Annotated in this window: 92 protein-coding genes, 2 rRNA genes and 4 pseudogenes (2 of these 98 cut by a window edge); 73 read left to right on the top strand and 25 right to left on the bottom strand. The window is 70.8% G+C overall.

All coding sequences use genetic code 11. The features are described from left to right. The 4 genes and pseudogenes from OG878_RS30430 to OG878_RS30445 all read left to right on the top strand — a co-directional run. A 23S ribosomal RNA gene (locus tag OG878_RS30430) occupies positions 1 to 2,784 on the top strand (it extends 341 nt beyond the left edge of the window). 108 nt (positions 2,785 to 2,892) lie between these two features. After that, positions 2,893 to 3,009, top strand: a 5S ribosomal RNA gene (gene rrf / locus OG878_RS30435). Positions 3,010 to 3,542: 533 nt separating this feature from the next. Continuing rightward, positions 3,543 to 4,178: pseudogene (locus OG878_RS42360) on the top strand (tetratricopeptide repeat protein); the annotation flags it as partial. Between the two features lie 318 nt (positions 4,179 to 4,496). Continuing rightward, positions 4,497 to 5,171 (top strand): tetratricopeptide repeat protein, encoded by a 675-nt coding sequence (locus OG878_RS30445; RefSeq protein ID WP_328891437.1) that lies wholly within the window; start codon positions 4,497 to 4,499, stop codon positions 5,169 to 5,171. Between the two features lie 58 nt (positions 5,172 to 5,229). Here OG878_RS30445 and OG878_RS30450 read toward each other — a convergent pair whose 3' ends face one another. Continuing rightward, positions 5,230 to 6,507, bottom strand: coding sequence for a DUF1015 domain-containing protein (locus OG878_RS30450; protein WP_328889735.1), 1,278 nt, complete (start codon positions 6,505 to 6,507; stop codon positions 5,230 to 5,232). 73 nt (positions 6,508 to 6,580) lie between these two features. Between OG878_RS30450 and OG878_RS30455 the strand changes: the two genes are divergently transcribed. From OG878_RS30455 to OG878_RS30470, 4 genes are all read left to right on the top strand, one after another. Continuing rightward, positions 6,581 to 7,609 (top strand): HAD hydrolase-like protein, encoded by a 1,029-nt coding sequence (locus OG878_RS30455; protein ID WP_328889736.1) that lies wholly within the window; start codon positions 6,581 to 6,583, stop codon positions 7,607 to 7,609. A gap of 233 nt (positions 7,610 to 7,842) precedes the next feature. Continuing rightward, a complete protein-coding gene (locus OG878_RS30460) occupies positions 7,843 to 8,823 on the top strand; it encodes a FecCD family ABC transporter permease (protein ID WP_328889737.1) in 981 nt (326 codons plus the stop codon). Continuing rightward, on the top strand, positions 8,820 to 9,884 hold the full coding sequence (locus tag OG878_RS30465) for a FecCD family ABC transporter permease (protein WP_328889738.1): 1,065 nt from the start codon (positions 8,820 to 8,822) through the stop codon (positions 9,882 to 9,884). Before OG878_RS30460 ends, OG878_RS30465 begins: the two co-directional genes overlap by 4 nt. Positions 9,885 to 9,961: 77 nt before the next feature. After that, positions 9,962 to 10,780, top strand: a complete 819-nt coding sequence (locus OG878_RS30470) for an ABC transporter ATP-binding protein (protein ID WP_328889739.1) — start codon at positions 9,962 to 9,964, stop codon at positions 10,778 to 10,780. 183 nt (positions 10,781 to 10,963) lie between these two features. Here the strand turns inward: OG878_RS30470 and OG878_RS30475 are convergent, their stop codons facing one another. Further along, positions 10,964 to 11,311 carry an SCP2 sterol-binding domain-containing protein gene (locus tag OG878_RS30475; RefSeq protein ID WP_328889740.1) on the bottom strand — a complete coding sequence of 116 codons (348 nt, stop codon included), beginning with the start codon at positions 11,309 to 11,311 and terminating at the stop codon, positions 10,964 to 10,966. Between the two features lie 42 nt (positions 11,312 to 11,353). Here OG878_RS30475 and OG878_RS30480 point away from each other — a divergent pair, with 42 nt between their 5' ends. From OG878_RS30480 to OG878_RS30505, 6 genes are all read left to right on the top strand, one after another. Further along, a complete protein-coding gene (locus OG878_RS30480) occupies positions 11,354 to 11,653 on the top strand; it encodes a hypothetical protein (RefSeq protein WP_328889741.1) in 300 nt (99 codons plus the stop codon). Positions 11,654 to 11,660: 7 nt separating this feature from the next. After that, entirely contained in the window at positions 11,661 to 12,476 is an 816-nt protein-coding gene (locus OG878_RS30485; protein WP_328889742.1) for a TlyA family RNA methyltransferase, read from the top strand. Beyond that, a complete protein-coding gene (locus OG878_RS30490; RefSeq protein ID WP_328889743.1) occupies positions 12,473 to 13,378 on the top strand; it encodes an NAD kinase in 906 nt (301 codons plus the stop codon). The genes OG878_RS30485 and OG878_RS30490 overlap by 4 nt, the downstream gene beginning before the upstream one ends. A gap of 115 nt (positions 13,379 to 13,493) precedes the next feature. After that, the gene (recN, locus tag OG878_RS30495) at positions 13,494 to 15,239 is read left to right on the top strand and encodes a DNA repair protein RecN (protein WP_328889744.1); all 1,746 of its coding nucleotides are present in this window, start codon (positions 13,494 to 13,496) and stop codon (positions 15,237 to 15,239) included. Positions 15,240 to 15,320: 81 nt separating this feature from the next. Then, complete coding sequence (locus OG878_RS30500) at positions 15,321 to 16,082, top strand: hypothetical protein (RefSeq protein ID WP_328889745.1); 762 nt, start codon at positions 15,321 to 15,323, stop codon at positions 16,080 to 16,082. 166 nt (positions 16,083 to 16,248) lie between these two features. Then, positions 16,249 to 17,346, top strand: coding sequence for a glycosyltransferase family 4 protein (locus tag OG878_RS30505; protein WP_328889746.1), 1,098 nt, complete (start codon positions 16,249 to 16,251; stop codon positions 17,344 to 17,346). Positions 17,347 to 17,419: 73 nt separating this feature from the next. Here OG878_RS30505 and OG878_RS30510 read toward each other — a convergent pair whose 3' ends face one another. The 3 genes from OG878_RS30510 to OG878_RS30520 all read right to left on the bottom strand — a co-directional run bounded on the left by OG878_RS30510 (position 17,420) and on the right by OG878_RS30520 (position 22,501). Beyond that, on the bottom strand, positions 17,420 to 19,039 hold the full coding sequence (locus tag OG878_RS30510; protein ID WP_328889747.1) for a PucR family transcriptional regulator: 1,620 nt from the start codon (positions 19,037 to 19,039) through the stop codon (positions 17,420 to 17,422). 95 nt (positions 19,040 to 19,134) lie between these two features. Next, a complete protein-coding gene (locus OG878_RS30515; protein ID WP_328889748.1) occupies positions 19,135 to 20,541 on the bottom strand; it encodes an FAD-binding oxidoreductase in 1,407 nt (468 codons plus the stop codon). Between the two features lie 157 nt (positions 20,542 to 20,698). Further along, the gene (locus OG878_RS30520; RefSeq protein WP_328889749.1) at positions 20,699 to 22,501 is read right to left on the bottom strand and encodes a glycoside hydrolase family 15 protein; all 1,803 of its coding nucleotides are present in this window, start codon (positions 22,499 to 22,501) and stop codon (positions 20,699 to 20,701) included. A 408-nt stretch (positions 22,502 to 22,909) separates the two neighbouring features. Here OG878_RS30520 and OG878_RS30525 point away from each other — a divergent pair, with 408 nt between their 5' ends. The 14 genes from OG878_RS30525 to OG878_RS30590 all read left to right on the top strand — a co-directional run bounded on the left by OG878_RS30525 (position 22,910) and on the right by OG878_RS30590 (position 38,535). After that, positions 22,910 to 24,583 (top strand): CTP synthase, encoded by a 1,674-nt coding sequence (locus tag OG878_RS30525; RefSeq protein WP_328889750.1) that lies wholly within the window; start codon positions 22,910 to 22,912, stop codon positions 24,581 to 24,583. 88 nt (positions 24,584 to 24,671) lie between these two features. Next, complete coding sequence (locus OG878_RS30530; RefSeq protein WP_328889751.1) at positions 24,672 to 25,298, top strand: NUDIX hydrolase; 627 nt, start codon at positions 24,672 to 24,674, stop codon at positions 25,296 to 25,298. A gap of 214 nt (positions 25,299 to 25,512) precedes the next feature. Then, entirely contained in the window at positions 25,513 to 27,576 is a 2,064-nt protein-coding gene (locus tag OG878_RS30535) for a tetratricopeptide repeat protein (protein ID WP_328889752.1), read from the top strand. A gap of 144 nt (positions 27,577 to 27,720) precedes the next feature. Next, positions 27,721 to 28,836 carry an alanine dehydrogenase gene (gene ald / locus OG878_RS30540; RefSeq protein ID WP_277329630.1) on the top strand — a complete coding sequence of 372 codons (1,116 nt, stop codon included), beginning with the start codon at positions 27,721 to 27,723 and terminating at the stop codon, positions 28,834 to 28,836. A 369-nt stretch (positions 28,837 to 29,205) separates the two neighbouring features. Continuing rightward, positions 29,206 to 30,324 (top strand): ParA family protein, encoded by a 1,119-nt coding sequence (locus OG878_RS30545; RefSeq protein WP_328889753.1) that lies wholly within the window; start codon positions 29,206 to 29,208, stop codon positions 30,322 to 30,324. Then, positions 30,321 to 30,923 (top strand): hypothetical protein, encoded by a 603-nt coding sequence (locus OG878_RS30550; RefSeq protein ID WP_328891438.1) that lies wholly within the window; start codon positions 30,321 to 30,323, stop codon positions 30,921 to 30,923. Before OG878_RS30545 ends, OG878_RS30550 begins: the two co-directional genes overlap by 4 nt. Before the next feature lie 107 nt (positions 30,924 to 31,030). Beyond that, complete coding sequence (locus OG878_RS30555) at positions 31,031 to 32,371, top strand: segregation and condensation protein A (protein WP_328889754.1); 1,341 nt, start codon at positions 31,031 to 31,033, stop codon at positions 32,369 to 32,371. Continuing rightward, a complete protein-coding gene (gene scpB / locus OG878_RS30560; RefSeq protein WP_277325410.1) occupies positions 32,368 to 33,018 on the top strand; it encodes an SMC-Scp complex subunit ScpB in 651 nt (216 codons plus the stop codon). The genes OG878_RS30555 and scpB overlap by 4 nt, the downstream gene beginning before the upstream one ends. After that, positions 33,018 to 34,136 carry a pseudouridine synthase gene (locus OG878_RS30565; protein ID WP_328889755.1) on the top strand — a complete coding sequence of 373 codons (1,119 nt, stop codon included), beginning with the start codon at positions 33,018 to 33,020 and terminating at the stop codon, positions 34,134 to 34,136. The genes scpB and OG878_RS30565 overlap by 1 nt, the downstream gene beginning before the upstream one ends. A gap of 130 nt (positions 34,137 to 34,266) precedes the next feature. Continuing rightward, on the top strand, positions 34,267 to 34,920 hold the full coding sequence (pnuC, locus tag OG878_RS30570) for a nicotinamide riboside transporter PnuC (protein ID WP_328889756.1): 654 nt from the start codon (positions 34,267 to 34,269) through the stop codon (positions 34,918 to 34,920). Then, on the top strand, positions 34,917 to 35,996 hold the full coding sequence (locus OG878_RS30575; protein ID WP_328889757.1) for an AAA family ATPase: 1,080 nt from the start codon (positions 34,917 to 34,919) through the stop codon (positions 35,994 to 35,996). The genes pnuC and OG878_RS30575 overlap by 4 nt, the downstream gene beginning before the upstream one ends. Continuing rightward, on the top strand, positions 35,993 to 36,727 hold the full coding sequence (locus OG878_RS30580) for an NUDIX hydrolase (RefSeq protein WP_328889758.1): 735 nt from the start codon (positions 35,993 to 35,995) through the stop codon (positions 36,725 to 36,727). Before OG878_RS30575 ends, OG878_RS30580 begins: the two co-directional genes overlap by 4 nt. Further along, positions 36,724 to 37,746, top strand: a complete 1,023-nt coding sequence (locus OG878_RS30585; protein WP_328889759.1) for an ADP-ribosylglycohydrolase family protein — start codon at positions 36,724 to 36,726, stop codon at positions 37,744 to 37,746. The genes OG878_RS30580 and OG878_RS30585 overlap by 4 nt, the downstream gene beginning before the upstream one ends. A gap of 3 nt (positions 37,747 to 37,749) precedes the next feature. Beyond that, positions 37,750 to 38,535: a nucleotidyltransferase domain-containing protein gene (locus OG878_RS30590; RefSeq protein WP_443049180.1), complete on the top strand. Its 786-nt coding sequence runs from the start codon at positions 37,750 to 37,752 to the stop codon at positions 38,533 to 38,535. A gap of 244 nt (positions 38,536 to 38,779) precedes the next feature. On the opposite strand, the gene OG878_RS30595 is transcribed toward OG878_RS30590, so the two are convergent. Beyond that, a complete protein-coding gene (locus tag OG878_RS30595) occupies positions 38,780 to 39,484 on the bottom strand; it encodes a nucleotidyltransferase domain-containing protein (RefSeq protein WP_328889760.1) in 705 nt (234 codons plus the stop codon). Positions 39,485 to 39,601: 117 nt separating this feature from the next. Between OG878_RS30595 and OG878_RS30600 the strand changes: the two genes are divergently transcribed. The 9 genes from OG878_RS30600 to der all read left to right on the top strand — a co-directional run bounded on the left by OG878_RS30600 (position 39,602) and on the right by der (position 49,096). Continuing rightward, positions 39,602 to 42,931: a hypothetical protein gene (locus tag OG878_RS30600; RefSeq protein WP_328889761.1), complete on the top strand. Its 3,330-nt coding sequence runs from the start codon at positions 39,602 to 39,604 to the stop codon at positions 42,929 to 42,931. Between the two features lie 93 nt (positions 42,932 to 43,024). After that, positions 43,025 to 43,459, top strand: coding sequence for a YidB family protein (locus OG878_RS30605; protein ID WP_328889762.1), 435 nt, complete (start codon positions 43,025 to 43,027; stop codon positions 43,457 to 43,459). 76 nt (positions 43,460 to 43,535) lie between these two features. After that, positions 43,536 to 43,898: a DUF1304 domain-containing protein gene (locus OG878_RS30610; protein ID WP_328889763.1), complete on the top strand. Its 363-nt coding sequence runs from the start codon at positions 43,536 to 43,538 to the stop codon at positions 43,896 to 43,898. A gap of 4 nt (positions 43,899 to 43,902) precedes the next feature. Then, complete coding sequence (locus OG878_RS30615) at positions 43,903 to 44,490, top strand: TetR/AcrR family transcriptional regulator (protein WP_328889764.1); 588 nt, start codon at positions 43,903 to 43,905, stop codon at positions 44,488 to 44,490. A 139-nt stretch (positions 44,491 to 44,629) separates the two neighbouring features. After that, positions 44,630 to 44,992 carry a chorismate mutase gene (gene aroH, locus OG878_RS30620; RefSeq protein ID WP_277325399.1) on the top strand — a complete coding sequence of 121 codons (363 nt, stop codon included), beginning with the start codon at positions 44,630 to 44,632 and terminating at the stop codon, positions 44,990 to 44,992. Beyond that, positions 44,989 to 46,074, top strand: a complete 1,086-nt coding sequence (locus OG878_RS30625) for a prephenate dehydrogenase (protein WP_328889765.1) — start codon at positions 44,989 to 44,991, stop codon at positions 46,072 to 46,074. The genes aroH and OG878_RS30625 overlap by 4 nt, the downstream gene beginning before the upstream one ends. Positions 46,075 to 46,189: 115 nt before the next feature. Then, positions 46,190 to 46,906, top strand: coding sequence for a (d)CMP kinase (cmk, locus tag OG878_RS30630; protein WP_328889766.1), 717 nt, complete (start codon positions 46,190 to 46,192; stop codon positions 46,904 to 46,906). Next, the gene (locus OG878_RS30635; protein WP_328889767.1) at positions 46,903 to 47,574 is read left to right on the top strand and encodes a lysophospholipid acyltransferase family protein; all 672 of its coding nucleotides are present in this window, start codon (positions 46,903 to 46,905) and stop codon (positions 47,572 to 47,574) included. Before cmk ends, OG878_RS30635 begins: the two co-directional genes overlap by 4 nt. A 52-nt stretch (positions 47,575 to 47,626) precedes the next feature. Beyond that, complete coding sequence (der, locus tag OG878_RS30640; RefSeq protein WP_328889768.1) at positions 47,627 to 49,096, top strand: ribosome biogenesis GTPase Der; 1,470 nt, start codon at positions 47,627 to 47,629, stop codon at positions 49,094 to 49,096. Positions 49,097 to 49,190: 94 nt separating this feature from the next. Here the strand turns inward: der and OG878_RS30645 are convergent, their stop codons facing one another. After that, a complete protein-coding gene (locus OG878_RS30645; RefSeq protein ID WP_328889769.1) occupies positions 49,191 to 49,526 on the bottom strand; it encodes a hypothetical protein in 336 nt (111 codons plus the stop codon). 137 nt (positions 49,527 to 49,663) lie between these two features. Beyond that, on the bottom strand, positions 49,664 to 50,446 hold the full coding sequence (locus OG878_RS30650; protein WP_328889770.1) for a hypothetical protein: 783 nt from the start codon (positions 50,444 to 50,446) through the stop codon (positions 49,664 to 49,666). Positions 50,447 to 50,802: 356 nt separating this feature from the next. Here OG878_RS30650 and OG878_RS30655 point away from each other — a divergent pair, with 356 nt between their 5' ends. Next, positions 50,803 to 51,762 (top strand): helix-turn-helix transcriptional regulator, encoded by a 960-nt coding sequence (locus OG878_RS30655; protein ID WP_328889771.1) that lies wholly within the window; start codon positions 50,803 to 50,805, stop codon positions 51,760 to 51,762. 407 nt (positions 51,763 to 52,169) lie between these two features. Further along, positions 52,170 to 52,385, top strand: coding sequence for an I78 family peptidase inhibitor (locus tag OG878_RS30660; RefSeq protein WP_328889772.1), 216 nt, complete (start codon positions 52,170 to 52,172; stop codon positions 52,383 to 52,385). Positions 52,386 to 52,528: 143 nt separating this feature from the next. Here OG878_RS30660 and OG878_RS30665 read toward each other — a convergent pair whose 3' ends face one another. Next, positions 52,529 to 53,551, bottom strand: coding sequence for a phosphatase PAP2 family protein (locus tag OG878_RS30665; protein WP_328889773.1), 1,023 nt, complete (start codon positions 53,549 to 53,551; stop codon positions 52,529 to 52,531). Positions 53,552 to 54,036: 485 nt separating this feature from the next. On the opposite strand from OG878_RS30665, the gene OG878_RS30670 reads away from it, so the two are divergent. Together OG878_RS30670 and OG878_RS30675 are read left to right on the top strand one after the other, a co-directional pair. Continuing rightward, the gene (locus OG878_RS30670; protein WP_328889774.1) at positions 54,037 to 55,782 is read left to right on the top strand and encodes an MFS transporter; all 1,746 of its coding nucleotides are present in this window, start codon (positions 54,037 to 54,039) and stop codon (positions 55,780 to 55,782) included. A 113-nt stretch (positions 55,783 to 55,895) separates the two neighbouring features. Next, on the top strand, positions 55,896 to 57,125 hold the full coding sequence (locus OG878_RS30675) for an acyl-CoA dehydrogenase family protein (RefSeq protein ID WP_328889775.1): 1,230 nt from the start codon (positions 55,896 to 55,898) through the stop codon (positions 57,123 to 57,125). A 39-nt stretch (positions 57,126 to 57,164) separates the two neighbouring features. On the opposite strand, the gene OG878_RS30680 is transcribed toward OG878_RS30675, so the two are convergent. After that, positions 57,165 to 57,608 (bottom strand): cell division protein SepF, encoded by a 444-nt coding sequence (locus tag OG878_RS30680; RefSeq protein ID WP_328889776.1) that lies wholly within the window; start codon positions 57,606 to 57,608, stop codon positions 57,165 to 57,167. 309 nt (positions 57,609 to 57,917) lie between these two features. On the opposite strand from OG878_RS30680, the gene OG878_RS30685 reads away from it, so the two are divergent. After that, positions 57,918 to 59,207, top strand: coding sequence for a DUF5685 family protein (locus OG878_RS30685; RefSeq protein WP_328889777.1), 1,290 nt, complete (start codon positions 57,918 to 57,920; stop codon positions 59,205 to 59,207). 37 nt (positions 59,208 to 59,244) lie between these two features. On the opposite strand, the gene OG878_RS30690 is transcribed toward OG878_RS30685, so the two are convergent. Then, complete coding sequence (locus OG878_RS30690) at positions 59,245 to 60,192, bottom strand: ABC transporter substrate-binding protein (protein ID WP_328889778.1); 948 nt, start codon at positions 60,190 to 60,192, stop codon at positions 59,245 to 59,247. A 500-nt stretch (positions 60,193 to 60,692) separates the two neighbouring features. Here OG878_RS30690 and OG878_RS30695 point away from each other — a divergent pair, with 500 nt between their 5' ends. From OG878_RS30695 to OG878_RS30740, 10 genes and pseudogenes are all read left to right on the top strand, one after another. Continuing rightward, the gene (locus tag OG878_RS30695; protein WP_328889779.1) at positions 60,693 to 61,571 is read left to right on the top strand and encodes an amino acid ABC transporter permease; all 879 of its coding nucleotides are present in this window, start codon (positions 60,693 to 60,695) and stop codon (positions 61,569 to 61,571) included. After that, complete coding sequence (locus tag OG878_RS30700) at positions 61,568 to 63,445, top strand: FAD/NAD(P)-binding protein (RefSeq protein ID WP_328889780.1); 1,878 nt, start codon at positions 61,568 to 61,570, stop codon at positions 63,443 to 63,445. The genes OG878_RS30695 and OG878_RS30700 overlap by 4 nt, the downstream gene beginning before the upstream one ends. Positions 63,446 to 63,507: 62 nt before the next feature. Further along, positions 63,508 to 64,400: pseudogene (locus tag OG878_RS30705) on the top strand (amino acid ABC transporter permease). Positions 64,401 to 64,438: 38 nt separating this feature from the next. Continuing rightward, a complete protein-coding gene (locus tag OG878_RS30710) occupies positions 64,439 to 65,191 on the top strand; it encodes an amino acid ABC transporter ATP-binding protein (protein ID WP_328891440.1) in 753 nt (250 codons plus the stop codon). A 44-nt stretch (positions 65,192 to 65,235) separates the two neighbouring features. Next, positions 65,236 to 66,210 carry an ABC transporter substrate-binding protein gene (locus OG878_RS30715; RefSeq protein ID WP_328889781.1) on the top strand — a complete coding sequence of 325 codons (975 nt, stop codon included), beginning with the start codon at positions 65,236 to 65,238 and terminating at the stop codon, positions 66,208 to 66,210. Between the two features lie 21 nt (positions 66,211 to 66,231). Continuing rightward, a complete protein-coding gene (locus OG878_RS30720; protein WP_328889782.1) occupies positions 66,232 to 67,299 on the top strand; it encodes an LLM class flavin-dependent oxidoreductase in 1,068 nt (355 codons plus the stop codon). Then, complete coding sequence (locus OG878_RS30725) at positions 67,296 to 68,600, top strand: NtaA/DmoA family FMN-dependent monooxygenase (protein ID WP_328889783.1); 1,305 nt, start codon at positions 67,296 to 67,298, stop codon at positions 68,598 to 68,600. Before OG878_RS30720 ends, OG878_RS30725 begins: the two co-directional genes overlap by 4 nt. Positions 68,601 to 68,604: 4 nt before the next feature. After that, a pseudogene (locus tag OG878_RS30730) lies at positions 68,605 to 69,406 on the top strand (DUF1684 domain-containing protein). A gap of 339 nt (positions 69,407 to 69,745) precedes the next feature. After that, on the top strand, positions 69,746 to 70,645 hold the full coding sequence (locus tag OG878_RS30735) for a S1 family peptidase (RefSeq protein WP_328889784.1): 900 nt from the start codon (positions 69,746 to 69,748) through the stop codon (positions 70,643 to 70,645). A gap of 211 nt (positions 70,646 to 70,856) precedes the next feature. Continuing rightward, positions 70,857 to 71,336 (top strand): hypothetical protein, encoded by a 480-nt coding sequence (locus OG878_RS30740; protein WP_328889785.1) that lies wholly within the window; start codon positions 70,857 to 70,859, stop codon positions 71,334 to 71,336. Between the two features lie 116 nt (positions 71,337 to 71,452). Here OG878_RS30740 and OG878_RS30745 read toward each other — a convergent pair whose 3' ends face one another. Continuing rightward, complete coding sequence (locus tag OG878_RS30745) at positions 71,453 to 72,379, bottom strand: DUF4231 domain-containing protein (RefSeq protein WP_328889786.1); 927 nt, start codon at positions 72,377 to 72,379, stop codon at positions 71,453 to 71,455. 212 nt (positions 72,380 to 72,591) lie between these two features. On the opposite strand from OG878_RS30745, the gene fxsA reads away from it, so the two are divergent. The 4 genes from fxsA (at position 72,592) to fxsT (ending at position 80,625) form a co-directional block, all read left to right on the top strand. Further along, positions 72,592 to 72,759, top strand: a complete 168-nt coding sequence (gene fxsA / locus OG878_RS30750; protein ID WP_328889787.1) for an FxSxx-COOH cyclophane-containing RiPP peptide — start codon at positions 72,592 to 72,594, stop codon at positions 72,757 to 72,759. An 84-nt stretch (positions 72,760 to 72,843) separates the two neighbouring features. Then, positions 72,844 to 75,138, top strand: a complete 2,295-nt coding sequence (gene fxsBH / locus OG878_RS30755; RefSeq protein ID WP_328889788.1) for a radical SAM/SPASM protein FxsBH, inactivated beta-hydroxylase extension form — start codon at positions 72,844 to 72,846, stop codon at positions 75,136 to 75,138. A 209-nt stretch (positions 75,139 to 75,347) separates the two neighbouring features. Further along, positions 75,348 to 76,703 (top strand): FxsC protein, encoded by a 1,356-nt coding sequence (fsxC, locus tag OG878_RS30760; protein ID WP_328891441.1) that lies wholly within the window; start codon positions 75,348 to 75,350, stop codon positions 76,701 to 76,703. Beyond that, complete coding sequence (fxsT, locus tag OG878_RS30765; RefSeq protein WP_328889789.1) at positions 76,687 to 80,625, top strand: FxSxx-COOH system tetratricopeptide repeat protein; 3,939 nt, start codon at positions 76,687 to 76,689, stop codon at positions 80,623 to 80,625. Before fsxC ends, fxsT begins: the two co-directional genes overlap by 17 nt. Positions 80,626 to 80,703: 78 nt before the next feature. Here the strand turns inward: fxsT and OG878_RS30770 are convergent, their stop codons facing one another. Then, positions 80,704 to 81,579 (bottom strand): alpha/beta fold hydrolase, encoded by an 876-nt coding sequence (locus OG878_RS30770; RefSeq protein ID WP_328889790.1) that lies wholly within the window; start codon positions 81,577 to 81,579, stop codon positions 80,704 to 80,706. Between the two features lie 352 nt (positions 81,580 to 81,931). Between OG878_RS30770 and OG878_RS30775 the strand changes: the two genes are divergently transcribed. The 4 genes from OG878_RS30775 (at position 81,932) to OG878_RS30790 (ending at position 88,807) form a co-directional block, all read left to right on the top strand. Then, complete coding sequence (locus tag OG878_RS30775) at positions 81,932 to 83,017, top strand: S1 family peptidase (protein WP_328889791.1); 1,086 nt, start codon at positions 81,932 to 81,934, stop codon at positions 83,015 to 83,017. Between the two features lie 195 nt (positions 83,018 to 83,212). Beyond that, entirely contained in the window at positions 83,213 to 86,719 is a 3,507-nt protein-coding gene (locus tag OG878_RS30780; protein WP_328889792.1) for a DNA polymerase III subunit alpha, read from the top strand. After that, on the top strand, positions 86,716 to 87,723 hold the full coding sequence (locus tag OG878_RS30785; RefSeq protein ID WP_328889793.1) for a DNA polymerase Y family protein: 1,008 nt from the start codon (positions 86,716 to 86,718) through the stop codon (positions 87,721 to 87,723). Before OG878_RS30780 ends, OG878_RS30785 begins: the two co-directional genes overlap by 4 nt. Before the next feature lie 190 nt (positions 87,724 to 87,913). Further along, positions 87,914 to 88,807, top strand: coding sequence for an esterase/lipase family protein (locus tag OG878_RS30790; RefSeq protein ID WP_328889794.1), 894 nt, complete (start codon positions 87,914 to 87,916; stop codon positions 88,805 to 88,807). Here OG878_RS30790 and OG878_RS30795 read toward each other — a convergent pair. Together OG878_RS30795 and OG878_RS30800 are read right to left on the bottom strand one after the other, a co-directional pair. Beyond that, on the bottom strand, positions 88,804 to 89,850 hold the full coding sequence (locus tag OG878_RS30795; RefSeq protein ID WP_328889795.1) for a lytic polysaccharide monooxygenase auxiliary activity family 9 protein: 1,047 nt from the start codon (positions 89,848 to 89,850) through the stop codon (positions 88,804 to 88,806). The genes OG878_RS30790 and OG878_RS30795 overlap by 4 nt on opposite strands. 1,297 nt (positions 89,851 to 91,147) lie before the next feature. Continuing rightward, positions 91,148 to 91,672, bottom strand: coding sequence for an ArsR/SmtB family transcription factor (locus OG878_RS30800; protein WP_328889796.1), 525 nt, complete (start codon positions 91,670 to 91,672; stop codon positions 91,148 to 91,150). Positions 91,673 to 91,778: 106 nt separating this feature from the next. Here OG878_RS30800 and OG878_RS30805 point away from each other — a divergent pair, with 106 nt between their 5' ends. From OG878_RS30805 to OG878_RS30815, 3 genes are all read left to right on the top strand, one after another. Next, a complete protein-coding gene (locus OG878_RS30805) occupies positions 91,779 to 92,348 on the top strand; it encodes a dienelactone hydrolase family protein (RefSeq protein WP_328889797.1) in 570 nt (189 codons plus the stop codon). 651 nt (positions 92,349 to 92,999) lie between these two features. Beyond that, positions 93,000 to 93,479 carry a GNAT family N-acetyltransferase gene (locus OG878_RS30810; RefSeq protein ID WP_328889798.1) on the top strand — a complete coding sequence of 160 codons (480 nt, stop codon included), beginning with the start codon at positions 93,000 to 93,002 and terminating at the stop codon, positions 93,477 to 93,479. 35 nt (positions 93,480 to 93,514) lie between these two features. Next, positions 93,515 to 94,993, top strand: a complete 1,479-nt coding sequence (locus OG878_RS30815; RefSeq protein ID WP_328889799.1) for a trifunctional class I SAM-dependent methyltransferase/NUDIX hydrolase/VOC family protein — start codon at positions 93,515 to 93,517, stop codon at positions 94,991 to 94,993. On the opposite strand, the gene OG878_RS30820 is transcribed toward OG878_RS30815, so the two are convergent. Both OG878_RS30820 and OG878_RS30825 read right to left on the bottom strand, forming a co-directional pair. Beyond that, a complete protein-coding gene (locus tag OG878_RS30820; protein ID WP_328889800.1) occupies positions 94,990 to 95,505 on the bottom strand; it encodes a DUF402 domain-containing protein in 516 nt (171 codons plus the stop codon). The two genes, OG878_RS30815 and OG878_RS30820, sit on opposite strands and share 4 nt — an antisense overlap. Next, a complete protein-coding gene (locus tag OG878_RS30825; RefSeq protein ID WP_328889801.1) occupies positions 95,486 to 96,406 on the bottom strand; it encodes a GNAT family N-acetyltransferase in 921 nt (306 codons plus the stop codon). The genes OG878_RS30820 and OG878_RS30825 overlap by 20 nt, the downstream gene beginning before the upstream one ends. Before the next feature lie 69 nt (positions 96,407 to 96,475). Between OG878_RS30825 and OG878_RS30830 the strand changes: the two genes are divergently transcribed. After that, entirely contained in the window at positions 96,476 to 96,850 is a 375-nt protein-coding gene (locus OG878_RS30830; RefSeq protein ID WP_328889802.1) for a GntR family transcriptional regulator, read from the top strand. Positions 96,851 to 96,970: 120 nt separating this feature from the next. Here the strand turns inward: OG878_RS30830 and OG878_RS30835 are convergent, their stop codons facing one another. Next, positions 96,971 to 98,065: a DUF5925 domain-containing protein gene (locus OG878_RS30835; RefSeq protein ID WP_328889803.1), complete on the bottom strand. Its 1,095-nt coding sequence runs from the start codon at positions 98,063 to 98,065 to the stop codon at positions 96,971 to 96,973. A 260-nt stretch (positions 98,066 to 98,325) separates the two neighbouring features. Between OG878_RS30835 and OG878_RS30840 the strand changes: the two genes are divergently transcribed. Then, positions 98,326 to 99,135, top strand: a complete 810-nt coding sequence (locus OG878_RS30840; RefSeq protein ID WP_328889804.1) for an SGNH/GDSL hydrolase family protein — start codon at positions 98,326 to 98,328, stop codon at positions 99,133 to 99,135. A gap of 18 nt (positions 99,136 to 99,153) precedes the next feature. Here the strand turns inward: OG878_RS30840 and OG878_RS30845 are convergent, their stop codons facing one another. Continuing rightward, positions 99,154 to 100,833, bottom strand: a complete 1,680-nt coding sequence (locus tag OG878_RS30845) for a serine/threonine-protein kinase (RefSeq protein ID WP_328889805.1) — start codon at positions 100,831 to 100,833, stop codon at positions 99,154 to 99,156. A gap of 265 nt (positions 100,834 to 101,098) precedes the next feature. Here OG878_RS30845 and OG878_RS30850 point away from each other — a divergent pair, with 265 nt between their 5' ends. Further along, a complete protein-coding gene (locus OG878_RS30850) occupies positions 101,099 to 101,362 on the top strand; it encodes a hypothetical protein (RefSeq protein ID WP_328889806.1) in 264 nt (87 codons plus the stop codon). A gap of 79 nt (positions 101,363 to 101,441) precedes the next feature. Here the strand turns inward: OG878_RS30850 and OG878_RS42365 are convergent. After that, positions 101,442 to 101,567: pseudogene (locus tag OG878_RS42365) on the bottom strand (CoA transferase); the annotation flags it as partial. A 268-nt stretch (positions 101,568 to 101,835) separates the two neighbouring features. Here OG878_RS42365 and OG878_RS30855 point away from each other — a divergent pair. After that, on the top strand, positions 101,836 to 103,581 hold the full coding sequence (locus tag OG878_RS30855; protein ID WP_328889807.1) for an amidohydrolase: 1,746 nt from the start codon (positions 101,836 to 101,838) through the stop codon (positions 103,579 to 103,581). A gap of 98 nt (positions 103,582 to 103,679) precedes the next feature. Here the strand turns inward: OG878_RS30855 and OG878_RS30860 are convergent, their stop codons facing one another. Further along, positions 103,680 to 104,507, bottom strand: a complete 828-nt coding sequence (locus OG878_RS30860; RefSeq protein WP_328889808.1) for an ABC transporter permease — start codon at positions 104,505 to 104,507, stop codon at positions 103,680 to 103,682. Further along, on the bottom strand, positions 104,504 to 105,481 hold the full coding sequence (locus tag OG878_RS30865) for an ATP-binding cassette domain-containing protein (RefSeq protein ID WP_328889809.1): 978 nt from the start codon (positions 105,479 to 105,481) through the stop codon (positions 104,504 to 104,506). The genes OG878_RS30860 and OG878_RS30865 overlap by 4 nt, the downstream gene beginning before the upstream one ends. A 64-nt stretch (positions 105,482 to 105,545) precedes the next feature. Between OG878_RS30865 and OG878_RS30870 the strand changes: the two genes are divergently transcribed. After that, a complete protein-coding gene (locus OG878_RS30870) occupies positions 105,546 to 106,253 on the top strand; it encodes a TetR/AcrR family transcriptional regulator (protein ID WP_327366496.1) in 708 nt (235 codons plus the stop codon). Between the two features lie 21 nt (positions 106,254 to 106,274). Here OG878_RS30870 and OG878_RS30875 read toward each other — a convergent pair whose 3' ends face one another. From OG878_RS30875 to hmgA, 3 genes are all read right to left on the bottom strand, one after another. Next, the gene (locus OG878_RS30875) at positions 106,275 to 107,492 is read right to left on the bottom strand and encodes a type ISP restriction/modification enzyme (protein ID WP_328889810.1); all 1,218 of its coding nucleotides are present in this window, start codon (positions 107,490 to 107,492) and stop codon (positions 106,275 to 106,277) included. A 70-nt stretch (positions 107,493 to 107,562) separates the two neighbouring features. Further along, positions 107,563 to 108,348 (bottom strand): GntR family transcriptional regulator, encoded by a 786-nt coding sequence (locus OG878_RS30880; RefSeq protein WP_328889811.1) that lies wholly within the window; start codon positions 108,346 to 108,348, stop codon positions 107,563 to 107,565. 68 nt (positions 108,349 to 108,416) lie between these two features. Continuing rightward, the gene (gene hmgA, locus OG878_RS30885; protein WP_328889812.1) at positions 108,417 to 109,754 is read right to left on the bottom strand and encodes a homogentisate 1,2-dioxygenase; all 1,338 of its coding nucleotides are present in this window, start codon (positions 109,752 to 109,754) and stop codon (positions 108,417 to 108,419) included. Between the two features lie 176 nt (positions 109,755 to 109,930). On the opposite strand from hmgA, the gene OG878_RS30890 reads away from it, so the two are divergent. The 5 genes from OG878_RS30890 to OG878_RS30910 form a co-directional block, all read left to right on the top strand. After that, positions 109,931 to 112,099, top strand: coding sequence for a right-handed parallel beta-helix repeat-containing protein (locus OG878_RS30890; RefSeq protein ID WP_328889813.1), 2,169 nt, complete (start codon positions 109,931 to 109,933; stop codon positions 112,097 to 112,099). After that, a complete protein-coding gene (locus OG878_RS30895) occupies positions 112,096 to 112,944 on the top strand; it encodes a hypothetical protein (RefSeq protein ID WP_328889814.1) in 849 nt (282 codons plus the stop codon). The genes OG878_RS30890 and OG878_RS30895 overlap by 4 nt, the downstream gene beginning before the upstream one ends. Then, positions 112,941 to 114,224 carry a hypothetical protein gene (locus OG878_RS30900; RefSeq protein ID WP_328889815.1) on the top strand — a complete coding sequence of 428 codons (1,284 nt, stop codon included), beginning with the start codon at positions 112,941 to 112,943 and terminating at the stop codon, positions 114,222 to 114,224. The genes OG878_RS30895 and OG878_RS30900 overlap by 4 nt, the downstream gene beginning before the upstream one ends. 46 nt (positions 114,225 to 114,270) lie before the next feature. After that, positions 114,271 to 114,891 (top strand): TetR/AcrR family transcriptional regulator, encoded by a 621-nt coding sequence (locus OG878_RS30905; protein WP_328889816.1) that lies wholly within the window; start codon positions 114,271 to 114,273, stop codon positions 114,889 to 114,891. 190 nt (positions 114,892 to 115,081) lie between these two features. Further along, positions 115,082 to 115,343, top strand: the beginning of a protein-coding gene (locus OG878_RS30910; RefSeq protein WP_328889817.1) for a molybdopterin-dependent oxidoreductase. The gene runs 2,009 nt beyond the window's last position; the window shows 262 of its 2,271 coding nt (coding positions 1-262); it begins with the start codon at positions 115,082 to 115,084; its stop codon lies off the right edge, out of view.

Consider the following 115,343-nt stretch of genomic DNA (forward strand, 5'->3'; position numbering starts at 1 on the left):
GCCGGCCGTGAGACGAGTCAGAAACCGTTGATGTAGGCGAAGGACATGCGAAAGGTCCGGCGTAGAGGGTAAGACCCCCGTAGCTGAAACATTGACGGCTCGTTTGAGAGACACCCAAGTAGCACGGGGCCCGAGAAATCCCGTGTGAATCTGGCGGGACCACCCGCTAAGCCTAAATATTCCCTGGTGACCGATAGCGGATAGTACCGTGAGGGAATGGTGAAAAGTACCGCGGGAGCGGAGTGAAATAGTACCTGAAACCGTGTGCCTACAAGCCGTGGGAGCGTCGCGCATCGAGCTTGCTCGGTGCGTCGTGACTGCGTGCCTTTTGAAGAATGAGCCTGCGAGTTTGCGGTGTGTTGCGAGGTTAACCCGTGTGGGGAAGCCGTAGCGAAAGCGAGTCCGAATAGGGCGTTTTAGTAGCACGCTCAAGACCCGAAGCGGAGTGATCTAGCCATGGGCAGGTTGAAGCGGAGGTAAGACTTCGTGGAGGACCGAACCCACCAGGGTTGAAAACCTGGGGGATGACCTGTGGTTAGGGGTGAAAGGCCAATCAAACTCCGTGATAGCTGGTTCTCCCCGAAATGCATTTAGGTGCAGCGTCGTGTGTTTCTTGCCGGAGGTAGAGCACTGGATAGGCGATGGGCCCTACCGGGTTACTGACCTTAGCCAAACTCCGAATGCCGGTAAGTGAGAGCACGGCAGTGAGACTGTGGGGGATAAGCTCCATGGTCGAGAGGGAAACAGCCCAGAGCATCGACTAAGGCCCCTAAGCGTACGCTAAGTGGGAAAGGATGTGGAGTCGCAGAGACAACCAGGAGGTTGGCTTAGAAGCAGCCACCCTTGAAAGAGTGCGTAATAGCTCACTGGTCAAGTGATTCCGCGCCGACAATGTAGCGGGGCTCAAGCGTACCGCCGAAGTCGTGTCATTCCAGCATTAAGGGCCAACGCCTGCTGGGATGGGTAGGGGAGCGTCGTGTGCCGGGTGAAGCAGCCGCGGAAGCGAGTTGTGGACGGTTCACGAGTGAGAATGCAGGCATGAGTAGCGATACACACGTGAGAAACGTGTGCGCCGATTGACTAAGGGTTCCTGGGTCAAGCTGATCTGCCCAGGGTAAGTCGGGACCTAAGGCGAGGCCGACAGGCGTAGTCGATGGACAACCGGTTGATATTCCGGTACCCGCTTTGAAACGCCCAATACTGAATCAGGCGATGCTAAGTCCGTGAAGCCGGCCCGATCTCTTCGGAGTTGAGGGTAGTGGTGGAGCCGACGAACCAGACTTGTACTAGGTAAGCGATGGGGTGACGCAGGAAGGTAGTCCAGCCCGGGCGGTGGTAGTCCCGGGGTAAGGGTGTAGGGCGTGTGGTAGGTAAATCCGTCACACATGAGTCTGAGACCTGATGCCGAGCCGATTGTGGCGAAGTGGATGATCCTATGCTGTCGAGAAAAGCCTCTAGCGAGTTTCATGGCGGCCCGTACCCTAAACCGACTCAGGTGGTCAGGTAGAGAATACCGAGGCGTTCGGGTGAACTATGGTTAAGGAACTCGGCAAAATGCCCCCGTAACTTCGGGAGAAGGGGGGCCATCACTGGTGATTGGATTTACTCCATGAGCTGGGGGTGGCCGCAGAGACCAGCGAGAAGCGACTGTTTACTAAAAACACAGGTCCGTGCGAAGCCGTAAGGCGATGTATACGGACTGACGCCTGCCCGGTGCTGGAACGTTAAGGGGACCGGTTAGCTGACTTTCGGGTCGGCGAAGCTGAGAACTTAAGCGCCAGTAAACGGCGGTGGTAACTATAACCATCCTAAGGTAGCGAAATTCCTTGTCGGGTAAGTTCCGACCTGCACGAATGGCGTAACGACTTCTCGACTGTCTCAACCATAGGCCCGGTGAAATTGCACTACGAGTAAAGATGCTCGTTTCGCGCAGCAGGACGGAAAGACCCCGGGACCTTTACTACAGTTTGATATTGGTGTTCGGTTCGGCTTGTGTAGGATAGGTGGGAGACTTTGAAGCAGCCACGCCAGTGGTTGTGGAGTCGCCGTTGAAATACCACTCTGGTCGTGCTGGATGTCTAACCTGGGTCCGTGATCCGGATCAGGGACAGTGTCTGATGGGTAGTTTAACTGGGGCGGTTGCCTCCTAAAGAGTAACGGAGGCGCCCAAAGGTTCCCTCAGCCTGGTTGGCAATCAGGTGTTGAGTGTAAGTGCACAAGGGAGCTTGACTGTGAGACCGACGGGTCGAGCAGGGACGAAAGTCGGGACTAGTGATCCGGCAGTGGCTTGTGGAAGCGCTGTCGCTCAACGGATAAAAGGTACCCCGGGGATAACAGGCTGATCTTCCCCAAGAGTCCATATCGACGGGATGGTTTGGCACCTCGATGTCGGCTCGTCGCATCCTGGGGCTGGAGTCGGTCCCAAGGGTTGGGCTGTTCGCCCATTAAAGCGGTACGCGAGCTGGGTTTAGAACGTCGTGAGACAGTTCGGTCCCTATCCGCTGCGCGCGTAGGAATATTGAGAAGGGCTGTCCCTAGTACGAGAGGACCGGGACGGACGAACCTCTGGTGTGCCAGTTGTCCTGCCAAGGGCATGGCTGGTTGGCTACGTTCGGAAAGGATAACCGCTGAAAGCATCTAAGCGGGAAGCCTGCTTCGAGATGAGTATTCCCACCCCCTTTGAGGGGTTAAGGCTCCCAGTAGACGACTGGGTTGATAGGCCAGATGTGGAAGCCCGGTAACGGGTGGAGCTGACTGGTACTAATAGGCCGAGGGCTTGTCCTCAGTTGCTCGCGTCCACTGTGTTGTTCCCGGGTTGCGAACAGTCGCACCGGTTGAACAGCTTCACTACTTAATTGAAAAGTGTGCTTGTTCGCTAGAACCCGATAGGGTTTCGGTGGTCATTGCGTTAGGGAAACGCCCGGTTACATTTCGAACCCGGAAGCTAAGCCTTTCAGCGCCGATGGTACTGCAGGGGGGACCCTGTGGGAGAGTAGGACGCCGCCGAACAATCTTTCAAGGACTCTTGGTCCCAGCGTTCATGCTGGGACCAAGGGTTCTTTTTTGTTTTGTCGAAGCGCGTCGGGTGGCCGACTGCGCGAGAATGTGTGTAGTACCCGAAGACAGGAGTTCCACCCATGTCCACCAACTCTCCCGACGATCGTTCGGAGCGCGAGCCGCATCGCCGGGACGGTGGTGACCGGGGCGGGTTCCGGGGTGGTCGTGACGACCGGTCCGGAAGCCCGCGTCGGGACAACGACCGTGGTGGCAACCGCCGTGACGACGGCCGGCCGACGAGCGGCGGTGCCGGTGGTGGCTTCCGTCGCGACGACCGTGATCGCGGGCCGCGGCGTGACGACAGCCGTGGCGGTGGTTCCGGTGGTGGGTTCCGTCGTGATGACAGCCGCGGTGGCGGTTCCGGCGGCAGGTTCCCCCGGGACGATCGTGGTGGTTCCGGTGGTGGGTTCCGTCGTGATGACAGCCGTGGCGGTGGCTCCGGTGGTGGGTTCCGTCGGGATGATCGTGCGCCGCGTCGTGATGACGACCGTGGTGGGCGTCCCGGTGGTGGCTTCGAGCGCCGTGACGACCGGCCGCGTGGGCCCCGTCGCGACGACGACAGCCGCAGTGGCGGCTTCCGCCGTGACGACAGCCGTGGCGGCGGTGCCGGTGGTGGGTTCCGTCGTGATGACAGCCGGCCCTCGAGTGGCGGTGACCGGGGCGGGTTCCGCCGCGACGATCGTGGTGGCTCCGGTGGTGGGTTCCGCCGTGACGACAGCCGCGGTGGCGGTTCCGGCGGCGGGTTCCGCCGCGACGATCGTGGTGGTTCCGGTGGTGGGTTCCGTCGTGATGACAGCCGTGGCGGTGGCTCCGGTGGTGGGTTCCGTCGGGATGATCGTGCGCCGCGTCGTGATGACGACCGTGGTGGGCGTCCCGGTGGTGGCTTCGAGCGCCGTGACGACCGGCCGCGTGGGCCCCGTCGCGACGACGACAGCCGCAGTGGCGGCTTCCGCCGTGACGACAGCCGTGGCGGCGGTGCCGGTGGTGGGTTCCGTCGTGATGACAGCCGGCCCTCGAGTGGCGGTGACCGGGGCGGGTTCCGCCGCGACGACAGCCGTGGCGGCGGTGCCGGCAGGTTCCCCCGTGATGATCGTGCGCCGCGGCGTGACGACGACCGTGGTGGGTACCGCGGCGGCCCGCGTCGTGATGACGAGCGCGGTGGGCGTCCCGGTGGTGGCTTCGAGCGTCGTGAGGACCGGCCGCGTGGGCCGCGTCGCGACGACGACAGCCGCGGTGGCGGCTTCCGCCGCGACGACAGCCGTGGCGGCGGTGGATACCGCGGGCAGCGGGACGACCGTGACCGCGGGGGCTACCGCGGGCGGGACGACCGTGGTGGCTTCGAGCGGCGCGACGACCGGGACCGTGAGCCGATCAGGCGGCTTCCGATTCCCGACGACGTCACCGGTGACGAGATCGACAAGGACGTGCGCCAGGAGCTGCTGAGCCTGCCGAAGACCCTGGCCGAGGATGTTGCCCGGAACCTCGTCATGGTTGCCCGGCTCATCGACGAGGACCCCGAGCAGGCGTATGCGTACTCGCGTATCGCGCTGCGGCTGGCCTCGAGGGTGGCTGCCGTGCGTGAGGCGGCCGGTTTTGCCGCGTACGCGACGCAGAAGTACTCGGAGGCCCTGGCCGAGTTCCGGGCGGCGAAGCGGATGACCGGTTCCGTGGAGCTGTGGCCCGTCATGGCCGACTGCGAGCGTGGGCTCGGGCGCCCCGAGCGGGCGATGGCCATGGCCGGCGAGCCCGAGGTGCAGAAGCTGGACAAGGCCGGACAGGTCGAGATGCGGCTCGTGGCAGCAGGGGCCCGTAGGGACATGGGGCAGATCGATGCCGCCATCGTCACCCTGCAGAGCTCCGAGCTGGCCTCGAACGCCGTGCACCCGTGGACGCCGCGACTGCGCTATGCGTACGCGGATGCGTTGCTGGCCGCAGGGCGTGAGGACGAGGCGCGCGAGTGGTTCGCGAAGACCGTCGAGGCCGACAAGGACGGCTCCACCGATGCGTCGGACCGGCTCGCCGAGCTGGACGGCGTCGAGTTCGTCGACGCTCTCGACGACGACGACGCTGCCGAAGGTGACGTCGACGGCGAAGGTCCGGCGGACCAGGCGTAAGGCATGAGAAGAGGGCGGCATCCCGACAGGGGTGCCGCCCTCTTTTTGTTCTCCGGCCTCAGTCGAGAGTGAGGCTGCGCAGGACCAGGCCCGTGGCAGGCTTGGGGCCGAACGACGTCGACTTGCGGGGCATGGTGACGCCCTGTTGGGCCAGCTCCCGGACGACTTCTTCGCGTACCGGATGCATCAGGACCGCGGTGGCGTCGTTGCGCTCGGCCTGTTCCACGGCTGCCGCCGTGTCGTGTATGTACGCAATGCGTTCCGGGGTGTCGGGGATCTGCCATACGTGCTCGAGAAGGGTCGCGTGCAGGACCGTCGCGTCGAGTGTGCGCCAGGCGAGTGGACGGTCGGCCGGAATCGTGCGGGCCAGCAGCGCTTCGTCGGGTTGGTCGACGAGGTGGAAACGGCCGTCGCCGGCGAGCAGGAACGCGTTGCCTTCGGCGGCCGCCCCGGCGAGGGCGTCGAGGGCGGCGGGGAGCGGTCCCTCGATGTCCCGGACGCGGAAGGCGCCGTTCAGTGCGGCCAGTGCGTCGGCGACCGGGAGACCGTGCAGCAGTCGGTGGATGGCGCGGACCCGGAGCGGGTAGCGCGCCGTGTCGACGAGGAGGACCAGGCCGAAGTCCCAGGGGCCGGGGGCGGTGTGTTCCTGCTGGAGCCTGAGGTAGGTGGCCCAGCGGTGGTGACCGTCGGCGATGAGCGCCTGGTGGCGGGCGAGATCGGATGCGATCTCGGACCGGTCGGCCGGGTCGGTGACCGCCCAGAGCCGGTGGCTGTAGCCGTCCTCCGTGGTGGTGGCGAGCAGCGGCGGCCGGTGGATGGTCCGTTCGATGACGGCGGTGACACCCGTCGCACGGCCCTCGCTGCGGTAGGTGAGCAGCAGCGGCTCGAGATGGGCGGCGGTGGACCGCATCAGGTTCGCCCGGTCCTCGACGACATGGGCCATCACGTCCTCGTGCGGCAGGACGATGCCGTCGGCGGGTGCGGAGAGCGCCAGCGCACCGACGATGCCGCGCTGCAGGATCTCCCCGTTGCGCTGCTCGTAGACGTAGAGGGCCGGCTCGGGCTCGGGAGCGAGTATGCCCTCGGCGAGCCACCGGTTCAGGGTCTCGGCGGCCTGCTCGTTGCGTGCGGTGGCCGTGTCGGCCTGCGGCAGTATCAGCCGGACGATGTTGTACGGGTCCGCGGATTCCAGGTGGTGCAGCCCGTCGGGGCGCACGACGACGTCATACGGCGGTGAGGTCACCGCGGCAAGGCTGCCTACCCGCTCGGGGACGTAGCGCAGCCCACGGAACGGGATCAGGCGCAGTCCCTGGCCAGTGGGACCTGGTGTGTTCATTTCTGCATCGTATGTGCGTTGCGGCGATGAGCGATGATCGGGGGAGCGGCATGCAATGAGGAGCGCAGAAAATATGAGTCAGGCGAGCAGGACCAGGCCGAGCGGGAGCAGTACCGCACTGAGCGAGGCGTACGACACGGCTCTGCTCGATCTCGACGGGGTGGTGTACGCGGGTGGCCTTGCGATCGCCCATGCCGTCGACTCACTGATTGCCGCGCGGCACGGCGGGATGCATCTCGCGTACGTGACCAACAACGCGCTGCGCACCCCGGCCGCGGTCGCCGGGCATCTGACCGAGCTCGGGGTGCCGGCCGAGCCCGCCGATGTGATCACCTCGTCTCAGGCGGTGGCCCGGCTGATGGCGGATCAGCTGCCCGCCGGGGCGCGGGTGCTCGTGGTCGGGGGAGAGGGGCTGAGGGTTGCGCTGGTCGAGCGCGGCCTGGTGCCGGTGGAGTCGGCTGACGACGATCCGGTGGCGGTGGCACAGGGGTACGGCGGTCCCGACATGACCTGGGGACGGTTCGCGGAGGCTGCGTACGCGATTGCCCGTGGGGTGCCGTGGTTCGCGTCCAACACCGATCTCACGATTCCGAGTGCGCGGGGGATCGCGCCGGGCAATGGTGCGGCGGTCGAGGTCGTGCGGCTCGCCACCGGTGCCGAGCCGCAGGTCGCCGGGAAGCCGCTGCCTCCGATGCACCGGGAGACCGTGCTTCGGACCGGCGCGAAGCGGCCGCTGGTGGTGGGGGACCGGCTGGACACGGACATCGAGGGTGCGTTCAACGGCGGCGTGGATTCGCTCCTCGTGCTCACTGGGGTGACGGACGCGGCGCAGCTGGTGGCGGCCGAGCCCAGGCATCGGCCGACCTATGTCGATGCGGACCTGCGGGGACTGCTGACCGGGCAGCCCGAGGTGACCGGGACCGGTGGTGCGTTCGGCTGCGGCGGCTGGACGGCGGCGGTGCGCGGCGACGAGCTGGTGCTGGAGGGCGACGGAGACGTGCTCGACGGGCTGCGGGCGCTGTGCGGGGCTGCCTGGTCGTACGCGGGCGAGGGTGCCTGTGGGCTGGATGCGGGGAAGGCGGTCGCCAGGCTCGGGCTGTAGGACGGCGTCCGGGATCCCCTACTCGGCGGGCGTGTCCGGGAGTTCGCCGGGTGGGAGGATCCGCATGGGATGAATCGGGCGTAAGCGGCGCTGTGTTGTGCGTGGGGGATCCGGCAGGTCGGTAACTTTGGAGGGTAGGCTAACCTAACCTCGTGTTGGTTGAGAGTCCGCCGGAGCCGAGCGCAGGTCCGATAGCCGCGCCGGCGAAATCCGCGTCCCCAGGGCGCCCCGCGATGCGCGCGGTGGGGCTGGTGGCTGCCGTGTTCGCGTTGGCGCTGGTCTGCCTCGCGAGCATCGCGATCGGCGCCAAGGCGCTGCCGCTCGCCGATGTCTGGCACGGCCTGTTCCATGCCTCGGGGACCCATGGCGATGTCCTCATACAAGACATGCGTATCCCGCGGACCGTGCTCGGGCTGATCGTCGGCAGCGCGCTCGGCCTCGCCGGTGCGGTGATGCAGGCGCTGACCCGCAACCCGCTGGCCGAACCCGGACTGCTGGGGGTCAACGCGGGTGCCTCGGCGGCCGTCGTGTCCGCCATCAGCTTCCTCGGCGTCACCTCGCTGACCGGGTACGTCTGGTTCGCGTTCCTCGGCGCCGCGGTCGTGTCGGTGGTGGTGTATTTCCTCGGCGGCAGCCGGTCCGCGACGCCGGTCCGGCTCGCGCTGGCCGGGACCGCGGCCAGTGCCGCGCTGTTCGGCTACGTCTACGCCGTGCAACTGCTGGACGCGGCGGCGCTCGACCGGCTGCGGTTCTGGACGGTCGGGTCGCTGGCCTCGGCGAACATGGAGACGGTCGGCAAGGTGTGGCCGTTCATCGCCGTCGGCGTCGTCCTCGCTCTGCTCATCGCCCGGCCGCTGAACGCCCTGGAGATGGGCGACGACACCGCCAGGGCACTCGGCGCCCACCTGGTCCGCACCCGCGCACTCGCGATGCTCGCCGTCACCCTGCTGTGCGGGGCGACGACCGCCGCCTGCGGGCCGATCGTCTTCATCGGGCTGATGGTCCCGCACCTGGTGCGCGCGCTCACCGGGCCCGACCTGCGGTGGATCCTGCCGTACGCGGCTGTGCTGTCGCCGGTGCTGCTGCTCGGCGCGGACGTGGTGGGGCGGGTGATCGCCCGGCCGGCCGAACTGCAGGTCGGCATCGTGACCGCGCTGCTCGGCGGGCCCGTCTTCATCCATCTCGTACGTCGCAAGAGGATGGCTCAGCTGTGAAGGCTTTGAAGCGTGCGGGGGCGGCTCGGTCGGTGCGGGCCGTGCGGACCGGCGGCGGTTTCTCCCTCCGGGTGGACGTCCGGGCTTCCGTGGTGCTCGTGGTGCTTGCCGCGGTGGCGGCCGTGGCCGGGGTCGTGCTCATCGGCAGCGGCGACTACTCGATGACTCCCGGCGAGGTCGTGAGCACGCTGTTCGGGCACGGCACCTTCCAGCAGGAGTTCATCGTCACCGACCTGCGGCTCCCGCGGGTCCTCGTCGGTCTGCTGGTCGGAGCGTCGCTCGGGATCGGCGGCGCCGTGTTCCAGACCATCTCCCGCAACCCGCTCGGCAGCCCCGATGTGCTCGGCTTCGGCCAGGGCGCCACGGTCGGAGCCCTGACGGTGATCGTCCTTTTCCAGGGCGGGGCCACGGCGGTCGCGGGCGGTGCGGTGGCCGGCGGGCTGGTGACCGGGATCGCCGTCTATCTGCTGGCGTGGAAGCGCGGCGTGCACGGCTACCGGCTGGTGCTCGTCGGCATCGGCGCAGCCGCGATGCTCACCGCCGCCGCCCAGTACCTGATCACCAAGGCCAACCTGGTCGACGCGACCCGCGCCGTCGTCTGGATGACCGGCTCGCTGGACGGGCGTGACTGGGCGCAGGTCTGGCCGCTGCTGGCGGTGTGCGGACTGCTCGTTCCGCTGGTGCTCGGGCACGGGCGGGCGCTTCGCATGATGGAGATGGGTGACGACGCCGCGTACGCCCTGGGTGTACGGGTGGAACGCACCCGGTTCGTTCTCATGGTCTGCTCCGTGCTCCTCGTCGCCGTCGCCACCGCCGCCGCGGGCCCCATCACCTTCGTCTCACTGAGCGCCCCGCAACTGGCCCGCCGGCTCACTCGCTCGCCGGGGCCCAACCTGTTGGCGGCCGCCTTCATGGGCGCGGCGCTGCTGCTCGTGGCCGACTGGATCGCGTTGGACGCCTTCGGCGACCGGCAGCTGCCGGTCGGCATCGTCACCGGGGTGCTCGGCGGCTGCTATCTGCTGTGGTTGCTGGTCACCGAGCGCAAGGCGGGGCGGATATGAGGACCCGCCCGGCGGCGGATCCGCCCCATGACGCCAGAACATCGATGACCCTTCCCACCGACTCCGGGAGTACGACCATGCAGCGCCTCACCGCGGACTCGGTGACCCTCGGCTACGACCAGCGGGTCATCGCGGAGAACCTCTCGGTCGAGATCCCCGACAACTCGTTCACCGTGATCGTCGGCCCCAACGCCTGTGGGAAGTCCACGCTGTTGCGGGCGCTGTCCCGGATGCTCAAGCCGAGCCGGGGGCAGGTGCTGCTCGACGGGCAGTCGATCCACGCGATGCCCGCGAAGAAGGTGGCGAAGACGCTGGGGCTGCTGCCGCAGTCCTCGATCGCGCCGGACGGCATCACGGTCGCCGACCTTGTCGCACGCGGCAGGTATCCGCACCAGGGGCTGCTGCGCCAGTGGTCCCCGCAGGACGAACGCATTGTCGAGGAGTCGATGGCGTCCACCGGCGTTTCCGAGCTTGCGGATCGCTATGTCGACGAATTGTCCGGTGGGCAGCGGCAGCGTGTCTGGATCGCGATGGCACTCGCCCAGGAGACGCCTCTGCTGCTGCTCGACGAGCCGACGACGTACCTCGACATCCAGCACCAGATCGATGTCCTCGACCTCTGCGCGGAGCTGCACGAGACGCGGGGCCGCACCCTGGTCGCCGTGCTGCACGATCTGAACCACGCTGCGCGCTACGCCACGCATCTGATCGCGATGCGAGAGGGCCAGGTCATTGCCGAGGGCGAGCCGGGGGACGTCGTGACGGCGGAGCTCGTGGAGCGGGTGTTCGGGCTGCGGTGTCAGGTGATCGACGATCCGGAGACGGGGACGCCGTTGGTGGTGCCGGCTGCGCGGGACGCGCGCCGTACACGGGTGGCCGATTCGGTGGGTGCCTGAACGGGGACGGGGTAGCCGTGAGTTGGGTCGCGCGGCACCGGGGGCACGCTTCGTCCTCGGTCTCCCCCGGCCTCAAGGGCAGGGGAACCCCCTCGACGGACTCGAGTGTGCTCGGCGTGGGGGCTGATTCGGGGGTTGTGAGCTGCTGTCGGTGTGACGTGCCCTCGAGCGCCAGGGCCGTGGTTACAGCAGCGCTTTGAGGCGCAGCAGGTCCCGGAAGCCCGCTTCCAGGCGCACTCGTCCCGAGCCCCAGGCCCTTGCGAAGTTCAGTTCGCCGTTCACCATGGCCACCAGGTCGTCGCCGGTCATGGCGAGACGGATCTCGGCCTTGTCCGCCGGCGGGCCCTGGACCGTGTCCAGTACCTGGATCCGGCCCTCGCTGAGCCTGCCGGTGAAGGTGATCCCGAGGTCCTTGATGTGACAGCTCAGCGAGCGGTCCAGGGCAGCAGCGCTGCGCACGTCGCCCCCGGCCGTCATGAGGTTGTCGGAAAGTCTGTCGAGTGCGCTGCGGCACTCCGCCATGGTCGCCATCGTGATCGACGGTACCTCAGCCCTTCGCGGTAGCGTTTCCGCATGAGCGACATGATGCCGGAGCCCGGGACGGTGCCCGGGGAGCAGGAGGGGACGTCCGCGCCCGCCCCCGACCCCGCCGCGCCCGCACCCCTCGGCGTCGCGCGCACCCCCACCGGGAACGCCGAGGTGGACGCCCGCCTGGAGCGGCTGGCCGATGCGGACCACCTCCCGGCGGACGGGCACATCGAGGTGTACGAGGATGTACACCGCGGGCTGCGCGATGCGCTGACCGCGCTGGACACCCGGCCCGCACCCGCACCGGTACCCGCACCGATGCCCTCGTACAACAACAGGAGCTGAACCGAACGTGGCAGGAGTGGCACGTCGCCGCCTCGACGCCGAGCTGGTACGCCGTAATCTCGCCCGCTCGCGCGAGCACGCGAGCCAGCTGATCGCCGCGGGGCGGGTGACCGTCGGCGGCAACACCGCGACCAAACCCGCCACCCAGGTCGAGACCAGCGCCGCGGTCGTCGTCATCAAGGACGACAGCGACCCCGAGTACGTCTCACGCGGCGGTCACAAGCTCGCGGGCGCCCTCGCCGCCTTCGTACCCCTCGGGCTGAAGGTCGAGGGGCGGCGGGCGCTGGACGCAGGAGCGTCGACTGGAGGCTTCACCGACGTACTGCTGCGGGCCGGAGCCGGCCATGTCCTCGCCGTCGACGTCGGCTACGGGCAACTCGCCTGGTCACTGCAGTCCGATGAACGCGTCACCGTCAAGGACCGTACCAACGTGCGGGAACTGACCCTGGAGGAGATCGACGGGAAGGCGGTGGACCTGGTGGTCGGCGATCTGTCGTTCATCCCGCTGGGTCTCGTGCTGCCCGCTCTGGCGCGCTGCGCCGCCCCCGACGCGGACCTGGTCCTGATGGTCAAGCCGCAGTTCGAGGTCGGCAAGGAGCGGCTCGGCAGCGGTGGTGTGGTGCGCAGCCCGGAGCTGCGGGCCGAAGCGGTACGGGAGGTGGCGCGCCGGGCCTGGGCGCTGGGGCTGGGAGTGCGCGGGGTGACCGCGAGCCCGCTGCCCGGGCCGTCCGGCAACGTCGAGTATTTTCTGTGGCTGCGGGCCGGAGCACCTGAGCTGGATCCCGCGGATGTCGACCGTGCAGTGGCGGAGGGGCCTCGTTGACGACGAATGCGGCACGAACTGTCTTTCTTTTGGCACACACCGGCCGGCCGGCCGCGATCCGCAGCGCGGAACTCGTCGTGCAGGGGCTGCTGCGCAGCGGACTCGGTGTACGGGTTCTTGCCGCGGAGGCCGCCGATCTGCCGCTCCCGCCGTCCGTGGAGACGGTGGAGGACGCCACGCCCGGGGCCGTGGACGGCTGTGAGCTGCTGGTCGTGCTCGGCGGGGACGGGACGCTGCTGCGCGGCGCCGAGATCTCCCGTGCCTCCGGGGTGCCGATGCTCGGCGTCAACCTCGGCCGGGTCGGCTTCCTCGCCGAGGCCGAGCGCGACGACCTGGACAAGGTGGTCGACCGGGTCGTCACCCGCGCGTACGCGGTCGAGGAGCGCATGACGATCGATGTCCTCGTGCACAGCAACGGCGACGTCGTCCACACCGACTGGGCGCTCAACGAAGCGGCCGTGCAGAAGGTGTCGCCCGAGCGGATGCTCGAGGTCGTCCTGGAGATCGACGGCCGGCCGGTCACCGGCTTCGGCTGTGACGGGATCGTCTGTGCGACGCCGACCGGCTCGACGGCGTACGCCTTCTCGGCCGGCGGACCGGTCGTCTGGCCGGAGGTCGAGGCGCTGCTGATGGTCCCGATCAGCGCCCATGCCCTGTTCGCCAAGCCGCTCGTGACGTCGCCGACCTCGGTGCTCGCCGTCGAGGTCCAGCCGCACACGCCGCACGGTGTGCTGTGGTGCGACGGGCGCAGGACGGTGGAACTGCCGGCCGGTGCACGGGTCGAGGTGCGGCGCGGGGCGGTGCCCGTGCGGCTGGCCCGGCTGCACCATGCCTCGTTCACGGACCGGCTGGTGGCGAAGTTCGCGCTGCCGGTGTCGGGGTGGCGGGGCGCGCCGCACTGACCGCGGTGGGGGCCGGCGAGCGCGCCGGGACGCCGGCTCGTGGCCGTGCCGCGCACGGGAGAGTGAATTCGCGGCCGGGGCCCGTCGCACACCGGGGCCCGGACCTCGTAAGGTCGTGTCCGTGTTGGAGGAGATGCGGATACGGTCGCTCGGGGTCATCGACGACGCGGTGGTGGAGCTGTCACCGGGTTTCACCGCGGTGACGGGTGAGACCGGTGCGGGCAAGACCATGGTCGTCACCAGCCTGGGACTGCTGCTCGGCGGGCGCGCCGACCCCGCGCTGGTGCGGATCGGCGCCAAGGCTGCCGTCGTCGAGGGGCGGATCACGGTGTCCGCCGGTGACGCGGCTGCCGTACGGGCGGAGGAGGCCGGCGCCGAGCTGGACGACGGAGCGCTGCTGATCAGCCGTACCGTTTCCGCCGAGGGACGCTCACGTGCCCATCTCGGCGGCAGATCCGTGCCGGTGGGTGTGCTCGCCGAACTTGCGGACGAGCTCGTCGCCGTGCACGGCCAGACCGACCAGCAGGGCCTGCTCAAGCCCGCCCGGCAGCGGCAGGCCCTGGACCGGTACGCGGGCGACGGCGTCGCCGTGCCGCACGCCAAGTACGCGGCGGCGTACCGGCGGCTGCGGACCGTGGTCACGGAGCTCGACGAGCTGACCACGCGCGCCCGGGAGCGTGCCCAGGAAGCGGATCTGCTGCGTTTCGGGCTCGGCGAGATCGCCGCGGTCGAACCGCTCCCCGGCGAGGACACCGACCTGGCCGCAGAAGCCGAACGGCTCGGCCACGCGGAAGCGCTCGCCTCCGCCGCCGCCCTCGCGCACGCCGCGCTCGCGGGCAATCCGGAGGACCAGGAGGACGTCGACGCCACGACCGTCGTCGCGGCCGCCGGGCGGTCGCTGGACGCCGTCCGCGCCCACGACCCGGCGCTCGCCGCACTCGCCGACCGGATCGGTGAGATCTCCATCCTGCTCGCCGACGTGGCGGGGGAACTCGCCGGATACGCCGACCAGCTGGACGCCGACCCGCTGCGGCTGGCCGCGGTCGAGGAGCGGCGCGCCGCGCTCACCGGGCTCACCCGCAAGTACGGCGAGGACATCGCCGCCGTGCTTGCCTGGGCCGAGGACGGGGCCGCCCGGCTCACCGAGCTGGAGGGCGACGACGACCGGATCGGCGAGCTGACGGCCGAGCGGGACGCGTTGCGGGCCGAACTCTCCGGGCTCGGGCAGGCTCTGACCGACGCGCGGAGTGCGGCGGCGGCGCTCTTCGCCGAGGCGGTGACCGCGGAACTGGCCTCGCTCGCCATGCCGCACGCCCGGGTCTCCTTCGACATCCGGCAGACCGACGCGGCCGACGAGGCGTCCGGCATCGACATCGGCGGGCGGAGTGTGGTCTACGGGCCGTCCGGAGCCGATGAGGTCGAACTGCTGCTGGCCCCGCACCCCGGCGCCCAGCCCCGGCCGATCGCCAAGGGCGCCTCGGGCGGTGAGCTGTCCCGGGTGATGCTCGCCGTCGAGGTGGTCTTCGCCGGCTCCGACCCCGTACCCACGTACCTCTTCGACGAGGTCGACGCGGGTGTCGGCGGCAAGGCGGCCGTCGAGGTCGGCCGGCGGCTGGCGAAGCTGGCCAGGTCCGCGCAGGTCGTCGTCGTCACGCACCTGCCGCAGGTGGCGGCGTTCGCCGACCGGCAGCTGCTGGTGGAGAAGACGGTCGACGGATCGGTGACCAGCAGTGGTGTCACGGTCCTGGAGGGCGAGGACCGGGTACGGGAGCTGTCCCGGATGCTCGCGGGCCAGGAGGACTCGGAGACGGCCCGGGCCCATGCGGAGGAGCTGCTGGCCGCGGCGCGGGCGGACGGGTAGGGACGGCGCGGGCCTGCTGCAGCGCCGGGCCCCTGTGCCCCCCGTGCTGCGGTCCGGGGCCGGGTTCGTAGCCTGGCCCCCATGCGAGCAGTGATCAGCAGGACCGCCGCCGGCGTTGTCGCCGCGGGGATCGCCGGTGCGGCCTACCGGATGCTTCGGGCCCGGCCGCAACCGCAGTGGCAGCGCACCAACCACGCGGGCCGCACCGTCGATCTGTACGCCGGCCCGGCCGCCGTGGCCGGTGCGGTCGCCGGAACCGCCGTTCTCCCGTTGCCGCCCCGGACCCGGGCCGCCGTCGCGCTCGCCGTGCTGGCCGCCGGGGGCTGCGGCGCGTACGACGACTTCGCCGGGGCCGGCGATCCGCGCCGCGGGTTCCGCGCCCATCTGACCGCGTTGCGCCACGGCGAGGTGACAAGCGGCGCAGTGAAACTCTTCGGGATCGGGGCTGCCGGGCTCGCCGCCGGTGCGCTGCTCGAGGACAGGCCCGTCGACCGCGTCCTCGCCGGTGTCGTGATCGCCGGAGCCGCCCATCTCGTCAACCTCACCGACGTACGGCCCGGAGCCGCGACCGCCACCGTGCTCGCGCTCGGGGCTCCGGGGCTGGCCCGGGGCGCACTCGCGGCCGCGCCGATGGGAGCCGTGGCGGCCCTCGCCGCGGACGAGCGTGCGGAACGCACCATGATCGGCGACACCGGGGCGCACGCCCTGGGCGCGGCCGTCGGTGTCGCGATCGTCGCGGGCAGCGGCCGGGCCGGACTCGTCGCCCACGCCGCGGGGTTGGTGGCGGCAGCCGTGTACGGGGAACGGGTCAGTGGGCTCGCCCGGGTGCTGTCGGGGCGTTGACGCGGCAATATCGCACCGTTGTCCTCACCCGTCCGGGTGATGGCGCGTGTCCGGTTGTCCCCGCGCACACCGGTCCAACGGCTCGACCGTCCCGGAACGTGCGTACGGACTGGCATCCTTGGCGGTGCACACACCGCCGAGTCCGGAGCTCCGGGAGCCATTCAACGTGTCACAGCTGCGTACGGTCCAAGTCCTGGGCGGCGGCAGCGCGGGCAGCAGCGCTCACGTCGGTTCGCTGGCCGCAGGGCTGGTGGCGCGAGGGGTGCAGGTCACCGTCTGCGCCCCGGCGGAACTGGACCACGCGTACGACTTCGCCGGTACGGGAGCCCGCTTCGTCCCCGTGCCGCGACGCAGCGACCCGGCCGCCGTCGCCGCGCTGCGGGCCGCGTGCGCGGGGGCGGACGTGGTGCATGCGCACGGACTGCACGCCGCCGTACGCAGCGGTCTTGCGCTCGGCGGGCAGCGCACACCGCTGGTCCTCACCTGGCACACCCGGGCGCACGCCGAGGGTGCCCGCCGCCGGTTGCTCCATCTGCTGGAGCGAAGGGCTGCCCGGGCAGCGGCCGTTGTGCTGGGCGCGTCGTCGGATCTGGTCGACCGGGCCCGGCGCCGGGGGGCACGTGACGCTCGTCTCGCGCCGGTCGCCGTTCCCGCGCCGGGGAGTCCCGTTCTGCTCCACGACGGCAAGGTGCGTGCCGAACTCGGTGTGGTGGAACGGCCGTTAATCGTCTCCGTCGGCAGTCTCGTACCGCACCACGGGTACGGCACACTGCTCGACGCGGCACGGATGTGGCGTCAACTCGACCCCGTGCCCCTGCTGGTCATCGCGGGGGAGGGGCGCGAGCGTGGCGCTCTGCAGCGGCGGATCCGGGACGAGGATCTGCCCGTCAGGCTGATCGGCAGCCGTGACGACGTCGCCGAACTCCTCGCCGTCGCCGACCTGGCCGTACTGGCGAGCCGCTGGGAGGCGCGGTCGGTGCTTGCGCAGGAGGCGCTGCGGCTGGGGGTGCCGTTGGTCGCCACCGCGGTGGGCGGGGTGCCCGAACTCGTCGGGGACGCGGCGGAACTCGTGCCGTACGGGAACGCGGAGGCGACGGCGCGGGTCGTCGTGCGGCTGCTGGCGGATCCGAAGGCACGGGAGCGGCTGGCCGCCGCGGGGCGGGTGCAGGCGGCGGGCTGGCCTTCGGAGGACGACACGATCGCGCACGTGCTCAGTGTGTACGACGAGTTGGTTCAGCCGTTGGCGGCGGTGCGGGGGCGGTGACCGCGAGGCGACGCCGGGCGCGGCCGGTGGATGATCCGTTCTCACCCGCCGGACCGGCTCGGCGGCGCCGGGTCTACGGGATGTGGCGGCGGGCTCTCAGGGCCAGGCTCAGGGCCAGGACCGTCTGCGGGTCGTCCAGGTCCGTGCCCAGCAGCTCGCCTATGCGGGCCAGGCGGTTGTAGAGCGTCTGGCGGTTCAGGTGCAGTTCGCGTGCCGTCTCCGCCTTGCGGCCCGCGTGGGCGAGGTACGACTCCAGGGTGGGCAGAAGCGGGGGGCGCGCGGTGCGGTCGTGCTCGCGGAGCGGGCCGATCGCCCGGTCCACGAACGCCGCCAGGTCCGGATGGTCCCGCAGCCGCCAGAGCAACAGGTCGATGTCCAGGCGCCGGGCGTCGTACCAGGGCCGGTCGCCGAGCCCCTGCGCGGCCGTCGCCGTCTCCGCCGCGTGCCGCAGGCCCGCTCCGGCCGCCGCCCAGCTGCCCGCGACGCCGACGACCACGACCGGCGGATACGAGCCGGCCCGTTCCAGTCCGGCCCGTTCCACGCCCGCCCGCAGCGCCGCGGCGACCCGGTCGGCCACTGCCGTGCGCTCCGTCCCGGACCGCAGGCCCAGCAGCAGCGGCACCCGGCCCTCCACGGGCCGCACACCGAGCAGTACCGGCACCCCCACCGACGACAGCTCCTCCAGGACCGCCCGTGCGAGCAGCGCCCAGTTGCCCGACGAGGACAGCTCGGGAGCCAGCCGCATCACCACGGGCAGCAAGGGTGCCTCGCCCGGTCTGAAACCCAGTACGCGGGCCTGCGCCGGCGCGTCCTCCGGTGTGATCCTTCCCTCCGCAAGGTCCGTCAGGAAGTCGCCGCGGCCACGAGCGGCGAGCTCCTCCTCCTGGCGGGCCTGCATCAGCACCACGGCGAGAATGCCCGCCGCCCGCTCCGCCGCCATCCGGTGCACGGTCACCAGCGGTCCGGACACGGCGAGCAGCACCAGCCTGGCGCGTACCGAACCGGACCCCGCCCCGCCACCCGGCACATCCACCAGCACCGCGCCCGCGGGCGGCGTCGCGCGGGCCTCCCGGCCGCCGCGCATCCCGTCCCAGATCTGGAGCGGATCGGCCGAGGCGGCGCCGGTGCCCGCCGCGTACAGCAGCTGGCCGTCCGCCGTCTCCAGGAAGACCGGGTTCGCGGTGAAGTCCGCCAGGATGCCGAGGACCTGCGGGACCCCGCCACCGCCGAGCAGCGCCTCCGTGCACCGCCGGTGCACGTCCTCGGCCTGCCGCAGCAGGGCGTAGTGGCCATTGACGATCTCGGTGTGGATCTCCTCGGTCACCGTCACGAACGGCACCTCGCGGTGCAGCTGGACGAGCGGCAGACCGGCCGCCCGCGCGGCGTCCACGATCGAGGCGGGCAGCCTGCTGAAGCGCGGCCCGAGCTCCACCACCAGGGCGGCGATGCCGCGGTCCGCGAGCCTGCGGACGAAGGCGCGCTGCTCGGCGGGCCGCGTGCCGAGCCCCAGGCCGGTGGTGAGCAGCAGTTCACCGCCCTTGAGCAGCGAGGCGATGTTCGGGACCTCGCCCGCGTGCACCCAGCGCACCGTACGGCTGAGCCGGTCCGCGCCCGCCATGACCTCGGGGAGTCCGCTGCGCAGTCCCGGCAGCTCCAGGGCGCGCTGCACGGTGATTCCGCCTTGGTTCTCCACTGGTTCAGGCCTCGTGCTTCCGTTCGGCTCGGCCGGGCTGTCGCCCTGACCAGGAAGGTACCGGCCGGACGGCGGGCGGGCGCCGTCGGGGGAGTTCACGGACCGGCGGCGGCCGGCGCGACGTTGTGGTTGAGGCGGAACACGTTGTCGGGGTCGTACGCGGCCTTGACCGCGGCGAGGCGGGCGTAGTTCTCGGCGCCGAGTCCGGCGACGACGCGGTCCTCGCCCTCGCGTCCGATGAAGTTGAGGTAGACGGCGCCGCCGGACCAGGGACGGACGTCGGCGCGCACGTGGCGTACCCACTGCCTGCCGCGCTCGTCGTCGGACGGGCTCTCCCAGATGCCGAAGGGGTGCACCGCCCAGGGGGCGGCGCGCCACGGCAGCGGGTAGTCGGCGGGGCCCCGGGCCACCGCGCCGCCCATCGGGAAGAGGACGTGCTGCGAGCGGGACGGGACCGGCATGCCGGGGGCGCGGGCGCAGAACAGGTCCACCGCCTCGTCCGGGAGGCTGTCGAGATGCTCGGCGGACCAGTAGTTCCGCAGTCCCGGCGGGTCGTCGAGCATGCACTGCAGCTCCGCGTAGGGAATGCCGGAGATCGCCTCCGCCTCGTGGCCGATGGCGAGGACCGGACGTGCCACGTCGAGGGCCTCGGCCAGCGGGCCCGTCCAGGTGATCAGGACCGCGCAGACGAGCGTGGAGACCAGGCGCTCCGGTACGAAGTCCTCCGGCGGTCCGGTGAGGTAGAGGAAGGCGCCGCCGGCCCCGTCCGGCGCGGAGGCCATCAAGTCGCGGTAGGTACGCATGACTTCGGGCCCGGCCTCGGGGCGGTACAGCAGCATCACGTAGGACATGGCGGGCAGCTCGTACAGATTCAGCGTGAGGGCCGTGACGACGCCGAAGTTCCCGCCACCGCCGTGCAGTGCCCAGAACAGTTCCGGATTCTCGTCGAGGCTCGCGTGGACGGTGCTGCCGTCCGCCGTCACCAGTTCGGCGGCCAGCAGGTTGTCGCAGGCCAGGCCGAAGCTGCGCTCCAGCCAGCCGGAGCCGCCGCCGAGCACGAAGCCGCCCACGCCGGTGGTGGAGACCCGGCCGCCGGTGGTCGCCAGACCGTACGGCTGGGTGGCCCGGTCCAGATCCCTCATGAGGGCGCCGCCGCCGATACGTGCCGCCTGGTCGGCCGGTGCCACGGTGACGCCGTTCATGCGGCGCAGGTCGACCACCAGTCCGCCGTCGGTGGACGACATGCCCGCGACGCTGTGGCCGCCGCCACGGACCGCGATCTCCAGACCGTGCTCACGTGCGAAGCGCACGGACCGTGCCACGTCGGTCTGCGACGCGCACTGGGCGACCACCGCGGGACGCCGGTCGATCATGCTGTTGAAGACCGTGCGCGCCTCGTCGTATCCGGAGTCACCGGGGGCGAAGACCGCACCGGTGAAGTCCCGGCGCAGACCGTCCAGGGCGTCCGTCGTGCTGCTGATGCCGGTGGTGCGGGGTGTCATGATGCCCCCTTCCGAGGGCGTGACAGGTCGCTTCCATCGTAGGCAGCGTCGCAAGGTCTCGCCCTGCCCGGCCCGGGCAGGGCGGCGAACACGGCCCTGCCACGCCATCCGCCGGCGTGTCGTTGCGGTCTCGCGGGCGGGGGATGCCGTACGCCGGTCAGCCGACGTACGCCCCGCTCGCGGTCAGCCGCAGCGCCGTGTCGATCAGCGGGACGTGGCTGAACGCCTGCGGGAAGTTCCCCACCTGGCGCTGCAGCCTCGCGTCCCACTCCTCCGCCAGCAGTCCCAGATCGTTGCGCAGCGACAGCAGCCGCTCGAACAGCTGCCGGGCCTCGTCGACCCGTCCGATCATCGCCAGGTCGTCCGCAAGCCAGAACGAACAGGCCAGGAACGCGCCCTCGTCGCCCTCCAGGCCGTCGACGCCCGCCTCCTCGCCCGCGGTGGGGTAGCGCAGCACGAACCCGTCCTCCGTGGACAGCTCCCGCTGGATCGCCTCGATCGTGCCGATGACCCGCTTGTCGTCCGGCGGCAGGAAGCCCATCTGCGGGATCAGCAGCAGCGACGCGTCCAGTTCCTTCGACCCGTACGACTGGGTGAAGGTGTTGCGCTCCTTGTCGTAGCCCCGGTCGCAGACGTCGCGGTGGATGTCGTCGCGCAGCTCCCGCCAACGCTCCAGCGGCCCGTCGGTGTCGCCGGACTCGATCAGCTTGATGGTGCGGTCGACGGCGACCCAGGCCATCACCTTGGAGTGCACGAAGTGACGGCGCGGTCCGCGCACCTCCCAGATGCCCTCGTCCGGCTCGTCCCAGTGCTTCTCCAGATAGCTGATCAGCTTGAGCTGGAGCCCTGTCGCGTAGTCGTTGCGGGTCAGGCCCGTCATGTGCGCGAGGTGCAGTGCCTCGGTGACCTCGCCGTACACATCGAGCTGGAGCTGTCCCGCCGCGCCGTTGCCGACCCGGACCGGGGCGGAGTTCTCGTAACCGGGCAGCCAGTCCAGCTCGGCCTCGCCGAGCTCGCGCTCCCCTGCGATGCCGTACATGATCTGCAGGTTCTCCGGGTCGCCGGCCACGGCCCGCAGCAGCCACTCGCGCCAGGCGCGGGCTTCCTCGCGGTAGCCGGTGCGCAGCAGCGAGGAGAGGGTGATCGCGGCGTCGCGCAGCCAGGTGTAGCGGTAGTCCCAGTTGCGTGAGCCGCCGATGTCCTCCGGCAGGGAGGTGGTCGGTGCGGCGACGATGCCGCCGGTCGGGGCGTACGTCAGGGCCTTCAGCGTGATCAGCGAGCGGACGACCGCCTCACGGTAGGGGCCGTGGTACGTGCAGTGCTCGACCCACTCGCGCCAGAATTCCTCGGTCGCGTCCAGCGAGCCCTCGGGGTCCGGCAGCGCGGGCGGCTCCTGGTGCGAGGGCTGCCAGCTGATGGTGAAGGCGATCCGGTCGCCCGGGGCGACGATGAAGTCGGAGTACGTCGTCAGGTTCTCGCCGAAGGTGTCGGCGGGCGTGTCCAGCCAGACGGAGTCCGGGCCGGCCATCGCGACCGTACGGCCGTCGACCTTGTGCACCCACGGGGTCACCCGTCCGTAGCTGAACCGCATGCGCAGCTCGGAGCGCATCGGCACCCGGCCGCTGATCCCCTCCACGATCCGGATCAGCTGCGGCGCGCCGTCACGCGGGGGCATGAAGTCGGTCACCCGGACGGTGCCGCGCGGCGTGTCCCACTCCGACTCCAGAATCAGGGAGTCGCCCCGGTAACGCCGCCGGTCCGCCGCCGGCGGCTCGGCACCGGCCGCCTGCGCGGGGCCCAGGCGCCAGAAGCCGTGCTCCTCGGTACCCAGCAGTCCCGCGAAGATGGCATGCGAATCGAAGCGGGGCAGGCACAGCCAGTCCGCCGTACCGTCCCGGCAGACCAGGGCGGCGGTCTGCATGTCTCCGATGAGTGCGTAATCCTCGATGCGCCCGGCCACGTGCATCTCCAGTCGAACGGCCACGTCGCCCCGTGGGGCGCTTACCGCGGGTAAATAGGTCGCTGCAAGGGGTTGTTGTGGGGAGCCGAGGGCTCGGTGGGTCGCCCGGCTGCGAGTGTCCGAGCAGGATACGACGCACGTCCATGATCCGCGCGACGGTCCAGGCAACACGTCTGAGCCGAACGGGTGGGGCTCGAACACGGTGCAGTGATCTTGCGGGGCAGCCGTGCCGGGTGTGGCCGGAAGCAGCCCCTCCCAGTCGCTGATACCCTGGTAGCCCGTGGACCGGTGGTCGTCAGCAACCGCGGACGAGGCCCCCGAACCGCAGCGACGGCACCTCCGGAGTCTTCCGGACGGCAACGCCGGTACGCACCTCAAGATCCGCGACCACGGGAGCCCCCTTTGGCTATGCAGCCCACATCCACGACGACCAAGCACATCTTCGTCACCGGGGGTGTCGCCTCCTCCCTCGGCAAGGGTCTGACTGCCTCCAGCCTGGGTGCCCTGCTCAAGGCGCGGGGCCTTCGGGTCACGATGCAGAAGCTCGACCCCTACCTGAACGTCGACCCGGGCACGATGAACCCGTTCCAGCACGGCGAGGTGTTCGTCACCAACGACGGCGCCGAGACCGACCTGGACATCGGCCACTACGAGCGCTTCCTCGACGTCGACCTCGACGGTTCCGCCAACGTCACGACCGGCCAGGTGTACTCGCAGGTCATCGCCAAGGAGCGGCGCGGCGAGTACCTCGGCGACACCGTCCAGGTCATCCCGCACATCACCAACGAGATCAAGCACCGCATCCGCCGCATGGCGACCGACGACGTCGACGTCGTCATCACCGAGGTCGGCGGCACGGTCGGCGACATCGAGTCGCTGCCGTTCCTGGAGACGGTCCGCCAGGTCCGCCACGAGGTCGGCCGGGACAACGTCTTCGTCGTGCACATCTCGCTGCTGCCGTACATCGGCCCGTCCGGCGAGCTGAAGACCAAGCCCACCCAGCACTCGGTCGCGGCGCTGCGGAACATCGGTATTCAGCCGGACGCCATCGTGCTGCGCGCCGACCGCGACGTACCGACCGCGATCAAGCGCAAGATCTCGCTGATGTGCGACGTCGACGAGGCCGCCGTGGTGGCCTGCGTGGACGCCAAGTCGATCTACGACATCCCCAAGGTGCTGCACACCGAGGGCCTGGACGCGTACGTCGTGCGCAAGCTCGACCTGTCGTTCCGCGATGTCGACTGGACCACCTGGGACGACCTGCTGGACCGCGTCCACAACCCCGACCACGAGGTCACCGTCGCGCTCGTCGGCAAGTACATCGACCTGCCCGACGCGTATCTCTCGGTCACCGAGGCCATCCGGGCCGGCGGCTTCGCGAACAAGGCCCGCGTCAAGGTCAAGTGGGTCGCCTCCGACGACTGCAAGACCCCGGCCGGCGCCGCCAAGCAGCTCTCCGACGTCGACGCGATCTGCGTCCCCGGCGGGTTCGGCGACCGCGGTGTCAACGGCAAGATCGGCGCCATCCAGTACGCCCGCGAGAACAAGGTGCCGCTGCTCGGCCTCTGCCTCGGCCTGCAGTGCATCGTGATCGAGGCGGCGCGCAACCTCGCCGAGATCCCCGACGCCAACTCCACCGAGTTCGACGCCGCCACCGCCCACCCCGTCATCTCGACGATGGAGGAGCAGCTCGCGTACGTCGAGGGCGCCGGCGACCTGGGCGGCACCATGCGGCTCGGCCTGTACCCGGCGAAGCTCGCCGAGGGCTCGCTGGTCCGTGAGGCGTACGACGGCCAGCCGTACGTGGAGGAGCGTCACCGCCACCGCTACGAGGTCAACAACGCCTACCGCGCCGAGCTGGAGAAGAAGGCGGGCCTGGTCTTCTCCGGCACCTCCCCGGACAACAAGCTCGTCGAGTACGTCGAGTACCCGCGCGAGATCCACCCCTACCTGGTCGCCACCCAGGCGCACCCGGAGCTCCGGTCCCGCCCGACCCGCCCCCACCCGCTCTTCGCGGGCCTGGTGAAGGCGGCCGTGGAGCGCAAGACCGGCGGCGAGCAGGGCACCGCGTCTGGCAAGTAGTCCGACCGTACGCAGGCGTTACCGTTGACCGGGGTACGGATCCACTGAGGATCCGTACCCCGGTTTCGTTTTTTGTGGGAGGACGTAGATGGGTATCCAGGACACGCCCGAGGAGTGGCCGGTCACCGCGACCGAGACCCCCTTCACGGGCAACAAGACCAGCGTCCGCACGGACGACGTGGTGATGCCCGACGGCTCCGTCGTGCGCCGCGACTACCAGGTCCACCCCGGGTCGGTCGCCGTGCTCGCGCTCGACGATGCGGGCCGGGTCCTCGTGCTGCGGCAGTACCGGCACCCCGTGCGGCACAAGCTCTGGGAGATCCCGGCCGGACTGCTCGACGTCCCCGGGGAGAACCCGCTGCACGCGGCGCAGCGGGAGCTCTACGAGGAGGCGTACGTCAAGGCCGAGGACTGGCGGGTGCTGACCGATGTGTACACCACGCCCGGCGGCTGCGACGAGGCGGTGCGGATCTTCCTCGCCCGGAATCTCTCCGAGGCCGACGGCGAGCGCTTCGCGGTCTCCGAGGAGGAGGCCGACATGGAGCTGGCCCGGGTGGAGCTGAAGGAGCTGGTGCGGGGGGCGCTCGCCGGGGAGCTGCACAACAACTGCCTCGTGGTGGGCGTCCTCTCGCTCGCGGCGACGCTTGCGGGCGACGGGATCGACTCCCTGCGGCCGGCGCAGGCGCCTTGGCCGGCCAGGCCGTTCGAGGTCTGACGGCGCATCGGCCCGATGGTCCGTCGGCGTGACGGTCCGTCGGCCCGACGGTCCCCTGGGCGATGAGAAGTCCTCCGATCGGACAATCTGCTGATCCGATCGGGGGATGTCCCCGCCGCGCTCCACCGTGACCACGTACCCGCCTGAACTACGCTCGGAATGCCCTGACCGGAGTCCCGGTGGGCAACGCGTGCAGCGAAGTGGAGCGTGGCCCGTGACGGATCAGGTGGTGGACGCCAGCGGCCCGGCGACGGCAGCGGGGACCGAGGGGCCGTCCGGCGTCACCCCACCCCAATTCTTCGGCCGCGCACGCGAGTTGAAGGAGCTCAAGGCCGATGTCGAACGGGCCGGACTGGACACCCTGGCCGGCCGCAAAGCGGCCCGTGCCCGGGTGCTGCTGATCGCCGGACGCCCCGGCTCCGGGCGCACCGCGCTCGCCGAGGAACTCACCCGCGCCCTGCTGGGCACCGGCGACTACCCCGACGGGCTGCTCCGGGCCCGCCTCACCGACCTCGGCGGCACCCCCGTCCCCACCGAACGCACCGCCCGGGACCTCCTCGACCAGCTGGAGGTCACCGGCCCACCCGGCGCGGACGGGGACGAACTGGCCGAGTCGCTCCGCGAGGCCCTCGCCGACCGCCGGGTCCTGCTGCTGCTCGACGACGCGGCCGACGCCGAACAGGTCGACCCGCTGCTGCCGGACAGCCCGGACTGCCTGGTCGTCGCCACCGCCCAGGGCCCGCTCACCGGCATCCCCGGCGTCCGCCCGTGCACCCTCGGCGGCCTCGACGCGGAATCCGCCGTCCAGCTGCTGGCCCGCATCATCGGCCAGGTCAGGATCACGGTGGACCCCCGGACCGCCGAGAGCCTCGCCGAGGAGTGCGGCGGACAGCCCGCCGCCCTGGTCATGATCGGCGGCTGGCTCGCCGCCCGCCCCCTGGTGTCGGTCGCCGACGCCGCCAAGCAGCTGCGCGAGCTGCCAGACGACGCCGAGCAGTCCACCGGCGCCCGCCCGCTGGTCCGGGCCTTCCGGCTCGTCCAGGAGTCCCTGCCGCAGCCCGCCGCCCGGATACTGCGACTGCTCGCGCTCGCTCCCGCCGGGCTCGCCGACGCCCACACCGCGTCCGCGCTGGCCGGCTGCTCGGTCTCGGCCGCCCAGTCGACCCTCGACGACTTCGTCGGCCTCGGCCTGCTGCGGACCAATGGCGCGGAGCTGCCGCAGTACGAGGTGCCGGGCTGCCTCGCCCCGCTGCTGAGCGCCCTGCTGGCCGACCGGGACCGGCCGGCCGAGATCCAGCTGGCCAGGGCCCGGATGCTGGAGCGGACCGTGCGGCAGCTCCAGTCCTGCCGGGCGGTCACCGAACCGGAGGGTTCCCCGGCCCGCGGCAAGCTCGCCGGGCTGCCGCGCTCGCTGCGCTTTCCGCACCCGGAGGCGGCCGCCGCCTGGCTGAGGACCCGTCGGCCGGCCCTGCTCGCCTCCGCCCGGATGGCTGTCGAGGACGGTGAACTCGACACCCTGGCACGACGGTTGGTGGCCGCGCTGGTGCGGGCGCTGGCCGTGCACCAGGGCACCGAGGCCGCCGCACCCGATCTGTACGGGCTGCACGGACTGGTGCTGGCAGTCGCCGAACGGCGCGAGCTGCACCGTGAGCGGGCGGCAGCGCTGCTCAATCTCGCCGATCTGGACGCCAGGACCGGCCGCACCCGGGAGGCGCTGGCCCGCTACCGGGCCGCGCTGGACGCCGGACGGGCCGCGAAGGACCCGTACGCGACCGGCAGGGCGATGGAATCCGTAGGGGGCGCCTACGCCGAGCTGGGGGACTTCCACCGGGCCTCCGACTGGTACGGCCGGGCGCTCGCCCAGCGGCTCACCCAGGGCGAGCGTGCCGAAGAGGCGCGGCTGTACGGGCGGCTCGGCGCGGTCCACACCTACGCCGGGCAGTACGGCGAGGCGCTGCGGAACTGGCGGGCCGCGGCGGCCGGGTACCGCAGGCTCGGCGACCTGCCCGCCCAGGCGCGGGCGCTCAGCGAGGCCGCGCGGGTGCAGGAGTACGCGGGGCGGCCGCAGGAGTCGCTGCACACCTGCCAGGAGGCCGTCGAATGGGCCCGCCAGGCCAAGGACGTACGGCTGCAGGCCGCGCTGGAGCTCCGGCTGGCCGACACGCTCGACAGGCTCGGCGACCCGGCCGCGGCCCGGTTGCACCGGGGTGTGGCGGAGAGACTCCTGGCCAAGGAAGGCCCAGCCTGCGAAATCCGCAGTGGGTCGACTGAAAATTAAGGCTTTGTAAGGCTAGACAGTGTGAAGTCCTTCATTAAACTGGCTCTGCCGCGTTGGTTCGCGGTGTCTCCACTTACACTGTGTGTATCCAGGTATGTACCGCTATGCCTGGAGTAACCCTCTGAGCCAAGGACCGTGATCGACGTGAAGGTCGGCATCCCCCGCGAAGTCAAGAACAACGAGTTCCGCGTGGCCATCACGCCTGCCGGTGTGCATGAGCTCGTCCGCAACGGCCACCAGGTCGTCGTCGAGCAGAACGCCGGCGCAGGATCCTCGATCACGGACGAGGAGTACATCGCCGCAGGGGCGCAGATCCTCCCCACCGCCGACGAGGTCTGGGCCACCGCCGAGCTGCTCCTGAAGGTCAAGGAGCCGGTCGCCGAGGAGTACCACCGCCTCCGCAAGGACCAGACGCTCTTCACCTACCTGCACCTCGCCGCCTCCCGCGAGTGCACGGATGCGCTGCTGGAGTCCGGCACCACCGCCATCGCGTACGAGACCGTCGAGACCGCGAACCGCGCCCTGCCGCTGCTCGCCCCGATGTCCGAGGTCGCGGGCCGGCTGGCCCCGCAGGTCGGCGCCTACCACCTGATGCGCTCGGTCGGCGGCCGCGGTGTGCTGCCGGGCGGCGTTCCGGGCACCGCGCCCGCCGAGGCGGTCGTCATCGGCGGCGGTGTCTCCGGCTGGAACGCCACGCAGATCGCCGTCGGTCTCGGCTTCCACGTCACGCTGCTCGACCGGGACATCAACAAGCTGCGCGAGGCCGACAAGGTCTTCGGCACCAAGGTGAAGACCGTCGTCTCCAACTCCTTCGAGCTGGAGAAGGCCGTCATCGAGGCCGACCTCGTCATCGGTGCCGTGCTGATCCCCGGCGCGAAGGCCCCGAAGCTGGTCACCAACGAGCTCGTCGCCAAGATGAAGCCCGGAAGTGTACTTGTCGACATTGCGATCGACCAGGGTGGCTGCTTCGAGGACTCGCACCCGACGACGCACGCCGAGCCGACCTTCATGGTCCACAACTCGGTCTTCTACTGCGTCGCCAACATGCCGGGTGCGGTGCCCAACACCTCCACGTACGCGCTCACCAACGCCACGCTGCCGTACATCCTGGAGCTCGCCAACCGCGGCTGGGTCGAGGCGCTGCGCCGTGACGCCGCACTCGCCAAGGGCCTCAACACCCATGAGGGCCAGGTCGTTTACCCCGAGGTGGCGCAGGCGCACGGGCTGGACCACGTCGAGCTGAGCACGCTTCTCGGCTGACGAGTCAACATCTTTCGTCAACCTCATGCGTCCGGCCGGACCTTGCCGAGCAAGGTCCGGCCGGACGCATGTCGGGCCCCTGCGAGCGGCCCGTCCAACTCGCGTCGAACGTAACCGTTTACCCGTTTCGCGCACCGGCGAAAGGTGCGCCGGAGTGACCGTGCGCCCTTGACAGAGGGGTGTTCGATTGCCGACACATCGGGCCGGGTCCGGCGGATTGTGTTGCTGCGAACCGGTGACACGCCATAGAGTCGCCAATCGTCGGCATGGTGTCACGCTGACCTATCGATAAGTTTCCTGGTCACGTCCAAGGAGGTAAGACGACTTGTGAATGAGTCGACATTTACTCCCGGGGGTGTTCAACCAGGGATGCCTGCACGGGGCCAGAGCCCGATCGGGCTGGAGGCTGTCGGCTCCGTCGCTGTCCGCACCTTCGCCACCCACCAGCACATGACGACAGCCCCCCAGATGATGGACGGCCTACACGTGAACGCCATGGCCGGCAACGAGAGTGGCCGGGAGACCGCCCACTTCGCCGACTTCGAGGAAGTGTCCCAGGGGCACTTCTACGACCCCGACGCCGAGTACGAGCCCGATCCGGAGTACGCGGCCACCCTCGCGCCCGACGCTGCCCGTCAGCGCCGCGAGCGGATCGGCCCGACCGGTCGGCCCCTGCCCTACTTCCCCATCCCGGGCCCGCTCACCGATCACGGGCCCGCGAAGATCATCGCGATGTGCAACCAGAAGGGCGGCGTGGGCAAGACCACGTCCACCATCAACCTGGGTGCCGCACTCGCGGAGTACGGACGCCGTGTCCTGCTCGTCGACTTCGACCCGCAGGGAGCCCTGTCGGTCGGTCTCGGCGTCAACCCGATGGAGCTCGACCTCACCGTCTACAACCTGCTCATGGAGCGGGGCATGGCGGCCGACGAGGTCCTCCTGAAGACCGCCGTGCCCAACATGGACCTGCTGCCGAGCAACATCGACCTGTCGGCCGCCGAGGTGCAGCTGGTCAGCGAGGTGGCCCGGGAGTCCACGCTGCAGCGCGCCCTGAAGCCGCTGATGGCCGACTACGACTACATCGTGATCGACTGTCAGCCGTCGCTGGGCCTGCTCACGGTGAACGCCCTGACGGCGGCTCACAAGGTGATAGTGCCGCTCGAGTGCGAGTTCTTCGCACTGCGCGGTGTCGCGCTGCTCACCGAGACCATCGAGAAGGTCCAGGAGCGGCTCAACCCGGACCTGGAGCTCGACGGCATCCTCGCCACCATGTACGACTCCCGTACGGTGCACAGCCGTGAGGTCCTCGCGCGGGTCGTCGAGGCCTTCGACGAGCACGTCTACCACACGGTGATCGGGCGAACGGTGCGCTTCCCGGAGACCACGGTCGCCGGTGAGCCCATCACGACGTACGCCTCCAACTCGGTCGGTGCCGCCGCCTATCGCCAGCTCGCCAGGGAGGTGCTCGCCCGGTGTCACGCCGAGTGAGTCTGCCCGGGGCCGACGAACTGTTCCGTACCACCGGGGGGATGGGGCTGCAGTCCTCGTCCCCCGCGGACCGGCGGCGCAAGGCGAACGGCGAGCCGCGGGTGCCGGCTCCGGCCGGTGAGAGCGATTCCGCGGCGGACGGATCCGGTGGCGCCGAAGCCGGTGGAGCCGGCGGCGCACGGTCCGGGGAGGAGCACTCGGCGGCGGACGCCGACGCGGGGGACTCGCGCAGCCGCGGCGGGGAGAACGACCGGGCGGCAGTCGCCGAGACGGGCCGCCGGCCCCAGCCCCCGGGCGTGACACCGTCCGCCACGCAGCAGGAGGCGGCTGCCGCCGTCCAGCAGCAGCGCAGGCGCGGCGGCGGGCGCGGGGCGAACCGCAGGCCCAGCGGCCGGGAACGCCACGACGAGAAGATCACCGTCTATGTCTCGGCCGAGGAACTGATGGATCTCGAGCATGCGCGGCTGGTGCTGCGCGGCGAGCACGGACTCGCCGTCGACCGCGGGCGGATCGTCCGCGAGGCGGTCGCGGTGGTCCTCGCGGACCTGGAGTCGCGGGGCGACGCGAGCATCCTCGTACGACGGCTGCGCGGCCGCTGACCGGCGCGGCGGCCCGGTAGCCTGCCCCGGAGGGCCGCCGCCGAGCGGCCCGGCCCTCTCCGCAGGGCCCATCGCCCGCCCGTATCCGCGCCGCACCCTGGACCCCCATGCCGACGACCGACGAGCCCGCCCGCACGCCCCGGCGCCCCCTGGGGCGCGGTCCGGGGGGCAGGCCTGCGCCGGGAGCGGGGGCGCCGTCCGCGGACCCTGCCGCGGGAGAGCGGGGCGCCGCCGGTGCGGCGTCCCCCGTCACCCCCCTTCCCGAAGGCGCGGCGGTGGCCCCGGACGCCGTGGAACCCTCGGCGTCCGATGCGGACGTCCCGGCCGGAGATGCGGGCGTCCCGGTCGCGACGGGGGACCCGTCGGCCGCCGGTGCGGAGGTCCCGGTCGCCGTCGAGGACCCGCTCACCGCCGACACGGGCGTCCCAGCCATCGACCCGGAGCCCTCGGGCGCCGGTGTACAGATCCCGGTCGCCGCCGAGGATGCGCTCACTGCCGACGCGGACGCTTTGGCCGTCGGGCCGGGCGCCTCGTCCGCCGACGCGGGCGCCGCGGCCGTCGGCCCGGCCCCCTCGGCCGCCGATGCGGACGCCGCAGCGCCCGACCCCGCGGCCGGCCGCGCCGCTCCTGCCGACGACGGGCGGTTCACCGTCCGGCTCGCCAACTTCGAGGGGCCGTTCGATCTTCTTCTGCAGCTGATCTCGAAACACAAGCTCGATGTGACCGAAGTCGCACTCTCCAAGGTCACCGACGAGTTCATGGCCCACATCCGGGCCATGGGCGCGGACTGGGACCTCGACCAGACGACGGAGTTCCTCGTCGTCGCCGCGACGCTGCTCGATCTCAAGGCCGCCCGGCTGCTGCCTGCCGCCGAGGTCGAGGACGAGGGCGATCTCGCGCTGCTCGAAGCGCGGGACCTGCTCTTCGCGCGGCTCCTGCAGTACCGCGCCTACAAGCGCATCGCGGAGATCTTCAGCGCTCGCCTGGAGTCCGAGGGGCGGCGCTTTCCCCGGACCGTGGGGCTGGAGCCGCACCATGCCGAGCTGCTGCCCGAAGTGGTGATCAGCATCGGCGCCGAGGGGTTCGCCAGGCTCGCCGTGAAGGCGATGCAGCCGAAGCCCAAGCCGCAGGTGTACGTCGACCACATCCACGCCCCGCTGGTCAGCGTGCGCGAGCAGGCCGAGATCGTCGTGGCGCGGCTGCGGGAGGCGGGGGAGATGAGTTTCCGGGGGCTCACCGAGGACGCCCCGGACACCCTCACCGTCGTCGCCCGGTTCCTCGCGCTGCTGGAGCTGTACCGGGAGAAGGCCGTCATCCTCGACCAGGAGGAGGCGCTCGGCGAGCTCAGGGTGCGCTGGACCGGGGGCGAAGGGGCGGAGCCCGCGGTGACGGACGAGTTCGATCAAGAGGTGCAGGACATGGACGTACAAGAGGATGTGCAGGCATGAGCGAGCAGCGCCCCACCGGTGCGGGCACCGTCGCGGATCTCGAGCTCAAGCCCGCGCTGGAGGCCGTCCTCATGGTCGTCGACGAACCCGCCACCGAGGAGCACCTGGCCAAGGTGCTGGAGCGGCCCCGGCGGGCCGTCGCCGATGCGCTGCGGGAGCTGGCCGACGAGTACACCGTGCAGCGACGGGGATTCGATCTCCGGCTGGTCGCGGGCGGCTGGCGTTTCTACACCCGCCCCGAGTACGCGGAGGCCGTCGAGGGCTTCGTACTGGACGGCCAGCAGGCCCGGCTCACCCAGGCGGCGCTGGAGACCCTCGCGGTGGTCGCGTACCGCCAGCCGGTCAGCCGGTCGAGGGTCTCCGCGGTGCGCGGTGTGAACTGTGACGGCGTGATGCGGACCCTCCTGCAGAGGGGCCTGGTCGAGGAAGCGGGCGCGGAACCCGAAACAGGTGCGATCCTGTACAGGACGACGAACTACTTTCTGGAGCGGATGGGCCTGCGCGGCCTGGAAGAGCTCCCGGAGCTCGCGCCCTTCCTCCCCGAGGCGGACGCGATCGAGGCTGAGACGCTAGAGGGTGTGCCGTCGTTCGATCCGGACGCACCGGACACCCCGGATACTCACGCAGACGACAAGACGGAATTTTGATGCGAAGCAGTGGCAGGAACAGCGGCAGCGGCAGCGGCAAGAGCGGCGGCAACCGGAACCCCCGGGGTGGCGGCGCCGGACGCGACGACAGGCAGGACAAGCGCCCCCGCCGGCCCCGCCCCGAGGAGCGCCGCTACGACGTGGGCGGCACCGGCGCCGGCGAGAAGAGCGGTGAAGGCCCCCGCAAGGGCCGTGGCGCCGCCGCCCGCGGTGGCGCCAAGGGCGGCCCGAAGCCCCCGCAGGGCGGCGGCGCCAGGAGCGGCGGCCCGCGGCGTGGACCGCAGGGCGCCCCGTCCCGCCCGCGCGAGCTCGACGCCAAGATCGAGCAGCGCAACCGGGACCGGTACGCGAACAAGCCCGACATCAGGACGCCCAAGACGCACCCCGGCGCCGAGCAGGAGGGCGAGCGTCTGCAGAAGGTGCTGGCCAGGGCCGGTATGGGCTCGCGCCGTGCGTGCGAGGAGCTGATCGAGCAGTCCCGTGTCGAGGTCAACGGCGAGATCGTCGTCGAGCAGGGCATGCGCGTCGATGTGCACAAGGACGAGATCAAGGTCGACGGTCTGACCGTCGCCGCGCAGTCGTACCTCTTCTTCGCGCTGAACAAGCCCGCCGGTGTCGTCTCCTCGATGGAGGACCCGGACGGCCGTCAGTGCCTCGGCGACTACGTCACCAACCGTGAGACGCGGCTCTTCCACGTCGGCCGGCTGGACACCGAGACGGAGGGCATCATCCTGCTCACCAACCACGGCGAGCTCGCCCACCGGCTGACCCACCCGAAGTACGGCGTGAAGAAGACCTACCTGGCGGCCATCCAGGGACCGCTCCCGCGCGACCTGGGCAAGCAGCTCAAGGACGGCATCCAGCTGGAGGACGGGTACGCCCGCGCCGACCACTTCCGGGTCGTCGAGAACACCGGCAAGAACTACCTGGTCGAGGTGACCCTCCACGAGGGCCGCAAGCACATCGTCCGCCGGATGCTGGCCGAGGCCGGCTTCCCGGTCGAGCGCCTCGTGCGGACGTCCTTCGGGCCGATCCCGCTGGGCGACCAGAAGTCCGGCTGGCTGCGCCGGCTCACCAACACCGAGGTGGGCATGCTGATGCGCGAGGTCGGTCTGTAGCCCGCGACGGCGTCCGCTCTTCGGCCCGCGGCCGGTTCCTGGTTTCGATTTTCGGACAGGAAACCGGCCGCGGGCCTTTTGCTGCCACCGGATCACCTTTATAGTCAGGATGACTATTAAGGAGGTGGGTGTGAGTCTCGCGGACATCCTCGATCCCCTGCAGCAGCCCCTGGCGACCGTGCTGGACACCCCGGTCAGCTGGACCGAGGTGCTCGGCTTCGGCAGCGGAGCGCTGTGCGTCTGGCTCGTGGCCCGCCAGCACCTCGCCAACTGGCCGATCGGCATCGCCAACAACCTCTTCTTCATCCTGCTGTTCACCCAGTCCGGTCTGTACGCCGACGCCGGCCTGCAGATCGTCTTCATCGCCCTTGCCGCGTACGGATGGTGGACCTGGACCCACGGGGGTGGACCGGGTTCCCCGGACCTGCCGGTGCGGAGCACCACCCGCACCGAATGGGTGCGGCTGTGCGCGGCAGGGGTGGTGGGGACCGCCGCGCTGACCGTCCTCCTCGGTCACGCCACCGACTCCACCGTGCCGTTCTGGGACGCCCTGACGACCGCGCTCTCCCTGGCGGCGACGTACGGGCAGTGCCGGAAGCTCGTCGAGTCGTGGTGGCTGTGGATCGCCGCCGACGTGGTGTACATCCCGCTCTACGCGTACAAGGAGCTCTATCCGACATCCCTGCTGTACGCAGGCTTCCTGACGCTGTGCCTGATCGGACTGCGCAACTGGAAGCGTGATCTCTTCGTCCCGCGGCGGGAGTTGGCGGAGGTGACGGGGTGATCCGGTTCAGGCACGGGCTGGTGCTCGGGAAGTTCTATCCGCCGCACGCCGGCCATCACCACCTCGTCCGCACTGCCCAGGACCGCTGCGAGCGGCTGACCGTTCTGGTCTGCGCCGCCTCCGTCGAGTCGATCCCGCTCGCCGACCGGGTCGCCTGGATGCGGGAGGTGCACCCGGACGTACGCGTCGTCGGCGCCGTCGACGACACCCGGATGGATCTCCACGACCCGGCGGTCTGGGACGCCCATATGGCCGTCTTCACCGCGGCCGTCCCGGAGCCGGTGGACGCCGTCTTCACCTCGGAGTCGTACGGGGACGAACTGGCCCGCCGGTTCGGCGCCGAATCCGTCTGCGTCGATCCCGACCGTACGGTCTTCCCGGTCTCCGGCACCGCGGTCCGCAAGGACCCGGTCGGCTGCTGGGACTTCCTCGAACCGCCGGTCCGGGCCTCGCTCACCCGCCGCGTCGTCGTCCTCGGCGCCGAATCCACCGGCACCACCACGATGGCCCTGGCCCTCGCCGACCACTTCCGGCGGCGCGGTGGCGTCTGGGCGCAGACCCGGTACGTCGCCGAGTACGGGCGGGAGTTCAGTGAACGGAAACTGGCCGCGCTGCGCGCCCGCCGGCCCCGGGCCCAGTGGGAGGACGTCACCTTCACCACCGACGACTTCCCGCTGATCGCCGCGGCCCAGAACGCCGAGGAGGAAGCGGCCGCCCGGACCGGGTCCCCGGTGCTCTTCTGCGACACCGACTCCTTCGCCACCACCGTCTGGCACGAGCGGTACGTCGGCGGCCGCAATCCGCGCGTCGAAGAGACCGCAGACCTGGTCGCCCACGACCTGTGGCTGCTCACCGACCACGAAGGCGTCGCCTTCGAGGACGACGGGCTGCGCGACGGCGAGGAGCTGCGCCCCTGGATGACCGACCGGTTCCGGGCCGAACTCACCCGGACGGGAAGAGAGTTCGTCGAGCTGACCGGGGCTCATGAGGAACGCCTGGAGACCGCGGTCGCCGCCGTCGACGCCGTGCTCGCCGCGGGCTGGAACTTCGCCGCACCCCTCCCGGAGAGACGATGAGTACCGGCGCCCCCGCGGGCTACGACCCGTACGCCTTCGAACCGTTCGCGGTCACCGTCGACCTCGCCGTCTTCACGGTCCGCGACGGCCGCCTGCACGTGCTGCTCGTCGAACGCGGTGAGGACCCGTACAAGGGCCACTGGGCGCTGCCCGGCGGCTTCGTCCTGCCCCGCGAGTCCGCCGAGTCCGCCGCCCGTCGCGAGCTCGCCGAGGAGACCGGGCTGACCGAGGCCACCGCCTCCGCCCTGCACCTGGAACAGCTGCGCACCTACAGCGAGCCGGACCGCGACCCCAGGATGCGGGTCGTCTCCGTCGCGTACACCGCACTCGTCCCCGACCTCCCGGAGCCGCGCGGCGGCGGGGATGCGGCCACCGCCCGCTGGTGGGAGGCCGGGGCGGTCGGCGCGCTCGCCTTCGACCACGACCGGATCCTCACCGATGCGCACGACCGGATCGGCGCCAAGCTCGAGTACACCTGCCTGGCCACCGCCTTCTGCCCGGCCGAGTTCACCCTGGGCGAGCTCCAGCAGGTGTACGAGACGGTCTGGGGCGTCGAGCTCGACCGGCCCAACTTCCGGCGCAAGGTCCTCACCACGCCCGGCTTCGTCCAGGCCGTGGCGGGATCGCCGCGCCGCACCGGCGGACGGGGAAAACCGGCCGCTCTGTACCGGGCGGGTGCCGCCACCGCCCTGCACCCTCCACTCCTGCGACCGGAAGGACGAAGCACGTGATCGTGACCAGGACCGTGACCAAGGGCGCCGCCACCGGCGCGCTGACCGGGCTCGCGCTCGGTGACGCGCTGGGCTTCCCGACCGAGTTCAACAACGTGCCGTCCATCCTCGCCAAGTGCGGGCCGTGGCGGCAGATGCGGCTGCCGAACCCCGCATACGTCAGCGACGACACCCAGATGACGCTGGCCCTCGCGCGCGGCATCCGCACCGCCATGGACCGCGGACTGCTCACCCCGCTGCGGCTGGTCCGGCCGGTGCGCGAGGAGTTCGTCGACTGGTACCACTCACCCGACAACAACCGGGCGCCCGGCCGCACCTGCATGACCGCCTGCCGGCTGCTCGACAGCGAGCGGCCCTGGCAGGAGGCCAGCCAGACCGGCTCCAAGGGGTGCGGCGCCAATATGCGGGTGGCGCCGGTCGGACTCGCACCCGGGCTGAGCGAGGAACAGCGCTCCGGCTCGGCCCAGTTGCAGGCCGCCCTCACCCACGGCCACCCCACGGCGCTCGCCGCCTCCGACCTCATGGCGCGCGCGGTGCACCTGCTGGCACAGGGTGCGGAACCGGCGGGGCTGATCGGCCAGCTGCGCTCGTACGCGTACGGGAACAGCAACCGCTACCTCGCGCGCTGGCTCGGCGACCTGTGGCGGTACGCGGGCGACGAGTCGGGCGAGAGCTATATCCGGCGCGGCTGGGACGAGTGCCTGACCGCACTGGCGAGGGTCCAGGACGCCCTGCGCAACCCGTCACCGGAGGACGACCCGTGCGAGACGACCGGCGACGGCTGGATCGCCGAGGACGCCCTCGCCACGGCCCTGCACTGCTTCCTGCTCTTTCCCGACGAACCGGTCACCGCGCTGCGCCGGGCCGCCTGCACCCGCGGCGACTCGGACTCGATCGGCTGCCTGACCGGGGCGCTGGCCGGGGCGCACCTGGGGGCGCAGGCGTGGCCCAAGGAATGGTCGGAGCGCATCGAGTACCGGAGCGATCTGCTGTCGCTGGGGGCGCTCTGGGATTCTTGATCCATGCGTACGAACACGATGCACCTGCACGAGGCCGGGCTGCCGGTCACGGATTTCGGCCCGGTACTCGCCGAGGAGCCCGGCCCGCTGCTGTTCGCCACGGTCTCCGGGGCGCATCTGTACGGGTTCCCGTCCCGGGACTCGGACGTGGACCTGCGGGGGGTCCACCTCCTGCCCGCGGAGGATCTCGTCGGGCTGCGCGAGCAGGACGAGACGCGCTCGCGGATGTGGGACCGGGAAGGGGTCGAGATGGACCTCGTCACCCATGATCTGCGGAAGTTCGTCCGGTTGATGCTGAAGCCGAACGGCTATGTGCTGGAACAGCTGTTGTCGCCACTGGTGGTGCACACGAGTGAGCTGCACGCGCAGCTGGTCGAGCTGGCGCCCGCGGTGGTGACGCGCAACCACGCGCACCACTACCGGGGATTCGCGAACACGCAGTGGCGGCTGTTCGAGAAGACCGGTGAACTGAAGCCGCTGCTCTACACGTTCCGGGCGCTGCTCACCGGCATTCATCTGATGGGCAGCGGTGAGGTGCGGGCGCATCTGCCGACGCTGCTGGCGGAGGTGGGCGCACCGGGATACCTGCCGGATCTGATCGCGGCCAAGGCGGAGGCGGAGCACGCGGCTGCGGAGGTTCCGGGCGGGGCGGTGGCGCGGGCGGACGTGGAGGCGCTGCACGGGGTGCTCGACGAGGCGCAGGCGGCGTCGGGGCTGCCGGAGGCGGCCGGACGCGAGGGCTTCGACGGGCTGCATGAGCTCGTGGTGCGTGCGCGGTTGGGGGCCTGAGGGGTCCGCGCCCGGGCCTCCGGACGGGCTTGAGCGGTGCTCGTCCGCGAGGTGTCGCCCCCCGGGGTGACCCCGCCGGGGCTGGTCCGGGACCCTTCCGGGGCGTCTCCTCGGGCGACGGGCGTTTCGGGTGCGACGCGGGTGCAAGCGGCCCGTGTCCGTCTCCCTGCGGGGACCTTCCTGCGCGGCCCCGTACCGGCCGTCGTGCGGCAGCCGGCCCGGTGGTGACCGCGGGCGGGGCCGTTCAACCGGTGCGGGGGGACAGCGCCGACGCCCGGCGGGTGCGGATCAGGAAGTCCTCCACCCGGGCCCGGTCCGGCTCCGCCGGGAGCGGGGAGCCCGGTGCCGCCTCGTCGTTCTCCTCGGCCAGGCGCGTCATGCGGCGCTCCACCTCCGGCCACGGCACCTCGCCCCGCTTCACCGCCAGCAGGTCCTCTCTGGCCTCGCCCACGTCGACCGTCAGCTCACCCGTGCGCAGCAGGTCCCGGCCGCTCGCCAGCAGCCGCAGCAGATGCATGGCGTGCTTCCAGCGCGGCGCACCGTACTGCCGGACATCCGCCTCCAGCTTCCTGCGCTGCCCCCACGCGTAGCGGACGAAGGTCTCATGGGCGAGCCGGGACAGGAACGCGCCACGCAGCGACAGGAGTTCACGGCCGACCGGGTCGACCCGTTCCACCAGGGGCGAGTGCAGGCACTCCAGGACGTTGGGGTTGGCGCGCAGAGCCAGCTCGCAGAAGCGTTCCAGCTCCCAGGAGAACTGCTCGTCGGCGGGGCCCTCGACATGGGTCGGCGGCTTCTCGAACCGCCAGAACAGCGGCGTCGGGGCCAGGAACACACCGCGGCGGTCGATGTCGCTCGCGTCCGTGGCCAGTCCGAACGCGCGCGAGCCCATCACACAGGAGTAGACCGTGTGGTCGCGTACGAGAGCCTCGGCATCGGGGGTGGTCATCGGGCGAGGGTACGTGAGGGGCATCGGGGAAAACGCGTTGCGGCAGGGGAGCCCCGGTGCCAGCATCGTCCGCATGATGATCCGAAAGGCTCGGCGCGCCACCCTCCGGTGAGCGCGATGACGACACCTTCGCACCGCAGAGAAGAAGCAGCCGTTCTGTACTCCAGGTTCGATCACCTGCCGCATCCGGCCCGCATGCGGGCCATCGCCGAACACACGCGCTCCCTGGACGGCGCCGGCTATCGTGCCGCGCACGCCGCTCTGGACGCCGGGGATCCCGATGAACGCCGTCTCGCCCTGTTCCTGGCCGTTGCCCGTCGCGATCTCGACATGGTCACCCGGGCTCTTGCCGACCCGCTGCTGCGCCCCAGGGCGCTGGCCGCCGCGATCAGGCTTCCGGTCGACGAACAGGTCCTGACCGGCCTGGTGTTGAGCGAGACCGGTTCCGTACGCCGCCACGCGTACCGGATCCTTCGGCTGTCCCGACGGTCCGCGCTCGCCGACCGGCTGGTCTCCGAGGTCCATGAACGCCTCGGCGACGAGGACACTGCCCGACTGCTCCCCGCCTGCACACCGCAGACGGCCGGCCAGTGGCTGCCGCGGCTGTCCCGGGTGCCGACGGGCATCCTGCACGCCCTCGCCCGCACCGCCCCCGCCGCGGTCGCCGCCCATCTTGCCGACCGGCTGCCGGCAGACCCTTCCGGCCGGCCCGAACCGCGTGGTCTGCGCCGCCGTAGCCCGTACCTCGTCAACCGCCTCACCGAGCGCGACCCGACAGCCGGGATTCTGCTCCTCGAACGGGCTCCGCACCTCGTCACCGGCGAAGCGGCGGTCCTCCTCCTCCGGGACCCGGGCGCGCTGCTGGCGGCGCTGCGCCGCACCGGCACCGAACGGATCCCGCTGTCCCCGGAGCCCTTGCCGCGACGGGTGCTGAATGCCCTCGCGGCCTGTGACCGGGAAGACATCGCGCTGCTCGCCCGCGTCCTGCGCGTCGAAAGCCGCTGGACCGGCCCGACGGCATCGCCCGCCACACCGGAACCGCTGCTCGCCCTGCTGCCGCCGGCCGAGCGGCGGCGTGCGGTCGAGCTCCGGCTGGGCGACGTCTCGGACGTGTCGCTGGGCGAGACCGGTGCGATTGCAGCCCTGGCACCCGCCGACCGGGCAGAGATCGCCGCGGGGTGGCTGGCGGGCCGCGCGCGGCGCAGGGCCGGTCGACGGAACATGATCGCGGCGCTGCTGCCACTGGCCGAAGCGGAACCATTGCTGCGGGAGAGCGCCGGTGCGCACCGGCCCTTCGAGCGGGCCTTCGCCTGGCCCGCATTGCTCGCATGCGCCGCACTGCACGGCGATCCGGAGACATACGCCCGGATCCTCACCTCCTGCGAACGGGCCTGGCACGACCAGGAGGTGGTGCGCCGTGCGGCACTCGGAGCGGCGGGCTCCGTCCCGGACGCGCTGCTGGGTGCGGCGCCGGTCGCGGCTCTGCGGGACGCCGCGATGACGACCGTCCAGTCCCGCGACTCGAACGCGGCAACCCTTGCCGCCGCCGAAGACTGGCTGCGGCGCACCGCGGTGGATGCCGCGCGCGCCGGTGACCCGGAGCGGGCCGCCGCGGTCATCGGACTGCTGACCCAGGTCCTCGCCGACCCGCGCGGGTCAGGATCCGTCCGGCCGCTGCCACTGGGCCGGGACGCCGCCATCGGCGTGTGGGAGCACTACCGTGCGCAGTTCACCGGTTCCGCCCGGTCCCACGGACTGATCGGCGCCCTGCTCGTTCGTCAGCTGCCGCACCTTCCCGCTCTCGACGTGGAGATCGGCCGGGCGGCACTGGAGGGTCCGCGTGGGGAGCCGGCCGAACGAGCCGCGGCCCTGTGGCTGGCCGATCCGGCCACCCGGGAGGAGCGCTGCGCCCGGCTCTTGGCCGCCGATCCGGCGGTGGCCGTCGTGCCGGCCGTCTGGGACACCGTCGCCCGTCGCCGTACCGATCTGCTCGATACGGCCCTCGGCACCGGGCTGCCGCCGCAGTGGGCGCCGCGGATGCGGCGGAGCGTCCTCGGGCGCTGGCTGCCGCGTCAGCGGGCCCTGTTCGACGCCCATCTGGCATGTATGACCCTCGACGACGAGGTGCCGCTGCGGGAACGGACGGACGCCGCCGGTCTGTTGGGGGACAGCGCCGGTCTGCGTGCTCTGGCCGACGCCGCGCCGCAGCCCGTGGCCGCGGCAGCCCTCGCCGCGCTGGGTGAGCGTGCCGCCGAGAGCGGTGGGGTCCGCGCCCATCCCCGGACCCTGGACTTCCTGCTGGGCCGCGCCGGGACGGGCGGGGTGCGGGGGAGGGCCGCGATGGCGGGGGTCCGGACCCTGCTCGGTACGGTTCCGGACAGCGAGGCCGTGGCCCGGTTCGCCTCCGTCGTCCTGGACGTCACCGGCTCCGTCGGCAGCCGGAAGGCGGCGGTGCACGGGCTGGCGGCCGTGTCCTCGCCGGACGCGTTCACCGCCGTGCTGGCCGGTTGGGACGCGCCTGGCCAGCACCGCGATGTCCACGCCACGATGACCGACGTACTCGCTGTCCGGATGGATGTACCCGGTGTCGCGGAGCGGCTGGCCGGGCAGCTGCACCATCCGGCAGTCCGGGAACGGGTGATGGCGGCCCGGCCGGAGCGGGCACCGGCCGCCGACGCCCTGCGTCGCTTCCTCGCGCGCACCCTGGCCACCGCCGAGGCGGACATCGCACACGCCGCCGCCCGCGCGCTGCGCGGACCGGCCCACGCCACCGACCGGCTGCGCGCGGCCGTCGTGGCCGTGGTGTCCGACGCCGACCGCCCGCACGGGGTCCGCTCCGCCGCGGCGGAGCTGCTGTGCGACTGGGCGACCACGGTGGAAGGGCGGTCGTCGCTGGTGACCGCGCTCGACGAGGTGGTCGGCCAGGCCCGTTCGACGGACGGGGAGCAGCGCCGGCGGTGGACGGCTCTGCGGGTGCTCGACTCCCTGAACCGCCGGCACGGCGGGCCGCGCCCGATCGGCGCCCTGGACGCCGTCGCCGAGGCTCTCAGGGCGGCGGGGCTCGTGCACTCGGCCTCCGAGGTGGCTCTGCGCGCGGCCGTCTCGTCGTTGGAGGCGGTGGAGGGGACGGACGGCGTGTGGGACCGGTGGGAGCGGTGGCTCGAGCTCGCCGGGGACCGGCCGGGCTGTCTCGACGCGCTGGAGCTGCCGTGGCGGGGGCCGGGGGGAGCGGTGCCCGTTGCGGCGATCCGTTCCGTGGTTGCGGCGCTGCGCGTGCAGGCCTCGGCCGCTGCCGGCCTCGCCGCCGTGTGCCTCGTCGTCCGGGCGGGGGACAGCACGCGCTGGGCGCAGCCGTGGCCGGCCGAGCTGGCCGCGCTGCGGGGCAGTGCGTACGCGGATGTCGCCGAGGCCGCGTTGCTGGCGGACGTCCGTGGGCCGTTGGTCTGACGGCGGCCGTTCGCCGCGTCGGACCCCGAGTGGCAAAAGCCCTGGTTCTGGTCGACATTGTCGATAATCCATCCCCTTCGGAAAGGCAGAACCATGGCAGGAAACGACCTCGGCGGTCTGCTGGGCAGCTTGCTGGGCGGCGGGAGTCGGAGCGGGGGCTCCTCCGGTGCCGGGAACATCCTCGGTGCGCTGCTGGGTGCGCTGGGCGGCAACGCGAGCGGCGGATCCGGGGGCGGTGCGAACGCTCTTGAGGGCCTGATCGGGATGCTCACCAAGTCCGGCCTCCTCGACCAGGCCCAGTCCTGGGTCGGCACCGGCGAGAACCAGCCGGTGAGCGGTGCCCAGATCGCGCAGGCACTGCCGGACGAGACCCTGCAGACGGTCGCCCAGGAGGCGGGTGTGTCCACGGAGCAGGCGGCCGACCACATCGCGAGGTCGCTGCCCGAGGCCGTCGACAAGCTGACCCCGGCGGGCGAGGTCCCGAAGGGCGGCTCGCTCGAGGACCTGATCCGGGCGCAGGCGCTCTGAGCGCTGCGGAGCGGCCGGAGTCCGTATCGACTTCCTGTACAGTTGTCCAGAAAGTCGATACGGGAGGCCGCCCACCATGCACATCGCAGCCCAGGCACTGGTCGCACTGGTCGCGCTGATCCACGCGTATTTCCTGGTCCTCGAGATGTTCCTGTGGGACACCCCGCGCGGGCGGAAGGTCTTCGCCACCACCCCGGAGTTCTCCCGGGAGAGCGCGCCGCTCGCCGCGAACCAGGGCCTCTACAACGGGTTCATGGCCGCCGGACTCGTCTGGAGCCTCATCGTGGGCGACCCTGTCGCCCACCAGGCGCAGATCTTCTTCCTCGGCTGCCTGATCGTCGCCGGGGTGTACGGGGCGGCCACCGTGAACCGCAGGATCCTGTCCGTCCAGGCGGCCCCCGCCGCCGTGGCCCTCGTCCTCGTCCTGCTCGCCGGCTGAGCCCGTGACACCCGCAGCGGCGGCAGACAGCGGTGACCCCCGTACCGCACGCACCCGCGGCAAGCTCCGCGAGGCGCTCCTCGCGGCCTGCGAGCAGCAGCCACTCGACCAGGTCAGCGTCTCCGACGTGGTCCGCAGGGCCGGAGTCGGCCGGGCCACCTTCTATCTGCACTACGACGATCTGCGCGCCCTGGCCGTGGACGCCTGCGCGGAGACCGTCCGGCAGGCCGTCGACGCCCTGCACGCCTGGGACGACGCGCCGCCCGGCCCCGACGCGCCACCCGCCGAGCTCGTCGCCCTGCTGGAGGCCGTCCGTGCCCGCGCCGGGATCCACCGGAGCCTGCTGCGTGCGGGCGGTGGCGGACCGCTCGGTGAGCTCCTGCACGAAGAGCTGCGGCAGCGCAGCATCAGCGAGCTCCGCCGTCGGCGCCCGGAGGTCTCCGGCGAGGACCTGATCGCGAGTGCCGTCGCCGGACTGTTCACCGGTGTCCTCGCCGACTGGGTGCACGACCGGACCGACGCCGCCCCGGCGCAGCTGGCGGCAGGGATCTGGCGGATGCTGCGCGCGGTGCACGCCGCCGCACCCGGCTGACCTCCGCGTCTCACCCACAGGGCACCCCGGCCGTCCGTCGCCGCGCCCCTCTAGGCTGAATCCGTGCAGGTGGGCGCGGAGCAGGACGCGAACCCGGGAAGCGGCACGAAGAAGCGCACGAAGAAGTGAGGAGCCCGACGTGGCGGTACGAGCGGTCCGTGGAGCTGTCCAGCTGGAGCGGGACGACGCAGGACACATGGACGAGCAGGTCCGCGCTCTGCTCACCGCCGTCCTGGAGCGCAACGGTCTCGTCGCGGACGACCTGATCAGCATCTGGTTCACGGCCACCCCCGATCTGCACAGCGACTTCCCGGCCGCCGCCGCCCGTGGCATCGGCATCGTCGACGTACCGCTGATCTGCGCCCAGGAGCTCGACATCGACGGGGCGATGCCCCGGGTGGTACGCATCCTCGCCCATGTCGAGACGTACCTTGCCAAGGCCGAGATCCAGCACGTCTACCTCGGCGCCACCGCCGCTCTTCGCAAGGACATCGCCCAGTGAGAACCGCCGTCGTCATCGGAACCGGCCTGGTCGGCACCTCCGCAGCCCTCGCCCTCGCCGGGCGCGGCATCCGCGTCCACCTCGTCGACCACGACCCGGCATCGGCCCGCACGGCGGCCGCACTCGGCGCCGGTACGGACGAGACGCCGGAGGGCCGCGTCGACCTGGCGATCATCGCCGTACCGCCCGCCCATGTGGCCTCGGTGCTCGCGACCGCCATGCGGGACGGCGTCGCCCGCGGCTACCTGGACGTCGCCAGCGTCAAGGGCGGTCCGCGCCGCGAGCTGGAGGCCCTCGGCGTCGACCTCACGCCGTACATCGGTACGCACCCGATGGCCGGCAAGGAGCGGTCCGGCCCCCTTGCCGCCTCCGCCGACCTCTTCGAGGGCCGCCCCTGGGTCCTCACACCGACCCGTGACACCGACACCGAGGTCCTCAACCTCGCCCTGGAACTGGTCGCGCTCTGCCGTGCCGTCCCGGTCGTCATGGACGCCGATGCCCACGACCGGGCGGTCGCTCTCGTCTCGCACACCCCGCAGCTGATCTCGTCGATGGTCGCCGCCCGCCTGGAGGAGGCCGACGAGACGGCCGTACGCCTCTGCGGCCAGGGCATCAGGGACGTCACCCGGATCGCGGCCTCCGACCCCCGGATGTGGGTGGAGATCCTCTCCGCCAACCCCGGGCCGGTCGCCGACGTGCTCGCCGGGGTCGCCGCCGACCTCGACGGGACGGTACGGGCGCTGCGCAGCCTCGAGTCCGGCGACGACGACAAGCGCCGCGAGGGCACCGACTCCATCGAGGACGTCCTGCGCCGCGGCAACGCGGGCCGGGTCAGGGTGCCCGGGAAGCACGGGGCGGCCCCGACGGCGTACGAGGTCGTGGCCGTGCTCATCAGCGACCGGCCGGGCGAGCTGGCCGGGATCTTCGCCGACGCCGGCAAGGCCGGAATCAACGTGGAGGACGTCCGTATCGAGCACGCCACCGGACAGCAGGCCGGCCTGGTCCAGCTGATGGTCGAGCCGAGCGCGGCCCCGGCACTGGCCGCGGCGCTGCGCGAGCGGGGCTGGTCGATCCGTCCGTAGCCGGGGCCGGAGGCGGTTGTCCACAGGGGTGCAAAGGACCGTCCCGACACTCGGTAACCTTGTGCGGGGCGGGTTAGCGCGCGCCCCCGTCCCGCCCACCCCGTGTACCAGGAAGGTGACCACCACCGTGGAAACCGTAAGCGCCGCCGCCCGGACGGCCCCGGCCGCAGTGATCGTCGCCATCGACGGGCCCTCCGGCACCGGTAAGTCCAGCACGTCGAAGGCCGTCGCCGCCAAGCTCGGCCTGAGCTACCTGGACACCGGCGCCCAGTACCGGGCCATCACCTGGTGGATGCTGAACAACGGCATCGACGTGCAGGACGCCGCGGAGGTCGCGACCGCCGCGGCGAAGCCCGTCATCGTCTCCGGCACGGACCCGTCCGCCCCGACGATCACGGTCGACGGCGAGGACGCCGCGGGCCCGATCCGTACGCAGGAGGTCACCTCCAAGGTCAGCGCCGTCAGCGCGGTCCCCGAGGTGCGTGCCCGGATCACCGAGCTGCAGCGGTCCATTGCCACGGCCGCCGAGATCGGCATCGTCGTCGAGGGCCGTGACATCGGCACCACCGTGCTGCCCGACGCCGACCTCAAGATCTTCCTGACCGCCTCCCCGGAGGCCCGCGCGGCCCGCCGCAGCGGAGAGCTGAAGGGCTCCGATCTCGTCGCCACCAAGGAGGCGCTGATCAAGCGGGACACCGCGGACTCCAGCAGGAAGACCTCGCCGCTGGCCAAGGCGGACGACGCGGTCGAGGTGGACACCACCGAGCTGACCCTCCAGCAGGTCATCGAGTGCGTCGTCACCCTGGTCGAGGAGAAGCGGGCCGCGAAGTGACCGCAGCCACGGGCGAGCCCACACTGCGCGGAGCCGCAGTCGGGCGCGGGATCGGCATCGGCCTGATGTACGGGCTGTGGAAGCCCCGCGTCCTCGGTGCGTGGCGGGTACCCGCCTCCGGACCCGTCATACTCGCGGTGAACCACTCCCACAACATCGACGGGCCGATGCTGATGGGCACCGCGCCCCGGCCCGTGCACTTCCTGATCAAGAAGGAGGCGTTCGTCGGTCCGCTCGACCCGTTCCTGCGTGGAATCGGTCAGCTGAAGGTGGACCGTACGAGTGCCGACCGCACCGCCATCACCCAGGCACTCGGTGTGCTGGAGAACGGCGGGGTGCTCGGGATCTTCCCGGAGGGCACCCGGGGCGAAGGAGACTTCGCCTCGCTGCGGGCCGGGCTCGCGTACTTCGCGGTACGCAGCGGGGCGCCGATCGTGCCCGTGGCCGTCCTGGGCAGCACCGAGCGCCGCGGTCGGCTGATATCGGCACTGCCGCCGCTGCGCAGCCGCGTCGATGTCGTCTTCGGAGACGCCTTCGAAGCCGGCGACGGGAGTGGCCGGCGGACCCGGACGGCACTGGACGAGGCGACCGTGCGGATCCAGGCGCGGCTGACCGCGCACCTGGAGAACGCCAGGCGTTTCACCGGGCGCCAGGTAAGACTTGAGTAGTGGGCCGCGTGATCGCGGTCCATCGATGATGATGCAAAGAGGAACGGACTTCATGAACGACCAGATTCACTCCGACGGCTCGGACCACGAGCACGGAGCGCTTGGCGACGCCGAGTACGCGGAGTTCATGGAGCTCGCCGCGCAGGAGGGCTTCGACGTCGAGGACGTCGAGGGCGCGATCGACGAGGCCGGTCACGGCCCGCTGCCCGTCCTCGCCGTCGTCGGCCGTCCCAACGTGGGCAAGTCGACCCTGGTGAACCGGATCATCGGCCGCCGTGAGGCGGTCGTCGAGGACAAGCCCGGAGTCACCCGGGACCGTGTCACGTACGAGGCCGAATGGGCCGGCCGGCGCTTCAAGGTCGTCGACACGGGCGGCTGGGAGCAGGACGTGCTGGGCATCGACGCCTCCGTCGCCGCGCAGGCCGAGTACGCGATCGAGGCCGCCGACGCGGTCGTCTTCGTAGTCGACTCGACCGTCGGTGCGACCGACACCGACGAGGCCGTCGTCAAGCTGCTGCGCCGGGCCGGCAAGCCCGTCGTGCTGTGCGCCAACAAGGTCGACGGCCAGAGCGGTGAGGCGGACGCCACCGCGCTCTGGTCGCTCGGTCTCGGCGAGCCGCACCCGGTCTCCTCGCTGCACGGCCGCGGCACCGGCGACCTGCTCGACGCCGTCCTCGAAGCACTGCCCGAGGCCCCGGCCCAGCGCTTCGGCACCGCCCTCGGCGGACCGCGCCGCATCGCCCTCATCGGCCGTCCGAACGTCGGCAAGTCCTCGCTGCTGAACAAGGTGGCGAACGAGGACAGGGTCGTCGTCAACGAACTGGCCGGAACCACCCGTGACCCGGTCGACGAGCTGATCGAACTCGGCGGCATCACCTGGAAGTTCATCGACACGGCGGGTATCCGCCGCCGTGTCCACCTCCAGGAGGGCGCGGACTACTACGCCTCGCTGCGTACCGCGGCCGCCGTGGAGAAGGCCGAGGTCGCCGTCGTCCTGATCGACGCCAGCGAGTCCATCAGCGTCCAGGACCAGCGCATCATCACCATGGCCGTGGAGGCCGGGCGCGCGCTGGTGATCGCGTACAACAAGTGGGACACGCTCGACGAGGAGCGCCGCTACTACCTGGAGCGCGAGATCGAGACCGAGCTCGCGCAGGTCGCGTGGGCTCCGCGGGTCAACGTCTCGGCCGTCACCGGACGCCACATGGAGAAGCTGGTCCCGGCGATCGAGACCGCGATCGCAGGCTGGGAGACCCGCGTCCCGACCGGCCGGCTGAACGCCTTCCTCGGCGAGATCGTCGCCTCCCACCCGCACCCGGTCCGCGGCGGCAAGCAGCCCCGGATCCTCTTCGGCACCCAGGCCGGCACCAAGCCGCCGCGCTTCGTGCTCTTCTCCTCCGGTTTCCTGGAGCACGGCTACCGCCGCTTCGTCGAGCGCCGGCTGCGCGAGGAGTTCGGCTTCGACGGAACCCCGATCCACATCTCGGTGCGGGTCCGCGAGAAGCGCGGCCGCAAGAAGTGACACGGGCTCGACGTGGTCACGGCCACGGCGAAGCCAGGACATGACGAAGTCCCGCACCGTTCCTGCTGTGAACGGTGCGGGACTTCGCCGTGTGTCAGGCGCTCCGGGGCCCGGGAGGCAGCGCCGCCGGCTGAGGGCGCCCGGCGTGCCGGCCGACCCGCTGCCAGGAGCCGAGGCCTGCGGTGTGCGTGCCCGGGCCGGAATGGCCCGAGGCGTGGCCCGACAGGCCGGAGTGGCCCGAGTGGCCCGAGTGGCCGCTCAGGGGGGCGCGGCTGCCGAACAGGCTGGTACCGAACGTCACGAAGGCCAGGTTCTCCTCGCCGCTCCGATCACCTGGCAGCGCCCGGAACGACCGGCGGTACTCGGAGTACAGCGCGTCGTAGATCGGGGTGTGGGACTGATCGCCCGAGGGGTCCCGCGACGGGCGCATGGCAGGGATCGGGCTCGGGCGCTGGTGGGAGGGGTCGTATGAGTGCACGTATGTGCCAACGACCCCACCGGCCGTCGGATGCGGGCCGGGCGGAGAAATCGCTGTTCGCCCGGGGTGCGAGGGGCGTGCGGACATGATCAGGTGCCGGCCAGCGGCATCGCGGCCCCGACCAGGAGACCGCGGGCCGCGGCCTTCTCCAGAGCGTCGCGCAGCAGGTCCTCGCGGGGCTGCTGACCGATCGTCCCGGCCGGGGCGGCGTAGACGAGTACGGTCTGCGATTTGTTGGCCGCGGTCCGCCAGCCCTCGGTGACCTGCAGCGGGGCATGCGCCTGCCACCAGGCGACCGGGGCGCCGCCGCCCGTCCCCGGCTGGAGCACGGCGTGCAGCTGGCCCATGGCGAGCAGGATCGACCAGCCGTGCAGCACGGCGGGCACCTCGCCCATCCGGTGGACCGGGTGGAAGCCCTGCTCCAGCAGGAGCTGCAGGAACTCGTCGCCACTGCTGCCGTCCGTGCCGGGGCGGGCGATCGCGCCGGTCGGTTCGACGACCAGCGCCGGGTGGAGTTCGTCCTCGAGCAGGACGAGACCGCTGGTGATGCCCAGCACCGCCTGTTCGGGCATCAGGCCCCCCGGGACCTGCGGCTCGCTGCCGGTGATGCTGCGCACGGCACCCTGCAGCTGCTCCTCGGAGACCTGGACGACCTGGGAGGGGATGCACGTCGCGTGGGCGAAGGCGAGCACGGCGGTCTCGTCGCCGACGAACAGCACCGTGCTGGTGCGCTCCTGCTCCGAGTCGCCGGGGGTGCGGCAGGAGGTGCAGTCGTAGCTGCCTGGGGCGTCGTCACCGACGAGCAGCCGATCGGCTTCGGCATCGCCGATCTCGGCGCGTACGTCCTCGCTGACGTCGAGCATGCGCGGCACGGTTGGCTCCTCGGACTCGGTGCGTGCGCCGGGCGCTTCCCGGCTCATGAAGAGACAACGGGCGATCCGCGGCCGGGGTCACGCGGGAAAGGGAACGGAATCGAACCATCCGGCACAGAGGGTGAATCGGGGGAGCGATGGGTTTCGTCCCGGTCAATACCCGCTGATCGGACGCGGTCGGGCGGGACCGGACGAGTAAGGGAGCAGTCCGGCGACAGGTAGACAAATCAGGAAATCAGCGCACGTGGGAAGTGGCTGAAACTCGACTGCGCAAGGACGGTCGTGCGGACGGGGTGGTGCGACTGCCGCAGCCATTGCGGACCGTAACCGACCGCGGTCGCTGGCAGACTCGCCCCATGTTGGAGACCTCGGCACGACTGCTGCGTCTGCTCTCGCTGCTGCAGACCCACCGGGACTGGTCCGGCGCCGATCTCGCCGGACGGCTCGGCGTCACCCCCCGCACCGTCCGGCGCGACGTCGACAAGCTGCGCGAGCTCGGCTATCCCGTCCATGCCAGCCCCGGTACCGGGGGCGGCTATCAGCTCGGAGCCGGGGCGCAGTTGCCGCCGCTGCTCCTGGACGACGAGGAGGCCGTTGCGGTGGCGGTCGGGCTGCGCACGGCGGCCGGCCAGGGCGTGGAGGGCATCGGGGAGACGTCCGTGCGCGCCCTCGCCAAGCTCGAACAGGTGCTGCCGAAGCGGCTCCGCCGCCGGGTGAGCGCGCTGAGCGCCTTCACCGTGCCCATGCTCCGCGGATCCGATGCGTCGGCCGTCGACCCGGGAGTGCTCACCGAGCTGGCCGGGGCCTGCCGGGACAGCGAACGGCTGCGCTTCACGTACCGTGCGCACGACGGCTCCGTCTCGCGCCGGACCGTCGAACCGCACCGGCTGGTGTGCACCGAGCGCCGCTGGTATCTCGTCGCCTGGGACCTGGACCGCGCGGACTGGCGAACCTTCCGGGCGGACCGGATCACCCCCACGCCGCCGCACGGTCCCCGCTTCGTCCCGCGCCGCCCGCCCGCGGAGGACCTGGCCGCGTATGTCTCCAAGGGCGTCTCCACCACCGTGTACGCGGCGCATGCGGTGATCCGGCTGAAGGTGCCCGTCGAGCAGGCGGCCGAACGGATCTCGCCGTCCTCCGGCGTGCTGGAACGGATCGACGCGGACAGCTGCCTGCTGCGCACCGGGGCGGCCGATCTGGATGTCCTGGTGATCCATGTGATGCTCACGGGCTTCGACTTCGAGGTCGTCGAACCGCGGGAGCTCATCGACGCGATCAGGACGGCCCGGGACCGGCTGTCCCGGGCGCTCGACTGATCGGCGCCACGCTCTTTCGTCCGTCTGTTCGCCGTGTCCGGTATACGGGCGGATGTGGCCGTCCCGGTCCGATGGTGTGGATATCGTGACCAAAAGATAAGGCCACCGTAAGGAAGCGTGAATTCCTGGTGGTCGCTCCATTTACTGGGCATCGTCCCGGGGCGGAATTTTCCGGCTGCCTGATATGCAGTATTAAGTTTCGCGTCCAGCCTGTTCCATGACGATTTTCCGGCGGCTGCGATTACTGTGCGTCGGTTCGCTTGTTGCACGATCGAGTGACGTAGTTCGAAGTAAACGTGTGTGGTGATCCTGTGACACAAGCGTGACAGGTGACGTACGTGAGGATGCCGCGCCACAGCCCGGGGCCCGGCTTCCGTACCTGTCCGCGTCCGCCTACGGTGAGAGGCATGGCATCCATACCGACCTCTCCCGCACAGCCCGACGACACGCCCGGCGCGTATGTCGGTCTCGCTGCCGAAGCCGCCGAGCGGCAGGCCCGCGCACGCGGCTGGACCAGCGTGAGGGCCCTGCCGCCGGGCGCGATCATCACCATGGAATACCAGGCCGGACGCATCAATTTCGAAGTCGACGACGCGGTCGTGACCCGCTGCTGGGTGGGCTGAGACGGCCCCGGCGCGTGCACGCCCCGAGCCGTGGCCGGCGCCCCGGCCCGTGACGTGAGCAGGGCCCCGGCCGAGGCCGGGGCCCTGCTCATGCGGGGTGAGGCTGTGCGTACCTGTTGCCCGCCGGGTGGGAGTGCGGGTCGTCAGCCGCCCGTCATGGGACGGGCCGGGCTGGTGCCGCCGCGCGGCGTGCGGTCCGCGTGTGGCGGGCGGCGGCTGCCGGCCGGGGTGAGCGGGGTCCGCTCCGACCGCACCGTGTGCGGGGTGTGGGCCCGCTGCCGGGTGCCCGGCGCCGGGACCGCGGCCGTCGGCCGGCTTCCCGCGGCGACCGGTTCGAGCGCCGGGTCCGAGTCCATGGCGTCACTGCCGTCCAGTTGCGGCACCACCACGGGCCGGGGTCCACCGGCCGCGACAGGCACCGAGGGCACCGCCCTGCCCCGCGCGCGCCACTGCTCGCGCACAGCGAAGATCAGGTCCTCGGCACGAGTGATCAGCGGTTCGACCCACGGCAGGCCCAGCAGGATCAGCAGCCCCGCGGCCCAGCCCAGCAGCACATCGCTGAGCCAGTGCGTACCGAGATAGACGGTCGTGAGCCCGACCCCGAGCGAGACCACTGCCGATATGGCCGACAGATAGCGCCTGGCCCTCGGCGTGGTGGCCAGGTAGGCGAGGATTCCCCAGGTCACGACTGCGTTGGCGGTGTGTCCGGACGGAAATATATCGCCGCCGGCGAAGAGCTCCGCGGAGCCGATCCGGGTCGCGTAGTGCGGCCCGAGCCGGCCCAGGCCGAGCTTGACCGCACCCACCGTCAGATTGAGCAGCAGCAGTGAGGCGCCCAGCGTCAGCAGGGGCCGCAGTGTGTGCTGCCGCCAGGAGCGCCAGCCGAGCCAGCAGGCGACCATCACGGCCGTGGGGCCGCGCTGGCCGAGCACGACGTAGTAGTCGAGGAAGGCATGGATCCCGGGCCACTGCTGGTACGGCCGGAACAGCATGACCTTCCAGTCCAGGGTCACCAGCCAGGAGCCGATGAGCACGGCAACGACGATGGCGAGATAGAACGCCAACGTCCCGCCGAAGAGAGCGATGCGGTGACGACTCATCCGCGGTGGCTCTATCTTCGGCGGTTCCGGCTCCCGGTCCAACCGGGCAAAGATGTCGGTACGCACCCAATCGACGTTACAGCGAGTGAGTGTGCGCTCCGGTCCATCCGGCCGCTTTGTGATGACGATGTGATGTGGACTATGTCTCAGCCGGCCACTTATTTCGGGCCCGTCGGCGAATCCCGGAGACCCTCTGCTCTATTTATCCGACACTTATTTCGGAAGGGTGTTTGGGTGTCGGTGAAAATATGCGCATGGTGTCAGCATGTATTTCACCGGCCCTCGTGGCGGATGGACGGACGGTGGCGGTCCGGTCACGGGGCGGATCCGGCGCACCCTGCACGGAGGGGCCGGGCCGGTGGCGGCGGAGGTGCGGCGTGGCGTACGCCACACTCCACGGCTCGCCGGGGTATGAGATGGGCCACGTGTGGCTGCGTCGAACTCGCGTACGCTGACGCATCACTCGCCCGCCGATGCCGGGCCTGGAGGGGCAGCACACACTGCATCCCCGGTTGGCCTGCCGAGCGCGAGGACCTTTGGGAGGTACATGCATGTCCGGGACGACCACAGCCCGTCGGCGGCTGCGTGCAGCCGCCGACGGTGCCAATCGCTGGGTCGTTCTGGTCGTCCTCTGTCTCAGCCTGCTGCTGGTGGCGCTCGATGCCACTGTGCTCCATGTCGCCGTCCCCGCCGTCACCGAGGATCTGCGGCCGAGCGCCGTCGGTCTGCTGTGGATCGTGGACGCCTATCCGCTGGTCTGCGCGTCGCTGCTGATCCTCTTCGGCACCCTCGGTGACCGGGTCGGCCGCCGCCGCATACTGCTGCTCGGCTACGCGCTCTTCGGCTCGGCCTCCGCGGTCGCGGCGATGGCCGACAGCCCCGGCGTACTCATAGCTGCGCGCGCCCTGCTCGGCGTCGGCGGCGCAATGATCATGCCGGCGACGCTGTCGATACTCCGGCAGGTCTTTCCCGACCGTCGTGAGCGGGCCGTCGCCATCGGGGTGTGGAGCGCGGTCGCCGCCGTCGGCGCCGCCACCGGACCGGTCATCGGCGGTTTCCTCGTCGAGCACTTCTGGTGGGGCTCGGTCTTCCTGATCAACATTCCGCTGATGGCCCTGATACTTCCGGTCGGCCGTCTGCTGCTCCCCGAGTCGCGGGGCAGCAACGACGGGCCCTGGGACGTGTTGGGCGCGCTCATGGCAGCGGCCGGCGTGCTCGGCGTGGTCCTCGGTGTGAAGCGCGCGGGCACCGGCGAGGGCGTCCTCGGTCCCGCCACCCTCGTGCCGCTGCTGCTGGGCGGCGCGCTGATCGTCGCGTTCGTGCGGCGACAGAAGCGCCGCACGCATCCACTGATCGACATAGGCATGTTCGCCAGGCCCGCCTTCTCCACCGCGGTGGGCTGCATCGTCCTCGCCATGCTGGCCCTGGTCGGTCTGGAACTGATCGCCGTCCAGTACCTCCAGCTGGTCCTCGGCCTCAGCCCGCTGGAGACCGGTCTGCGGATGCTGCCGCTCACCTTCGCCGCAATGGCCGCGGGCGCCACCGGCTCGTACACCCTGCGCAGGGTCGGCCCGCGCCGGATGGTCGGCTGGGGTTTCGTGCTCACGGCGGCTGCGGTGCTGATCCTGACCCTGATGGGTCAGCAGGACCGGCCGGGCCTGCTGACCGCGGCGTTCGTCGTGCTCGGTCTCGGGCTCCAGTCCACGCTCTTCGGGGCGTACGAGTCGATGCTGAGCGAGGCCCCTGCCGACCGGGCCGGTGGTGCGGCGGCCATCGGCGAGACCTCGTACCAGTTGGGTGCGGGGATGGGGATCGCGCTGCTCGGCAGTGTCATGAACGCCGCCTACACCCCCGGGCTGGCCAGGCTCTCCGGGGCCGGCGTTCCCGCCGGGGCGTCCACCGCCGCCTCTCATTCGCTGGGCGAGGCCTATCAGGTGGCGTCCCGGCTGGGCGGCCCGCTGGGCGCGATGCTGCGGGACACGGCGCGGCACGCGTTCGTCAACGGGCTGCACGTCACGCTGCTCGTCAGCGCGGGGCTGCTGCTGCTCGGCGCGCTCGCCGCGCTGCGGCTGCCGCGGGTGATGGAGTGCCCGCCGCTGGAAGCCGGCGAACCCCGTGAGGCGCGAGATGCCCGCGAGACCGATGGGATCCGAGAGTCCGACGGGGCCCATACGGCCGTCGGCGCCGGTGAGTCCTGGGAGCCGCCGCATCAGGATTCCCATGAGTCCCGCAAGCCGCACGGCCCCCACGGGGCGCCGGGCCAGAAGCGGCCTCTTTCGCTGCCCGCACGGCAGTGACCCGACACGGCCACCGGCTCTGGACGGGCGGCACACTGGGCCGTAACGTCAGCACGACGCCATAACTAACACTGCTAGTTTTAGTACCGTGCGAGCCGCCGGAGGCAACTCTCATGTCCACCACCGAGTCCGCTGAGTCCGCGAAGCCGTCCAAGCTGCCGCCCTTCGACCCCGCCGACCCGATCGGTATCGACGATCTGCTCGGCCCCGAGGACCTCGCGATCCGCTCCACCGTCCGTGCCTGGGCCGCCGACCGGGTCCTGCCGCACATCGCCGAGTGGTACGAGAACGGCGAACTCCCCGGCATTCGCGAGCTGGCCCGTGAGCTCGGTTCGATCGGAGCCCTCGGCATGTCCCTCCAGGGATACGGCTGCGCGGGCGCCACGGCCGTCCAGTACGGACTGGCCTGCCTGGAGCTCGAAGCGGCCGACTCCGGGATCCGCTCGCTCGTCTCCGTCCAGGGCTCTCTCGCCATGTACGCCATCCACCGCTTCGGCTCCGAGGAGCAGAGGCAGCAGTGGCTGCCGGGCATGGCGGCAGGCGAGATCATCGGCTGCTTCGGACTCACCGAGCCGGACCACGGATCCGACCCGGCAGGGATGCGGACCTATGCCAAGCGCGACGGCGACGACTGGATCCTCAGCGGCCGCAAGATGTGGATCACCAACGGCTCCGTGGCCGGGGTGGCCGTCGTCTGGGCGCAGACCGACGAGGGCAGCGGCGGCAGCGGCATCCGCGGCTTCGTCGTGCCGACCGGTACCCCCGGCTTCTCGGCACCCGAGATCAAGCACAAGTGGTCGCTGCGCGCCTCCGTCACCAGCGAGCTGGTCCTCGACGAGGTGCGGCTGCCCGCCGATGCCGTACTCCCCGGGGTCACCGGCCTGCGCGGCCCGCTCAGCTGCCTCGGCCACGCCCGTTACGGCATCGTCTGGGGAGCCATGGGCGCGGCGCGCGCCAGCTTCGAGTCGGCCGTCGACTACGCGAAGACCCGGGAGCAGTTCGGCAAGCCGATCGGCGGCTTCCAGCTCACCCAGGCCAAACTCGCGGACATGGCCGTGGAGCTGCACAAGGGCATCCTGCTCGCCCACCATCTGGGCCGTCGGATGGACGCCGGCAGGCTCCGCCCCGAACAGGTCAGTTTCGGAAAGCTCAACAATGTGCGAGAGGCGATCGAGATCTGCCGCACCGCGCGCACGATCCTCGGTGCCAACGGGATCTCGCTCGAATATCCGGTGATGCGGCATGCGACGAATCTGGAGTCGGTGCTCACCTACGAGGGCACCGTGGAGATGCACCAGCTGGTGCTGGGCAAGGCGCTCACCGGTCTGGACGCATTCCGGTAGGGCGGGACGCAGGCCGGACCGATCCGGCGAGCGCCCTGCTCAGCTCTGGTTGAAGAAGCCGTCGGCCGGTCGGCCGGCGGCCTCGCCGCTGACCACCTGGGTGTCGGCCGGAGTCAGCAGGAACACCCGGGTGGCCACGCGGTCGATCGACCCGCGCAGTCCGAAGATCAGCCCCGCGGCGAAGTCCACGACACGCTTCGCGTCGGAGGGGTCCATGGCCGTGAGGTTCATGATCACCGGGACGCCGTCCCGGAAGAGCTCACCGATGGCGCGTGCGTCCCGGAAGCTGTCCGGGGTGACGGTGGCGATCCGGCGGCCCGTCACCTCGGCCGCCTCGGAGGCCACCTGCACCCGTGGGTCGGTCACCCAGGCACTGCCCGTCCCGGTCCGTGCACCCTCGGCGTACTCGTCGTCGTCGTAGTAGCGCTCGTCGTTGTCCTCTACGAGGCCCAGCCAGGCACTCGCCTTGCGCACCGATCCCATGGACGCCTCCTCTCACCGCGGTTCGTTGGTGTTCCGCATCTCTTTCGTATCCCTATGGTCGACCATGATGCGGATCGTGCGCCAAGTGGATAGTCGGCGCGCAGGGGATTCGTGACGGTACTGGTGCAGAAGATGTGGCGATTCGTCAAGGTTCCTCCTGCATGCGACCCCTGGCAAAAAGAAAATATGATGCTCCGGCCCGTATGGGTGACCTTGGGGGCGTACGGGTGAACGGGTCACTCGATACGATGCCCGTCGCGCACACGCACGAGCGCGGCGCACAGGCGGAACGACTCTCGGGGGATCGTCGTGTTCGGAATAGTCAGGCCCTGTGCCCACCGGCTGTCGGAAGGTCTCAGGACCGAGTGGATGGCCCATCTCTGCGGGCTCTGTCTCGCACTTCGCTCGGACCACGGGCAGTTCGCCCGGATCGTCACGAACTATGACGGCCTGATCGTCTCGGTCCTGACGGAGGCTCAGGCGGAGTCCACCACCGGACGGCGGCGCACCGCGGGGCCCTGCCCGCTGCGCTCCATGAGGACCGCTCCGGTCGCCCGCGGTGAAGGGGCCAGGCTCGCCGCCGCCGTCTCGCTGGTGCTCGCCTCGGCGAAGGTACGGGACCACGTCGCCGACCGGGACGGGCTGTTGAAGCGCCGCCCGGTCGCCGCGGCCGCCCGCCGGGTCGCAGCGGGCTGGGACAGGGCAGGGGCGCGTGCCGGCGCACAGCTGGGGTTCGACACCGCGGTCCTCGTCGACGCCGTCGACCGGCAGACCGGCATCGAACGGCTCGCGGGTCCCGGTACCCCGCTGCTGACGGTCACCGAGCCCACCGAGACGGCCACCGCGGCGGCCTTCGCCCACACCGCCGTACTCGCGGGCCGACCACGGAACGCCGAACCGCTCGCCGAGGCCGGCCGACTCTTCGGACGGCTAGCACACCTGCTGGATGCCGTGGAGGACCAGGAGGCTGACGCGGCGTCGGGTTCCTGGAACCCGCTCACCGCCACCGGAACCTCGCGCGCCGAGGCTCGGCGGCTGTGCGACGACGCGCTGCGCGGCGTACGTCTGGCGCTGCGCGACGCCGACTTCACCGACGACAAGCTGACGCATGTGCTGCTCGTGCACGAACTGCGCCGCTCGGTGGACCGGGCGTTCGCCACCACGACCTGCTCGCACCAGGCCCAAGCGCAGTCGCCGGGCGGCGAGCTGACGGGCAGGCAGCAGCCGGGGCCCGCCGGACCGGTGCCGCCGGGTGGTCCGGAGGGTCTGCGGCAGACGGGGTCCTTCGGACCTCCGCCGGGCAATCCGTACGCGCCGAACAGTCCCGGCAGCCCGTTCGGCCCGCCGCAGCCCCCGCCGGAGCCGCCACGCGACCGGCGCGGGCTGATCACGGGCTGCCTGGTCTGGGCGGGCCTCGCCTGCACCTGCCAGATGTGCTGCGGGACCTTCGAGGACCCGTGGAGCCGGCAGCGGCGCGAAGGATTGTGCAGCCAGTGCGACTGCGACTGCGGGAGCTGCTGCGACGCATGCGACTGCTGCAGCAACTGCGGGGACTGCTGCAGCAACTGTGACTGCTGCGACTGCGGGTGCGACTGCTGAAGCCACGCTCCGGGCTAGCGGTTCACCAGTCCCGGGGTCACTTGATCTCGGGCGGTGAGATCCGCGAGGTCTCGATCGCCGACGCGCCGATGCCCCACTTCTGCAGGATGCGGTCGTACGTCCCGTCCGCCTTGAGCCCGTTGACCGCGGCCCGGAAGGCGGGCGCCAGCGGGGTGCCCTTCCTGAACGCGAAGCCGACATCGAGCCGCTTGAACTCGTTGAGGAAACGCACGCCCTCCTGCTGCCTCACTGCGTAGCGCAGCCCGTTGATGGTCGACATCACCACATCGCTGCGGCCCTGCTGGAGCGAGGCCCAGATGGCGCCCGGCTCGGAGTAGGTCTTCACGTCGTACGGCTTCCTGCCCGTCTCGGTGCACAGGTGCTTGTTCTCCTCCAGCGTCACCTCGAAGGTGGTGCCCGCTGCGGTGCCCACGGTCAGGCCGCAGAGCTGAGAGAGATCGGTGACCTTCGTCAGCCTGCTGTCGTCCCGGACCGCGAAACCCTGCCCGTCATTGAGGTACGTGACGAAGTCGATCGTCTTGCGGCGCTCGTCGGTGACGCCGAAGTTACCGGTCCCCAGGTCGTACTTCCCGCTGTCCAGCGCGGGCAGGATCGCCTCGAAGGCGGCCGTTTCGCGCTTCAGCTCCAGCCCCAGCGCCCTGGCCGCGGCGTCCGCGATGTCGATGTCGGTGCCTGCCACGGTCTTCCCGTCCGGCAGATAGGTGGCGCCGGGCGGTGCGCCGATGCTGGAGGCGATGGTCAGCGTGCCGGAGGCGCGGACATCTGCGGGCAGCAGCGCGGCCGCGGCCTCGTTCTTCTTCACCGGCGACACGACGTCCTGCGTCGGGATGTTCCCCTTGGCGGAGGCGGCCGGGCCGGCTGCGCCGGCCGGAGCGGCTGCTGGATCGCCGGCCCCGCACGCAGTGAGAGCGAAGGCGGCGACGGTGATCAGCGCGAAGGCGGCAGTGTGCCGGATACGGGGCATGGGGCGTGGTTCTCCAGGTTCGTCGACCGTGCGCAGGCGGCAGGGCGGCGCCGGGCGGCGCGCCACGGCAGCACGGCCACGGGCGGGGCGAAGGAAGAGCGGAAGAAGCGCGGAACGGCGAACGGGCTGAGGGGAGGGTGCAGCGATGTTGTGTACGTGAAGACGCGCAGGAAAAGGCGCTCAGGCACCGGAGAGGGTGCGAGGCACGGACGCGAAGAACCGCAGGGGGTCAGCTCAACAGGAGGAGGACCACACGCGACCGAAGTCGATGTGGGAGCGCTTGACCAGCCACTGCTGCGAATGCATGGCCTCAGTGGAACAGGCGATCCCGCGGTCCGTCAACTGACCCGATACATATGGCTCACAGTGTGGACAGGCTTGACAATGTGTTGTGAACAGCGCTTCTCTCAGAAGCGGATCGCGCTGAGGGGCCCGGTCCGCGTTGTGTTTTCCGTGAAGGCACGTCCCGTGTTCGATCTCTGCATCCACGGAGCCTTCGCATGTCTGCGCAGACAGATGCCTTCCCACAATCACCCCCGGCCCCGCTCTCCAAGAACAGCGACAGGGGTCCCGGCGCCGGCCGTCTGCGGATCGTCCCGGTGCGCCGAACAGGCCAGTGGGCGGCGGCCGTTGCGGTACTGGTGCTTCTCGCCCTGGCGCTGAACTCCGTCATCCGAAACGACGCCTTCCAGTGGGACGTCGTCGGCGACTACTTCACCACCGCCGCCGTCCTGCGCGGCCTCGGCCTCACCCTCTGGCTCACCGCGCTCGTCATGGTCCTCGGCTTCGCCCTCGGCACGCTGTTGGCCGTACTCCGGCTCTCCACCAACCACGTGCTGCAGGCTGTCAGCTGGGGCTATGTGTGGCTCTTCAGGTCGACCCCGATCCTGGTGCAGCTGCTCTTCTGGTTCAACATCGGCGCGCTCTACCCGGAGATCCTCGGCGTCCGTACGGTGAACCTCCTGGGGCCGGTCACGGTCGCCGTCGTCGGCCTCACCCTGCACGAGGCCGCATACGCGGCCGAAGTGGTCCGCGGCGGCATCCTCTCCGTCGAGCGCGGACAGATCGAGGCCGCCCAGTCGCTGGGCCTCGGCTCCTGGCGGCGGTTCCGCCGTATCGTGCTGCCGCAGGCGATGCGCTCCATCGTCCCGCCCGCCGGGAACATGCTGATCGGCACCCTCAAGGGCACCTCGATCGTCAGCATCATCGCCGTGCAGGACCTGCTGTACTCGGTGCAGCTCGTGTACCACCGCACCTACCAGGTCATCCCGTTGCTGCTGGTCGCCACTGTCTGGTACGCGGTGGTCACCTCGCTGCTCAGCATCGGCCAGCACTGCGTCGAGCGGCACTACGCCCGCGGCTCGGCGGATACCCGATGAGCGGCGTACCGGCTCTTGTCGTCATCGGCGCCGGACCGCGCGGCACCGGTCTCATCGAGCGCATCGCCGCCAGTGCCCCGGAGCTGTACGGGGGCCTGCGGCTGGACATCCATGTCGTCGACCCGTACCCACCGGGCGGCGGCCGGATCTGGCGGCACGACCAGTCCCCGCTGCTCTGGATGAACTCCATGGCCGAGGACGTCACCATGTTCACCGACGACACCGTCCAGCAGGAGGGACCGATACGTCCGGGACCTGCGCTGCACACCTGGGCCGCGGATGTCCGTGAAGGCCGCATCGAGCTCGCGGTCGATCCTGAAATCCTTGCTGAGATAAAGGCGTTGGAAGGTCAGGACTTCCCGAGCAGGCGACTGCAGAGCGTCTACCTGGGATGGGTGTACGAGCAGGCGCTGGCCGCACTCCCGGCAGGTATCTCCGTGCACGAGCACCGCGGGCACGCCGTGCGTGTCACCGGCCCCCGCGGTGGCCGTCAGCGCGTCTGGCTGGAGGGCCGCGACGAACCGCTGTCCGCCGACCTCGTGGTGCTCACCATCGGCCACCTCGACTCCGAACCAGCCCCTGAACACGTCCGGTTGGCCGAGTTCGCGGACCGGCACGGACTCGTCCACCTGCCGCCCGACTTCACCGCCGACAGCGATCTGACCGCCGTGCCCGCCGGCGAACCGGTCATCGTCCGGGGCTTCGGGCTCGCGTTCATCGACCTGATGGTGCTGCTCACCGAGGGACGCGGCGGACGGTACGAGAACGGCGAGTACGTGCCCTCCGGCAACGAGCCCGTACTGCACGTCGGATCGCGGCGCGGTGTCCCGTACCACTCCAAGATCGGCTACGGCTGGCAGGGCGACCGGCCGCCGCTGCCCCGATTCCTCGGCCCGGACCGGATCGAGGAACTGCTGAGCCGGTCCGAGCCGGCCGACTTCCGGCGCGATGTGCGGCCCCTTGTCGACAAGGAGCTCGGGTACGCCCACTACCACCGGCTCTTCACCGCCCATGCCGGGCGTACGGCAGTCGACCGGGCCGTCTTCGAGGAGAAGTACGCGGCCGCCGACCCGGGCAGCCCCGAACTGCATGCCCTCGTCCGCGCCGCCGTCCCCGACCCCGCCGACCGGCTCGACCTCGAAGCGCTCGACCACCCGCTGGACGGGGTGCGCCACCCCTCGTACGACGCACTCCAGGACGGACTGCGCGACTACATCACCGCCGACCTCGACCGCCGTCACGACCCCGCCCACAGCGAGGATCTCGCGGTCTTTCTCGGACTGCTCTCGGTCTACGGGCAGTTGGTCCGGCTCGGCGACATCGGAGACCGGTGGCACGGCTTCTTCAGCTACCTCGCCTCCGGCCCGCCGGGACCACGACTGCACCAGCTGCTCGCCCTCTCCCGGGCCGGTGTCGTCCGCTTCCTCGGTGCGGGAATGACGGTCGAGGCGGACGAGGAGCGGGGCGTCTTCCGGGCCGGCAGCGCCACGGTGCCGGGGAAGTGGGTCGAGGCCCGCGCGCTGGTCGAGGCCCGGCTGCCGGAACCGTCGCTGGAACGTACCCGCAGCCCGCTGCTCCGGGGGCTCTGCGAGGACGGGGCCGCCGCCACCGGCACCGGACTGCTCTGCGTCGACCCCGACGACGGACGGATCCTGGACCGGGACGGCCGCCCGCACCCGCGACGCTTCGCCCTCGGCCCGCACACCACCGCACGGGCGAGCGGCGCCTTCACCCGGCCCCGCACCGGCGGTCCCGCGTTCCGGCAGAACGACGCCACCGCGCGGACGGCGCTGGCGTTCCTGCGCGACGTGCTCTGTAGCGACGGCGACGGCCGCAGCGACGCAACGGACGGCAACGACCGCCTCAGCGCCTGACCGCGGTGCCGTCCAGCATCCGTATCCCCTTGCCCCCGTAGCCCCTAGTCCGAGGAACCCTCATGTCGCTCACCAGCGATCCGCCACTCGACAGAGCGGCCGGTCCACAGACGGCTGCCGGCGTCGACGCCGATGCGCTCACCGTCGTTCCCGTACGCCACCCCTGGCGCTGGGTCGCCGTCGCAGTCACCGCCGTCCTGCTCGCCCAGTTCCTGCACGGTCTGGTCACCAACCCGGCTGGGAGTGGGACGTCTTCGCCCGCTTCTTCACTGCCGGGACCATCCTCAAGGCTGTCTGGATCACCCTCCAACTGACCTTCTACGGAACGGTTCTCGGCTTCGCGCTCGGTATCGTGCTCGCCTTCATGCGGTTGTCGGCCAGCCCGTTCCTCAGCTCGGTCGCCTACGCCTACATCTGGGCGTTCCGCTCCATCCCGCTCATCGTCCAGCTGCTCTTCTGGTTCAACCTCGCATATCTGTACAAGGAGTTGCAGTTCGGCATCCCGTTCGGACCCGGCTTCCTCTCCTTCGACACGATGAACCTCGTCGGCGCCATGAGCGCGGCCGTCCTCGGCCTTGCACTGCACCAGGCGGCCTACGCGGCGGAGATCGTCCGCGGCGGTGTACTCGCCGTGGACAGCGGTCAGTTGGAGGCGGCTGCCGCCCTCGGGATCCCTCGGCACCGGCAGCTGTGGCGGATCGTGCTGCCGCAGGCGATGCGTTCCATCCTGCCGAACGCCGCCAACGAGATCGTCTCGCTCTTCAAGGGCACCTCGATCGTCTCCGTGATGGCGATCGGCGAACTCTTCTACCAGGTCCAGGTCGTCTACGGACGCAACGGCAGGGTCGTGCCGCTGCTGATGGTCGCCACCGTCTGGTACATCCTCCTGACCACCGCGCTCTCCGTCCTCCAGTACTACGTCGAACGTCACTACGCCAAGGGGGCTGTGCGATGAGCGCCACCACCGGTCCGTCGGATGCCCGGTCGGATGCCATGGTCGAGATCCGGTCCGTGCACAAGAGCTTCGGCACCCTCGAGGTTCTGCGCGGCATCGATCTGTCCGTACGCGCGGGAGAGGTCACCGTCGTCCTCGGCCCGTCCGGGTCCGGCAAGTCGACGCTGCTGCGCACCATCAACCACCTGGAGAAGGTCGACAACGGCTGGATCAGCGTCGACGGCACCCTGGTCGGCTACCGCAGGGACGGCAACAAGCTCTACGAGCTGCGCGAGCGCGAGGTCCTGCGCCAGCGCACCCGGATCGGCTTCGTCTTCCAGAACTTCAATCTCTTCCCGCACCTCACTGTCCTGGAGAACATCACCGAGGCGCCGGTCTCCGCCCTGCGTCGCCCCCGCAAGGACGCGGTCGCCGCAGCCGAGAAGCTCCTCGCCCGGGTCGGACTGGCGGACAAGGCGGGGGCGTACCCGAAGCAGCTCTCCGGCGGGCAGCAGCAGCGCGTCGCCATCGCCCGCGCGCTCGCTCTCGAACCGAAGCTGCTGCTTTTCGACGAGCCGACCTCGGCACTCGACCCCGAGCTGGTCGGCGAAGTCCTCGACGTCATCAAGGACCTGGCGCACGGGGGTACCACGATGATCGTCGTCACGCACGAGATCGGCTTCGCCCGCGAGGTCGCCGACACCGTCGTCTTCATGGACGAGGGGCGGATCGTCGAGCAGGGCGCCCCCGCCGACGTACTCGACCGTCCGCAGCACCCGCGCACCCGCGCCTTCCTCTCCAAGGTCCTGTGACCCCTCCCATGTCCTCTCCCGCCCATGTCGCAAGGAGCACCCACGTGTCCGCCCGCCGCACCCTCGCCACTGCCGTCGCCACCCTCACCGCTGCCGGACTCCTCACCGCCTGCGGTGCGAGCGACGCCGCGACCGACGAGATCAAACCGAAGGGGCAGAAGGACACCGGCATCAACATCGGACCCGACCAGCACCGGATCAGAGGCGAGAAGGTCGACGCGATCGCGGCCGAGGTGCCGGCGGCCGTCCGCGAACGCGGCACGCTACGGCTCGGCGCGAGCGCCGACGCCTCGCCGCCGCTCGGCTTCTACGCCACCGACGACAGGACCCGGATCGGCTCCGAGATCGACCTGGCAACCCTGATCGCCGACACACTCGGGCTGAAGCCCGAGTTCGAGGAGGTCTCCTGGGAGAACCTCTTCGTCGGCCTCGACAGCTCCAAGTTCGACGGCGTCCTGTCGAACGTCACGGTCACCGAGGAACGCAAGGAGAAGTACGACTTCGCTACCTACCGGCTCGACAACATCGCCTTCGAGGCCAAGAAGGGCTCCGGCTGGAAGGTGAAGGACGCCGAGGACGTGGCGGGGAAGACCATCGCCGTCGCGTCCGGCACCAACCAGGAGAAGATCCTCGTCGACTGGAGCGAGCAGAACGTCGAGGCCGGGCGCAAGCCCGTGGACATCAAGTACTTCCAGAAGGACACCGACTACTACCTGGCCCTGCAGTCCGGCCGGATCGACGGCTATCTCGGCCCCAGCCCGTCGGTCAACTATCACGTGGCGTCGGCGGGCCAGTCCGAGGTCGTCGGCACGCTGTCGGGCGGCGGCGACGGCCTCCAGGGGAAGATCGCCGCCACCACGAAGAAGGACAGCGGCCTGGTCGAGGCGTACGCGGCCGCCATCGACCACATCATCGAGGACGGCTCGTACGCCAAGGTGCTGAAGCGCTGGGGGCTCTCCGACGAGGCCGTCGAGAAGTCCGAGATCAACCCGCCCGGCCTTCCCAAGCCCAAGAACTGAGCCCGAGAGGTACGCACAGCAATGTCTGCCACCACCGCGCTTCATCTGGCCGCCGAGATCGGCGGCCCGCCCCACTACGACGCCCGGCACCACGTCGAGCTCGCCCGGCTCGCCGAGCGCGGGACACTCGACTTCGTGACCCTCGGCGACTCGTTCGCCCGCCCCGGACTCGACGCGCTCGCCGTGCTCTCCCGGGTCGCGCCCGCCACCCGCAGGATCGGGCTGGTGCCGACCGTCACCACCACCCACACCGAGCCGTTCCATGTCTCGTCCGCCGTGGCCACCCTGGACTGGGTGAGCCGCGGCCGGGCGGGCTGGAGCGCCGAGGTGTCGACGACCGAGGCCGAGGCCCGGCTGTTCGGCCGGCGGTCCGCCGCGCCCGCCGCCGAGCTGTGGCGCGAGGCGGGCGAGACCGCCGATGTCGGGGCCCGGCTGTGGGACAGCTGGGAGGACGACGCGGAGATCCGGGATGTCGCCACCGGCCGCTTCATCGACCGCGACAAGCTGCACTACGTCGACTTCGAGGGCGCCACGTTCACCGTCCGCGGCCCGGCCATCGTGCCGAGGCCCCCGCAGGGCCACCCGGTCACCGTGATCGACGGGACGGGCGGACCGAGCCAGGAGGCTGCCGCACGCCACGCCGATGTCGTACTCGTCCGGGCCACCGGGCCCGAGCAGGCCGCGGGCATCCGGGCGGACGTACGGCGCCGCGCCGCGGCGTACGGCCGCGACCCCGGCACCCTGCGGGTGCTGGTGGCGCTCACCGTCGACCTGGGGGACGCCGAGACCGCGCCGGAACCCGGTCTGGAGAGCGGACCGCCGCTCGCCGCCGGCGGCTCGTACTACCGGGGCGGCCCGGTCGACCTCGCCGAACTGATCGCCCGGTGGCACCGGGCAGGAGCGGTCGACGGCTTCCACCTCACGCCCATCACACCGGAGCGCGATCTCGAACGGATCGTCAACGGAACCGTCGCCCTGCTTCAGCACCGCAGCCTGTTCCGCACCTTCTACCCGGGAGGCACGCTCCGCGAGCACCTGGGACTGACACGCCCGGCCAACCGATACGCCCTCGCGGAGGGACGAGCATGACCGCACCGAAGCAGAAGCAGATGCATCTCGCCGCCCACTTCCCCGGCGTGAACAACACCACCGTCTGGACCGACCCCCGCTCGAAGAGCCAGATCGACTTCTCCTCCTTCGAGCACCTCGCCCGCACGGCGGAACGCGGCAGGTTCGACTTCTTCTTCCTCGCGGAGGGGCTCCGGCTGCGCGAGCACAACGGCCGGATCCACGACCTGGACGTGGTCGGCCGCCCCGAATCCCTCACGGTGCTGAGCGCCCTGGCCGCAGTCACCGACCGGCTCGGGCTCGCCGCCACCGTCAACGCGACCTTCAACGAGCCGTACGAACTGGCCCGCCGGCTCGCCACCCTCGACCACCTCAGCGACGGCCGGGCCGCCTGGAACGTCGTCACCTCCTCCGACGCCTTCACCGGGGAGAACTTCCGGCGCGGCGGCTATCTCGACCGGACCGACCGCTACACCCGGGCCGCCGAGTTCGTCGCCACCGCCCGCGAACTGTGGGACACCTGGACCCCTGACGGGACCCCGCGCCCCTTCCGTCACCAGGGGCAGCACTTCTCCATCGAGGGCGAGTTCACCGTCCCGCGCTCCCCGCAGGGCCACCCCGTCGTCATCCAGGCCGGGGACTCCCCGGAGGGCCGCGAGTTCGCCGCGTCCGCCGCCGATGTCATCTTCACCCGGCACGGCACCCTGGAGGCGGGCCGCACCTTCTACGCCGACGTCAAGGGGCGGCTGGCGACGTACGGCCGGCAGCCCGACGAGCTGAAGATCATGCCCGGGGTCACCTTCGTCCTCGGCGACAGCGATGCCGAGGCGCAGGAGCGGGCAGCCGAGATCCGCCTTCAGCAGGTCTCCCCGCAGAACGCGATCCTCGCCCTGGAACAGATCTGGGGCCGCGACCTCTCCTCGTACGATCCCGACGGGCCGCTCCCCGAGACCGACCCGGACCCCGACTCCGGGCTGGTCCAGGGCCGGGTCAAGGTCGGCGACCCGCTGGCCGTCGCGGCCCGCTGGCGCGCACTGTCGGAGGCCAAGGGGCTGTCCATCCGGCAGACGGTGATCGAGACGACCGGGCGGCAGTCGTTCATCGGCAGCCCGGAGACGGTGGCGGCCGAACTCATCGAGTTCGTCGCGACGGACGCGGCCGACGGTTTCATCCTCGTACCGCATCTCACCCCGGGCGGCCTCGACGACTTCGTCGACCGGGTCGTCCCGCTCCTCCAGGAACGCGGAGCCTTCCGCTCCGAATACACCGGTTCCACTCTGCGGTCCCATCTCGGCCTGGCCGAACCGGTATGGAAAGGTTGATCGTATGAGCACGCATACAGAGCAGCAGGCGGAGCAGGACTGGAACCTCTGGCACGAGGAGCGCACCGCCACGGTCGCGGCGCCCTACGGCCCGCTCTCCCTCACCGGCACCCACTGGATCTCCGACTTCCCGGGGGGGGCGAATTCCGGCCGTTCCCGGGCAGTGGCGGGAGGACGGCGACGAACTGGTGCTCACGGCGGCCGCCGAGGAAGGGCTCACCGTCGACGAGAAGCCCTTTGCCGGTGAGGTGCGGCTCACCGCGGACCGCGGCCCGATCGAGGCCTCCCGCGTCACGTGCGGCGAGCGGCGGCTGGTCGTGCTGAGCCGCGAAGGACTCTGGGCGGTACGGGACTTCGACCCGGGCTCAGCGGCGCGGCGCGCCTTCCGGGCCATCGAGGCGACGCCGTACGACGCCCGCTGGGCGCTGCCGGGCACCTTCCGCGCCTACGACACCGCCCGTACGGTCCGGGTCGAGAACGCCGATGGAGTCGAGCGTGGGCTCGGCCTCGGCGGCGAGATCGCCTTCGTGGTGGACGGTACGGAGCACACGCTCCAGGCCGCGGTCGAGCCCGACGGGTCGCTCTGGGCGGTCTTCGCCGACACCACCAGCGGAAAAGGTAGTTACCGCTTCCGCTTCCTGCGCCCCGCCGCCCCGGCCGAGGACGGCAGCGTGACGGTCGACCTCAACCGCGCCCTGTTGCCGCCGTGCGCCTTCGCCGATCACTTCATCTGCCCCTTCCCGCCGCCGGGCAACACCCTCCCGGTCGCCGTCGAGGCGGGGGAGCGCAACCGCATCGACAACTGACCCGGCGCTTCTCGCCGTCGCGACCGCTCGATTCCGGCCCCGGCAGCCGCGTGCTGCCGGGGGCCGGTGCGTGTGCGCGGGTGCCGGGCATCCCCATGCGCAGGCGCCGGGCATCCCATGCGCGGTCGTCGGGCATCCCTTGCGCAGACCGGTGAGCTCCGGCCAAAAGGCACTCTTGCGCAAGAAGTTGCGGCCTTGAATACTCCCGAGCAGCGCTTGTCAGGAGCACGTCGTATTTTGCGCTTCCGGAATGCGATGTGCGGCCGTGCCCCCGACTGCGCCTCACGGGTCCGACCACCCCACAGGCGGGCCCCCGTTTCCCCTCGGGAGGAATCAGAAGTGAGGATCAAGCGCACCATCCCCCTCAGCGGTCTGGCGAGACGAAGCAGATTCGTCGCGATCTCCGCAGGCCTTGTCGCCGTTGCCGCGCTCGCCGTCCCCAGCGCCCATGCCGACGCCACCGGCACGTTCAGTGCCAACCAGCTCTCGGCCGCAAGCGACGCCGTGCTCGGCGCCGACATCGCCGGTACCGCCTGGAACATCGACCCGGCGACCAAGAGCCTCGTGGTCACTGTCGACAGCACGGTCTCCAAGGCCGAGATCCAGCAGATCAAGCAGTCCGCCGGAGCCAACGCCGGCGCCCTGCGGATCGAACACACCTCCGGCACGTTCAGCAAGCTGATCGCCGGCGGCGACGCCATCTACGCCCCCGGGTGGCGCTGCTCCCTGGGATTCAACGTCCGCAGCGGCAGCACCTACTACTTCCTGACCGCCGGTCACTGCACCGACGGCAACCCGCCGTGGTACACGAACTCGTCGAACTCGACGTACATCGGCCCCACGGTCGGATCCAGCTTCCCGACCAACGACTACGGCATCGTGCGGTACGACAACGCCGCGGTCGCCCACGCGGGCACCGTCGGCAGTCAGGACATCACCAGCGCGGCCAACGCCACGGTCGGCATGTCCGTCACCCGGCGCGGCTCCACCACCGGAATCCACAGCGGGACCGTCACCGGTCTCAACGCCACCGTCAACTACGGCGGCGGAGACATCGTCTACGGCATGATCAAGACGAATGTCTGTGCGGAGCCCGGCGACTCCGGCGGCTCGCTCTACTCCGGCACCCGGGCGATCGGACTCACCTCGGGCGGCAGCGGCAACTGCTCCTCGGGCGGTACGACGTACTTCCAGCCCGTCACCGAGGCGCTCAGCGCATACGGCGTCAGCGTCTACTGACACACCGCCGCACTGACGTACCGACTCGCTGGTCACAGCGCGACGGACGGAGCCCCTGCCCGAATTCCGGGCGGGGGCTCCCGTTCACCCCGCGGCTTTTGAGAGGATGTGGGGAAGGACGGTCGCGCAGGAACGACGGGGGCGGATGCTGTGCCTTCCGGAGGGATGCCCTCCGGGAACCCCCGGCTGACACTCCAGGGGGTTCCAGTCCGTGCAACGCATCGGAGTGACCGGCCATCGCAGCATTCCCGAAGAGGCGCACGCCCATGTCCTGGCCGGAATGCGCGCGGCGCTCTGCGGCTTCGACGGCTCCCTGGAGGCCCTCTCCAGTCTGGCCGTGGGCGCGGACCAGCTCTTCGCCGACCTGGCACTCGCCTGCGGGGCGGAACTGACCGTGGTCATCCCCAGCGGTGACTACGAGGCCTGCTTCGCCGACGGGCCCGAACTGGCCCGCTACCGGAGCCTCAAGGGCCGTGCGGCCAGGGAGATCCGGCTGGACTTCCCGCACTCCACCGACGAGGCGTACTACGCGGCGGGTGCCTACATCGCAGACCACTGCGACCGGCTGCTCGCGGTGTGGGACGGCCGGCCGGCCCGCGGTTTCGGCGGCACGGGCGACATCGTGACGTACGCCCGCACGCTCGGCCGCCCGGTCACGGTGATCTGGCGCGACGGGGTCGAGCGCACCTGACCGGAACCGCGCGTGCCGTTCGTATACAACAGGGAGGCGGGGTGAGCCGTGCACGGGTGTCCGCTCCTGCGACCGCTCGCGTACGGCTGCTCAGGTGCCGGACTGCTGACCGTTCCTCACATCTGGTGCCGGGCCAGCCAGTCGGTGTGCTGCGGGGAGACGATGCGCTCGGTCTCGAAGACCGCCCGCGGCCACTGCCGTTCGGTCAGCGTGGTCTCCATCGCCACCTGCATCGACTCCAGATCCTTCTCCACCAGCGAGTGGGCGGAGATCAGGGGATGGTGACGGCGCATCTCGCTCCAGGCCAGACAGGCCGCCGCAGCAGCGGACAGCATTCCGGTCGCGGTGAAGGACTGGGCGACGGAGAACGTTCTCAGCAGGCCGAGGACCAGGGCGAAGGCGGTCAGCGCCGCGATCGTGGTCGACCAGACCCGGGTGGCCCGCCGGGACACCTCCTGGCGGCGGCGGTACCAACTGCGCTGTTCGATCAGCCGGTCCCGTACATATGTCTCCTTGCGTACGGTGAAGGCCTTGTCCCGCAAAGCGCGCATAGAATCCGTGATGAGTCCGCCCGAATCGGCCGACCGGTCGCGCGGGTCCGCCCAGCCGACCTTTCTGAGCTCCTGCAGTCCCTCTTCCAAGCGGTTGGCGAACACCGCTTCCGGATGCTGGGTGCCGGTGTCGAAAGGTGAGCCGTGCACCGAGTAGCGCCAGCACATCGATTTGATGAACTCTGCCGCCGAACGATTGAGTTGCCAATGCGACTTTGCTTTGCGCCGCGAGGTGAGGTACATCGTGATCAGGACACCGAGGTAGGCCAACGAGCCGACGGCATCGGTCAGTTGGAACGTGTCAACGACCTCCCAGTGCCACGGAACCGCCGCCGGTAATGCCCCCACGACCAGCAGGATCAGCTGCCAGCGGGTGGTATTCACGGCCTCCCGCTGGCGTGCGATCGCGATGGCATCCGTGTGGTGAAAGAGCGCCGGCAGATCAGCGTTCCGGAAGACCAGGCTCTGCAGTGGTCCGGGAATCGCCGTCATGTTCACTCCCGTCTGCGGTTTTGTCTTCGCCCAAATGGCGGAATGGCTGGTTCCGTTGCGTCTCGGGCAGTCTCACGTGACGCTCGCGTTGCAAGAGGACGTCCTCAGTTGCCAACCGAGGCCATGAGAGTAAAGTCGTGCCGCCGGACACTGCAATGGTGCAGCTGGCCGGTGCAGTTTCCGTGTCCGGATCAATCCCATCAAGGACGGCCGTGAAGACCTCTGAATCCTCCCTCTCCTTCGCCGTCGCGAAGAAGAGCCGTGTGCCGCTCGCCGAGATCGACGCGCGCGGTAAAGAAGCCACCAGGAAGCTCGGACGGGTGTCCGCCGCTCCCACCGGTCGCGCGACCCAGGCATCGACCTTCAACTCGGCTCTCTAGGCACCCTCTTCGGGCTGACCGGACGGGTCACCCCTTTGGGCCCGTAAGAGCTGGTCACCCCTTCGGGCTGGCTAGACTGGTGGAATGACTGGACCCCTGGTCCCATTCCGCGAAATCGTTCTCAAGGTTCACAGCAGGTGCGATCTTGCCTGCGACCATTGCTATGTCTATGAACATGCAGATCAGAGCTGGCGTACCCGTCCGAAAACAATCTCTGACGAAGTCATCTTCCGGACTGCTCGGCGCCTGGCTGAGCATGCCAAGACACATGCACTGCCCTCCGTGTCAGTGATCCTGCACGGAGGGGAGCCACTACTGGCGGGCCCCGCGCGACTGCGGCGCATCTGCGAAGAACTCACCGCAGCCTTCGAGGGCGTCGCCGAGCTCGATCTCCGCATCCATACCAATGGTCTGCAGCTCAGCCCCCGCTATCTCGACCTCTTCAGCGAGTACGACGTCAAGGTGGGCATCTCCCTCGACGGCGACCGCGAGGCCAACGACCGGCACCGCCGGTTCGCCGACGGACGCAGCAGCCATCCCCTGGTCCTCAAGGCCGTCGAGCTGCTCCGTCAGGAGCGCTACCGCCATCTCAACCTCGGGCTCCTGTGCACGATCGACATCGAGAACGACCCGCGTGCGGTCCTCGACGCCCTCGTCGAGCTCGATCCGCCGCTCATCGACTTCCTCCTGCCGCACGCCACCTGGGACGAGCCGCCGTCGCGTCCGGACGGCTCCCGCACCGCCTATGCCGACTGGCTCCTCGCGGTCTTCGACCGCTGGCAGGAGCAGGGGCGTCCGGTACCGGTGAGGCTCTTCTCCTCGGTCCTGTCCACCCTGAGCGGTGGTCCCAGTCTCACCGAGTCCCTCGGACTCGCCCCCACCGACCTCGTCGTCGTCGAGACCGATGGCCAGCTGGAGCAGGTCGACTCGCTCAAGAGCGCCTACGAGGGTGCGGCGGCCACCGGGTTCGACGTCTTCACACACGCCTTCGACGAGGTCGCGGCCCATCCCGGGGTCCGGGCCCGGCAGCTCGGTCTGGACGGTGTCAGCGAGACCTGCCGCAGCTGCCCCGTCGTACGTTCGTGCGGCGGCGGTCTCTACACGCACCGCTACAAGTCGGTGGGCGCCGTCGATCCCACCCTGCTGTTCGATCACCCGTCCGTCTACTGCGACGATCTCAAGGCCCTGGTGCTCGGCATCGAGGAGCGCACGGCGGCCTCCGTCGTACCGCCCGCGGTGGCGGAGCCCGTAGAGCTGGCCGTCGCTCAGCAGGACCTCACACGCACCATGCTCGCCCTGCTCCACAGCGACCTCGACGGACGCGGCGGCGACCACTGGGCGGCCGCCTGGGAGCTGGCGGCCACGTTCGAGGGCTCCGAGGAGGGGTCGCGGGGCCTGGACGAGGCGCTCGCCCACCCCTACGCCCGCAGCTGGCTGCATGACGCGCTGTCCGCCGTGCACGAGGAGCGGCCGGGCGCCGGAAGGATCGCCTGGCGCCTCTCGTCGTACGTCGCGGCCGCCGCGGTCCTGGCCGGGCTCGATCTGGCCGTACCGGTGGCGTACCGGGACGGCACGCTCGCCCTTCCCGGCCTCGGTGCGCTGCGGATCGACGGGCCGGAGGCCGGCACAGTCGGGGTGCGGGCCACCGAGGACGGCTTTCTGGTGCGCCGTGCGGGTGACGGCGGGCACAGTTCCTTCGAACGGCGGATCGTGCGGGGCGGGGAGGCCGGCCGGGGCTGGCTGCCGGTGCGCCGGCTCGGCGGCGGCGCGCCCGGCTCGGCAGGCGACTCGGGGCCGGGTCCCGCACCCGGTTCCGCACCCGACTGGGTGCTCGACGACCTGGACCCGTACCGCGGCTGCTTCACCGCACGCCCGGCCGCCGGGCTGCGGCCGGACGAGGCCGGACGGCTGAGCGCCGCGCTCGGCAGCGCCTGGGCCCGGATCGTGCGGCGCGCACCGCGGTACGCGGCCGAGATGGCGGACGGCCTCACCACCCTGACGCCGCTGACCGGCCTGCCGCCGGGGGAGCCCTCGGTGGGGCGGCACGGATACGGCGCACTGGGCATCCGGCCGGACGAAAGCGCCGGCCAGTGGCCGCTCACGCTGGTGCGCGGCTTCCGCCGGGCCAAGCTGCGGGCGCTTCTGGACGTCACGGATCTTTACGCGGCGGACGGCTCCTGGGAGCATCGAATGCCCTGGAGGGAAGAGCCGGTTCCGCTTTCCCGGCTGCTGGCCGAAACGTACGAACGGGTGGCGCTCGGGGCATTCGAGTCGCACTATCTCGACGGTGTGCCGCAGGCCCTCGAAACGCTGGAGCGTGCGGCCGAGCTCACCGTCAGCGGAAAGCAGGTGCTGGACCTGATGCGAAAGGAGATCTGACGCAGGATCCGGTCCGGCCCGGACTCCGGCACGTACGGGACAACTGGGAGGGAACGAAGCGCGAGCGAATGGGATCAAGGACGCGATCCACTGCGTCAGGGAACGGATGACCGAAAAGTGGCGTTGAATGACCGAACGTCATGGGGGTGGAGCAAGGTCCGCTCCGGAATGATGAATTCGCTCGCATTCCTTTCACGCCTCGGGTGCGGGTGCTCACACAGGACGGGGGTCGTGTGCACGCAACAACGCAGCAGCGAGCGGCGGACCATCGGCCGTACTTCTTCTTGAGTTATGCACATACACCGGGGTACGGCGGTGGAACGGACCCCGATATGTGGGTCGAGCGGCTCTTCCAGGATCTCTGCGGCCATGTGATGGCCATGACCGACCTGCCCGCGGGCGCGCCCGCCGGGTTCATCGACCGCGAGATACGCTCCGGCGAGGGCTGGTCGGAACGGCTCGGCGAGGTGCTCGCCACCTGCCGGGTGTTCGTCCCGCTGTTCTCGCCGCGCTACTTCGCCAGCGAGATGTGCGGCAAGGAGTGGTACGCGTTCGCCCAGCGCGCCATCCACTACCGGGCGCGCCACAACCAGCCCGCCGAGGCCATCGTCCCGGCCCTGTGGGTGCCGGTTCCGCCCAGTCAACTACCGGGCCCGGCCGAGCGGTTACAGTTCAACCACCGTGATTTCGGCGATCGGTACGTCAGCGACGGACTGTACGGACTGATCAAGCTCAGGCTCTTCGCCGAGGAGTACGAGCGCGCGGTCTACGAACTCGCCAAGCGCATCGTCAACGTCGCCGACACCATGCGGATCGGCACCGGCCGACCCGTCGACTACCGACTCGCCCCCAGCGCCTTCGGCTCACCGAGCAGCGGAGTGGCCGGCCCCCGCCCCATGCAGGTGACCATCGCGGCGGCCACCCGCCACGACCTCCCCGAAGGGCGCAGCGCCGACTACTACGGCGACACCCCGCAGGACTGGAACCCCTACCACCCGGCCTCGGCACGGCCGCTGGCCTATGTCGCCGAGGACCTCGTACGCTCCCTCAACTACCAGGCCACCATCGCCTCCTTCGACGAGGAGCCCGGACATCCGGAGGGGAAACAGCCCCCCAGCAGACCGGAGATCCTGCTCGTCGACCGCTGGGCCCTGCAGGACGAGGACCGGCGCCGGCGGCTCGCCGCCTTCGACGCCGAGAACCGCCCCTGGGTGACGATGGTCGTGCCGTGGAACCGTGAGGACCCCCAGAGCCGGGCTGCGGAGGCCGAACTGACCGAGAAACTCGAGCAGACCATGCCGACCAAGATGCGCCAGGGGCGGGCCTACTGCCGCGCCGCCGCCAGAGGCGTACCGAGCATGGAGGCCTTCGGCCAGATCCTGCCGCAAGTGGTCGAAGTGGCAGCCCAGCAGTACCTGAGACACGCGGCGGTCTACCCACCTGCGACAGGCGGCGGACACACCGAACGGACCCGGCTCATGGGCCCGATGGCGCAGACGCACTTCATACCGGAGACACACCACCCTGCGACGGATGCGGAGGACACGGATGACGGCCAGTCGTGACGGACGCATCGTCACCTTCTACTCGTACAAGGGCGGCACGGGGCGCACCATGGCCCTGGCCAACACCGCCTGGATTCTCGCCGCCAACGGCAAACGGGTGCTGGCCGTCGACTGGGACCTGGAGGCACCCGGACTCCACCGGTTCTTCCACCCGTTCCTCGACCCGTCGACACTCGGCGCCACCACCGGTGTCATCGACCTGATCACCGAGTACGCCTGGGCCGCGACCAGCCCGGTCCAGCGCGCCGACGACTGGCACCGCGACTACGCGCGCATCCAGCCGCACGCGGTCTCGCTCACCCCCGAGGCACTCGGCTGGGAGTTCCCGCAGGGCGGAACGCTCGACTTCGTCTCCGCCGGACGGCAGAACCGTGAGTACTCCGCGACCGTCTCCACGTTCGACTGGGACAACTTCTACGACCGGCTCGGCGGCGGCCACTTCTTCGACGCCCTGCGCGACGACATGAAGGCCAACTACGACTACGTCCTCATCGACAGCCGGACCGGCCTCAGCGACATCGCCGACATCTGCACCGTTCATCTGCCCGATGTGCTCGTCGACTGCTTCACGCTCAGCGATCAGTCGATCGACGGTGCCGCCTCCGTCGCGCGGCAGATCTCCGAGCGCTACACCGGCCGCCCCATCTCCATCTTCCCCGTCCCGATGCGCATCGACGAGGGCGAGAAGGAGAAGGCCGACGCCGGACGGGCGCTGGCCCGGCTGAAGTTCGACCGGCTGCCACGGGACCTGTCCGGTGACGAACTCACTGCCTACTGGGGCGCGGTGGAGATTCCGTACCGCCCCTACTACGCCTACGAGGAGACCCTCGCCACCTTCGGCGACGAGGCCGGTCTCACCAACTCGCTGCTCTCCGCCTTCGAACGGCTCACCTCCGTCATCACCGACCAGCAGATCACCTCGATGCCCCCGGTCGCCGAAGAGGTCCGGCTGCGCATCCGCGACGCGTTCACCCGGCGCAGGCCCGCACTGCCCGCCGATCTCTTCCTCAGCTATGTGGCGGAGAACCGGATGTGGGCCGACTGGATCGAATCCGTCCTCACCCGGGCCGGATTCCGGGTCGTGCCGCGCGATGTATCCGCCGAACGGGAGACCCGGGAACCGGTCACCGCCGTCGCCGAGAACGCGGCCCGCACCGTGGTGCTGCTCTCCAGCGCCTACCTCAAGTCCCAGCGCGCGGTGAACCTGTGGGACCGGGCCGTCGCCGAGGACCCGGGCGCCGGCCGACGCCAACTGCTGCCGCTGAGGGTCGGCGACGTACGGCTGTCCGCGCCGTACATCGACCGCAATCCGGTCGACCTCTTCCGGCTCGACGAGGTGCACGCCACCACCGCACTGCTGCGCGCCCTGGACCGGCCCGTCCAGCTCACCGACGGTGTTTCGCCCGGACCGCGTTTCCCCGGCACTGTCCCGAGGATCTGGAACGCACCGCCGCGCAACCCCGGCTTCACCGGCCGCTCCCTCGTTCTGGAGCGGATGCGCGACCAGCTCGGCGGCGGCATGGCCGTGGTGCTGCCCCAGCCGCAGACGCTGTACGGGCTCGGCGGCGTCGGCAAGACCCAGGTGGCCCTGGAGTACGTGCACCGCTTCATGGCCGACTACGACCTCGTGTGGTGGATATCCTCCGAGCAGATCGACGACGTGGTGGCCGGACTCGCCGAGCTGGCCGTCCGGCTCGGTGCGCAGGGCGGCGACGACATGGCGGCAGCCTCCCAGGAGGCCGTGGACCTGCTGCGGCGGGGTGTGCCCTCGGACCGCTGGCTGCTGGTCTTCGACAACGCCGACGACCCCGAACGGCTCAGGCGCTACTTCCCGCAGGGCGGTTCCGGCCACATCCTGGTCACCTCCCGGAACCAGGCATGGTCCCAGCACGGCGACGCGCTGCCCGTCGACGTCTTCCTGCGCGAGGAGTCGATCGAACACCTCCAGCGCCGCGCCCCGGGGCTGAGCGACGAGGACGCCGCTCAGGTGGCCACCGCCGTCGGTGACCTGCCGCTCGCCGTCGAACAGGCGGCGGCCTGGATCGCGGAGACCGCCACCCCGATCGACACCTACCTGGAGCAGCTGGCCCAGCAGGCCCCCGAGGTCCTGGCGCTCAACCAGCCCGCCGGCTACCCGGAACCGGTCGCCGCGACCTGGAACATCTCCATCGAACGCCTCAAGGAGCGTTCGCCCGCCGCGGTGCGGCTGCTGCAGCTCTGTGCCTTCTTCGCCCCCGAGCCGATCTCGGGGAACCTCCTGTACAGCAAGGAGATGATCGAGGCGCTGAAGCCGTACGACGCCTCGCTCCAGGAGAAGCTGGTGCTGGGCCGGGTCATCCGGGAGATCGGCCGGTTCGCCCTCGCCAAGGTCGACCAGGTCTCCAACTCCATCCAGGTGCACCGGCTCGTCCAGGCCGTCATCCGGGCACAGCTCAGCGAGGAGGAGCAGCAGGACGCCCGGCATGTCGTGCACCGCATTCTGGCCGGCGCCCGGCCCGATGACGACGAGCCGATCGACAACCCTTCGACCTGGCCGCAGTTCGCCACCATCTGGCCGCACCTCGGCCCGTCCGACGCACGCAACTGCAAGGAGCCGGAGGCCCGCAGGCTCCTGATCGACCGGGTCCGCTATCTCTGGAAGCGCGGTGACTTCAGGACGGCCACCACGCTCTGCGAGGAACTGCGCGCCATCTGGAAGGAGACGCTGGGGGAGCGGGACATCCAGTACCTGTACCTCTGCTTCCACCTCTCCAACATCTACCGCTCGCGCGGCCGTTACGTCGAGGCGAGGGAGCTCGACGAGATCACTCTCAGCCGGCAGCGGGAGATACTGGGCCCGGAGCATCCGCACACGTACATGAGCACCAGCAGCCTCGCGACGGACCTCGGCACGCTGGGGGAGTACAGCAAGGCGATCGAGCTGGCGACGGAAGCCACCGACGGGTTCAGCCAGATCTTCCACGACTCCCACCCGAGGACGCTGGCAGCGGCCAACAACCTGGCCTTCACCCTGCGGGTCGTCGGCCAGTACGCCAGGGCCCGCGAGATCGACCAGGACGTGTACGACCGGCGTGTCGAGGTGCTCGGTCCGGAGCATCCGTACAGCCTGTCCTCGGCCATGAACCTGGCCCGCGACCTGCGTGACGTCGGGCGGTACGAGGACTCCGTCTCCATCCTCAGCCGCACGTACGACAGCTACAAGGCGACGCTGGGGCGGGCCTTCCCCGGCACACTGAGCGCGGCGAAGAGCCTCGCGGTGTCACTGCGCAGGGCGGGCAGACTGGAGGACGCCCGGAGGCTCACCGTGGCCACCCGTGCCAGGTACCGGGCCAAATACACCTCGGCGAACCCCGAGTCGCTGGCCTGCGACCTCAATATGGCGGCCGACCTGTTCGCGGCGGGTGAGCCGACCGAAGCCAGGGACGCCGCGCAGGAGGTCGTCGACCAGTACATGAAGGTGCCGGGCGAACGGCACCCGTACACGCTGGCCGCCCTGAACAACCTCGGCGTCTACCACTCGGGAGCGGGAGCGGCGGAGGAGTCGGTGGCGGTACTGACCCGGGTGGTCGCAACGATGCGGGAGGTGTACGGCCCCGAGCACCCCAACACGCTCTTCAGTGTGATGAATCTGGCCAACGCCACCGCCGAGCAGGACGGCGATCTCGAGATCGTGCTGACGACCGAACGACGCGTGGCCGGACAGCTCCGGGAGGTTCTCGGCGCGCATCATCCGGAGACCCTGGCGGTGATGGCGAACGTATCGGTCACGCTCGATGCGATGGGGCGCAAGAGCGAGGCGCTGAGGGTCAGGACGGAGGCGGTCGAGGAACTGTCCGGGCAGCTCGGCGACGATCATCCGCTGACCCGGATCGCCAGGGAGGAGAGCCGGTTCCAGCGCGAGCTGGAGCCGCTCGCGGTGTGAGCCGCGGGAGCGGTTCCTGCCCGAACAGGAGGCGCCGCGGAGCGTCCGGCCACCACCGGACGCTCCCGGCCCCGCCTCTCAGCCGGCGGGTGTGTCCAGCAGCCAGTTGAGAATCCGGGGGAGTGCGTGCAACGCGTCGAAGTGCGCGGCCGCCGGCTCCAGCACGACGGTGGCGTTCGGGATGCGTTCAGCCAGCCAGCGCGAGTGGCCGACCGGCGAGAACACGTCCTTCTCGCCGTGCCAGAGCATGACCGGACCCTTGATGTCCGCCGGGTCGAACCCCCACGGATGACTGAACGCGATGGCGTCGTCGATCCAGCCGTATGCGGAAGTACGCAGCCCCTCACGGTAGTTGTTCAGCAGCAGAGAGCGGACCCCGGCATCGTTCACCACCATCCTGTCGGAATCGGTCAGCTCCCGGCGCAGATCGTCGATGAGCCGCACCGGATTCTGTCTGATGACCGCGGACCGGGAGATGAACGACTCCGCGAGCCCGTCCGGGTCGGCCGCCGCCGTGGTGTACGCCAGCACATTGGAGGCGGCCATCCCGTCGAACCAGTCGAGGCCGTCCGCGTCCCAGGGTGCCAGGGCGACCAGTGCGGCGGTACGGGTCACCCGCTCGGGCATCAACGCGGCGCATGCCAGGGCGTGCGAGGCGCCGCCGGAGCGGCCCACCACGGCGAACCGGTCCAGCCCGATGTGGTCCGCGATGGCCCGTACGTCCTCGACGACATCGGCGACGGAGCGGCCCGGCAGCCGGTCGGAGCCGCCGTAGCCCGGCCGGTCGTAGGTGATGAGTTGTGTCTTGCGCTGGTACAGCACCATGCCGCGCGGGGCCGGACCGAGCCGGCTGCCGGGAGTTCCGTGGAGCAGGAAGACCGGTCTGCCGCGTGGGTCGCCCAGACGCTCCACCATCAGATGCCGCCCGTCCTTTGCGCGCACCCGATTGCGCACTCCGCGCCTCCTTCGCTTCGTGCGGGCACCGAGTGCCCGACTTTTCCTGCTGATTCGATGATGACCCATCAAAGTCGCTATGGGGAACGTCAATTGAGGTAAATCAACAGCGAGTACCGGACAGGTCCAGTCCTCACCCATTGCCGACCGATCGATTGCACGGGGTGTTCGCAAAAGGAACCGACATGGTGTGACTTCGGGGAGGTGAACGGGGCGGGGTGAAACGGTGATGTCGTGTGTGCGTCCTGAAGTCGACCTTGTGTGCGATCTTTCCGGTCGGAATAGTGGGCGGCTCCATCCTCCGTATCCAGGCACCCCACTTGCCTGTATGCGGCCCCACAGGAGGTTGAAGTTGAAGCATCGACGCATATCCAGGAAGCGTGCGGTGATGGCCGGATCGGCCGTTGTCGCCCTGGTCGCAGCGGGAATCACGTTCCAGAGTGCGAACGCCAGTGACGACGTACCGCAGTTCACGGTCCGGACCCTGACAGCGAACGCGGCCGGAAAGCTCGCCACCGCTCTCGGGCGGGATCTGGGCAACGACGCGGCCGGCTCGTACTACGACGCCACGTCGAAGAACCTGGTCGTGAACGTGGTCGACCAGGCCGCCGCCGAGCAGGTGCGGCAGGCGGGCGGCAGGGCCAGGGTCGTGACGAACTCGCTCGCCGAGCTGACGTCGGTCCGGCAGACCCTCACCGCCAAGGCCACGATCCCCGGCACCTCATGGGCCGTCGACCCGGTCAGCAACAAGGTGATCGTCACCGCCGACCGTACGGTCGACGGCGCGGCCTGGGACAGACTCGGTGCGGTCGTCGACGCGCTGGGCGGCAAGGCCGAACTCAAGAAGTCCGCCGGGGAGTTCAAGCCGTTCATCGCGGGCGGTGACGCGATCTGGGGCAACGGCGGACGCTGTTCGCTCGGCTTCAACGTGGTCAAGGACGGTGAGCCGTACTTCCTGACCGCGGGGCACTGCACCGAGGCGATCAGCAGCTGGTCCGACGCGCAGGGCGGCGCGGAGATCGGTACGAACGCGGGCTCCGACTTCCCGGGCAACGACTTCGGGCTGGTGAAGTACACCTCCGACACGCCGCACCCCAGTGAGGTCGACCTCTACAACGGGTCCACCCAGCCGATCACCGGAGCGGCCGAAGCGACCGTCGGCATGACGGTGACCCGCAGCGGTTCCACCACCCAGGTGCACGACGGCCAGGTCACCGCTCTCGACGCCACGGTGAACTACGGCAACGGTGACATCGTCGAAGGCCTCATCCAGACGACGGTCTGCGCCGAGCCGGGCGACAGCGGCGGCTCGCTCTTCGCGGGCGACAAGGCGATCGGCCTGACCTCCGGCGGCAGCGGCGACTGCACCTCGGGCGGGGAGACCTTCTTCCAGCCGGTGCCGGAGGCGCTGGCGGCGTTCGGGGCCGAAATCGGCTGACCGGGCAGGTTCCGGGGGCGCCGCCCCCACTCGTCGGCCGGGTCCGGATTCGGGCCCGGCCGACAGGCATGACCGGGGTGACCGAGCGAGGCCGGGGGGAGATGACCCGCACTCCGAGTATCGTACGAATGTTCGAAACTTGGTCTATGGTGGAGGTGAGGGGGTGGTGAGTACGGATCGGTCCAGGAGGTGCGGGTGCCCGGGTTCACGCATCTGCACACCGTTTCCGGGTTCTCCCTGCGCTACGGGGCCTCGCACCCGGAACGGCTGGTGGAACGCGCCGCCGAGCGGGGGATGGATGCCCTCGCGCTGACCGACCGCGACACCCTCGCGGGCGCGGTCCGCTTCGCCAAGGCCTGCGGCAGGGCCGGGGTCCGGCCGCTCTTCGGTGTGGGGCTCGCGGTGGAGGCGGAGGGTGCGGAGCGTCCGCGGGGGAGCGGGCGTACGCATCGGCTGCGGACCCCGGTCCGTGGCGGTGCCTTTGTCGATGAATCGGCGCCCCGGGTCACCTTCCTCGCCCGGGACGGCGCACGCGGCTGGGCGGAGCTGTGCCGGCTCGTCACCGCCGCGCATGCCGTGACCGGCGACCTGCGGACCGGTACCGGGCAGCCCCTGGTCGACCGGTCCGCGCTGCCCGCCGAAGGGCTCACCGTGCTGCTCGGTCCGGCCTCCGAGGTCGGCAGGGCGCTGGCCGCAGGCCGCCCCGACCGGGCGGCCGCGCTGCTCGCGCCCTGGCGGGAGATCTACGGCGACGACCTGCGCCTCGAAGCCGTCCACCACGGCCGCGAGGGCACCGGACCCGGGTCGCTGCGGCTCGCCGCACGTACCGTCGGCTTCGCCGCCGAACAGGGGGTTCGGGCCGTGCTGACCAACGCCGTCCGGTACGCCGACGCCGGGCAGGGCCCGGTCGCCGATGTGCTCGACGCGGCCCGCAGGCTCGTCCCCGTCGATCCGCGCCGTGCCCCGTTCGACAGCGGTGAGCGCTGGCTCAAGGACGACCGCGCGATGCGGGAGGCGGCCGGGCGGATCGCCTCCGCCGCCGGACTCGGCCGCGACGGCGGAGCGCGGCTGCTCGCGGAGACCCGGCGCACCGCCGACGCCTGCATCGTCGAGCCCGAGCGCGACCTCGGCCTCGGCGCCGTCCACTTCCCCGAACCGCATCTCGTCGGCGCGAGCCACCGCACCGCCCAGCGCGTGCTGGCCTCCCGCGCTGCCGCCGGCATGGTGCTGCGCGGCTACGACCGCAGGCGCGACTACTGGGAGCGGATGCACCACGAGCTGGACATCATCGACTACCACGGCTTCGCCACCTACTTCCTGACGGTCGCTCAAGTCGTCGACGATGTGAGGGAGATGAAGGTGAGGGTGGCTGCGCGTGGCTCCGGGGCCGGCTCCCTGGTCAACCACCTCCTGGGCATCGCCCACGCCGACCCCGTCGAGCACGGACTGCTGATGGAGCGCTTCCTCTCCAAGCGCCGCTTCGTGCTGCCCGACATCGACATCGACGTCGAGTCCGCCCGCCGCCTCGACGTCTACCGCGCGATCATCGGACGCTTCGGCACCGAGCGGGTGGCGACCGTCGCCATGCCCGAGACCTACCGGGTGCGCCACGCCATCAGGGACGTCGGCGCCGCGCTCTCCATGAACCCCGCCGAGACCGACCGGCTCGCCAAGGCATTCCCGCACATCCGGGCCCGTGACGCCCGCGCCGCCATGGAAGAACTGCCCGAACTGCGCGAGGTGGCACGGGAGAAGGAGAAGTACGGAAGGCTCTGGGAGCTGGTGGAGGCGCTGGACGCCCTGCCGCGCGGCATCGCCATGCACCCGTGCGGGGTGCTCCTCTCGGACGCCTCACTGCTGCGCCGTACGCCCGTCGTGCCCACCAGCGGCGAGGGCTTTCCGATGGCGCAGTTCGACAAGGAGGACGTGGAGGATCTCGGGCTGCTCAAGCTCGATGTGCTGGGTGTACGGATGCAGTCGGCGATGGCGCACGCGGTCAGGGAGGTGAAGCGGGCCTCGGGTCAGGAGGTGGACCTGGACGCCGTGCCGCCCGGCGACCCGGAGACGTACCGGCTGATCAGGTCCGCCGAGACGCTGGGCTGCTTCCAGATCGAGTCGCCCGGTCAGCGCGATCTGGTCGGCAGGCTGCAGCCCGCCACCTTCCACGATCTGGTGGTCGACATCTCGCTGTTCCGGCCGGGGCCGGTCGCCGCCGACATGGTGCGGCCGTTCATCGAGGCCCGGCACGGCCGGGCGCCCGTCCGTTACCCTCACCCCGACCTGGAGGGACCGCTGCGCGAGACGTACGGGGTGGTCGTCTTCCATGAGCAGATCATCGAGATGGTCCACATCATGACAGGCTGCGGCCGGGACGAGGCCGACCGGGTGCGGCGCGGGCTCTCCGACCCCGAACTGCAGGGCCGGATCAAGGCGGAGTTCGCCCAGCGGGCGACACGGAAGGGGTACACCGCCGAAGTCGTCGGCCGGGCCTGGGAGATCATCGAGGCGTTCGGCTCGTACGGCTTCTGCAAGGCGCACGCGGTCGCCTTCGCCGTACCGACGTATCAGTCGGCGTGGCTCAAGGCGCACCACCCGGCGGCCTTCTACGCCGGGCTGCTCACGCACGACCCGGGGATGTATCCGAAACGGCTGCTGCTCGCGGACGCGCGCCGGCGCGGTGTGCCGGTGCTGCCGCTGGATGTGAACCGGTCGGCGGCAGCCCATCGAATCGAACTGGTGTCCGGTAAGGGGGAGGGTTCCGGAGTGTGGGGGCTGCGGCTGGCGCTCTCGGACGTCCACGGCATCAGTGAGGCCGAGGTCGCCCGGATCGAGGCGGGACAGCCCTACACCTCGCTGCTGGACTTCTGGCAGCGGGCCCGGCCGGGCAAACCGGCTGCCGAACGGCTGGCCCAGGTCGGGGCGTTGGACGCCTTCGGTACGAACCGCCGTGATCTGCTGCTGCATCTGACCGAACTCCACCGCGCCCAGCGGGGAACCGGGACGAGGTCCGGATCCGGTGGTGCACAACTCCCGCTCGGCGAGGGGCGGAAGACCGGTTCCCTCGGTCTGCCCGACCTCAACGACGCGGAACGCCTCAGCGCCGAGCTGGGTGTACTGAGCATGGATGTCTCCCGTCACCTGATGGGAGATCACCACGCGTTCCTCAAGGAGCTCGGCGCGGTCCCGGCCAAGCGCCTGCGGGAGGCGCGGCACGGGGAGACCGTGCTGGTCGCGGGTGCCAAGGCGGCCACCCAGACCCCGCCGATCCGGTCCGGCCGCCGGGTCATCTTCACCACCCTGGACGACGGTACGGGCCTGGTCGACCTGGCCTTCTTCGACGACAGCCACGCCGCCTGCGCGCACACCGTCTTCCACTCCTGGCTGCTGCTGGTACGCGGTGTGGTGCAGCGGCGCGGACCGCAGAGCCTCAGTGTGGTCGGCGAGGCAGCCTGGAACCTGGCGGAACTGGCCGAGCTGCGGAGCACCGGCGGACTCGACGCGGTCTCCGCCCGGCTGGCCGAGGTCCCGTCGGAGAGCGCCGCGCAGGAGGAGTCCCCGGACGGCCGGGCGGCCGACAACGGCCGCCGTATCCACCTGTCGACCGGGTACGAGATGAACCCCTGGTCCGACCTCCAGCCGCCCGGCGAAGGGGTCCCCACCGGAAGGAAGTTGTGGCACCAGTCCCCGGGGAGCGCGGGATGAGCGATACGCATGAGGAGCCGGGGATCCTGTACCTGCGGTTCCGCAAGGTCGGCGGCGGCCTGCCGGACAGTGCCGGTTACACCGGGCTGCTCGCCCTCCTCGGTGCGTTCACCCCGGTCGCCGAGGCGGCTCCGCCGGACGGGGCGCTCGCCGATGTGCGCGGTGCGCTGCGCTACTTCGGGCGGGACGTTGCGGGACTGGCGGCGGTGATCCGGGTCCGTGCGCTCGCCCTGCACGGGGTGGACTGCGCGATCGGGGCCGCCGAGAACCCGATGCTGGCCCGGATGGCGGCGCGGCAGGCCGCACCCGGGACGACTTTCGTGGTGCCCCGTGGCGGGGGTGCCGCCTTCCTCGCGGCGAAGCCGGTCACCGCACTGGACGGTGTCGGGGCGGCGACCGCCCGTACCCTGTGCGGATACGGGCTCGACTCCGTCGGCCGGATCGCGGCGGCGCCGCTCGCCACCCTGCAACGGATCACCGGCGTACGGGCCGGGCGCGAACTGTGGGAGCGGGCGCAGGGCATCGACCGTACGGCGGTCGTACCGAACGCCGCCGCCCGGTCGGTCGCCGCCGAGCGGTCCTTCCCACGCGACGAGCTGGACCCGGAACGGCAGCGCCGTGCACTCATGTCGCTCACCGAGGAGCTGGGGGCCCGGATGCGCGGGGACGGGCAGGTGTGCCGGGCGCTCGCGGTCTCCGTGCGTTACGCCGACCGGACCGGCTACGCGACGCTGACCCGCAGCCGTACGCTCCGCGAGCCCACCGCCCACTCCGCGGAGCTCACCGAACTCGCGTACCGGATCCATGATTCGTTCGGGCTGCAGCGGGCCCGGGTACGGGGGATCGGGCTGCGCGCCGAGGGGCTGACGGACCGCGGACGTGCCGCGCATCAGCTGACGTTCGACCCGGTGGACGAGCGGGCGCGGCGGATCGAGGCGGTGGCGGACCGACTGCGGGACAGGTTCGGTCCGCAGGCCGTGATGCCGGGCCGGCTCGCTGCCTGACCTGCCGTCATGCGGGACGTCAAGGATCTTGGGTGATGCTGCGTCAGTTTTTACCGACGCGTAACTTCCCTCGCCACCTTACTCGCGCGTAATTTGGCATGAGCACATAGAACGTCGGTACAGAACTTGTGGTCCGGGCCGCAGGGTGCATGGACATCGCAACTCCCTTGAGCCGCAAGGAGACCACACGATGCTGCCCCGGACACGTGCGCCGCGCACCCCACGTGCGTGGAGAACCCTCGCCGCACTGCTCCTCGCCGTCGCAGCGTTCGCCACCCCCACGGCGACCGCCACCGCAGCCACCCCCACCGCCGCCACAGCTCCCTCCCGTGGCTGGAACGACTACTCCTGCAAACCCTCCGCCGCCCACCCCCGCCCCGTCGTCCTGGTCCACGGAACCTTCGGGAACTCGATCGACAACTGGCTCGTCCTCGCCCCGTACCTGGTCGGCCGGGGCTACTGCGTCTACTCGCTCGACTACGGGCAGTTGCCGGGCGTGCCGTTCTTCAACGGCCTCGGTCCGATCGACGAATCCGCCGGCCAGCTCGCCACCTTCGTCGACCAGGTGCTCGCCGCCACCGGAGCGCCCAAGGCCGACATCGTCGGTCACTCCCAGGGCGGCATGATGCCCAACTACTACCTGAAGTTCCTCGGTGGCGCGGCCAAGGTGAACGCCCTGGTCGGGCTCGCCCCGGACAATCACGGCACCACCCTCCTCGGGCTGGCGAACCTGCTGCCCTACTTCCCGGGCGCCGGAGACCTGCTGAACGCCCACACGCCCGGCCTCGCCGACCAGATAGCCGGATCCCCGTTCATCACCAAGCTCAACGCGGGCGGCGACACCGTGCCCGGGGTGCGGTACACGGTCATCGCGACCAGGTACGACGAGGTCGTGACCCCGTACCGCACGCAGTACCTGAGCGGGCCGAACGTGCGCAACGTCCTGCTCCAGGACCTGTGCCCGGTCGACCTGTCCGAACATGTGGCGATCGGGACCGTGGACCTGATCGCCTACCACGAGGTGGCGAACGCCCTGGACCCGGCGCACGCCACCCCGACCACCTGCGCCTCGGTCCTCGGCTAGGAGGCTGCTCGGTGTCCCCGCCGGGCCGGGCCGTCGGCCCGGCGACGGACCGAGGCGAACAGTGCGGCCGCGCCCATGGCGAGCGCGGCCGCACCGCCCATCGCCAGGTACCGAGTACTGCCGTCGCCACCCGTCTCGGCGAGGCTCTCGCCCGCCGGGGCCGGGCCGGTGGCGCTGTCCGGCTCGGACACGTTCGCTTCCGGTGCACCGGCCGCGGACCCGGCGGCCGGAGCCGCCGCGGTGACCTCGGCGCCCGTGGCGGCGTCGTCGTCACTGTGGCCGCCGTGCTCCACGGACGACTTGTCCGCACCCTCCGCGATCTCCTGCTCGGACGGGGCGGACGCGGTCGGGGCCGGCGACGCGCCGGCTGAACCACCGTCACCGGCACCGCTGTTCGTACCCCCGAAGACCACGTCGGAGCAGGCGTAGAACGCCTCGGGGGAGTCCGAACGCTGCCAGATGGTGTAGATCAACTGGCGCCCCGCACGCTCCGGCACGGTGCCGCCGAACACGTACGAGCCGTTCTCCAGCTTCGGTTCGGTGGCCGTGGCGAAGGGCTTCGCCTCCAGATCCGACCACTTCAGGGGCTGCGTCGGATCGTAGCCGGCCTTGGTGAGATAGAGCTCGAAGGAGCCCTTGTGCGGCGCCGTGGCCCGGAAGCGGAACGTGTGCGCGCCCGCCGCCATCGTCGTCGACGGCCAGTCGGCGCGCGGCAGGTCGAGCCCCTTGAACTTGTCGTTGCCCGCGCTGCACAGCTTGCCGTCCGGGATCAACTGCCGGTGATTCCCTGCAGCATTCGCTATGTTGACCCCGTTCCAGTCGTACAGCGCCTGCGTCCCGCCCGCAGCGACCGCAGCCGCACATGCCGCCGACTTCGGCTGCTCCGGCCCTTCCGCGTAGCAGGCGGAGACCCGGCTGACGGGATCCGTCAGCGAGCCGTGTGCGGCCGCCGGAACCGCGCAGAGACCGGTCAGCGCGAGCGGCGTCACGCCGAGCGCGACGATCGAGGCGGTCCTGCGGCGGGCGGTCCTGATCACGGTCATGGTGGCGTCTCTCCTTGGCGATCCCGGTCGGGGTAGGGAGAAGCTAGCCGCTCATCGGCCCCGAAAAGGCTGCAGGAAGAGGCACATGGCGATCGTTATGGGCCGCTTAAGGAGCATCTAAGAGGGGGCTCAGGAAAGTCCACCGGTGGGCCCCTGCCAGCAGCCCTGATGCTGCATGGGCTGTCCGTGGTTGTCCGGGGAAGACCGTCTGATGTCGTGCTGGGTGGCTCCCCATCTGGCTCCCCGGGAGCGACCCAGCGGGACGTGTGGACCTGCCACCACCGGTCTGCCTCAGCGCGAGTCACTTCGGCGTCGTACTGGCCGGCGTCAAAGTGGAACTCTGGCGGCGGGGGCGTGGGGGCGTGCGGAACCTCCCAGTCCGACCACTGCACGATGTCCCCGAACCGCTGCACGACAACGGACAGGAAGCCGCAGCAACCGCCAGTGCACTCCGGTTCGCCCAGCTCCAGGCGGCGCGCCTCGCTGGTCGCCCGCAGGAGGCTGGGCCGGCCCGCAGGCAGTACGTCAGCCGCGAACGGCCCACGGCCGCCGTCGTAGACCGCCCCTTCGACCACGTCCTCGCCGTTGACCCAGAGCCGCAACTGGGCAGGGAACCGGGGCCCCGGCGGCAGCACCCTGATCTCCAAACGATCGAACATCGGACCACCATACGAGGCGCGCTGAAGTCGGCGCGGTCCAGCCGCTAGTGCCGCCTCAGGCAACGTTGCGCTGTTGCGACGTGACGTGCCGCCTGGGTGATCGCTCAGGCGACCGCGGGCCGTCAAGCTACCCCGTGGCGTGGCGGGCATGGGTTCGTGCGATCGAAGACGACGAGGGTTGGCGACTGCTGCGGAGCACCCGTAGAGGTACCGGACCGTCGCCAGGGAGGAGCGGGTCGTCAGCCGTCACCGAGACGCGATGTGGGCTGCCCCGAACAGACGTTTGGTCATGCCGAGACGTTCGTAGGTGGTAATGGCCGGCGCGTTGTGGCCGCGCACCATGAGGGCGGCACGGCCGTGGCGTCGGATGAGGTCATCCAGGACGAAGGCACATACGGGGCTGCGCTTGGAGATCCGGGCCGATCCACAGGGCGAACGTTGCCTGCCTGACACGGCACTAGCTGGCTCCACCCCGGGCGGCGGGAGCGACGACGAGGTGCCTCCCGTTCTCGTGAACATCGACCACGGCCCGGGCGGGGCGCCTCCCGAAGGCGTGCACATCTGCCGTCGGAGCCCGGATTACTCGTAGATGGTCGCCGCCCGCATCGGCGTGCTGAAGATCCACTGTCCGGGGCAGGTTACTCCGCTGTCGGCAGGGTCGGGTGGTCGGTGGGATAGACGCCGATCGCGAACCCGTACATGGTTTCGCCGGACCTCGGCATCCGGTCGAACTCATCAACCAGCTCGGCCATCCGGTCCCAGAACTGAGAGGCCTGATCCTCCGAGATGCGCGCATGCCGGAGGAACCCCCAGAGCTTTCCCTGCTCGAACGCCGTCGCGGACTCACGTGCAGCCACCTCGAAGTCGTTGAAGTCGCCAGGCATCTCTTCGCCAGCGGGTGATGGCTCCGCTGCCACGTAGAACATGCGCGCGGTGCGCCCGTAGAACCGCTCTTCGATCGCCCGCACCTTCCGCGTGCGCACCACCTGGAGCAGACCGTTGCGGGTGAGCACGTCCACGTGGTGCGCGACGGTGCTCTTGGGTCGCTCGACCGCGGCCGCGAGCTCGGTGACGGTTGCGGCCCGCTCGTGGAGGAGCTGCAGGATCGTGGTGCGGAGCGGGTGGCCGATGGCCTTCACCTGGGCCGGCCCGGTCAGCGCCATCCGATCGGCTAGCTCGTAGCCCGGGGGATTGTGTGCCATCGCGGAACAGACTAGCATCGCGGAATGTTCCAAAAAAGTCGATCAATGAGGGAGGGGAGCCGCTGACATGGCCGAGGTGCTGCTGTACCACCACATCCAGGGTCTGACCGACGGAGTGCGAGCCTTCGCCGACGGCCTGCGGCAGGCCGGGCATACCGTGCACACCCCCGACCTGTTCGAGGGCCGTACGTTCGGCAGCATCGAGAAGGGTTTCGGATTCGCGCGTGATACGGGGTTCGACGCAATCCGGGAGCGCGGCGCCGCCGCGGCCGCCGAGCTCGGTCCCGAGCTCGTCTACGCGGGATTCTCCTTCGGCGTGACGATCGCCCAGCGGCTCGCACAGACCCGGCCCGGTGCCCGCGGGGCACTGCTCATGCACTCCTGTATCCCGGTCGCGGAGTTCGGGGAGGCGTGGCCGGAAGGGGTGCCGGTGCAGATCCACGGCAAAGAGGGCGACGAGTTCTTCGACGAGGATCTGCCGGCCGCTCGCGAGCTCGCCGGCTCCGCGGCGTCCGCCGAGCTTTTCGTCTATCCCGGCGACCAGCACCTCTTCGCCGACTCCTCGCTCGACGCGTACGACCCGGAGGCGTCCGCGCTGCTAATGGAGCGGGTGCGGGCGTTCCTCGCCTCCGTCTGACCGGCGCGGCCGAACTGCCTGGCGACGCTTCGTCCGGACATCGGCGACGTCTGGACCGCCGGCCGGTGGCGGGCGCTCTCCTCGACGTCGAGTACAGCGGGTTTTGGCGCGAGGCGTCCATGCGATAGAGCTCAGCCGCGAGGGTGTGCGCGACCGTATCGTGTCCGGCCTGCGCCACGACTTCGGGGTCGAGCCACTGTCCCGCTGTCAGAGCCGGAAACACGACCGCTGCCTGAAGCAGGAGGAGCGAGAGGCGTACGGGGCCGAGTCCTCACCGGTCGCTTTCCCCTCCGCCGCCGGGCACGAACCGGCTGGTGCGGTGGCGCCCGGTAGTACGTCTGTGGGTTCCGAGGCTCAACCAGTGCTCAGGGACCGCCACTTTCCCCATCCCTTGCGCACTGGATTCGTCCAAAGTGCGCACGGCCAGGGTGATCAGGCACCACGCGGGGTCGCTTGACCACACGGCCACCGGGCCGGCCTCACCACGGCCCCGGACCGGGCGGCCGCAGTCTGCGGCTGGGCGGTGCACCGGCCGCGCACCAGGCACGGCGCCGTCCCGTGCACGCCGGCGCCGGTCAAGGAAGGCCCTCGCCGATCGGATACGAGGGACCCGCTCAGGGGGCCGGGGCGGGTTCCTCGTACCGTGCGTCCATGACTGCTGACACGTCCGACGAGATCCGCGTCGCCACCCCGGCCGACGTCCCCGCTGTGCGAGCCGTCACCGACGCCGCGTACCGGCACTACATCGAGCGCATCGGCGTCGTCCCCGCACCGATGCGGGCGGACCATGCGGCGGATGTCGCGGCGGGGCGGGTGTATGTGACAGGGGATCCGGATGTCGTCGGCGTCCTGGTCCTCGTTCCGCACGAGGACCACTTGTTCCTGGAGTCCGTCGCCGTCCGCCCGGACGCCGCCGGCCAGGGAGTCGGCCGGCGGCTGCTCGCCTTCGTCGACGCGCACGCCGGCAGCCTCGGCCTTCCCGAGATCCGGCTCTACACGAATGCCCTGATGTGGGAGAACCGGAAGATCTATCCGCGCTACGGATACGAGCTGACGGAGCGGCGTGTGGAGGGCGTGTACGACCGGTTCCACTACCGCAAGCGGCTGACCGGCCACCGGCTGTCCGGCTGATCGACTGTGTCAGCGGTGGCTGCGAGGATCGACGGATGACGACGATCGACTGGGACTCCGCCGCCGACTCCTTCGACGACGAGCCCGACCACGGACTGCTCGATCCTGCGGTCCGGCACGCGTGGGCGCAGCGGTTGGAGAACTGGCTGCCCGGTGGACGCTCCGACGTTCTCGACCTGGGCTGCGGCACCGGAAGTCTGGCCCTGCTCGTCACCGGGCAGGGGCACCGGGTCACCGCCGTCGACCGGTCGCCGCGCATGGTCGAGCAGGCGCGCGCCAAGCTCGCCGGGACGGGCGCCGAGGTGCTGGTCGGAGACGCGGCCCGACCGCCGGTCGGGAAGCAGCAGTTCGACGTGATCATGGTCCGCCATGTGGTGTGGCTGCTGCCCGACCCGGCGGCGGCCCTGCGCCACTGGTTCGGGCTGCTGCGCCCCGGCGGGCGGCTGCTGCTGATCGAAGGGGCGTGGGGCGGGGTGGGGCTCTCCGCCCAGCAGCTGACCGGGCTGCTCGCCCCGTTCACCGAGCGCATCCACCACGAGCGTCTCTCCGACGACCCGAACCTGTGGGGCAGACAGGTCGACGACGACCGCTACGCGCTGGTGGCCCGTGCCGAACCGCCGCACCGGCACACCGAGGTCGTCGATGTGCATCTGATCCTCCGGCGCGGCCCCGACGTCCTGCTCGCCCGCCGTGCGGGCACGGGGTACGCGGACGGGCTGTACAACGGGCCGTCCGGGCACGTGGAGGACGGCGAGGACGTCCGCGAGGCGATGATCCGCGAGGCCGCCGAGGAGATCGGCGTCGAACTGGACCCGGACGAGCTGCGGGTCGCGCTGGTCATGCAGCACCGCGGTCCCGGCGGGGCTCCGCGGACCGGCTGGTTCTTCGAGGCGGAGTACGATCCGGCCCGCCCGCCGTACAACCGTGAACCGGAGAAGTGCTCCGGACTCGCGTGGTTCCCGCTGGACTCCCTGCCCGACGACATCGTCGCGTACTGCCGTGCCGGGCTCGACGGATACCGGGCGGGGGAGCGCTTCCTGATCCACTGGCACGAGGACGGCGACACCGTGGCCTACCAGCCGCACGGCACCCGCCGCGCGGTGCCGCTGCCGTCCGCCGGGGAGCGTACCGGCGGGGTGCACCACATCGAGCTGTGGGTGCCCGACCTCGCGGCGGCCGAGGCGGGGTGGGGCTGGCTGCTCGGCGAGCTGGGCCATGTGCCGTACCAGAGCTGGGAGCGCGGCCGCAGCTGGCGGCGCGGCGACAGCTATCTGGTGATCGAGCAGTCCGCCGACCTGACCCCGGGGCCGCACGACCGGCTCCGCCCGGGCCTGAACCACCTGGCGTTCCATGTCGGGGACCGGGCCACGCTGGACGCGCTGGTGGCGCGGGCCCCGGACCACGGCTGGCGGCTGCTGTTCCCGGACCGTCATCCGTACGCGGGCGGCGAGGGGCACTGCGCGGCGTATCTGGAGGACGCGGCGGGGTACGAGGTGGAGCTGGTGGTGCGTTAGCGCGAGCTGTCGTCGCCGTGCGGGTCCGACGGTGCCAGCAGCCCCGCGAGTCCGCCCGCCAGGGCCAGACGTTCCAGCTCGTCCAGCGCGCGGCGGGCCGCGTCGGCCGCCTCCGGATCACGATCTGCCAGGCCGCTCTCCTCGAACTCGTCCTCGTCCAGCCGCAGTACGGAGGAACCGTCCGCCGACACCCACAGATCGAGATCCAGGTCCTCGACGAGCAGGTGCCCGTCGCGCAGTACGGCGGGCCGGGTGATGTCGCAGTACCAGCCCTTCAGCGTCCCCGCACCGGTACGGACCTCCTTCACCGCGAACCACCGGTTGCGCCAGTAGTGCTCGGTGAAGACATCGCCCGGCTCGAACCGTACGAAGCCGAAGTCGCGCACACCCGGAGCGGCCCACGGGGCCGTCACCGTCACCCGGGTCCCGTCGTCGCGCACGACGTCCGCCGGATACCTGATCTTCGTCCGGCCCGCCTTGACCAGCGCCACCTCAACCGAGCGTGCGGACATGCCGTACCTCCGTGGCGCAGATCTCGTAGCCGAACCAGGTGTTGATCGCCAGCATCGGACCGTTGTCCGTGTCATTGCCGGTGTACGCGTCCGTGTAGCCGGCCGTGCGGGCCCGGTGCAGCGAGTCGCTCTTGGCGAGCTTCGCCAGGCCCCGGTTGCGGTACGCCCTGCGGGTGCCCGTCATCCCCGACCAGTAGCGGGTCAGACCGTCGGTGTTCGCCGCGCTGAACGCCGCGACCTCGCCGTCCACCACCGCCACCGAGGTGAGCTCCCGGTCCAGACCGGGGTGGTTCCAGGTGTGCTGCAGCCAGTCCTCGTAGTCCGTGAGCTCGGCCGGGGTGTCGCTCGGCTCGTCCGCCGTGGACTCGGCGTCCGCTTCGAACAGTGGCCGCGGGTCGTCGGCGAAGTCGGCGGCCGTACGCAGTTCCACACCGGCCGGCGGGTCCTGGCGGGACGGCAGGGTGCCGTGTGCCAGGTCGAGGTGGAGGAAGTGCGCCGAGCGGCTCGGTGTGTAGCCGCGCTTCTCGGCGAAGGCCCGGCTGGCCGGTTCGTCGAGCACCCAGGTGTAGACGGCGACGGCCCCCACCGCGGCCAGATGCTCCTCGGCGGTGCGCACCAGCAGCGAGCCGGCGCCGCGGCCCGTCCGGCCGGGGAGCGTGTACGGGTTGCAGAAGCCCTGGCCGGGCTCCGGGCTCTCATGGGCGATACCGACCTGCGCGGTGCCGATGATCTCCCCGTCCTCCTCCGCGACCAGCAGCCGGTACCGCCGGTCGGGGTGGGCGTTGGCCAGCTCGAAGCCGACCTGGTCGGGTGTCGTCACCATGTAGGGAAGTGCGGCCCGCCGCACCCGCACCCAGTCCTCGGCATCGGCGGGCAGAAAGTCGCGAACGATGACAGTCATGCGCCGGACGGTACGTGGAGTTCCGGCCCGGTCGCCTCCGAATTTCCGGTGGTGGGGGAGAATCGGGGCGTGACCTTGAAGATCTCGCTCGATCCGGACGCCGGCACCGCCCCGTACGAGCAACTGCGCACGCAGATCTCCGAACTGGCCCGCTCCGGCGAACTGCCCGTCGGCCACCGGCTTCCGACCGTACGCGGCTTCGCCGAGGAGCTCGGCCTGGCTGCGAACACCGTCGCCAAGGCGTACCGGGCGCTGGAGGCGGACGGGGTGATCGAGACCCGCGGGCGCAACGGCACGTTCATCGCCGCCGCGGGCGATGCGGCGGACCGCAAGGCGGCTGCGGCCGCGCGGGAGTATGCGGAGCTGGCGGTGCGGCTGGGGTTGTCCCGTGCGCGGGCGGCCTCGTTGGTGGAGGACGCGGTGCGGGTGGCGTACGAGGACTGACACGAGGGGACCGGGGCCGCCCGGTGGGCCGTTCCGCCCTCCGTCTCCCCATGGCCCCAAGGGCAGGGGAGGCCTCCTCCACGTTCGATTCCGCCGCCGGCGGGGCCCGTGCGCGGGGGCTCAGAGGTACAGGCCCGCGTCCGCCCCCGTGTCCTGCTTCGGGACCGATGCGGGGCCGGTGCCCCGTCGCAGTGCGTACAGTTCGGCCAGCGTCGCGCCCTCCCGGCCGAGCCCCTCCTCCGTGCCCAGCCAGGCCGCCGCCTCCCGCTGGGTCAGTGAGCCCACCTCGATACGGGCCAGGCAACGACCGGGTCTGACCACCGCGGGGTGGAGCCGTTCCAGATCCTCGTTGGTCGTCACGCCCACCAGCACATTGCGGCCCTGGCCCAGCAGCCCGTCGGTGAGGTTCAGCAGCCGGGACAGTGCCTGGCCCGCCGTGTGCTTGGCCTCGCCGCGGATCAGTTCGTCGCAGTCCTCCAGGAGCAGCAGCCGCCACCGGCCCTTGGCCGTGCCGTCGTCCTCGCCGATCGCGATGTCCATCAGATAGCCGACGTCGTTGAAGAGCCGTTCCGGATCGAGTACGCAGTCGACCTGGCACCAGTCGCGCCAGGACCGCGCCAGTGTGCGCAGCGCCGATGTCTTGCCGGTGCCGGGCGGGCCGTGCAGCAGGAGCAGCCGGCCCGCGATGTCGTCCGGTGTCACCTTCATCAGCCGGTCCATCGCATCGGCCACCGGCGCCGTGTAGTTGCTGCGCACCTCGTCCCATGTGCCTGCGGCGATCTGCCGGGTGGTGCGGTGCGGGCCGCGGCGCGGGGAGACGTACCAGAAGCCCATCGTCACGTTCTCGGGCTGCGGTTCCGGTTCGTCCTGGGCGCCGTCGGTCGCCTGGTCGAGGACCTTCTGCGCCAGTTCGGGGCTGGTCGCGGTGACGGTGACGTCGGCGCCCCGGTTCCACCGGGAGATGAGGAGCGTCCAGCCGTCGCCCTCGGCGAGCGTGGCGCTGCGGTCGTCGTCGCGGGCGGCGCGCAGCACCTTGGCAGCCGGAGGCAGGAGCGTCGCCCCGGACTTCACCCGGTCGAGGGAGGAACTGTGCGAGTACGGCTGCTCGCCCGTCGCGAAGCGGCCGAGGAACAGCGCGTCGACGACGTCGGACGGGGAATCGCTGTCGTCGACGGTCAGCCGGATCGGCAGAGCGGCCTCAGGGTTGGCAGACATGCGCCCATGATCCGGCACGGGGGCACCCGGCGCACCCAGGTTTCGCCACCTTCCGTCGGCCGGGCCGAACACCGTTGTCCAGCTGACGGCGCGGGCCCCGTGCACGGACGGACCGGATACCGGATTTCGAGCTGACGTGTCTTCAGGAGCCTTCGGGAACGCGTCATTCGATCGACTTGGCATGGACACTTCCGCAGTGCGGGTGTGACTGCTACCACTGAGTAGGCAGAGATCCTGCTGGTCGGTCCAAGGGAGGTTCCATGAAAATGTCCAGACTTGTGGCGTTCTCGTCCTCGCTCCTGCTCGGTGCCGTACTCGCTCTGACCGGGGCAGCCACCGCGAACGCCGCCTCGTCCGTCCTGGCCGTCGACTACGTGGCCCTCGGTGACTCGTACTCCTCGGGGGTCGGTTCCGGCAGCTACGACAGTGCAAGCGGTGCCTGCAAGCGCAGCACCAAGGCCTACCCGGTCCTCTGGAAGAACGCCAACGCACCCGCCTCGTTCGCCTTCACCGCCTGCTCGGGTGCGGTCACCGGCGATGTGACCGCAGGACAGCTCGGGCCGCTCAACTCCTCGACCGACCTCGTCTCCCTCTCCATCGGCGGCAACGACGCGGGATTCGCCGATGTCATGACCACCTGTGTGCTCCAGTCGGAGTCCACCTGCCTCAGCCGGATCGCGACCGCCCGCAGTTACGTCGACACCACCCTGCCCGGCAAGCTCGACTCGGTGTACACCGCGATAAGGAACAAGGCGCCGGCCGCCCATGTCGTCGTCCTCGGCTACCCCCGTTTCTACAAGCTCGGCGGCAGCTGCCTCGCCGGTCTGAGCGAGACCGAACGCTCCGCCATCAACAGCGCATCCGACTACCTCAACGCAGCGACCGCCAAGCGTGCGGCTGACCACGGCTTCACGTTCGCCGACGTCGCAGGACGGTTCACCGGGCACGAGATCTGCTCGGGAAGCGAGTGGCTGCACAGCGTCAACTGGCTCAACCTCGGTGAGTCGTACCACCCCACGGCCGCCGGACAGTCGGGCGGCTACCTGCCCGCCCTCAGTTCGGCCGCCTGACCGGGCGCACCGCCCCGGTCAGCCCTCCTCCGGGTTGGAGACCCCGGCCGACGGGGTCTCCGTACGGCAGGTCACCGAGAACTCCACCCCGTTCGACGTGACGGCCACCGGACTCCTCACCTCCAGGGTGAGCGTCCCGTGGTACGTGCTGTCCTGCTGGTACGTCAGCTCCGTGTGCGACACCTGCTTGGTGCGCCCGTCGCCGGAACCGAAGGACAGCCACTGCCAGCCCGGATCGGTGCTCGTACCGTCCTTGAGCACCCACCGGTACTCGACCTTCGCCGGTGTGCGCCCCACCGTGACGGTCGCCTCGACCGCCGGTGCCTCGGCGTGCGGGGGAGGGCAACCGCCGTCGTAACTGCCGCGCACCGGGGTGAGATAAACGGTCACGGTCTGCGGCGGCGGTTTGCTCGTGGAGGTGTGGCCGCCTCCGGTGCTTCCGCCCTTGCCGGCCGTGGTGCCGCCCTCGTCGGTGGCGCCGCTGCCGCCCTGCGTTCCTGCGACGACGGACGGATCCGGTGTGGCGGACGGCGTGCGCGGAGCACTGCTGGTCGCGTGCGCGCCGCTGCCGGTGACGACCCCAGTGCCGTCGTCCTTGCCCGGGTGCGCGAGGGTCCAGACGATTCCGCCGACGGCCAGCAGCAGTGCCGCTACACCGGCGGCGAGCAGCGCGACCGCCCGGCGTGACGGTCCGTCCGCCGTGGTCCCGGCCGTCGTGGACGGGCCCGGGAAGGGCGGCGGGGGCGTGGGCAGGGGGGTCTGCGGTGTGGAGGTGCGGGCAGAGACCGTCGGTCCGTACGGATCCGGCACGCCGGGGCCCGGACCTGGGCCCGCGCCGGCGCCCGCGGTGCGCGGTGCTCCGCCCGCCGCGATGATCCGCAGCTGATGCTCGGCCTGCTCGGCGGAGAGCCGTTCGGCGGGATCCTTGCGCAGCAGCTCCCTGACGACCGGGGCGAGCGGGCCGGCCCGCCGGGGCGGCGGCAGTTCCTCGTCGACCACGGCCCGGAGCGTGTTCAGCGGGGTGTTCTGACGGAACGGCGAATTGCCCTCGGTCGCGGCGTACAGAAGGACACCGAGCGACCACAGATCCGATTCGGGTCCCGGTGTGCGCCCGAGTGCGCGCTCCGGTGCGAGGAACTCCGGCGAGCCGACCAGCTCACCCGTCATGGTGAGCGCGGACGTCCCCTCGACCATGGCGATACCGAAATCCGTCAGCACCACCCGCCCGTCGTTGGCGAGCAGCACATTGCCGGGCTTCACATCGCGGTGCAGTACCCCCGCCGCATGGGCGCTGCGCAGCGCGGCCAGTACCTCCGCGCCGATGCGCGCGGCTCGCTGAGGGGTCAACGGCCCCTCGGCGTCCAGCACGTCGGAGAGGGCGAGCCCGCGGATCAGTTCCATCACGATCCAGGGACGGGAGTCCTCGGTCGCCACGTCGTAGACGGTGACCACATTGCGGTGCGAGACCCGGGCCGCCGCCCACGCCTCCCGCTCCAGGCGTGCGTACAGCCGCTGCACGTCGGAGGTGGCGAGCCCCGACGGGGCACGGACCTCCTTCACGGCCACCTCGCGCCCCAGCAGCTCGTCGCGCGCCCGCCACACGACCCCCATGCCGCCCTGGCCCAGCGGGCCCAGCAGGCGGTATCGGCCCGCGATCAGTCGGTCGTCGCCCGGCACTTCACTCACGGTGACCCCCATCCGAAGAAGTGGCGGCAGCACGGCGGAAACCTCTCCACGCTAGCTCAGACCGAACCGTTCCCGACCCCCTTGCGCAGCAATCCCCCGCTGCGGGCCAACCGCTCCCGATCTGTCCAACTCGCCCTGGAATCGAGCGAATTATGATGCCGATCGTCAACCTCCGTATATGTGTGCTCAATCCGGCGACCGGGATACACGAGTGTCGTCGCGGGGGGATAGGGTTAATCTGCCCGGGCCGGGTGCCCTCGTACGGGTGGGGAGTGACATGGAACAGATAACGGTGCGCAGCAGGCCGCGTGTGCCTGCCATCACTTGCGGGAGCAGTGCGACCAGCTCGCGCCTCGACCGCCATCTCGCAGTGCTCGGCGGCCCCGCCGTCCCGCAGCGCGAGACCGCGGAAGCGACGCTGCTGATGCTCGAGCTCACCTCGCGCGACGCGGCGCACACCCGCCGGAGCAGGAGCGCGCGTGTCTCGCTCTTCGCGCCGCTGCGGCGACTGCGACGCTCGCTCTTCGGCGGCCGCCACTGACCCGACGGCCCGTCACCGCTGATCCGGCCCCCGACCCGATCGCTCGTCCCTGACCGATCCGGCCCACCGCTCGGGCCGCTCAGGCGATCACACCGTCCCGGCCCGGCACTGCTGCCTGCTTGTCCGTCATCCCCACGGCCCGCAGCAGTGCTTCGGTGTGCTCGCCTGACCCCGATACGGCCCCCATCCCCGGCTCCCGGCCCGGTGCCGCCCTGCCCCGCCCGGCTGCATGCGCGATCGGGCGGCGGAAAAGCCTGCGGTGCCCCTGCCGGGCAGCCGCCAATTCCGGCTGCCCCGAGGCCTGTTCGCCGGATCGTTGCCGCCTTCGGCCGTCCGTCGTGCGGGCGGCGGCTGGGTGGGTGAGCCCGTGTACGTAACAACTTTTTCATCGCGAGATGTTGACGTCGAAAACTTCCGGGGCCAGGGTGCTGATCGTTTGGCACGTACACGGCACCTCACCTCCGGAGGCGTACATGTGTGACCTGCACGATCAGCACGAGCATGCGCACGAAGCAGCCATGGCGGCCGGTCCGGTCCTCAGCCGGAGACGGATCATGCAGATGCTCGGCGCGGCAGGGGTGACCACGGCAGTGATGGCGGCCGACACCGACCCGGCGATGGCCGCGGCCTCCGAGGCGGCCGACGCCGCGACGGACGACGGTTACGAGGCTCCGCAGGGACTGGCGCAGGACAGCCCGGCCAAGCAGGCGGCGATCGGCTGGATCGACGGCAACAGCGGTCGGATCACCGGGCTCAACGCGGAGATCTGGGACCACGCCGAGCTCAGCCTGCGCGAGTGGAACTCCTCACTGGCCGAGGCCGGGTTCCTGGAGAAGGCGGGCTTCGACGTCGAGTTCGGCACCGCGGGCTTCCCGACCGCGTTCACCGCCACGTTCCGCTACGGCAGCGGCGGCCCGGTCCTCGGCTTCAGCGGGGAGTACGACGCGCTGCCCGGCCTCTCGCAGAACAAGGGCGTCGGCCGCCACGACCCGCGCGAGTACATCCACGACCCGTTCGCGCCCGGCTACGGCCCCGGACACGGCTGCGGGCACAGTGCGCTGGGAACGGCCGCGGCGGCCGCCGCGGCAGCCGTCGCCCAGTCCGCGAAGAAGCACCGGCTCCCGGTCACCGTGAAGTTCTTCGGCTCGACGGCCGAGGAGGCACTGATCGGCAAGACGTACGCCGTCAGCAAGGGCGTCTACGACGGCCTGGACGCGTTCCTGGACTGGCATCCCTCCACGGCCAACGCCACCGGCTGGGGCACCACCACCGCGATGACGGCGGTGACGTTCACCTTCCTCGGGGTCGCCGGACACGGCGGCACCCCGCTCGGCAACAAGAGCGCGCTGGACGCCGCCGTGATGATGGCGACGATGTCGGAGTTCCTGCGCGAGGAGAACCTCGCCCCGTCGGGCCGGCTCCACTGGGTGATCAACAACGGTGGTGACATCCCCAATGTCACCCCGGAGATCGCCGAGATCTCCTACTACGTACGCGAAGGCAGCCCGGCCCGCGTCCAGGTGCTGCTCGACAAGGTGATCGCGGTCTCCGAAGCGGCGGCGAAGGCCAGCCAGACCACGGTCGGACACCGGATCACCTCGGCCTGCTGGAACCAGCTGCCGTCGAAGTCCTTCGCCGAACTGCTGCACGAGAACATGACGCAGATCGGTCCTCCCGCGTTCACCGACGAGGCGCACGCGCTGGCGAAGGAACTCCAGGAGTCACTCGGACTGCCGGCCGCCGGCATGCACGACAAGGTCGGCGCGCTCACCCCGCCCAACCCGGTCTTCATGGGTGGCGGTTCGACCGATGTCGCGGACATCAGCTGGAATGTGCCGACCGTGTCGATGGGCGCGGCCCTGGCCCCGATCGGCACCAAGATGCACACCTGGTCCACGGCCGCGTGCGCGGCCGCCGCTCCCGGTCAGGCGGCGGTGCTCGCGGCGGCGAAGTATCTGGCGGCGACCGCGGTCGATCTGCTCACGCAGCCGGAGCGGCTGAAGGCGATCAAGGCCGAGTTCGCGGAACGCACCAAGGGGCTGGAGTGGAAGACGGCGCTGCCGGAAGGTTATGAGCCGCCGATGTACGAGCCGCCGGCCTGGTTCCTGAAGAGGACCGGACAGAAGTGGCCGCCGAACAACATCACCTGGCCGCCGAAGCGGGTCGTGTCGCACGAGAAGTTCTCCTCGCTGGGACCGGAGCTGACACCGCAGAAGTAGAGGGCGGGCGCCGGGGCGTGTGTGCGGCATGCCCCGGCACCGGGTGACGCCTGCCCGGCGGCGGGAACGGCGCTCGCGGCCGCCGGAGCCGGCCCGGGTCACTCGCCGCCGCGCGCATGGCGCCGTACGGTCAGTGGGACGAAGACCGCGAGCAGCACCGCCGACCAGGCGAGCGTGCCCGCCACCGGGTGGGTGACCGGCCAGGCGGCGTCGGCGGGCGCTGATGCGTTGCCGAACAGGTCGCGGGTGGCGCCGGCCATGGCACTGATCGGGTTCCACTCCGCGACCGTCCGCAGCCAGCCCGGCAGGTTGTCGGTCGGGATGTACGCACTGGACAGCAGGGGCAGGATGAACGTGGCGCTGCCCAGCTGGCCCGCAGCCTCCTCGTTCCGGATGAGCAGGCCCAGCCAGCAGCCGGCCCATGACGTCGCGAACCGGAAGAGCAGCAGCAGCCCGAACGCGCCGAGCGCCGCCGTCGGACCGCCCTCGATCCGCCAGCCCACCGCGAGCCCGACGAGGACCAGTGGCACCGTGCCGACCGCCGTGGTCAGCAGATCGGCCGCGGTCTGGCCGAGCGGGACGGCGGACCGGCTCATCGGCAGTGTGCGGAACCGGTCCATCACCCCGCGGTGGCAGTCCTGCGCGGACTGGAACATCCCGGTCATGATGCCGTTCGCCGCCGTTGCCGCGAGCAGTCCCGGCACCAGGAACGCGCGGTACTCCTGGCCGGGCACGGCCAGGGCGCTGCCGAACACGTAGCCGAAGAACAGCAGCATTGTGATCGGCATGGTCTGGGTCAGGATCACCACGCCCGGGGCTGCTTTGATCCGCTGCAGATGGCGGGCCAGCACGGCCAGGCTGTCGGCGACCGGGGTGCTCGTGGCGGGTCCGGTGCGCCGTTCATGGGCCAGTACGGTGCTGCTCATGCTGCCGTCTCCTTCAGGGGCGGGGAGGTGCGGCCGTCGCCGCGGCCGGTCAGGCGGAGGAAGACCTCGTCGAGCGTCGGCGGGCGCAGGGTCGCATCGATCAGCGGTACGCCGGCCGCGTCGAGTTCGCGGACGATACGGGGGAGGGTGAGCGTGGCGTCGGTCGCGACGGCGCCCACGGTGCGGCGTTCCTGGTCGAGCACCGGTTCGGCGCCGGTGAGCTGGTCGAGGACGGCCGCCGCCGGGATCAGCGCCGATACCTGGGGGACGACCACCTCGGCGTACGAACCGATGAGAGCCTTCAGTTCGGCGGGGGTGCCGCGGTGGGCGGTCCGGCCGCGGTCGATCAGCACGATGTCGTCGGCCAGCTGATCGGCCTCCTCCAGATACTGCGTGGTCAGCAGGACGGTCGTGCCCCGGCCGGCCAGTTCGCGTACCGCCGCCCAGATCTGGTTACGGCTGTGCGGGTCGAGTCCGGTGGTCGGCTCGTCCAGGAAGAGCACCTTCGGCCGGGTGAGCAGGCTGGCGGCGAGGTCGAGGCGGCGGTGCATGCCGCCCGAGTAGGTACGGGCCGGGCGGTCGGCGGCGTCGGTCAGCTCGAAGCGTTCCAGGAGCTCGTCGGCGCGGATGCGCGCGGCCTCGCCGCGGAACCGCAGCAGCCTGGCGAAGAGCCGCAGGTTCTGCCGGCCGGTGAGCTCGCCGTCGACCGAGGCGTTCTGCCCGGTGACACCGATCGCCGCGCGGACCGAGCCCGCTTCGCGCACCACGTCGTGCCCCGCGACCCTGGCGCTGCCGCCGTCCGGGGCCGTCAAGGTGGTGAGCACCCGGACAGCGGTGGTCTTGCCCGCGCCGTTCGGCCCCAGCACCCCGCAGACGGCGCCCTCGGCGACAGCGAGATCGAGTCCGCGCAGGGCATGGACAGTGCCGTAATGCTTCTCCAGACCTTCACTAAGTACAGCGTACGTAGTTGTCATGCGGCCCACCGTATCGCACTACGTACGGTGTACGTAACTAGGATGGGGAGCGAGGTGATGACCGATGGTGGGGCGACCCGCTGTACCCGAAGTGATCTGGGCGCGCCCCGAGCGTGCGGGCCGCGGCCCCAGGCCTGCGTTCAGCCGCGCCGACATCGCGGCGGCCGCCGTCCGCATCGCCGATGCGGAGGGCTTCGACGCGGTGTCCATGCGGAAGGTCGCGGCGGAGCTCGGCTGCGGCACGATGTCGCTGTACAACTACGTGCCACGCAAGGAGGACCTGTACGAGCTGATGCTCGACGCGGTCAGCGGCGGGTACGAGTTCCCGGAGCCGTCCGGCGACTGGCGTGCCGATCTCATCGCGCTGGCCCATCAGGCCCGCGCGATGATGCACCGCCACACCTGGGTGCCGCGGCTCATGTCACCCGTGTACGGCTTCAGCCCGAACGCGCTGCGGTATCTGGAGTACACGCTCAGCTGCCTGGACGGGGTCGACGCACGGTTCGGCGAGAAGATGGAACTCATCGCCATGGTCAACGGCGTGGTGACCACCTATGTGGCCAACGAGATCGCCACGGCGGAGCGCAGCCGGTCGCTGCCCTGGTCCGAGGAGCAGGAGCACGCCGCGCGCACCGGCTATCTGATCAGCCAGATCGCGACCGGGAAGTATCCGCGGATGGCGGCGGGATTCGCCGAAGACCCCGGGCCGATCGATCTGGACGGGGTCTTCGACCGGGCATTGCACCGGGTACTGGACTCGTTCGACCGGTAGCGCGGGTGTGCCCCGATGCCGTCACAGCAGCGCGAACTGCCCTTCCGGCCCTTCCTCCTGGTGATCGAGCACCGACGCGGGCCGCCGGGCCGTCGCCGCGACCGGCAGCACACCTGCCGCCCGCAGGTCACCGGTGGTGAGCTGCGGGCCGCCGGTCAACGCCTGCTGCCGGGGCCGGAGTTCGGCGAGCAGAGCCAGCAAGGTGATCAGTTCCAGCAGCTCCGAGGTCCACTCCTGGGGCCAGCCCCGGGGCCGTATCGCTTCCAGACCGTCCGCCCCGTCCGCGGCCGTCCGCCGCTCGAACCACAGCTCCAGCATCCGCACCCCGCCCACCCGGAACTCCCAGGCCCCCGCAGGTACGGGCGAGATGCGTCCCATGCCCAGCAGAAGCGCCTCGTCGTCGGGGTCGTACTCCAGCGTGCCCGGCGCGGCCGGTACCGCGGCCCGCACATAGGGGCGCCGCCCACCGGGCAGCCGTGGGCGTTCCCCGCCGCGGGCGCCGCGCAGCTGCAGCCGTATGAGCTCCCTGCCCAGCTCCACCCCGGCCGACCAGCGCGCGGTGTCGGCGGGCAGCGGCACCGCACAGCCGGCGGGGGAGTGGCGGGCGGCCGCGACCGTCCAGGCCAGCACGGACTCGGCGGTGACCGCGTCCCCGTGGCGGGTGCGCAGCAGGGCGAGCAGACCGGGCGCCAGATTCGGTTCGATGCCGTCCGGCCGCCGGTAGAGCGGCCGGATCCGGCCTGGCCGTCCGGCCGGGGAGTGCCCGTCGGGCAGCAGCGCCGTCACGGACAGGGCGGGTCCGGTGTCCTGTGGTACGAACCCGTGCTCGACGGCGAAAAGCTGGTGGCCGTCGGCGACCCGCCACAGCTCGGGGCGGGCGGCGTCGATCAGCCGGTGGTCGGGGATCAGCCACTGTTCGTCGAACGGGCCGTGCAGGATCCGCACCGGCTCCGGGCACGGCCCGGACTCCCGGGCGAACCGGCCGGTGGAGGTGGCCCGACCGGGCAGAGCGCCGACCGCGGTCTGCGGCGTGCGGGACCGCGTGGGACGGAACAGCCGGTCGCGCTCGGCACCTTCTGCGCGGACCAGCCGATCCCAACGGGCCCTGAGAGAACCGGCATCCGGGGCGGTCACCCAGGTGCGCCCGGTGCGCAGGGGCCGTACCGACCATGGCATGAGGTCGTCGAGCAGCGGGATGTCGTCGTCCCCGCCGGCTCCGGCGCCCGTCCGTGCTGCCACCGTGTCGTCCTCCCCGTCGCCACGTCTGCCCGCCCCCGGCATCGTAACGGCGCGGCGCGAGGGCGGCCGGTCAGTGGGCCTCGACCGTCACCGAGAACGAGAACCGGTCCCCCCGGTACCGGATCTGTGCCACATCGACCACTCGGCCGTTCTCGTCGTACGTGACCCCCGTGTAGAACAGGATCGGGCTCAGCAGCGGCACCTGGAGGAGCTCGGCGGTCGCCGGGTCGGCGAGCCGCGCCTCGACGGTGTCCGTGATCCGCGCGATCCGGACACCGACGCGGTCGCGCAGCACCTTGGTCATCGGCCACCGCTCGAGATCCGCGGCATCGAGCCGGGCCGCGACCTCGGGATGCACGGCGTTCTCCGCCCAGTTGGTGGGCTCGCCGCTGTCGCCGTCGCAGCGCAGCCGCCGGTAGCCCATCACTTCCGCGCAGTCCGGGAAGTACTCCGCGAGATCGCCCGGCAGCGCCAGCGGACCGTGGTCGAGCACCGTGGTCCGCTCGCCCGACTGCTGGGCGACGATCGCATCGACGGAGCCGAGCAGCCGCACCGGTGACACCCGCCTGGCACGCGGCTCGATGAAGGTGCCACGCCGTCGGTGCCGGCTGATCAGCCCCTCCGTCTCCAGTTCCTTGAGCGCCTGCCGCATCGTGAGGACGCTGACGCCGTAGTGCGCGGCAAGCTGTTCCTCGGTCGGCAACCGCAGCGAGGCGTCCTGGGTGCGGCCGAGTATGGAGGCGCGCAGCGACTGCGAGACCTGGTACCACAGCGGCAGTTTGCGGTTCAGGATCAGCGAGTCGGGGGCGAAGGCCGTCGCCTGTGGGCTCTGGGGCAGCTGAGGCACCTGGGTCACCTGGACTCTCCGTACTGCGACACTGCGGACGCGACGAGCGGGCGGAGGCCGGGAAGCGCGGGCTTCACCTATGGCCGGAAGTTGCGTTCGAGACCCTGCCACACGTCGTCGTACCCGCGCTGCAGATGGTCGGCGGCTGCCGCCTGCCCGGTCGCCGTGACCGGCCAGCGGGTCTCGAACATGAAGGCAAGACCGTCGTCGATCTTCTGTGGCTTCAGCTCCGCCGCGCTCGCCCGGTCGAAGGTCTCCCGGTCCGGGCCGTGCGCCGACATCATGTTGTGGAGCGAGCCGCCGCCCGGCACGAAGCCGCCCTTGCCCGCCGTCTTCGCGTCGTACGCGCCCTCGATCAGTCCCATGTACTCGCTCATCACATTGCGGTGGAAGTACGGCGGCCGGAACGTGTCCTCGCCGACCAGCCAGCGCGGCGCGAAGACGACGAAGTCCACACCGGCCAGACCGGGGGTGTCGGACGGTGAGGTCAGCACCGTGAAGATCGACGGGTCGGGGTGGTCGTAGCTGATGGAGCCGATGACATTGAAGCGGTGCAGGTCGTAGACGTACGGGGTGTGGTTGCCGTGCCAGGCGACGACGTCGAGCGGGGAATGGTCGTACGTCGCGGACCAGAGGTTGCCGCAGAACTTGTTGACCACCTCGACCGGGCGGTCCCCGTCCTCGTACGCCGCTACGGGGGCGAGGAAGTCACGGGCATTGGCCAGGCCGTTGGCGCCGATCGGCCCGAGGTCGGGGAGGGTGAACGGCCTGCCGTAGTTCTCGCAGACATAGCCGCGGGCCGAGTCGTCGAGGAGCTCCACGCGGAAGCGCACGCCGCGGGGGATCAGCGCGACGTGGCCGGGTTCGGCGCGCAGCAGGCCCAGTTCGGTACGGAGCAGCAGGCCGCCGCGCTCCGGGACGATCAGCAGTTCGCCGTCGGAGTCGCTGAACACCCGGTCCGTCATGGCCGTGTTGGCGTGGTAGAGGTGCACCGCCATGCCGGTGCGCTGGGCGGCGTCGCCGTTGCCGCCGAGGGTCCACAGGCCTGCCAGGAAGTCCGTTCCGGGAGCGGGTTCGGGCAGCGGGTCCCAGCGCAGCCGGTTCGGATCGGGGACGGATTCGGTGAAGGGGGCGGTACGCACCGCGCCGTTGTCGACCCGGACGAACGGCGGGTGGGCGGCCGAGGGGCGGATCCGGTAGAGCCACGAACGGCGGTTGTGGGCGCGCGGTTCGGTGAAGGCCGAACCGCTCAGCTGCTCGGCGTAGAGCCCGAGGGGCGCTCGCTGCGGCGAGTTGCGGCCGTGCGGCAACGCCCCCGGGACCGCCTCGGAGCTGTGCTCGTTGCCGAAACCCGCGGAGTGCGCAAGCGCTTCCGCCGTCTTCCTCGCCTGCTCGATGCCGCTGGTGCCGCCCATGCCGCGCTCCCGGTGCCGAAGAAATCCTATGGACCACCGTAGGAATCAGATCGTGGCACGTCAACGGGGCGGGGCGGTGGCGCGTCGCGGATTCCTGGCGGGGCCGTGCCGGAAATCTCTCGGTCCGCCGTGCGCAGGGGGTTCCAAAAGCTGAACAATGCTCTACTCTCCCGCACATGTCGTGGACACGAAGACTTCTGGTGGTCCTGGTGGCGCTGGCCGCCGCACTCCTCGCGGCCCCGGCCGCCCAGGCGCACGAGGAACGGCCGGTCACCCTCCCCGACGGCTCCGGCAGCGTCCCTGTGCACCGCGCCGGCGAACCCGATCTGCTGGTCTGCAAGAGCGACCGGGCCGACTTCGAACGACGGATATCCGGCTTCCCGGCCGAGCTCCGGACCCGCAACCTCGGACTCTTCGACCGGTGCCAGAAGTCCGGCTACCGGCATCTGCAACAGGCCGTCGACACGGTCGACAGACCCGGCATGAGCATCGCGATCCTGCCCGGCCTGTACGAGGAGGAGCCCTCGCTGCCCGGGCCGACGGGGGAGTGCGCGAGGCTCAAGGCGCCCAACTCGCAGCTCGGCTACCAGATCCTGTCGTACGCACAGCAGAAGCAGTGTCCGCACAACCAGAACCTGGTGGCGATCCTCGGCAAGAAGCAGCTGCAGATCGAGGGGACCGGGGCCGAGCGCACCGACGTCGTCATCGACGCCAAGTACCAGAAGCTCAACGCGATCCGCGCGGACGGCTCCGACGGCATCTACTTCAAGAACTTCACCGCCCAGCGCACCACGTTCAACTCGCTGTACGTGCTCGCGCAGGACGGCTTCGTCATCGACGACGTCCTCACCCGGTGGAACGACGAGTACGGCTTCCTCACCTTCGCCAGTGACCACGGGCTGTACAAGAACTGCGAGTCGTACGGCAACGGCGACTCCGGCATCTATCCCGGCAGCGCGTCGGACATCAACGACGGTTACGGCTATGACGTACCGCGCTACTCGATCGAGATCACCGGCTGCCGCAGCCACCACAACATGGTCGGCTACTCCGGCACCGCGGGCGACTCCGTCCACGTCCACGACAACGAGTTCGACCACAACATGGGCGGCGCCTCGATGGACAGCGCCTTCCCGGGCCACCCGGGACTCCCGCAGAACCATGCGCGCTTCGAACGCAACCTGATCCACGACAACAACGCCGACTACTACCCGTACGTCGCCGACGGCACCTGCGCCAAACCGCCCGTGGAGCGAGGCTACGAGGACGGCGTCGTCTGCCCGCAGATCTCCATGCCGCCGGGCACCGGCATCATCACCGCGGGCGGCAACTGGAACATCTACGAGAACAACTGGATCTACGGACAGCGGCGCGCCGCCTTCTTCCTGAGCGCCGTCCCCGCCTTCATCCGCGGCGAGAACGCCCTCGCGAAACAGACCGACACCTCGCACCACAACCGGTACGCGGGCAACCACCTCGGCACGGACAAGGCGGGCCGCTCCCGGCCCAACCGCGCCGATGTGTGGTGGGACGGCCAGGGCGACGGCAACTGCTGGCAGTCGGACACCGGACCCTCCACACCGCGCTCGCTGCCCGAGTGCGGGGCGGCGCGCGGCGCGGTCTCGGGCCGCACCGATCGGCTCATGGGCGAACCGGTCAAGATCGCCCAGTTGCTGGTCTGCGCCGACTACAACGTGCAGGCGCGTCGGCTGCCGGCCGGCTGCGACTGGTACGGCGCGCACGGCATCGAGCGCATCGAGGTGCAGATCGCGCTGAGTGCCGCCCTGGTGCTCGTACTGGTCGGCGGGGTGCTGTGGTGGCGGCTGCTGCGGCACAGCCGGCTCGCCACAGCGGCCACGCTGCTCGGCGGGATCGGCCTCGGGCTGGATGTGGCCGGTGCGACGACGGGCCTCGCCTCCTCCTATCTGCCTGCGGTGGCGCTGCTGCTGACCGGGGCGTGGTGGACCGGCATCGGGCTCGTGCTGCGCGGCGAGCGGCCCGGACTGGGCTGGACCACGATGGTGCTGGGCGCCCTGACACTGCTCGACGCCTTCGACAAGGCTGTCCTGATGATCCCGTGGATCCCGGTCGGCCCGGCCTGGGTACGCGGCCTCGTCGGCGTCGTCTGGGTGGTGTGGGCGGTGGCGGCTTCGGCGCGGCACAGCGAAAGGGCGGCCGGAGAGGGAGCGGACCGGGGGCCGGACGCGGACGCCCGTGCGGCAGGCACACGGGACGGCGGCGGGACGGGGGCCGGTGCGGGTGCACGGTCCGGACCGGCGGATTCCGGGCCGGGCACGGATTCCGGGTCCGACCGGCGCGCGGGGCCGGACGGGGGCCGGTCATGAAGCGCTTCCCCAGCCCCCTGCGGCTCAACACGCTCAACAGGCGCGCGGCTTTCCCCCGCATCGCCGTCGCCCTCCTCACCGCGGGCACCCTCGCGTTCGGTGCGACTGCCTGCGGCGGACGGGCGACCACCCACCACCGGCCCGGCACCAGCCATGAGCAGGCCGTCGGCAGCGTCGGCCGGCTCCTCACCGCCGACGACGGATCAGGCCACCGGCTCCGGCAGATCGGCGCCGAGGGCGCCCCCGCGGTGACCGTCGCCGTACGGCCGGACTCCGAGGACGGATGGAACGTCCATCTCTCCGTACGGAACTTCAGGTTCACCCCGGACAGCGTCGGAGGCGCGGCGCTCCTCGGACGCGGCCACGCCCGACTCCTCCTGGACGGTCACCCACTGGCCCGGCTGTACGGCCCCTGGTACCACCTCCCGAGCTCCCTCGTCCGCGCTGCGGGCGGCGGCCGCACCCTCACGGCCCGGCTGTACGCCGACGACCACACCGCCTGGGCCGTGCACTCCACACCGATTCAGGCCACCACCCCACTCACCGCCACGGCTTCCGTCGGCACGCCCGCCGAGCCCCGTCCCGACCGGACTCTGGAGATCGCCATCTCGCACGGCAAGGTCAGCCCCGCTCCCGGCCGCACCGAGCTCAAGAAGGGGCAGCGCATCGAGTTGCGCATCCGCACCGACCGCGCGGACACCCTCCACGTCCACGGCTACGACAAGGAAGCGCGTCTGCCCGCCGGGCGGACCACCACCCTCACCCTCACCGCCGACCGCACCGGACTCTTCGAGGTCGAGACCCATGAGTCCGATCTGCTCCTGACCCAGCTCGTCGTGCGGTGAGGGTCCTCGCGCACGGCATCGGCTCCCAGCACGACCTGCCACTGTCCCCCTTCTACGCATTCGCCGGTGCTTTCGCCGCCCTCTTCGTCTCCTTTCTCGCCCTCGGCCTGCTCTGGTCCGGCTCCCGGTTCCGCGGCGACCGGGCGGGCCGTCCGCTTCCGGTCGCCCTCCAGCGCCTTGCCGACGCCCGCCCCGCCCGTGCGGTCGCGCGCGTCCTCGGCCTGGCCGCCGCCCTGTTCGTCCTCCTCCATCTCCTCCTCGGGCCGGACGGGCCGGAGCGCAACCCGGCCCCGGGCGCCGTCTATGTGCTCCTCTGGGTCGGGCTCGTCCCCGCCTCGCTCCTCCTCGGTCCCGTCTGGCGACTCCTCAACCCCCTGCGCACGCTCCACCTTCTCGTCTGCCGCGCACTCGGCCGGGACCCGGATGCGGGCCGCCCCCTCCTCGTACACCTCGGTCTGTGGCCCGCCGCGGCCGGACTCCTCGCCTTCACCTGGCTCGAACTCGTCGCCCCCGACCCCGCGTCGTCCACCGCCCTCCTCCTCTTCTTCGGGCTCCACGGCGTGGTCCACCTCGCGGGCGCGGCCCGCCACGGCGCCCGCTGGTTCGAGCACGCCGACGCCTTCGAGGTCTACTCCGGCCTGCTCGCCCGGCTCTCGCCCCTCGGCCGCCGGCCCGCCGACCGCCGACTCGTCCTGCGCTCCCCGTTCAACGGACTCGACGCCGTCCCGCAGACCGCCGGTCTCGTCGCCACCGTCTGCGTCATGCTGGGCTCCACCGCCTACGACGGCTTCTCCGACGCCCCCTCGTGGATCACCACCGTCCAGACCTCACCCCTGGGCCGCACCACGGCGGCCACGCTCGGACTGCTCGCCGCCGTCACCCTCGTCGCCGCCCTGTATGCCCTCTGCGCCGGTGCCACCCGTCTGATCTCCGGTCAACTCCGCCACCCCCTCACCGCCTTCGCGCACTCGCTCGTCCCGATCGCCCTCGGCTATCTCGTCGCCCACTACTTCACACTCTTCGTCATCGAAGGACCACGTACGGTCATGATGGCGCTCGGCACTGACAACCCGGTGCCGCCCGAACCGCCCCTGGCCCCCGGCGGCCTCGCCACGCTCCAGGTCGCCGCGATCGTCATCGGGCACGTCCTCGGCGTGGTCGCCGCCCACGACCGGTCCGTCCGTCTCTTCCCGCCCGCCCGCGCCGTCGCGGGGCAACTCCCCCTGCTGGCCCTGATGATCGCGTACACCATCGGCGGGCTGACCCTGCTCCTCGCCTGACCGCAGGCGCGCACCCGCACCTCCCGCAGAGGAGAGCCACGGCATCATGGAGCCCGTGCCCCATGCGAATACGAACCTCCGCCGTGCCCCCGTGCAGCAGCGAAGCGCCGAACGCCTCGCCCGGATACTCGACGCGTGCGCCGAACTCCTCGACGAGACCGGTTACGAGATGCTCTCCACCCGGGCCGTCGCCGCCCGCGCGGAAGTCCCGATCGGATCCGTCTACCGGTTCTTCTCCAACAAGCGCGCCCTCGCCGACGCCCTGGCCCGGCGCAACCTGGACAGCTACGCGGAGCGCATCACCGGCCGCCTGGCCACCATCCCGGCCGCCGACTGGCGCAGCGCCATCGACGCCGTGCTCGACGAATACCTGGAGATGAAGCGCTCCGTCCCCGGCTTCGCCCTCGTCGACTTCGGCGCCCCGGCCCCCGTGGACGACCCGGCCTCCGACGCCAACCACCGGGTTGCGGACCGGCTCGCCCAGCTGCTCTCCGGCCATCTGGGGCGCACCCCTGACGAGGATCTGCTCCGGTCGATCCTGGTCTGCGTCGAAGCCGCCGACGCGCTCCTGCGACTCGCTTTCCGCACGGACCCGTCGGGCGATCAGGCGATCGTCGGCGAGACGCGTGTCCTGATCCAGGCGTACCTGGCGCGGGTCCTGGACTGAACCCGGCCCCGCACGGCACCTCGTCCCACGAGTACGTCACCGCATCGCACCCCGCTACGCCGGCATCCGGCGGCCCCTGCCCGGCAACATCGCCGCGACAACACCTCCCCATCATGCGTACCGGTCGGTATGCTCGGCCGTGCTTGCCCACGTTCGCGTGCCACCGCCGTTGCCGCCCCGGGGAGGGCCCATGCCGCACGACTCCAGCAGTTCCGGCGAGTCCCGTACCGCCCTGCGCGTCTGTCCCCTGTGCGAAGCCACCTGCGGGCTCACCCTCACCATCGAGGGGACACGGGTCACCGGCGCCCGCGGCGACCGGGACGACATCCTCAGCCAGGGCTTCATCTGCCCCAAGGGCGCCTCCTTCGGTGGGCTGGACGCCGACCCCGACCGGCTCCGCACCCCTCTCGTCCGTAGGAACGGCGTGCTGCAGGAAGCCAGTTGGAGCGAGG

The organism is Streptomyces sp. NBC_00316 (assembly GCF_036158715.1).
In the GTDB taxonomy this organism is placed as follows: Bacteria; Actinomycetota; Actinomycetes; order Streptomycetales; family Streptomycetaceae; genus Streptomyces.

Coding starts and splice junctions, on each gene's coding strand:
- OG878_RS30865 (WP_328889809.1), bottom strand. CDS start 105,481: ATGACAACTACGTACGCTGTACTTAGTGAAGGTCTGGAGAAGCATTAC.
- OG878_RS30690 (WP_328889778.1), bottom strand. CDS start 60,192: ATGCCCCGTATCCGGCACACTGCCGCCTTCGCGCTGATCACCGTCGCC.
- OG878_RS30815 (WP_328889799.1), top strand. CDS start 93,515: ATGACGACGATCGACTGGGACTCCGCCGCCGACTCCTTCGACGACGAG.
- OG878_RS30660 (WP_328889772.1), top strand. CDS start 52,170: ATGGCATCCATACCGACCTCTCCCGCACAGCCCGACGACACGCCCGGC.
- OG878_RS30890 (WP_328889813.1), top strand. CDS start 109,931: ATGTCGTGGACACGAAGACTTCTGGTGGTCCTGGTGGCGCTGGCCGCC.
- OG878_RS30610 (WP_328889763.1), top strand. CDS start 43,536: ATGCACATCGCAGCCCAGGCACTGGTCGCACTGGTCGCGCTGATCCAC.
- scpB (WP_277325410.1), top strand. CDS start 32,368: ATGAGCGAGCAGCGCCCCACCGGTGCGGGCACCGTCGCGGATCTCGAG.
- OG878_RS30670 (WP_328889774.1), top strand. CDS start 54,037: ATGTCCGGGACGACCACAGCCCGTCGGCGGCTGCGTGCAGCCGCCGAC.
- OG878_RS30655 (WP_328889771.1), top strand. CDS start 50,803: ATGTTGGAGACCTCGGCACGACTGCTGCGTCTGCTCTCGCTGCTGCAG.
- OG878_RS30530 (WP_328889751.1), top strand. CDS start 24,672: ATGGGTATCCAGGACACGCCCGAGGAGTGGCCGGTCACCGCGACCGAG.
- OG878_RS30515 (WP_328889748.1), bottom strand. CDS start 20,541: ATGACACCCCGCACCACCGGCATCAGCAGCACGACGGACGCCCTGGAC.
- OG878_RS30455 (WP_328889736.1), top strand. CDS start 6,581: ATGAGTCAGGCGAGCAGGACCAGGCCGAGCGGGAGCAGTACCGCACTG.
- OG878_RS30870 (WP_327366496.1), top strand. CDS start 105,546: ATGGTGGGGCGACCCGCTGTACCCGAAGTGATCTGGGCGCGCCCCGAG.
- OG878_RS30450 (WP_328889735.1), bottom strand. CDS start 6,507: ATGAACACACCAGGTCCCACTGGCCAGGGACTGCGCCTGATCCCGTTC.
- OG878_RS30850 (WP_328889806.1), top strand. CDS start 101,099: ATGGAACAGATAACGGTGCGCAGCAGGCCGCGTGTGCCTGCCATCACT.
- OG878_RS30645 (WP_328889769.1), bottom strand. CDS start 49,526: ATGCGCCCGTCGCGGGACCCCTCGGGCGATCAGTCCCACACCCCGATC.
- hmgA (WP_328889812.1), bottom strand. CDS start 109,754: ATGGGCGGCACCAGCGGCATCGAGCAGGCGAGGAAGACGGCGGAAGCG.
- OG878_RS30860 (WP_328889808.1), bottom strand. CDS start 104,507: ATGAGCAGCACCGTACTGGCCCATGAACGGCGCACCGGACCCGCCACG.
- OG878_RS30905 (WP_328889816.1), top strand. CDS start 114,271: ATGGAGCCCGTGCCCCATGCGAATACGAACCTCCGCCGTGCCCCCGTG.
- OG878_RS30795 (WP_328889795.1), bottom strand. CDS start 89,850: ATGACCGTGATCAGGACCGCCCGCCGCAGGACCGCCTCGATCGTCGCG.
- OG878_RS30840 (WP_328889804.1), top strand. CDS start 98,326: ATGAAAATGTCCAGACTTGTGGCGTTCTCGTCCTCGCTCCTGCTCGGT.
- OG878_RS30590 (WP_443049180.1), top strand. CDS start 37,750: ATGCGTACGAACACGATGCACCTGCACGAGGCCGGGCTGCCGGTCACG.
- fxsBH (WP_328889788.1), top strand. CDS start 72,844: ATGACTGGACCCCTGGTCCCATTCCGCGAAATCGTTCTCAAGGTTCAC.
- OG878_RS30700 (WP_328889780.1), top strand. CDS start 61,568: ATGAGCGGCGTACCGGCTCTTGTCGTCATCGGCGCCGGACCGCGCGGC.
- OG878_RS30785 (WP_328889793.1), top strand. CDS start 86,716: ATGAGCGATACGCATGAGGAGCCGGGGATCCTGTACCTGCGGTTCCGC.
- OG878_RS30595 (WP_328889760.1), bottom strand. CDS start 39,484: ATGACCACCCCCGATGCCGAGGCTCTCGTACGCGACCACACGGTCTAC.
- OG878_RS30555 (WP_328889754.1), top strand. CDS start 31,031: ATGCCGACGACCGACGAGCCCGCCCGCACGCCCCGGCGCCCCCTGGGG.
- OG878_RS30605 (WP_328889762.1), top strand. CDS start 43,025: ATGGCAGGAAACGACCTCGGCGGTCTGCTGGGCAGCTTGCTGGGCGGC.
- der (WP_328889768.1), top strand. CDS start 47,627: ATGAACGACCAGATTCACTCCGACGGCTCGGACCACGAGCACGGAGCG.
- OG878_RS30820 (WP_328889800.1), bottom strand. CDS start 95,505: ATGTCCGCACGCTCGGTTGAGGTGGCGCTGGTCAAGGCGGGCCGGACG.
- OG878_RS30745 (WP_328889786.1), bottom strand. CDS start 72,379: ATGACGGCGATTCCCGGACCACTGCAGAGCCTGGTCTTCCGGAACGCT.
- OG878_RS30845 (WP_328889805.1), bottom strand. CDS start 100,833: ATGGGGGTCACCGTGAGTGAAGTGCCGGGCGACGACCGACTGATCGCG.
- OG878_RS30895 (WP_328889814.1), top strand. CDS start 112,096: ATGAAGCGCTTCCCCAGCCCCCTGCGGCTCAACACGCTCAACAGGCGC.
- OG878_RS30855 (WP_328889807.1), top strand. CDS start 101,836: ATGTGTGACCTGCACGATCAGCACGAGCATGCGCACGAAGCAGCCATG.
- OG878_RS30805 (WP_328889797.1), top strand. CDS start 91,779: ATGGCCGAGGTGCTGCTGTACCACCACATCCAGGGTCTGACCGACGGA.
- OG878_RS30710 (WP_328891440.1), top strand. CDS start 64,439: ATGGTCGAGATCCGGTCCGTGCACAAGAGCTTCGGCACCCTCGAGGTT.
- OG878_RS30720 (WP_328889782.1), top strand. CDS start 66,232: ATGTCTGCCACCACCGCGCTTCATCTGGCCGCCGAGATCGGCGGCCCG.
- OG878_RS30565 (WP_328889755.1), top strand. CDS start 33,018: ATGCGAAGCAGTGGCAGGAACAGCGGCAGCGGCAGCGGCAAGAGCGGC.
- OG878_RS30680 (WP_328889776.1), bottom strand. CDS start 57,608: ATGGGATCGGTGCGCAAGGCGAGTGCCTGGCTGGGCCTCGTAGAGGAC.
- OG878_RS30825 (WP_328889801.1), bottom strand. CDS start 96,406: ATGACTGTCATCGTTCGCGACTTTCTGCCCGCCGATGCCGAGGACTGG.
- OG878_RS30835 (WP_328889803.1), bottom strand. CDS start 98,065: ATGTCTGCCAACCCTGAGGCCGCTCTGCCGATCCGGCTGACCGTCGAC.
- OG878_RS30475 (WP_328889740.1), bottom strand. CDS start 11,311: ATGGCGACCATGGCGGAGTGCCGCAGCGCACTCGACAGACTTTCCGAC.
- OG878_RS30460 (WP_328889737.1), top strand. CDS start 7,843: ATGCGCGCGGTGGGGCTGGTGGCTGCCGTGTTCGCGTTGGCGCTGGTC.
- OG878_RS30790 (WP_328889794.1), top strand. CDS start 87,914: ATGCTGCCCCGGACACGTGCGCCGCGCACCCCACGTGCGTGGAGAACC.
- OG878_RS30470 (WP_328889739.1), top strand. CDS start 9,962: ATGCAGCGCCTCACCGCGGACTCGGTGACCCTCGGCTACGACCAGCGG.
- OG878_RS30480 (WP_328889741.1), top strand. CDS start 11,354: ATGAGCGACATGATGCCGGAGCCCGGGACGGTGCCCGGGGAGCAGGAG.
- OG878_RS30810 (WP_328889798.1), top strand. CDS start 93,000: ATGACTGCTGACACGTCCGACGAGATCCGCGTCGCCACCCCGGCCGAC.
- OG878_RS30675 (WP_328889775.1), top strand. CDS start 55,896: ATGTCCACCACCGAGTCCGCTGAGTCCGCGAAGCCGTCCAAGCTGCCG.
- fxsT (WP_328889789.1), top strand. CDS start 76,687: ATGACGGCCAGTCGTGACGGACGCATCGTCACCTTCTACTCGTACAAG.
- OG878_RS30800 (WP_328889796.1), bottom strand. CDS start 91,672: ATGGCGCTGACCGGGCCGGCCCAGGTGAAGGCCATCGGCCACCCGCTC.
- OG878_RS30600 (WP_328889761.1), top strand. CDS start 39,602: ATGACGACACCTTCGCACCGCAGAGAAGAAGCAGCCGTTCTGTACTCC.
- OG878_RS30725 (WP_328889783.1), top strand. CDS start 67,296: ATGACCGCACCGAAGCAGAAGCAGATGCATCTCGCCGCCCACTTCCCC.
- OG878_RS30695 (WP_328889779.1), top strand. CDS start 60,693: ATGTCTGCGCAGACAGATGCCTTCCCACAATCACCCCCGGCCCCGCTC.
- OG878_RS30525 (WP_328889750.1), top strand. CDS start 22,910: ATGCAGCCCACATCCACGACGACCAAGCACATCTTCGTCACCGGGGGT.
- OG878_RS30500 (WP_328889745.1), top strand. CDS start 15,321: ATGCGAGCAGTGATCAGCAGGACCGCCGCCGGCGTTGTCGCCGCGGGG.
- OG878_RS30580 (WP_328889758.1), top strand. CDS start 35,993: ATGAGTACCGGCGCCCCCGCGGGCTACGACCCGTACGCCTTCGAACCG.
- OG878_RS30545 (WP_328889753.1), top strand. CDS start 29,206: ATGCCTGCACGGGGCCAGAGCCCGATCGGGCTGGAGGCTGTCGGCTCC.